Genomic DNA, 112,919 nt, shown 5'->3' with positions numbered 1-112,919 from the left:
GATAAATGAAACAGTGCCTCTCCCTCAGTTAATAAAAGGGCAGCATGTTGATGAAAGGCTTCATCATTTAGAGATGATCAATAGTTAGTGCCAGCAGAAAACGATAAGGCGAGCAGGTTGCCCATAAGCAACCATCCAGCCTGGCGGAGTTAGCACTAACAAAGCAGCACATGATTGCCATTAGTTTTGGGCAAGAGGAGTAAAAACAGCGACAGAAGCTATCCGATAAAACTTGTGGCGTGTGTCGCAAGATATTTTCCGCTAATAGCTACTAATTCAGCGGGATGCCAGGCTATTGACCTGACATCGCTGACTTAGTTTTATTCGCCTGTTACCGATTGCTCATCGTCACGGTGCTTTTTACTCAACGAATGAATATAACGATTAATTGCTGAGGTTTACTTTTTTTCTTGCGGCATTTGTCGCCAGATGTAAAGTCCGCTGAACAGGGTAAATAGCAGGGTGAGGCCTGTCAGACCGAATACTTTAAAGTTAACCCACATTTCCTGAGGTAACCAAAACGCAACATAGATATTTGCCAGACCGCAGATAAAAAAGAACAGCGCCCAGGCAATATTTAAACGGCGCCAGACGTAATCGGGCAGTTGTAGCTCTTTGCCTAACATACTCTGGATCAACGGTTGCTTCATAAACCATTGGCTAAATAGCAGCGCCAGGGCGAACAGGCTGTAAATTACCGTTACTTTCCATTTAATAAACTTATCGTTATGGAAAACCAGCGTCAATGTGCCAAATACCGCAACCAGCACAAACGTGAAAATGGTCATTTTCTCCAGCTTGCGGTACAGCACCCAGCTTGCAACCAGGGCTAAGCCAGTTGCGACGATCAGCGCGCCAGAAGCAACAAAAATATCGTACATTTTGTAGAAAATGAAAAAAACCACTAAGGGGAGAAAATCAAGTAACTGCTTCATAGTCATTCCAGTAAAGGCAGGAGCGTTAATCAGTGCGTCCGAAGACGCACTGACATTTAACGTAACAGCATATAGAGCCGGTACAGATAAATGATCAAGACGACGGAAACCAGATTACCTACCGCAGTCAGCATTACGGAGGTGACATTTACCGGCAACACGGTCAACGACGAGAAGAAAAACATGACCGCGATCTTAGCCAGCAGCCAGAGGATAATGGCAGGCGCAATCAGTTTCACATTCTTCCAGGCCATACTGATGCTGGCGCGTAGCGAACTTATCACCCCCATTTTTTCACTGACTAACATTACCGGGGCCAGCGACAACAGGATCGCCAGAATCACGCCGGGTAGTAATACCACCATAAAGCCAAGTTGAACCAATAGAGTGATCAGGAAAGTTTGCAGTAACAGTTTCGGCAGCAGCGGTGCGGAAGCGCCAATGGCGCGCAACGCACTCACGCGCTGACCGGTAGAAACCATAGGGATCAGACACAGCATGCCACCTAACAGCAAGGTATTACCGACCAGCGCGGCAAAAGTGCCAGCAGCGGAAGCGCGTAGTAATACGCCTTGTTGTTCGGGTGTCATATTCTGGACCATTTCAAACAGGGAAGTGGCGCTGGAATCGCCCTGTTGCAGAATCGCCAGTTGATCTGCGCCGGGCGTCATGACATGAGCCAGCATAACCGTGATAAAAGCAGTCAATAGTGACAACAGCACCACCGTTAAAAGCTGGTGGCGAAAAAAATTTCCAGTGTCACGGTATAACGAACTCGCCGTGATAGACATGTACACTCCTTGGAGGAACCGGGTTAATTAACCCGGCGATTGTACATGTTCTGGCAGCTCGCTGGCACCCGCTGTGGCATAACTTTCTGTCATTACAGGTAAAGATGGATGAAAAAGTGCCGGCAGACCATAACGCGCTCTGGCACGATCGCAGGCTTCATTCCATTCACCGTTTTCACCCGACATGGCAAACTCGCGGCAGGGCGTAGGTCGCTGTTCATAAATGCCGCAGGAAACACAGCCGCCAATCTCGCCCTGCAACGCCACACAGCGCGGGGTACGATCGTTGGTGCCACGCATATTGCGCATGAATAAGCTAAGCGGTTCGGTTAATTCGGTCGGTACAAGACCGCCGGCATCGTCAGCTTCGGCCCAGTAAAAAGAAACGCGGAAATGGGCGCAACATGCACCACAGCTAATACAAGGATTGTTTATTTCGCTCATCTGATCACCCGCCGCTCCTGAGGCATCGAACCAAAATCACCCGTGAAGATCAGCAAAATAATCCTGCCGGAAATGCCCGGCAAGCGAAATTTTTTAGCGCGAGAAAGCGTCAAAATTGATCTGAATCAACTCATTGTTTTATAAGATATTTAATTCGATTGATTTGGATGCATTTTCCAGAAAATTCAGTTAAATCTTTGCCGACAAATAACTGACATCGTCGTCAACTATCAAATTCTGCAAAGGAGTGACCATGAAACTGGCAAAATGCGCGATGCTGCTGACGTTGGTACTACCACAACTTGCGCTGGCTCATCAGGCTGGCGATTTTTTTATGCGCGCTGGCAGCGCCACTGTTCGTCCTACAGAAGGTTCCGATAATGTGTTGGGCATGGGGTCTTTTAGCGCCAGCAACAACACACAATTGGGCCTGACGTTTACCTACATGGCAACCGACAATATTGGTGTGGAGCTGCTGGCCGCGACGCCATTCCGCCATAAGGTCGGCTTAGGACCAACCGGCACGCTGGCGACAGTACGACAGTTGCCACCTACGCTGATGGCGCAATACTATTTTTTTGACAGCAAGAGTAAAGTGCGCCCGTATATTGGCGCGGGTATCAACTACACCACTTTTTATGACGCCGATTTTAACCAAACCGGACGTGACGCGGGTCTGACCGATTTAAGCGTTAAAGATTCATGGGGCATGGCGGGACAAGTCGGTCTGGATTATCAGATCAACCGCGACTGGATGCTGAATGCGTCAGTGTGGTATATGGATATTGATACCGAAGTGAAATTTAAAGCCAATGGCGCGCAGCAAAATATCAATATGCGCGTCGATCCCTGGGTATTCTTTTTCGGCGCGGGTTACCGTTTCTGACGAAAAAAGGCCGCTGTGAAGCGGCCTTGTTGACGGAGAAATATGCGCTACTTAATCTGCATATTGTTCACGACAGATTTCACACCCGCTACGTTACGCGTCACTTCTACTGCGCGATTCGCCATTTGTGGCGAGCTGACGAACCCGCTTAGCTGAACTTTCCCTTTAAAGGTTTCTACGTTGATTTCGGTTGACTTTAACGTGTCATCTTTCAGTAGCTGACCTTTAACTTTTGTGGTGATTACGGTGTCATCAATGTAGCCACCGGTTCCTTCTTTAGTCGATGTCGGCGCACAGGCGCTCAGCGTCAGCGCAACCACCCCCGCAATTAACGCACTTGCCAGCACTTTAAACCATTTCATTGCTTCTCTCCCTGTCACAAATGTGAGGCGACGTTACCATAACGGCGCATGGTTAATTGTGGTTCAGAAAATTCAAAATGAGCAAATAGCAGGGCACAAGAAAGAGAGAAAAATCATGCCTTACCCGAAGATAAGGCATGAGGAGGATTAACGGCTGGCCGCTTTAAGATTGCTAACGAAGGCTTTTAACTCGTTCTGCATTACATCAGGTTGTGCGTGATGTTTCTCAATGATCTTCACTATCGCTGAACCAGAGATAGCACCTGCGGCTCCCGCTGCGATGGCTTCTTTCACCTGGCCCGGCTCGGAAATACCAAAGCCTTGCAGCGGCGGAGCGGCATTATATTCACGCAGTTTGGCAATCAGATGATGTAGCGGCAGACTGGCGCGTTTCTCTGCACCGGTAACCCCAGCGCGCGATAACAGATAGGTATAACCGCGACCATGGGAAGCAATTTCACGCAGCAAATCATCGCTGGCATTCGGCGGGCAAATAAAAATTGGCGCGACACCATGACGCAACGCGGCCTGGCGGAAAGGGGCAGACTCTTCCACCGGCACGTCAGCGACCAGCACCGAATCAACACCCGCTTCAGCACAGCGTGCATAAAATGCGTCAATGCCGTTGGAGAACACCAGATTGGCATACATCAATAAACCGATGGGCAGCTCGGGATATTTTTGACGCACACTGGCGAGGATTTCAAAGCATTGCGCGGTGGTGGTGCCCGCCGCAAAGGCACGTAAGGTCGCGTTTTGAATTGTCGGGCCATCGGCCAGGGGATCGGAGAAAGGAATACCCAGCTCCAGCGCATCAGCGCCGCCGTCAACCAGCGCGTCAATCACGCGCAAAGAGAGTTCAGGTGAGGGATCACCTAACGTGACGAACGGTACAAAAGCGCCTTCCTTACTCGCCGCTAAACGTTTAAATAGTTGCTCGTAACGTTCCATCAGATTTCTCCCTGCGCTGTCAAAATATCATGAACGGTAAAAATGTCTTTGTCGCCGCGACCGGAAAGGTTGACCACGATCAGCTGCTCCTTCTCAGGTTCCGCCTGGATAATCTTCAGCGCGTAGGCAAGGGCATGGGACGACTCCAGCGCCGGGATAATCCCTTCAGAGCGGCACAGCTGTTTAAAGGCAGCCAGCGCTTCATTATCGGTAATTGACACGTACTCGGCACGACCAGTGCTGTTGAGATGCGCATGCTGCGGGCCAACAGAGGGAAAATCAAGACCGGCAGAGATTGAATAAGACTCCTCAATCTGGCCTTCTTCCGTTTGCATCATTGGCGCTTTCATGCCGAAGTAAATGCCCACGCGGCCATGTTTAAGCGGCGCGCCGTGCTCGCCGGTTTCAATACCGTGTCCCGCTGGCTCAACGCCGATTAACTTAACACTGGCGTCATCAATAAAGTCAGCAAACATGCCAATGGCGTTTGAACCGCCACCAACACAGGCGATCACGGCATCTGGCAAACGACCTTCTTTTTCCAGAATCTGTTTTTTGGTCTCTTCACCAATCATGCGCTGAAATTCACGCACGATAGTTGGGAAGGGATGCGGACCAGCCGCAGTACCTAACATATAGTGTGCGTTTTCATAGCTGCCAGACCAGTCGCGCAGCGCCTCGTTACAAGCATCTTTCAGCGTAGCGGAACCGCTGTGAACCGGAATCACTTCGGCACCCATTAAACGCATGCGGAAAACATTGGGCGACTGACGTTCAACGTCTTTAGCGCCCATATAAATACGGCATTTCATGCCAAGCAGCGCACAGGCCAGCGCTGATGCGACACCATGCTGACCAGCGCCGGTTTCGGCGATAATTTCGTTTTTGCCCATGCGTTTGGCTAACAGCGCCTGACCTAACACCTGGTTAGTTTTGTGCGCGCCGCCATGCAGCAGATCTTCACGCTTCAGGTAAAGGCGGGCTTTGGTGCCTTTTGTCAGGTTGCTGCACAGGGTTAAGGCAGTGGGACGTCCTGCATAGTTTTTCAGCAAATCGGTAAATTCGGCCTGGAAGGCGGGATCTTTTTGTGCATCAACAAAGGCTTCTTCCAGCTGGCGCAGGGCTGGCATCAGGATTTGCGGTACGTACATACCACCAAATTCACCAAAATAGGGGTTCAGTAACGTCATCTTTTTTTTTCCTTATTCTGCCCCGCAGTCATACGGGGCCGGCAAATCAATAGGCGCGAAGCGTCTGGAATACGGCAGCGATTTTGCTGGCATCTTTAAGGCCCGGCGTACTTTCCACGCCAGAATTAAAGTCGAGTCCTGCACAACCTTGTTGTGCGGCTTCAACGCAGTTGTCAGCCCTTAAACCACCTGCCAGCAATACGTTATGTAGCTTTTGATCTTTTAGCAGTGACCAGTCAAAGCGCTGGCCCGTACCGCCGTTACCGTTATCAAATACATAACGATCAACGTGCGTCCAGTCGCGCTCTGGTAATGCCCCTTCAATACGCATGGCTTTCCAGATTTGTATCGTCGCAGGTAAGGCTGCACGTAACGCCGCGACGTAAGCGCGATCTTCATCACCGTGAAGCTGAACCGCAGCCAGATTGAGGGCATCCGCTTGTGTGACAACGTCACTAATTGATGCATTACGGTAAACTCCCACATAGCTAAGCGGAGCGCCCGTCATGACGGATTTCGCCTGAGTGTTATCCACATAGCGTGGTGAGCCTTCAATAAAAATCAAGCCACCAAAAATCGCGCCGGCAGCATAAGCGGCCTGAGCATCTTCGGCTCGGGTCAGGCCGCAGACTTTATTACTGCCCAGCGTAACGCGCCGAACCGCGCTTTGAAGATCATCCTCTTCCATTAGCGCAGAGCCAATCAGGAAGCCATTGGCGAAATGGCTGAGTTCGCGAACATCGCCGTAGCTGTTAATTCCAGATTCACTGATGACCGTCACGCCGTGCGATAAGCGCGGCGCCAGTCGGCGCGTACGATCCAGGTCGATGGACATATCGCGAAGGTCGCGGTTATTAATACCGACCACTTTCGCTTCCAGCGCGATGGCGCGCTCAAGCTCTTCTTCATTACTGACTTCGGTCAGCACGCCCATTTTCAGACTGTGCGCAACAGCAGCGAGTTGACGATATTGCTCATCATCCAGCACTGACAGCATCAGCAAAATCGCATCGGCCTGATAGTGGCGCGCCAGATAGATTTGATAAGGATCGATAATAAAGTCTTTGCACAGCACGGGTTGGGTGATCGCGGCGCTGACAACAGGCAGGAAAGCAAAATCGCCCTGAAAGTATTTTTCATCGGTTAATACGGACACGGCTGAAGCGTAATGACGATAGACACCTGCGATAGCGGCTGGATCGAAATCCTCGCGGATCAGCCCTTTGGATGGCGATGCCTTCTTACATTCCAGGATGAAGGCGGTGCGTGTTCCTTGCAACGCATCGTAGAAATTACGTGTTGCCGGTTCCACACTATTCTGAAAGCGGGTCAGTGGTTGCTGCTGCTTGCGCGCCTCAACCCAAACTGCTTTGTCCTGAACGATTTTATCTAACACTGTACCTTGCATGGTTATCCTCTTGCTGCCAGAGCGACCACGCGCTCGTAAGCCTGTCCGCTACGGATCGCGGCGAGCGCACGCTGTGCATTTTCACGCAGATCTTCATTGCCAAATACTTTGAGAAGCATAGCCACATTCACGGCAACCGCTTCCTCATGGGCTTGTTCGCCATTACCCTGGAGTAAACGTGTCAGAATGTCACGGTTTTCTTCTGGCGTGCCGCCTGCCAGGGCTTCCTTAGGATGGAAGCTAAAGCCGAAGTCTTCTGGCGACAGCTGATAACGGGTAATTTCACCGTCGCGAAGCTCAGCCACATGAGTAATATCATGCAGCGCCACTTCATCCATGCCGCCGCCGTGAACGACCGCGGCGCGTTGATACCCCAACACTTTCAACGCCTGCGCAATCGGTAGCACCAGATCTGCGCTATATACACCAATGACTGCCAGCGGCGGGCGCGCCGGATTGATCAACGGACCCAGCACGTTAAACAGCGTGCGGGTTTTTAGCTGCTGGCGAACCGGCATCGCATGTCGAAACCCTGTGTGATACTGCGGGGCAAACAGAAAGCAAACATTTAGCTCATCTAACGCGTGACGTGCCTGTTCGGCAGGCATATCAAGGTTGATGCCAAACGCTGCCAGCAAATCAGACGAACCGGATTTGCTGGATACGCTACGGTTACCGTGCTTTGCCACTTTCAAACCACAGGTTGCCGCGACAAAGGCGCTGGCGGTAGAAATATTGATACTGTTGCTGCCGTCACCGCCAGTTCCCACAATATCGGCGAAAGGATAATCGGGACGCGGAAAGGGCTTAGCATCTTCCAGTAATGCGGTTGCCGCCCCGGCGATCTCTTCCGGCTTTTCACCACGCACTTTCATGGCGATAAGCACGGCGGCCAGCTGTGTCGGCTCAAGCTGCCCGGTAATAATAGCGCTGAATAACTGGTGACTTTCAGCCTGATTCAGTGTCTGCGCCTGGTAAAGTTTTTCCAGAATGGTATTCATCATTATCTCCCTTTACTTTGCCAGCGCCCAGGCCAGCGTCTGCTCCAGCAGGCGCGCGCCCTGAGTCGTCAAAATGGATTCCGGATGGAACTGGAATCCGCAAACACGATCTGCATCATGGCGTACCGCCATCACCATGCCGTTGAAACTGGCGTTAACCGTCAGCTCATCTGGCGTATTGCTGCCAACCAGCGAATGATAACGTGCCACTGGCAGCGGATTGCTCAGGCCAGCAAACATCGCCTCACCGTCGTGGTTAATGACTGAAGCTTTGCCATGCAGGATTTCTCCCGCCTGTCCCACCTGTCCACCGTAAGCTTCGACAATGGCCTGATGGCCCAGGCAAATACCAATAATTGGCAGACGGCCACGCAGCACGCGCAGCAGCTCTGGCATACAGCCCGCATCTTTTGGCGCGCCCGGTCCGGGAGACAGCATTAACACGGGGTTTTCCATCTGCTGCAAACGTTCGATCAGACGCTCTGCTGGCAAATTGTTGCGGTAGATCACCACGTTATGACCGAAGGTACGCAGCTGGTCTACAAGGTTGTAAGTAAATGAATCGAAGTTATCGAGCAGCAGGATGTCAGCCATCAGAAAATCTCCTTGCAGTGATGGGCGGTTGCAATGGCGCGCAACACTGCGCGGGCTTTGTTGCGGCTTTCATCCGCTTCCGCTTGTGGATTTGAATCCAGCACGACGCCAGCACCGGCCTGCACCGTAGCAACGCCGTCTTCAACGTAGGCAGAGCGGATCACAATGCAGGTGTCCAAATCACCGTGAGCCGTAAAATAGCCCACTGCGCCGCCATAGCTGCCACGACGCGTACCTTCTGCGGCCGCGATCAGCTGCATAGCACGAACTTTCGGAGCACCGCTTAACGTGCCCATGTTCATACAGGCGCGATAGGCATGCAGCACGTCAAGGTCTTCGCGCAATGTGCCGACTACGCGTGACACCAGATGCATGACAAAAGAGTAACGATCGACTTTGGTCAGATCCGCCAGATAGCGACTGCCAGGCACACAAATGCGTGCTAAATCATTACGCGCCAGATCAACCAGCATTAAGTGCTCAGCCAGCTCTTTATGGTCGGTGCGCATTTCCAGTTCAATACGGCTGTCGAGATCACGATCCAGCGTACCGTCAGCATGACGACCACGCGGACGCGTACCGGCAATCGGATAAATTTCAATCTGACGCGAGGATGCGTCATATTTCAGTGAGCTTTCGGGTGATGCGCCAAACAAGGCGAACTCCTGGTCCTGCATATAAAACATATACGGGCTGGGGTTGCTGTTTTTCAGGGTGTCATAAGCGGCCAGCGGCGAAGGACAAGGCAACGAGAAGCGACGAGACGGCACAACCTGGAAAATTTCGCCGATGCGAATCGCTTCCTGCATCTGACGCACTACGGCGCAATACTCTTCATCGCTTTGACTGGTGCTCAACGTCATCTGTTCAACGCGTTGCACAGGCAACGCAGGCGCGGGTTGCAGCATCTGGCCATGCAGTTGTTCGATACGTCCTTGCAGGCGCTGGAATTCGCTGGTGGACGGGCAGAACAGGCTAGCCTGCAGTCGCGCGCTGCGCTCCTGATGATCCAGCACTAATAAGGTTTCCGCTAAATAGAAGCAGTAATCCGGGCAGCGTTGCTGATTTTGCAACGCGGGCAAATCTTCAAAGCCCGCCACTAAATCATACGCAAACAGCCCACCTAACAGCAGCGCTTCACGTTCGTCAGCGGGGACGTTCACCAACTGAGGAATGAGGCGCAATGCCTCGAATACCGAAATTGCCTGCAAACGTGAATCTTCATCCTGCAGACTTTCACTAGTGGAGAAAGTCAGTTCACGGCCATCGGGACGGACATCAATTTTTACCGATTCCGGCAGGGCGGCATCCAGCAGTGGTAACAGTGAGCGACCATTTTCTGACAGGGCTTGCAAGGTGACGCGGTTGCCCAAGGCGCTAATACGCAGGGCGCTATCCACGATCAACAGGCTTTTTAAGTTACGCTTGCTGTCAATATCGGCAGACTCAAGCAGCAAGGTTGCCGGACGTGCGCCGCATAACTGATGAAACACTGCGGCCGGATCTTCGCGATAGGGCGCGATGCCGGTAATTAACTTCAATGTAGGTTTCGCATTTGGCATGATGGATTCTCTGAATGACGCTCAAAAAAAAGCCCGCTAAGTGGCGGGCCCAGGTATCTGCACAGCGTTTACGCAAATTGTGCACGACGACATCGCCCGTATCTGGGAATATCGCGCCACCAACCGTTAAAAAGCGTATGAACAACAGCCATGATTAAATACCCGCTACGTGTGAACTTGTGTACTAGTTAACGGGTTCGGGGCGGAAATGTCAATACACTTTTTCTCTGGGCAGCAAAATCGTTATCATGCTGGTCGGGTTAGTTCGTTACAGGAGTTAGTTTGAGCAATATCGCCCGTTTTCCTCTTTATGATCTCCACTGCCACACGCGGGCATCAGATGGTTTGCTTTCGCCTCAGGCGGTGGTCCAGCGCGCGGTCGATATGCGCGTTGGCGTATTAGCTATTACCGATCACGATTGCGTAACGGGTGTAAGCGCTGCGCAACAGGCGGCTATTGACCAGAATTTACCTGTCAATGTTATCGCAGGGGTTGAGTTTTCAACCGTGTGGGAAAATCATGAGATTCACATTGTTGGACTCAATATTGATATTCATCATCCGGTAATGACGGGTTTTTTGGCCGCGCAGCATGATTGTCGCCAGACGCGCGCCGAACACATTGCGGAACGTCTGGAAAAAGCGCAGATCCCCGGTGCGCTAGCCGGTGCGACGCGCTTAGCCGAAGGGGGCGTGATTACCCGCGGTCACTTTGCGCGTTTTCTAATTGAACAGGGCCGGGCCGATAATTTTGCTCAGGTTTTCAAATCCTATCTTGCTCGCGGCAAAACCGGTTATGTCCCGCCACAATGGTGTACAATAGAACAAGCTGTTGATGCAATTCATCATTCTGGTGGCTGTGCGGTGTTAGCTCACCCTGGACGCTATGGGTTATCTGCCAAATGGCTTAAGCGGCTGGTGGCACATTTCCGTGAAATCGGCGGTGACGCGATGGAAGTTGCACAATGCCAGCAAGCGCCAAACGAGCGTACCCAGCTGGCGCAATACGCCAGAGAAAATGATTTAGCCGCATCACAAGGTTCTGATTTTCATCAACCCTGTCCGTGGATTGAGCTGGGCCGCAAATTATGGCTGCCCGCAGGTGTCGAGCCGGTTTGGGAACGTTTTCCTGAGCTGGCACCTGTCTTTGAATGCGCGGAAAGGTGACACGAGGTTTCTATGAGTCAACTGTTTCATATCCATCCTGACAATCCACAACCGCGCCTGATTAATCAGGCGGTGGAATATCTTAATAAAGGTGGTGTGATTGTTTATCCCACCGATTCAGGCTATGCGTTGGGCTGTCGTTTAGAAGAAAAGGGGGCAATGGAGCGTATCTGTCGCATCCGGCAGTTAGATGGCCACCACAACTTTACCTTGATGTGTCGCGACCTGTCCGAATTGTCGGTCTATTCCCAGGTCGATAATTCCGCGTTTCGCCTGTTAAAAAACAATACGCCGGGCAATTACACCTTTATTTTGAAAGCGACCAAAGAGGTGCCGCGTCGGCTGATGAATGACAAGCGTAAAACTATCGGCCTGCGCGTACCGTCAAATCCGGTTGCGTTAGCGTTGCTGGAAGCGTTGAACGAGCCCATGATGTCAACTTCGCTGATTTTGCCCGGCAATGATTTTACTGAATCAGATCCGGAAGATATTCAACACAGCATTGGCAAACTGGTCGATTTAATCATTGACGGCGGCACGCTGGGACAGCAGCCAACCACGGTGATTGATTTGACGCGTGATGCGCCCGAAATCATTCGCGCAGGCGTTGGCGATACGCGTCCGTTTCAGTAATCGTCGTCAGGCACCGCGTGTCGGTGCCTAAACGATAGTCTCCCGTAACCAGTTTTTAAACGCACCATAAGGAATATAGAGCGACACGTCTTTTAGAATGATTTTCCGCTGCGTCCATTCTTAATGGCAGAAGAATAGCCCACAATAACACCGCCCAGAGTTTCATCGCTATTATATACACCGCCGCTCGACATTCCCTGTACGACACCCGCATTTGACGCCATCGCCATGCGGGGACTTTTATTCCAGCCATTACGAATAGCCGTGCGCGCTAAATTAACGTCTGCTGATTCAACCGGCATGGCTGAAATAAAACTGTAACCGTACATTTAAATTGAATCACCCACGTCACTGCTGCGAAATTTAGCCAGAGTGTTAGCGTCACTCTTATGATAAATAATCGCGAGATCGCAATAAGGATGATAAGCCTTAACATGTTGTGCCGCATATTTAGCAACATGTGCAGCGGTCAGGCTATATTCTGGTGTAAGAGGGATGCTGGTGCCCAGTGTACCAGGCCCAGGTATCGTCGGGATGCCGGTCACGCTCATATCGACATGCTGCATCGCCGTGCGGCTGTATTCTGTATGGCCTACAGAACAACCGTTCGAAACCAGCATGGCAAATGCTGAGCACAAAAACAGTCTATTATAAATTCCTCACAGCTTCGCTATTATTAAGCGTAAAGTCCTCGGCATAAAGCGCGTTACATCAGGGTTAAATGTCTGTATAATAGACCCAACTTTTTAAGTTAAGCCGTTGATTTAAAAAGACTTACTACCCTGCCGTGACGCCTGGGAAGGCGACAAAGAGGAAGCTCAATGAGCGAAAAGTTACAGAAAGTTTTAGCGCGAGCCGGTCATGGTTCGCGTCGTGAAATCGAAACAATGATCGCCGCCGGACGCGTCAGCGTTGATGGCAAACTGGCTACGCTGGGCGACCGTATCGAAAATAGTAAAGCCCTTAAAATCCGTATTGATGGTCATCTGGTCTCAATTGCTGAGTCAGCAACTGAAGTATGCCGCGTGCTGGCGTACTACAAACCAGAGGGCGAGCTCTGCACACGTAGCGATCCGGAAGGGCGTCCAACGGTTTTTGATCGTCTGCCCCGTCTGCGTGGCTCACGCTGGATTGCTGTAGGCCGTCTGGATGTGAATACCTGCGGATTAATGCTGTTCACTACGGACGGCGAATTAGCCAACCGTCTGATGCACCCAAGCCGCGAAGTTGAACGCGAATACGCTGTGCGTGTATTTGGCCAGGTTGATAACGATAAAATTCGTCAGTTGAGTAAAGGTGTGCAGCTGGAAGATGGCCCAGCCGCGTTTAAGACCCTGAAGTTTACCGGTGGCGAAGGTATCAACCAGTGGTACAACGTGACGCTGACTGAAGGTCGTAACCGCGAAGTGCGCCGTTTATGGGAAGCCGTTGGCGTGCAGGTTAGTCGTCTGATGCGCGTCCGTTATGGCGATATTAATTTGCCAAAAGGTTTGCCGCGTGGTGGCTGGACCGAGCTGGATCTGTCTGCGGTCAACTACTTACGCAACCTGGTGGGTATGGACGATGAAACCGTTACCAAACTGGGCGTTGAAAAAGATCGCCGGCGTACCAAAGCTAACCAAATTCGTCGTGCCGTGAAGCGTCACAGCAAGACGAGTGGCACGCAGCGTCGCACTGGCGGTAAAAGCAGCAAACGAACGTCATCTTAATTTCTGCTCAAACCAAAAAACGCAGCCTGATGGCTGCGTTTTCTTTTACTACCAATCAATGCCTTGCTGTGCCTGAATCCCTGTATCAAAAGCGTGTTTAACTGGCCGCATTTCGGTCACGGTATCGGCCAGCTCCGTAATGCTGCGATGACAACCGAGACCAGTAATAATAACACTTTGCTGAGAAGGACGCTGACGAAGGGCTGTAAGCAGCGCCTCTAACGGCAGATAGTCCATGCTGACCATATAAGTTATTTCGTCAAGAATGACTAAATCCAGGCTGCTGTCGGCTAACATACGTTTAGCGTGCTGCCAGACTTCCAGACAGGCATCGGTATCAGCCTGACGATTCTGCGTTTCCCAGGTAAATCCCGTTGACATCACCTGAAATTCAACGCCATGTTGCTCAAGTATATTGCGCTCGCCGTTGGGCCATTCGCCTTTAATAAACTGGATTGCGCCGACACGCTTGCCGTGCCCACAGGCACGCAATGCCGTACCAAATGCCGCGGTCGTTTTACCTTTACCATTACCAGTAAATACCATCACGATGCCGCGCACGTCGGTTGCGGAGGCGATACGTGCATCGACTTGCTCTTTTAGACGCTGCTGACGCTGCTGATGACGATCCTCATTCATTATTCGGCCGCCCCTGCTTTTCGACCCGGTTGAGCATCGAAACTGATGCCGGTTTTACGGCGGCTGTCATCACCCATTAAATAAAGGTAGAGCGGCATCAAATCGCCTGGGGTTTTTAGCTTTTTAGCATCTTCCTGCGGAAAAGCGCTGGCACGCATTTTGGTACGCGTTCCGCCAGGATTAATGCAGTTTACCCTTAAATGATGATTTTTATATTCGTCGGCCAGCACCTGCATCATGCCTTCGGTGGCAAACTTCGACACCGCATAAGCTCCCCAGCCGGAACGTCCGGTTCGGCCAACGCTGGAAGTGGTAAAGACCAGTGAACCCGCGTCAGATTTCAACAGCAGTGGCAGTAAGGCCTGGGTGAGATAGAAGGTCGCATCCACATTGATTTTCATCACCTGCTGCCAGATTTGCGGGTCAAGTTCCGCCAGTGGGACAATCTCACCCAGAATACCGGCATTGTGTAACACCCCATCTAGATGGGAAAATTTTTGCGCTAATTGTTGTCCAAGCTGCTGGCAGTTCTCAGGCGTTGCCTGCGCCAGATCGAAAACTATGTGATGAGCAGGACGTTTATTTAGCTGGTTAATGGCGTTTTCAGTTTGCTGCAGTCGCTCAGGGTTGCGGCCTAATACAATCACTTCCGCGCCGTAGCGCGCGTAGGTCAAAGCAGCTTCACGGCCAATGCCGTCAGATGCGCCAGTAACTAAAATAATTCGGTTATTGAGCAGATCGCTTTTCGGTTGATAATGCACAGCGGATTCCTCTGGCGAAGGTCAAAGTGTTTGTGTTTTATGCCTCAATTTCCTGTCGTGTGCAATCATCGACAGGCGCATTCTGTGCCAGGTGCTGGCATTTCAGGCGACGGGTATAGGTAAACCGGTTAAACTAGCCTATTGTCTTTAATTCTCTGTTTACTAAGGCGATGCAATGGATCTTCTTTTAAATTACGGACTTTTTCTCGCAAAAATAGTGACGGTAGTGATTGCCGTTGCGGCGATCGTGCTGATCATTTTAAATGCGGCGTTGCGTAAACGCGGTCAAAGCGGACAGCTGCGTCTGACACATCTGGGTGATGATTATCAGCAGATGAAGGAAGATTTGCAGCTGGCGAAGATGAAACCACAGGTGCAAAAGCAGTGGTTAAAAAATCATAAAAAAGCCGAAAAGCAGAAAGCCAAAGCGGAAAAACGTGCGGCAAAACAGGGTGAAAATGAAACGTTAAAGCCAACGCTGTACGTTATTGATTTTAAAGGCAGCATGGATGCCAGCGAAGTGGCTTCGTTACGTGAAGAGATTTCTGCCGTTCTGGCCGTCAGGCAAACTGGCGATGAAGTGTTGCTGCGTCTGGAAAGCCCTGGCGGCGTGGTACACGGTTATGGATTAGCCGCTTCACAGCTGCAACGCCTGCGTGATGGCGGTCTGCGCGTGACGGCAGCGGTAGACAAAGTTGCCGCCAGCGGCGGTTATATGATGGCTTGCGTTGCGGATCGCATTGTCGCCGCGCCTTTTTCTATCATTGGCTCGATTGGAGTAGTCGCGCAAATCCCTAATTTTAATCGTTTGTTAAAACGTAATGATATTGATGTGGAGCTGCACACGGCCGGTCAATATAAGCGCACGCTAACATTGTTTGGTGAAAACACGGAAGAAGGTCGGGAAAAATTCCAGGAAGATCTTAACGAAACGCATTTGCTGTTTAAGGATTTTGTCCACCAGATGCGCCCGACACTGAATATTGATAACGTGGCAACTGGTGAACACTGGTATGGACGCCAGGCGTTGGCTCTCGGTTTGATTGATGAGATTGGCACCAGCGATGATCTTATTATTCGCCAGATGAAGTCTTTTAATGTGTTAGGCGTGCACTATGCCCGTCGCCGTAAAATGATTGATCGCGTCACGCATAGCGCAGGTTCGGTAGTGGAAAATTTAATTTTAAAACTTTGGCAACGTGGCGAAAAGCCCCTGTTGTAATAGTAAAACAGCAGGGCAAGACCCGGCGAAAGCCGGGTTTTTTATGCGATGAGGTTATTCCAGATGGTATTGAGCGGATAACACGACCGCGAGATATTTAAAATGTTAAATACCGCCATGGTTTTTTGTGTAGGAACCTCGTCTGCATCGAGAAAAAAGGGCCGTGGAACATCAGAACCTCACCTTGTTGCACAACATCGGTCGCTTCCTGACCGGTAAAATAATCCTCATGTTTTTTGATCAGGATGTTTGCTTTTTCCAGTAACGCACGGCGTGTAATAGTCTGGGTATTATTCTGCATATGTTCACGCCTTTTTTGACAGCACCTTAATCCTTTCTATATTACTTGCGAGCCCCATTGTTCGACAAAGGAACGCTGGGGCTGAAAAATTGGCGCTAATTTGGACAGAGTGCTATTTAAGTTGCGTAACGGATTTTATCAGGTAGAGTGTGGGCGATTCAGATTTCAGGGAGATCGCACCGGGATGTGTGATTTTGTCAGGCATAAAAAGCGCTTTTTATCATAAAGTTGCACAATGCCAGTCTGTCTGACCTGAGATTGATCCCGCCGCCTTGAAAAGTTAAACAGGCGCAGCAATATTGAACCCGTTGGGTTTTTGGGCATCAAATCTTCTCCCGTTTAGCAGGACGATTTCATTAGGTAAAGGTAAATATGGGTAAAGCACTCGTTATTGTTGAGTCCCCGGCAAAGGCCAAAACAATCAATAAATACCTCGGCAATGACTACGTGGTTAAATCCAGCGTCGGTCATATTCGAGATCTGCCGACCAGTGGTTCAAACACCAAGAAAAGTGCTGACGCCTCGACAGATAAAAAAGTTAAAAAGGTTAAAAAAGACGAGAAGGCCGCCCTGGTCAGTCGCATGGGCGTCGATCCTTATCATGGCTGGGAAGCTGATTATCAAATTCTGCCAGGTAAAGAGAAAGTTGTCGAGGAACTTAAAGCGCTAGCTGCTAATGCTGACCACGTCTATCTCGCAACCGACCTTGACCGCGAAGGGGAAGCCATTGCCTGGCACCTGCGGGAAGTGATCGGCGGAGATGATAAGCGCTTCAGCCGCGTAGTGTTTAACGAAATCACCAGGAATGCGATTCGTCAGGCGTTTGAAAAGCCCGGCGAACTGAATATAGACCGTGTAAATGCTCAGCAGGCGCGTCGTTTTATGGACCGCGTGGTGGGTTATATGGTGTCTCCGCTGCTGTGGAAAAAAGTGGCGCGTGGTTTATCGGCGGGTCGCGTGCAATCCGTTGCCGTACGTCTGGTGGTAGAGCGTGAGCGCGAGATAAAAGCGTTTGTGCCAGAAGAGTACTGGGAATTACGTGCCAGTCTCGCCACGCCGAAAGGGGACGATTTACCGATGGAAGTCACGCATTATGCTGACAAAGCCTTCCGTCCGGTTAATCGTGAACAGACCCACGCCGCCGTGGCGCTGCTGGAAAAAGCGCGTTATGAAATCGTAGACCGTGAAGATAAACCGACCAGTAGCAAACCTGGCGCACCTTATATTACTTCCACGCTACAGCAGGCAGCCAGCACCCGACTGGGTTTTGGCGTGAAGAAGACCATGATGATGGCGCAGCGCTTATATGAAGCGGGTCATATCACCTATATGCGAACTGACTCGACCAACCTGAGCCAGGACGCGGTTACAATGGCGCGTGGCTATATTGAAAGCAACTTTGGCAAAAAATATTTGCCGGAGTCTGCTAATACCTACGCCAGCAAAGAAAATTCTCAGGAAGCGCACGAAGCGATTCGCCCTTCTGATGTGGATGTGGTTGCTGAAAAACTCAAAGATATGGAAGCGGACGCGCAAAAGCTGTATCAGCTGATTTGGCGTCAGTTCGTTGCCTGTCAAATGATGCCAGCGCAATACGATTCCACCACCCTTATAGCCACCGCTGGCGACTATAAATTGAAGGCCAAAGGGCGCACGCTGCGTTTTGATGGCTGGACTAAAGTTATGCCCGCGCTGCGTAAGAACGATGAAGATCGCACCTTACCTGCGGTGAATGTTGGTGATGTGCTTGATCTGCAACAGCTGATGCCAGGCCAGCATTTTACCAAGCCGCCAGCACGTTTCAGTGAAGCCTCTTTGGTGCGTGAGCTTGAAAAGCGCGGAATTGGCCGTCCTTCCACTTATGCTGCAATCATTTCCACTATTCAGGATCGCGGTTACGTGCGCGTTGAAAACCGGCGTTTCTATGCGGAAAAAATGGGTGAAATCGTTACCGATCGTCTGGAAGAGAACTTCCGCGAATTGATGAATTATGATTTCACCGCGCATATGGAAAACAGCCTTGATCAGGTTGCAAATAACCAGGCGCAATGGAAAGCGGTGCTTGATAACTTCTTTAGCGATTTTAGCCAGCAGCTTGACCAGGCAGGAAAAGATCCTGAAGAAGGCGGCATGCAGCCAAATCAGATGGTGCTGACATCCATTGATTGCCCGACCTGTGGACGCCAGATGGGGATTCGTACTGCCAGTACCGGTGTTTTCCTGGGATGTTCAGGCTATGCGCTGCCGCCGAAAGAGCGTTGCAAACAGACCATCAATCTGATTCCAGAAAATGAAGTCCTCAATATTCTGGAAGGTGACGATGCCGAAACCAATGCGCTACGTGCTCGTCGTCGTTGCCAAAAATGTGGTACGGCAATGGACAGTTATCTGATCGATAATCAGCGCAAATTGCATGTCTGCGGTAATAATCCAGAATGTGACGGCTACGAAATCGAGCAGGGCGAATTCCGGATTAAAGGCTATGATGGCCCGATTGTTGAATGCGAAAAATGTGGTTCTGAAATGCACCTGAAAATGGGGCGTTTCGGTAAGTACATGGCCTGCACCAATGATGAATGTAAAAATACCCGTAAGATCCTGCGTAACGGCGATGTTGCTCCGCCAAAAGAAGATCCTGTTCCGTTGCCAGAGCTGCCATGCGAAAAGTCAGACGCTTATTTTGTCTTGCGCGATGGGGCTGCGGGCGTGTTTCTGGCTGCTAATACGTTTCCAAAATCACGCGAAACACGTGCGCCGTTAGTTGAAGAGTTACAGTGTTTTAGCGATCGCCTGCCTGAAAAATTGAAATATCTGGCAGATGCTCCGGCTGCTGACCCGGAGGGAAATAAGACGATGGTGCGCTTTAGCCGCAAAACTAAGCAGCAATATGTCTCTTCTGAAAAAGAGGGCAAAGCGACCGGCTGGTCAGCGTTTTATATTGATGGCAAATGGCAGGAAGCCAAAAAGTAATCTCTCCAGGCCAGCTTTCGCTGGCCTTTTTCTGAGCCTTATATCAATCCGTTCTACATTTGACTGTTAAATGATATAGTGGTTATAGCATTTCCGACCTTTCTGATACCTGGCATTCAGCACTTTATTAAGGCGACATCACGTCAGCCGGGGATGCGGCTCTGTAACTTACCGGGATGGAACAGATATGAAATTACAGCAGTTGCGTTATATCGTCGAAGTGGTTAATCACAATCTTAATGTATCTTCAACGGCAGAGGGTCTCTATACCTCGCAACCCGGCATCAGCAAACAAGTCCGTATGCTAGAAGATGAACTAGGCGTACAAATCTTTGCCCGAAGTGGCAAACATTTAACTCAGGTGACACCGGCTGGCGAAGAGATTATCCGTATTGCCCGCGAAGTTTTGTCGAAGGTTGATGCCATTAAGTCAGTAGCGGGCGAGCATACCTGGCCTGATAAAGGTTCGCTATACGTCGCAACCACTCATACACAAGCTCGCTATGCACTACCTGGCGTAATCAAAGGCTTTATTGAACGTTATCCACGTGTTTCGCTACATATGCATCAGGGTTCACCCACGCAAATTGCAGAAGCCGTGTCGAAAGGGAATGCTGATTTTGCTATTGCTACTGAAGCGCTGCATCTCTATGACGACCTGATTATGTTGCCGTGCTATCACTGGAATCGCGCGATTGTCGTTACGCCAGATCACCCTTTAGCAGGAAAAGCGCAGGTAACGATTGAGGAGCTGGCAGATTATCCGCTGGTAACCTATACGTTTGGCTTTACGGGTCGCTCTGAACTTGATACCGCCTTCAATCTGGCAGGGTTAGTGCCACGTATTGTTTTTACCGCAACCGATGCAGACGTCATCAAAACTTACGTTAGATTAGGATTAGGCGTAGGGGTGATTGCCAGTATGGCCGTTGATCCGGTATCTGATCCTGACCTGGTCAGGATTGAAGCTGTTGAAATTTTCATAAACAGCACCACGAAAATTGGCTTTCGCCGCAGCACCTTTCTGAGAAGTTATATGTATGATTTTATACAACGTTTTGCCCCTCATTTGACCCGTGATGTGGTGGACGCTGCGGTTGCATTACGTTCAAATGAAGATATTGAAGCGATGTTTAAAGACATCAAATTGCCATTTAAATAATTGCGTTATTCATTAATATTACTAAAGGCCGCTTGAAGCGGCCTTTTTTACGGCTAGCAGTTAGCGCCAGCCTAATGTCGAATTTTTTTTATTATTTTTTGTAAATGAAACATCGGTCACATGTTTCCTTACTGCTGTTCCTTAAATGCGAATTAGTACACATTTTTTGTGTTAGCGCTTTGCGGCCTACCAGGAATATTCCCATACTCTAGTTAAAACAGGATGTGAAACCGCGCTTTATCAGGCTCTGAATTTAAAACTATAGTTTTAGATGGCACTAATAACAATTTAAGCCAAATTTACAATGTAATGTTTTAATTAAAATGCTGCGCCGAAGTTAATGATTCCTTAAGTTATTTGGCCATTTTGATAAATAGCGTTAATCGTTGTGTTCAATAAAAATAACTGGATTTTTGGTCTTAACAAGTTTAGGATTCATCCTAATTCTTTATCGGCGTTAACAATCATTTTATTGAGAGTGATTATAAAAAACTATGACTACGAGACTGACTGTACAAACGGGATTCCCGACTAAAAGTACCAAGGTTGAGCGTTCAGGCAATACTCGCCGCAAAGCCTGGTTAACTGTATTTGCTGCTTCTGCACTGTTCTGGGTAGTCGTAGCTTTAATGATCTGGCGTATGTGGGGCTAAGCTATGTGGGCAAACACACTCAACCATAAACGTTCTCTGACAGCGCGCCAGCACAAGCCTTCTGCCTGTAAAGCAAAAGAGCCAGTCGCGAAGCAGGAAGGAACGGCAATCCCGGTTTCCTGGGAGTTGAGTGATACCCAGCGTAACTTCATCGAATCCTTCATGGATCCGAAAAGTAAATAATGCAGTAAGCCGTAAACAATTATTTATTAATCTATTCGTCTCTTCTTTCCGGTTATTCCGGCGGGTACGTTAAAAACCCATCCTCACGCTCAGCATAAAAGATGTCGTCCATAACGGGATAAGCACATAACTTTTTGCGCCGTTTTCGGCGGGAGTGAACCTATGAACATTATCAAACTGTCCTGGCTTAGCGCCTACGCCTTTTCTCTGGCGTTTTGGTCTGCAGCTGTATGGATCGCATTTTAATTTGAATTAAATCACCTCTTTCTGATGCCTCGTAGCTACTACGGGGCATTTTTGTTTACATTAGAAGGTAGCAATCTGTGGTGTAATCAAAACGTTAACGGAATTGTGGTCTATATTTAACATAAACCTTATTATCGCTGAGGTTTAAAGATCATGATTATAAAGGAGGAGCTATGCCGTTAACCCTACGAGAGCAAAGTCAGGAAACATTACAGGCCGACAACCAAACCTATCATTTTTTTAGTCTGCCACGCGCTGCACAACACCTCGGTAATATTGATCGTCTCCCTAAATCCATGAAAGTTTTACTGGAAAATCTTTTGCGCTGGCAAGACGGCGATTCCGTGACGGCAGAAGATATTCGGGCAATTGTTGACTGGCAAAAGACAGCCCACGCCGATCGTGAAATAGCCTATCGTCCGGCGCGCGTATTGATGCAGGATTTTACCGGCGTTCCCGCTGTGGTCGATCAGGCAGCCATGCGTGAAGCGGTTAAACGTCTTGGCGGCGATGTAGCAAAAGTGAACCCGTTATCTCCGGTTGATTTGGTCATTGACCATTCGGTAACCGTTGACCATTTTGGCGATGATGATGCCTTCGAAGAGAACGTTCGGCTGGAGATGGAACGTAACCATGAACGCTATGTCTTTTTACGTTGGGGCCAAAAAGCTTTCGACAAATTCCGCGTTGTGCCGCCGGGCACCGGGATTTGTCACCAGGTTAACCTGGAGTATCTGGGTAAATCCATCTGGCACGAAAATATCGACGGTAAAGAATATGCCTGGCCGGATACCTTAGTTGGCACCGACTCGCATACGACAATGATCAACGCGCTTGGCGTTCTGGGCTGGGGCGTGGGGGGAATTGAGGCTGAAGCCGCAATGCTGGGTCAGCCGGTATCAATGCTGATCCCGGACGTAGTAGGCTTCAAGTTAACCGGCAAGTTGCGGCCCGGTATCACCGCAACAGATTTAGTTCTGACCGTAACGCAAATGCTGCGTAAGCACGGTGTGGTAGGGAAGTTTGTGGAGTTTTATGGCGATGGCCTGGCCGATTTGCCGCTGGCGGATCGCGCAACGATTGCCAACATGGCTCCAGAATACGGCGCAACCTGCGGCTTTTTTCCGATTGACGAAGTTACGCTGAGTTATATGACTTTAACGGGTCGGGAGGCAGAACAGGTGGCGCTGGTTGAAGCCTACGCTAAGCAGCAGGGGATGTGGCGTAATGCGGGCGATGAACCTGTATTTACCAGCACCTTAGCATTAGATATGAATGATGTTGAATCAAGCCTGGCGGGGCCGAAGCGTCCACAAGATCGCGTTTCGCTGGGGGATGTTCCTGCCGCTTTTGATGCCAGCAATGAGCTGGAAGTGAATCAGGCGCAAAAAACCCATAAAACTGTCAATTATACCGATAGTGAAACAGGCTTAAGCCATGCGCTTACTGACGGCGCGGTGGTCATCAGCGCGATAACGTCTTGTACTAACACGTCTAACCCCAGCGTTTTAATGGCGGCCGGTTTGCTGGCGAAGAAAGCGGTCGAGCGGGGCCTTAAGCGTAAGCCGTGGGTCAAAGCGTCGCTGGCTCCCGGATCTAAGGTTGTTTCGGATTACCTTGCTGTGGCGCAGCTAACGCCTTATCTGGATAAACTGGGCTTTAACCTGGTGGGGTATGGCTGTACGACCTGTATCGGTAACTCCGGTCCGCTGCCTGATGAAATTGAATCCTCGATTAAAGAAGGCGATTTAACCGTTGGAGCAGTACTGTCCGGCAATCGTAACTTTGAAGGCCGTATTCATCCCCTGATAAAAACAAACTGGCTGGCTTCGCCGCCGCTGGTGGTGGCGTATGCCCTGGCGGGGAATATGAAGGTTAATCTGCAAACCGATCCCATCGGTAACGATCGTAACGGACAGCCGGTTTATCTTCAGGATATCTGGCCTTCCCCGGAAGAAATCTCAACAGCCGTTCAGCAAGTTACCAGCGACATGTTTCATAAAGAATATGCCGAAGTCTTTGATGGCACGCCGGAATGGCAGCAGATTAAAGTCAGTGAAGCTGCTACCTACGACTGGGATGAAGGCTCAACCTATATCCGTCTTTCTCCCTTCTTTGATGATATGGAAAAACAGCCGAAGCCAGTTCAGGATATTAAGGGCGCGCGCGTACTGGCAATGCTGGGCGATTCCGTTACTACCGACCATATTTCGCCAGCAGGCAGTATTAAAGCGGAAAGTCCAGCCGGGCGTTATTTACTGGCGCATGGTGTTGAGCGCAATGATTTTAACTCCTACGGTTCGCGCCGTGGTAACCATGAAGTTATGATGCGCGGTACGTTTGCCAATATCCGTATCCGTAACGAAATGGTGCCTGGCGTAGAAGGGGGTTATACCAGGCATCATCCTGATGGCGAACAGTTAGCAATCTATGATGCTGCAATGAAATACCAGGATGAGGGGATTCCCCTGGCCGTCATTGCCGGTAAAGAGTACGGTTCAGGCTCAAGTCGTGACTGGGCAGCGAAAGGGCCACGTCTGCAGGGCGTTCGTGTTGTCATTGCCGAATCGTTTGAACGTATTCACCGCTCGAACCTCATTGGTATGGGGATTTTGCCGCTGGAGTTCCCGGTGGGTACGACACGTAAAACGCTGGGATTAACCGGCGAAGAGTTAATCGATGTTGAAAATCTGGAGCAGTTGCAGCCAGGCTGCACGGTTAACGTCACCTTAACGCGGGCTGATGGCAGTAAAGACATGCTTGAAACCCGATGCCGTATAGATACAGGTAATGAACTGACCTATTACCGTAATGATGGCATTTTGCACTATGTGATTCGTAATATGCTCAACGAATAAAAAAGCCGGGGTTCGTTGCAGAACCCCGGCTTTTTTACATCAAGACTTCGGCAGTAAATGTCCCATCTTGGCTGCTTTAGTATCGAGATAGTGCGAATTTTTCGGATTGCGGCCCACAATCAACGGCACACGCTCAACGATATTAATGCCGGCTTCCGATAAGATCTCTACTTTGCGCGGATTATTGGTTAACAACCGGACTTCATTAACCCCAAGCAGTTTAAACATGTCTGCGCAGAGCGTGAAATCGCGTTCGTCAGCGGCGAAACCCAGTTGATGATTGGCTTCAACGGTATCGTAACCTTTATCCTGCAATGCGTAAGCGCGAATTTTATTCAGCAGGCCAATATTGCGACCTTCCTGGCGATGGTAAAGAAGCACACCACGACCTTCTTCAGCAATCGCGTTTAAGGCTGCTTCTAGCTGGAAGCCACAGTCGCAACGCAAACTAAAAAGCGCATCGCCCGTCAGGCACTCCGAATGGACGCGCGCCAAAACCGGATCGTTATCATTAATCTCACCAAAGACCAGCGCGACATGGTCATGGCCGGTTGCCAGTTCTTCAAAACCTACCATCAGGAAATCTCCCCATGGCGTTGGCAGTTTGGCTTCTGCCACCCGTTTAAGCTGCATGTGACTCTCCAGAACCTTCAGCGGATGCACTATCATCATGATAGCGCCGGGCGAGTGTAGCCCGATAAACGTTAATATTGTGCCACAACCCACAGGTAGGCTGGTAATCTGTCAGAGCGATTGTAGTGATAAAGCACAATTATCCAATCTGCAATGGTTATGTTATTCTTTTTTAAGCTAAAGTTATTCGCCTGACGCTAATCTGGCCCTGTAAAAGGAAAATGGATGTATAAGATTTTGCGCCGCACCACGGTAGGGCTGCTGCTGCTTTTGATTATGCCGCTAACCGTGTGGGTTTCTGGCTGGCAATGGCAACCCGGCGAAAGCGGTACGGTATTAAAATTTTTATTTTGGATGACTGAAACCGTCTCCAGCCCGTGGGGGACATTAACCAGTTTGCTTTTAAGCGCGTGGGTAATGTGGTGTCTGCGCTTTCGCTGGAAGCCTGCGATTTTGCTGCTGTTGATTATGAACGTCACTATCCTGACCGGACAGTACACTAAATCTTATATCAAAGATCGGGTTCAGGAACCGCGTCCGTATGTGGTGTGGCTGGAACACAGTCATGATCTGGACGATAAAGCGTTCTATGCGTTAAAGCGCAAACAGCGCAGCCAGAGGGTGGAAACATTGATGGCAGACGATACGCTGTTACCGGCCTGGCTAAAAAGACATTGGGCGCACGAAACCGGCTTTGCATTTCCTTCGGGACATACTATGTTTGCCGCCAGCTGGGCATTACTGATCGCTGGATTACTGTGGCCACGTCGGCATTACAAAACGGTAGCAATAGTGTTCTTGTGGGCCAGCGCCGTAATGGGCAGCCGTCTGTTACTCGGTATGCACTGGCCGCGTGATTTGGTGATGGCGACGGGATTGTCATGGTTGCTGGTGACCATCGCAACCTGGCTGGCGCAGCGTTTCTGCGGGCCGCTTAGCTTGCCTCCTGGTGAGCAAAATGAAGTCGCACAACGCAAGCCTGAATTGTAATTCCACGCGTCGGCTTCATATTTTTGATTGCGCTTGCGTAAAAACGAATCGTCCGGTGCTGCTGGCAGCAGCATTTTTGCAGTAATTTTGGCATAATTATTCCCGATAACCTCACAACAGGATGCACTGTGAAATATTTGCTGATTTTTTTAATGGTTTTGGTCATCTTCATCATTTCCGTCACCTTAGGCGCGCATAACGATCAGGTCATCACCTTTAACTATCTGCTCGCACAGGGCCAATTCCGTATCTCTACCTTACTGGCAGCCTTGTTTGGCGCAGGATTTTTGCTCGGCTGGGCAATTTGCGGTTTGTTCTGGTTACGCGTCCGCGTTTCGTTGGCAAATGCACAGCGCAAAGTAAAACGTATGCAGGCGCAAATTGAACAGGGCAGTACGTCAATGACGACGACATCATCGTCTGCCCGGGAATAATCGTCCATGCTTGAATTGCTGTTTCTGTTGCTTCCAATTGCTGCTGCGTACGGCTGGTATATGGGCCGACGTAGTGCGCAGCAGGGCAAGCAACAGGAAGCGAACCGCTTATCTCGCGAATATGTCACGGGTGTGAACTTCCTGCTGTCCAACCAGCAAGATAAAGCGGTTGATCTGTTTCTGGATATGCTGAAAGAGGACAGCGGCACGGTTGAGGCTCACCTTACGTTAGGTAACTTATTCCGTTCGCGTGGCGAAGTTGATCGTGCCATTCGTATCCATCAGTCATTAATGGAAAGCGCGTCTCTGAGCTACGATCAGCGTTTACTTGCCATTCAGCAGTTAGGGCGCGATTACATGGCTGCCGGTCTTTATGACCGTGCAGAGGACATGTTCAAGCAATTAACTGATGAAACAGATTTTCGTCTCAGCGCATTACAACAGCTATTGCTGATTCACCAGGCTACCAGCGACTGGCAGCAGGCAATAGACGTTGCCGAGCGTTTAGTTAAATTAGGTAAAGATAAACAAAAAGGCGAAATTGCCCATTTTTATTGCGAACTCGCGTTGCAGGCGATGAGCAGCGACGATCTCGATCGCGCCATGAATTTACTGAAAAAGGGCGAAGCCGCCGATCGGCAAAGTGCGCGTATTTCTATCATGATGGGCCGCATCCTGATGGAGAAGGGCGATTATGCCAAAGCCGTTGGACATTTGCAGCGTGTGCTTGATCAGGATAAAGAGTTAGTGAGTGAAACACTCCCTATGCTGGAAACCTGTTTCCAGCGCCTGAACCAGCCGGAAGCCTGGGCTGATTTTCTGCAGCGTTGCGTTGAAGAAAACACCGGGGCTGCGGCCGAGCTTTACATGTCCGAAATACTTGAGCAGCAGCAGGGCCCGGAAGCGGCGCAGCTGTATATCAATCGACAATTACAACGTCATCCCACGATGCGGGTGTTTCATCGCCTGATGGATTTCCACCTGCACGAAGCTGAAGACGGGCGCGCAAAAGAAAGCCTTATGGTATTACGCGATATGGTGGGCGAGCAGATTCGCACCAAACCGCGCTATCGCTGCCAAAAATGTGGCTTCACTGCACATGCGCTTTACTGGCATTGTCCTTCCTGCCGTACCTGGTCCTCTGTAAAACCCATTCGTGGTCTCGACGGACAATAAAGCGGGGGGATTGCAGAGCGAAAGCACGTCGGTATATGTTTTAGTTACAACATACAAATAAAAATACTTATTCCATTGCCAGCATCGAGCAGCTTCTTGTCATACAGGCAAGAACAGCGATTGTGATGATGCAGGGCCGCAGGTAGAATGCTTGCCGTTTGAATCATGCGCCTGCGGGTGCCCACTGCAGAGGAAATGCTATGCCTTCACCCCAAACTGTGACCGCTTCGCCGATTCTGGTGGCGCTCGATTATCACGACCTTAATAGCGCATTACGTTTTGTTGACCAGATCGATCCTCGCAGTTGCCGACTGAAAGTGGGCAAAGAGATGTTCACCTTATTTGGCCCAACGCTGGTAAAAGACCTGCAACAGCGCGGCTTCAATGTATTCCTTGATCTCAAATTTCATGATATTCCAAACACTACCGCGCATGCTGTTGCCGCAGCCGCCGATCTTGGCGTCTGGATGGTGAACGTGCATGCCAGCGGCGGGGCGCGAATGATGAATGCCGCACGTGAAGCGTTAATACCGTTTGGCAAAGATGCCCCGTTGCTTATCGCTGTTACGGTATTAACCAGCATGGATGCCGACGATCTTAAAGGTTTGGGTATTACGCTCACGCCAGCAGAACAGGCGGAGCGGCTGGCAAAATTAACCGCCGAATGTGGACTTAACGGGGTAGTGTGTTCCGCCCATGAAGCCGGACGTTTCAGACAGGCAATAGGACAGGATTTTACGCTAGTCACGCCAGGTATTCGTCCGGCGGGTAGCGATGCCGGCGATCAGCGCCGCATTATGACGCCACAACAGGCGAAACAGGCTGGCGTAGACTATATGGTAATTGGGCGTCCGATCACCCAATCAGCCGATCCGGCCGCTACCCTGCAATCCATTCTGCACAGCCTGGGAGAAGCTTAATGAGTCGCGATAATCCTCTGGTGTATTCGACCGGTGTGGGGCGCATAGAACAGCCGCAGCCTAAAGCCGAACGGCCTAAAGGTGATGGCATCGTTCGCATACAGCGACAGACCAGTGGCCGTAAAGGTAAAGGCGTCTGCCTGATTACTGGTATCGATTTGGATGATGCGGCATTAACCCAGCTTACCGCTGAGCTGAAGAAAAAATGCGGCTGCGGTGGTTCATTAAAAGATGGCGTTATCGAAATCCAGGGTGATAAACGTGATCTGCTCAAAAATCTGCTGGAAGCGAAGGGGATGAAGGTCAAGCTGGCGGGCGGTTAAGGCAATGAATCGGGCTAGTTAGTTAGCCCGATGTACAGGTAGCCGCGTTTAATTAGGCTATTAATGGACCTGATGACCGATAATACCGCCTACCGCTGCACCGCCCACGGTGCCAAGCCCGCTGCCATTAGTCAGAACAGAACCACCAATGGCGCCAGCACCGGCCCCAATAGCCGTATTGCGATCGCGCTTCGACCAGTTTGAACAACCGCTTAACGCGACAATCAACGTGGTAGCAAGAACGGCCGCACTAATTCGTTTCATTGTAATTGTCATAAACTTCTCCTTTAGTGTGCTCACAGAGGCAACACGTTAAGTATAGCGCCGAAATAAATTTCACCCGCTACCGTCATTCTGTTACCCCTCCCTTAAGAGCATTAAACCCAGGCAAACAGGGCCGCTCTATATTTGAAAATATTTTAAACATTCTGTGAAATTTCCGAAGGCAGACAATTCTCAATTCACACCACAATTTTGCTTTCATAGCCAATTCATTCTGCGTTTATAGCTATTTGCTCCATAACCTTTTACCCGCTTGCTCCGCAAACTTTAAGCACGATTGTCAGCCGGAGAAAAGGAATGCTGGAACAGCTTAAACAACAGGTTTTAGAAGCCAACCTGGATTTGCCCAAATATAATTTAGTGACGTTTACCTGGGGAAATGTCAGCGCTATCGATCGCGAGCAAAACCTGCTGGTAATCAAACCGTCGGGTGTGCGTTACGACGTAATGAAGCGGGATGATATGGTAGTGGTTGATCTTGCTACCGGTGAAGTCGTTGAAGGGGACAAACGTCCTTCTTCTGACACGGCAACCCATCGCGCGCTTTACCTTGCCTGGCCAGAAGTTGGCGGTATTGTGCATACACATTCGCGCCACGCCACGATCTGGGCGCAGGCGGGACGCGCAATACCTGCATGGGGAACTACCCATGCGGATGATTTTTATGGCGAAATCCCCTGTACGCGTGCAATGCGCGATCAGGAAATTAAAAGCGAATATGAATGGAATACCGGCGAAGTGATTATTGAGACCTTTGCTCAACGCGAACTCTCTCCCAGTGCTATTCCCGCTGTGCTGGTTAATTCGCACGGACCTTTCGCATGGGGAAAAGACGCACATGCTGCTGTTCACAGCGCTGTAATATTAGAAGAAGTGGCTTATAAGGGTTTATTCAGCCAGCAATTAACCGCCAGCTTGCCGCCGATTCAGCAAACCTTGCTTGATCTCCATTATCTGCGCAAACACGGTGAAAATGCCTGGTATGGACAAAAGTAAATAACCTAAAGGGGTTTTGCGCTGGGTAATCCCGACCCGGAACGACGTGAATTTTTTGGCAAAGCGGTACATACGCTGATCCCGTTCTTCGCTTTTGCCTTAGGCAATACGATTAACCTAGCGGTGGTTGCCGAAACCGGCTTGCTGGGCATTATGCCTGGTGTTGCGGTGAATTATAATTACCGGCATTCCGTTAATCATCACCGATCGCCTTATTGGTGGTGGTGATGGAACCGCAGGTATCGCCGCGTCCAGTACCGCAGGTACTGCCGTCGCCACGCCGGTATTAATTGCTGAAATGCTGCCCCAGTTTAAACCGGTTACACCTGCCGCAACTGCACTTGTTGCGACTTCAGTTATTGTCACTTCCGTCCTGGTACCGATTATCACCGCTGTTTATTCAAAACGCGTTAAGCGTTCGCAGATTGCGATAAGTCAACGCGCGGCCATTAAGTAACCCTCCTAATCAATCCCTGATAGACGTGTCGGGGATACCTCTGGATTTCGTGTTATAAATCAATCTCTCATTTGGTCTGGCCTCGCTCTGCATTACGCTGATGTAGCGTAAAAAACGCATCTAATAAACAGAGGATGAGACTATGACAGTAATTAACCAAGCAACTTGCAGATTGTTTACCGAAGTCGGACATACCACACAGTTGGTGGCTTATTACGAGGAAGGACGCCGCACCATGTGGATGATGTTGCGGGCGCAACCGCGTCCCAGCTTCAATCATGAATTGATCGAGGAAATCATGAACCTGAGTTACGCCGCTCAGCGTTCGGGCTTGCCGATTGATTTCTGGGTAACTGGCTCGCTGGTGCCGCAGATGTTTAATGCGGGCGGTGATTTACGCTTTTTTGTCGAGTGCATTCGCAATAATCGTCGCGAGGCTTTACGTGCTTATGCCCGCGCCTGTGTGGATTGCATTCACTCAGCAGCGCGTGGGTTCGATACCGGTGCGGTAACGTTAGCAATGATTGAAGGCAGTGCATTAGGCGGTGGATTTGAAGCCGCACTGGCACACCATTTTATCCTGGCGCAAAACAATGCACGCATGGGCTTCCCTGAAATCGCCTTTAACCTGTTTCCGGGCATGGGCGGATATTCGTTGGTGGCTCGTCGTGCAGGTATGAAACTGGCGGAAGAGCTAATCTGTGAAGGGGAATCACACAGCGCCGAATGGTTCGAAACGCGCGGCCTGGTCGACAAAGTGTTCCAGCCGGGCGAGAGTTATCGCGCCACGCGTACGTTCATTGACACCCTCCGCCCTAAACTGAATGGCGTGCGGGCAATGCTCAAAGCGCGTCAGCGCGTACTGCAACTGTCGCGCGCTGAGCTAATGGACATCACTGAAGATTGGGTTGATTTTGCTTTCACCATTGAACCAAAAGATATTGCTTATATGGAACGTCTGGTGCAATTACAAAACCGCCATAGCGCTTCGTTGCGTAAAGCGGGATAGTAATATAAGCCAGCGTTAAACGCGGGCAGGATGCTTAGCCAGCCAATGCCCAAACTGCTCTGCGGGCATTGGTTTTGCATAGTAGTAACCCTGGCGTCCATCAACTCCGCTATTGAGAACAAATTTTTCTTCAGCTTCAGTTTCAATGCCTTCAGCAATCACCTGCAAATCAAGTGCCTTGGCTACGGCAAAAATCGCACGAACCAGCGACTGTGAAACCGGTTGTTGATTAATATTACGAATAAAGCTCTGATCGAGCTTAATAGCGTTGATTGGCATACGGGCTAACTGTGACAGCGACGAATAACCCGTACCAAAATCGTCAAGATGAACCTGAGCACCCAGCGCCTGAAACTGTTTCATTAGCGTCAGGGCTTCGGCTTCATTCTCAATCAGGCAGCTTTCGGTCAGCTCAATATCGATTGGGCAATCGCTCAGTCCGGCGTCGGTTAAGGCTTGTTTCAGATCACAATAAATACTTTTATCGAGCAGCTGACGCGCCGAAACATTTACCGCCACGCGCAGGTCAATATCCTGCTGACGCCAGGTAAGCACCTGTTGCAGGACGTTGAGCATAACCCAGCGCCCCAGCGGGACGATCAATCCGGACTCTTCCGCGTATGGAATAAATTCTGCGGGAGACACCATGCCACGCTCCGGCGAGTTCCAGCGCACTAACGCTTCTGCGCTGCGCACTTCGCCATCGCTGTCGATTTTTGGCTGGTAAAATACGATTAAATGATCAAGCACAAGCGCTTTGCGTAAGTTGGTGTCCAGCCATAAATATTCAAACACGCGCTGATTCATCTCAGCGGTGAACACACAAAATTTACCGCGACCGTTCTCTTTGGCGTGGTACATCGCCGTATCGGCATTACGGATCAGGCTTTCGCGATCTTCACCGTGCAGCGGGGCGAGGGCAATACCAATGGAACAGCCGCTATACACTTCGATCAGCCCAATGCGGAATGGCTGGTGCAGGCGATCCAGAATGCGGGATGACATCGCTTCCAGAGAAGCCTGGCTGGTATGTTCTGCCAGCACCACAAACTCATCTCCACCCAGCCGTCCTAGCGTTTGATCTTTATCCAGGCAGCTTAAAATCGCCAGCGACACGGCTTGTAACAGCTGATCGCCAAACATGTGCCCATAGGCGTCGTTAACTTTCTTAAAGTTATCCAGATCGAGGTACACGACACCCGTTTCATCGTCACCTGCCTGTTCCAGTGCCTGGCTCATCCGTTGCTGAATAGCATTGCGATTAGGTAGGCCCGTTACCGTATCGGTGTTTGCCAGCACCCGCAGGCGTTCCTGAGCGCGCCTTTCCTCTGTTATGTCCATTCCTGAACAGATGAGAAAAATTTCATTTTTCCCGCTACCGCTGTGCACGAACTTATTACGAAACAGAAACAATCGCTGGCCCTTTTTGGTTTTAATCCAGCGTTCTACTTCATAAGAGTTGCCATCACGAAAGAAACCGGCAATGTTGCGACGCGAAGCCGCAGCTTCCTGTTTACTCATAAAAAGCTGAAAAACGTTGCGCCCGATGACTTCATGCTCATGCAGGCCGGTATATTCTTCACTCAGGCGGTTAAATCGTTGAATATTGCCGCGTTGATCGAGAATAACGATGACCGAATTGGCTTCTGAAACCACCTGCTCAGCAAAAGAGAGACCCTGCGTTAAATCACGCGCCACGGCAGTAGTATCGCCCCAGGCCGACGCTGTACCGCCCCAGCTTGATTGGTTCACCTTACGACCAACGAAATGCATTGGCACGGGTACGCCATGCAGCGGTAGCGTCAGGTTAATACTGGAGGTGATAACCGGCATGCTGCGCAATAAACTGGCCTGACCCGGCGTTAACGGCAGGGCAATATGGGTAGTTGATGATTCATCTTCAGCAAAATGCAACGCATCACTGTCCGTGGTGAGACGCCAATGAGGGCTGGTTGTACCAAATAAGGTATACAACAAGGTTTGCCCTTGTTCATCGGTCATGAAACTTCCTCCCGGGGAGTGCTTAGTCAGTGTTATCTCATTATTTTAGCAACAGTATTCATCATCAGATGTCAGTACAAGATACAAATCTAATATATTTTTTTGTCCAGCTATAAATGGCACAAAAAAGCCCCGTCAGCGCGGGGCGATAAGAAGTATTTAACAGGGGCATTTTCCCAGTTTGCCAGCCTGGCTGGGAAAACGCGCGTCCAGACAATATCGATGAAATTCGCGTTCCGTCATCGGTGTCTGGTTCGCATGATGACAGCGCATATGCTGTAAATATTTTTGATAATCCTGTTCGCCGACCATTAAGCGAAAGCTTTGCTGTAAGCCTCGCCACAACCTACGCCAGCTAAAACACGTTGCCGCCGGTGCTGACAACATCAGGCAGCGTTCGATACGCCAGACGCCTTGCGGGCGTAACGCGCGATGAATAGCATCAGACATGACGCACCTCCTTACGAAGCGACGGTTCGGATTCATGTGTTGTTGGAACGTTGCTGTGCAACGCACGACGGATAACAAATATCGCTGCAATCAACATGGTGACAGCAACCAGCATAAAGAAGCCGCACAGCGCCGCGTTGATTTGATTGCTGAACACAATGGTTTGCATATCTGCAATGCTTTTCGCTGGGGCAATAATTACCCCTTCATCCAGCCCTTTGCGGAACTTGTTGACCTGTGCAAGGAAACCAATGGCGGGATTCTCGTGGAAGATTTTCTGCCAGCCAGCGGCCATTGAGGTAATAAACAGCCAAATCGTGGGCAGAATCGTTACCCAGGCGTAACGCTGTTTTTTCATCTTGAACAACACAACTGTACCCAGTATCAATGCCATTGAAGCCAGCATCTGATTGCCGATACCGAACAGCGGCCATAAAGTGTTAATGCCGCCAAGCGGATCAACGACGCCCTGATAGACGAAGAAACCCCAGCCAGCAACCGCCACAGTCGTACCGGCCATACTGCCCAGCCATGATCGGTTATTCGCCATGGATGGTACCACAGTGCCTACAAGATCCTGCACCATAAAACGGCAGGCACGCGTGCCCGCGTCAACCGCAGTCAGAATAAACAACGCCTCGAACAGAATGGCGAAGTGATACCAGAACGCCATCATCACGCGGCTGTTGAATATGTCGGTGATGATGTGCGCCATGCCGACGGCGAAGGTCGGCGCGCCACCAGCACGGGAAAGAATTGAATTTTCGCCAACGTCGCGGGCGATGCCACTGAGCACTTCCGGCGTGACGACAAAGCCCCAGCCGTTAATAATCTGCGAGGCGCTCTCCACCGTAGTGCCAATCAACGCCGCCGGGGAGTTCATGGCAAAATACACGCCAGGGTCCAGTACCGAGGCGCAGATTAACGCCATAATCGCCACAAACGACTCCATCAGCATGGCACCGTAGCCGATAAAACGCATATGGCTTTCGCGTTCGACCAGCTTCGGCGTAGTGCCGCTGGACACCAGCGCATGAAACCCGGAAATGGCACCACAGGCAATAGTAATAAACAGGAACGGGAACAGTGAGCCAGAGAAGACCGGGCCGGTACCATCAATAAACCGCGTCACCGCAGGCATTTTCATTTCAGGCATGGCGAAAATAATACCCACCGCCAGCCCAGCGATCACGCCGATTTTCAGGAAGGTTGAAAGATAGTCGCGCGGCGCCAGCAACAGCCAAACCGGCAGTACTGAAGCAATAAAGCCGTAAATCACCAGCACCCAGGTCAGCGATGTGCCTTTCAGGGTAAAGAACGGTCCCCAGAAAGGATGTTGCGCCACGTCGCCACCATAAATGATGGCGGCCATCATCAGCACGAAGCCAATTAATGACACTTCAGCAATTTTTCCCGGACGGATGAAGCGCATATAAACGCCCATCAGCAGGGCGATCGGGATAGTCGCAGCAATGGTGAACAGGCCCCAGGGACTGTTTGCCAGTGCTTTGACCACAACCAGAGCCAGTGCAGAGAGAATGATGATCATCACGCCAAGCGCACCCAGCATAGTAATCACGCCAGCAAAGGCCCCCAGTTCCTGACGCGCCATTTCACCCAGCGAACGTCCGTCGCGGCGGGTGGAAATGAACAGAATCAGAAAATCCTGCACCGCTCCGGCCATCATTACGCCAACCAGAATCCAGATAGTGCCAGGCAGAAAGCCCATTTGTGCCGCCAGAATCGGCCCAACCAGCGGGCCTGCGCCCGCAATAGCCGCAAAGTGGTGGCCAAACAGCACCCATTTATTGGTGGGAACATAATCCAGACCGTCATTAAGACGCTCAGCTGGCGTGCGACGGCGATCGTCCAGCTCAAAAATATTACGGGCAATAAACAGACTGTAGAAGCGATAGGCGATGCTGTAACAGGCAACAGAGGCGATAACCAGCCATACCGCGTTAACGTGTTCACCACGGCTTAATGCAAGCATGGCGAAAGCGCCCGCACCTATTAACGCCACCGCTAACCAGACGATGCTGGTTTTGACGTTTTTCATAACTGACTCCTTGTAGAGATCGAGAGAGAAGCGATCGAAAGCAACGAGTCAAAGGTAATGTAATGGAATGTAAGTGGAAGTTAATCGATGGGGAAGTGTGAGGCGAAGAACAAATTTAACATTTATGCTAACTTTTTCGCAGCCAGGAGAAGAGCGGGACAACCTGAGTTGCCCCGCAGACTTGCCTGCTTATACGGCTGGACGCGCGACGACGCTGCGCGTTTCCATACGCACTTCGGCGATGGTCACATCAATAACATCGGTTACGCGGAAGGCCACTTCGCCTTTGATCTGCACGGTGCCGTTTTCCTGGCTGCACACCAGTTCGTCACGCACCGCGTGAATGAACGGGGCAGGGATAAATGCAACCGCGCCAAATTCAAGCAAACGAACGCGCATACCGCCACGCGACACGTCGATAATCTCAGCGCTGAATTTACGATCGCTACCGGCAAAAGGCGCCAGATAGCGTGCATACAGCCAGTCACCTACATCGCGCTCGGCCATACGATTCAGACGGCGACGCTCGCTCATGGTGACGGTCAGCGCATCATCAGGACGGGCAATCTCATCACCACGAATAATTGCTTTCAGCAGGCGATGGTTGATCATATCGCCAAATTTACGAATCGGCGAAGTCCAGGTAGCGTACGCCTCGAGTCCCAAACCAAAGTGCGGACCTGGCTCGGTACTGATTTCGGCAAAAGTCTGGAAGCGACGAATACGGCTGTCGAGGAACTGGGTTGGCTGAGCGTCAAGCTCACGACGCAGCACGCGGAACCCTTCCAGCGTGGTGATCGCTTCTGCGTCCACGGTAATACCGTGGGTTGCCAGCACGGCAGCAGCCTGCTCGGCATTGGTAGTGTCAAAGCCAAGGTGGACGTTGTAAATACCAAAGCCAAGCCGTTCGCGCAGCACACTGGCAGCACAGACGTTAGCCAGGATCATCGCTTCTTCAACAATGCGGTTAGCAATGCGGCGTGGCTCAGCGATAATTTCTAATACTTCGCCTTTTTCACCCAGCAGGAAGCGGTAATCCGGGCGATCTTTGAACACTAATGCATGAGTCTGTCGCCATTCACTCCGTGCCAGACAGAGGCGATGCAGCCTGCGAATTTGGTCAGCAATCGCGTCGCTTTCCGGTTTCCATTCGCCGCTGTTTTCCAGCCAGTCAGAAACCTCGTCGTAGACCAGCCTGGCTTTTGACTCAATCCAGGCGGCGAAAAATGCCAGATCATCACCCAGGCTGCCATCTTTTGCCACGGTTACGCGACACGCCAGCGCTGGACGACGCACATGCGGACGCAGCGAACAAACGTCATCAGACAATTCGCGTGGCAGCATGGGAATATTAAAGCCCGGCAGATAGTTAGTGAATGCACGTTGCGCCGCCAGTTTATCCAGCTCGCTGCCTTCCGGCACGTAGGCGGTAGGATCGGCGATCGCAATGGTCAGGCGTAATGCGCCATCGGCCATTTCTTCGACATACAGCGCATCATCCATATCTTCGGTGCTGGCGCTGTCGATGGTGACGAAATCCAGCGCGGTCAGATCTTCACGCGATAGATTCTCCTCCAGCATGTCGCCAAAACTGACGTCAGGCGCTTCACGTTCAAGATTATGACGCGACAGCGTTACCCACCAGGGCGCAAGATGATCGTCAGCGGTAACAATGAATTCCGTCAGTTCAGCATAGAAGCTGCGATCGCCTTTCAGCGGATGGCGGCGCATCTCAGCCACGGCCCAGTCGCCAGCCTGAAAGTCATGCGTCACGCCGCGCGCTGGACGGCATTGGATAGCCTCTTTCAACAGCGGATGATCCGGGACAATAGAAAGGCGATCGTCTTTCTTCTGCACGCGACCAACAAAGCGGCTCAGAAACGGCTCAACCAGCGTTTCTGGCTCTGCGCTTTCCCGGTCTTTGTCGCTGTGGATAATGGCGACAATACGGTCACCGTGCATCACTTTCTTCATCTGCGGAGGCGGAATGAAGTAGCTTTTCTGCGCATCAACTTCGAGGAAGCCGAAGCCTTTTTCGGTGCCTTTTACCACACCTTCGGCGCGAGGCGTTTGCGAGTGGAGCTTCTCTTTGAGCTGCGCGAGCAGCGGGTTATCCTGGAACATAATTTTTTTAGTTTCGTGGCCTAAGAGCGGCTGACAGTTTTACGCGAATCGACGCCGCGCGGCAAGGCAAAAAGCCGGTTAGACCGGCTTTTTAACAAGAGTATAACAAGGTTTTTAGGCAATACGTTGATCGGGCAAAGCCTGGGTCGGTTCCAGCCTGACAGGTACTGATTTCGAGGTTGGCGTACCGCTGTCGTCACCAAAGCTGTTCAGCGGAACCAGCGGGTTGGTTTCAGGATAATAAGCCGCGAGATTACCGCGCGGAATATTGTACGGAACCAGCCTGAAGCCGCTGACACAGCGGGTTATACCATCATTCCACAGCGTTTCAATATCAACCCGCTGCCCCTCACTAAACCCTAGCGCTGCCATGTCATCCGGATTGATAAACACCACTTCACGTTGACCGTAAACGCCGCGATAGCGATCGTCGAGCCCGTAAATAGTGGTGTTATATTGGTCATGCGAGCGCAGGGTTTGCAGAGTAAATGGCACCTCGGTATCCAGGTCTGGAAATAACGAGGTTGGCAGCGAAGCAGCGCTAAACTCCGCTTTTTCCGAAGGCGTGTTAAAACGCAGCTCAGCCGCCGCATTGCCGAGATAGAAGCCGCCTGGCTGGTCGCATTTCTCATTAAAGTTGGCGAAACCGGGAAGAGTGGCAGCAATATGATCGCGGATCAGATTGTAGTCAGCAGCCAGATCCCGCCATTTGACTTTATCGTCACCCAAAACAGCATGGGCAATTCCTGCCACAATCGCGGTTTCTGAGCGCTGCGTCTCTGCCAGAGGAATACCAATACCTTCTGAGGCGTGGACCATGCTGAAGGAGTCCTCGACGGTAATAAACTGGTTTCCTGTCGCCTGTTCATCACGCTCAGTGCGGCCCAGAGTGGGCAGAATTAAACTTTCCTGACCCGGCACCAGATGACTACGGTTCAGTTTGGTACTGATATGCACGGTTAAACCACAACGCGATAATGCCGTTTCGGTACGCGGTGAGTCCGGCGCGGCCGCCGCGAGATTGCCGCCAAGCGCAATCAGCACGTTAACCTCATTGCGTAGCATGGCGTTTAAAGCTTCAACGGTGTTATGGCCGGGCGCCCGCGGAGGCTCAAAACCGAAATGCGTACCCAGCGCATCAAGGAACGCTTTGCCAGGTTTCTCATCGATCCCCATAGTACGGTTGCCCTGTACATTACTGTGACCGCGAACCGGACACAGGCCAGCCCCTTTCTTGCCCAGTTGACCAAACAGCAGCTGCAGGTTAACGATTTCACGCACCGTATCGACCGAATGTTTGTGCTGAGTAATGCCCATGGCCCAGGTACAAATTACTCGGTCGGCGCTTTGGTAGATAGCGGCAGCTTCGCGGATTTGCGCTTCACTCAAACCAGATTGCGCCACGATATGCGCCCAGTCGGTGGTATCTACCGCATCAAGATAAGCGTCCACGCCCTGCGTTTTTGCATTCAGAAAAGCCTGGTCAAACAGCCCGCTTTCACCCGCCGCCAGTCGGGCGCGATGGGTTTCCAGCAGCGTTTTCACCATGCCGCGGATCGCCGCCATATCCCCGCCCAGATTCGGCTGGTAATAGGCCGAGCTGATGGTGCCCGCCATTGATGTGACAATTTCCAGAGGTTTCTGCGGATCGGCAAAACGTTCAAGGCCACGCTCGCGCAGGGTATTAAACGTGACAATTTTTGCCCCGTGATCGGCGGCATGGCGCAAGCTATGCAGCATACGCGGATGATTAGTGCCGGGATTCTGACCAAAGACGAAAATCGCGTCGGCATGATCAAAATCGTCCAGACGAATAGTGCCTTTGCCTACGCCAATACTGCGCTTCAGGCCGGTGCCGCTGGCTTCGTGACACATGTTTGAACAGTCAGGAAAATTATTGGTGCCCAGCAGACGACCAAACAGTTGATACAGCCAGGAGGCTTCATTACTGGCGCGTCCGGAAGTATACAGCTCTATCTGGTCAGGATTATCCATCGCTTTGATGTGACGCGCGATCAGCGCAAAGGCGTCGTCCCAGCTAACAGGTTCGTAGTGATCGCTTTTGGCGTTATAGCGCAGCGGCTGGGTTAAACGTCCTTGATATTCAAGAAAATAATCGCTTTGCGCATACAGCGTGGTCACGCTGTGCTTAGCGAAAAATTCACCATCAACCACACGACGCGTCGCTTCCCAGGTCACGGCTTTTGCCCCGTTCTCACAGAAGCTGAAGGTACTTTTATTGTCATCACCCCATGCACAGCCTGGACAATCAAAACCGCGTGCTTTGTTCATGCGCAGCAGGTTACGCATATTTTTCAGTGCAGCTTTGCTGTCAAAGACGAAACGCGTGGTGGCTTCCAGTGAACCCCAACCGCCCGCAGCCGCGCGGTAAGGTTTGATTTTGCGTTTAAATTTCATAGTGCAGGCTTATATATTGTAGGAAGTTTGTTATTGGGATATGGCTTAATAGTAAAGGGAAGTGTGCAGCTCGCAGGAAAAGTTGTCTAATTGATTGACTTAATGGTGTGATAGTTGCTGTTTATCGTGCATGGGATTCAAATGTGATAGTGGTCAAATTTTACGGGTGATTAACCCGGCGATGACGGGTGAACTTTCAACATCGCGCTAATACTGTTTTTTCACCACAGAAAAGGGCGCGACACCATGAAACAGCTCACCAGCCAGATTCATGCTTTTGGCAAAGCGTTGATGATGCCAATCTCTGTCATTGCCGCTGCGGGGATATTTCTCGGCCTGGCCGCGGCGATGCAGAACCCGGCGATCACCGGCGATGCGTTTGCACAGATGCAGGTGCCACAGTTAATCATTGGCTTTATTCGCAAAGTGGCTGGCGCGCTGTTTGCCAATTTGCCGGTATTTTTTGCAGTTGCCAGCGCCATCGGGTTAGCTAAGGCAGAAAAACCCACCGCCGCTTTTGCTGCGGTGATTGGTTATCTGGCCATGAACGTGGGTATCAATGCCACTCTGGCGGCAAAAGGCCTAACCGCTGCTACCACTACGCCGGACGCGCTACAGCAGGCAGGCATGGATCAAACCACGGCAATGATGACGTCGGCTGAGTATATCGAGATGCTTGGCGTTTTTACGTACAACATGAGCGTTCTCGGCGGGGTGATTGCGGGTCTTTTCACCGTCGCGCTGCACAATCGTTTTTATACCCAACAATTACCGACGGCGATCAGCTTCTTTGGCGGCCGTCGCTTCGTGCCGATTGTGACCGTTGTCTGTCTGCCGTTGATTGGAGTATTACTGGCGCTAATCTGGCCAACAATTGGGGAAGGTATTGCCTGGATCGGGCAGATGATTGGCAAAAGCGGTCAATACGGCGCGTTCTTACTCGGCGCCTTCGAGCGCATCTTAATTCCCACCGGTTTGCACCATATTCTGAATGAAACGGTGCGTTTCACCCCGATTGGCGGCATGGCAACGGTCGATGGACAAAGTATTGTCGGCGCGCTCAATATCTTTAATACCTCATTAACCAATCCAGGCATGATCCCGGATAACACCCTGCGCGCTGCCACACAATTTCTGGCACAAGGCAAGATTCCTGTGATGATGTTTGGTTTACCGGCGGCAGCGCTGGCGATTTATCACACCGCGCGACCGGAACATAAACAGCGCGTCAAAGCGCTGGTGATGGCAGGCGCATTAACTTCGTTTACCACAGGCATCACCGAACCGCTGGAGTTCTGCTTCATCTTCGTCTCACCGGTACTCTATTTATTACATGCTTTTCTGACGGGCCTGTCGTTTATGTTGATGTCGATGCTGCATCTGATGATCGGCAACGTGCAGGGTGGCGCAATCGACTTGATCGTGTTTGGTATTCTCGGCGGCAGCAAAACCCACTGGTGGTGGACACTGGTGCTCGGGGGCCTGTATGCGCCGCTCTATTATTACGCTTTCCGTTTTGTTATTACCCGCATGAACGTCGAAACGCCGGGACGCGAATCCGGGGATGAAAAGCCACAGGCGGTTGCCGCCGATGAACGGACGCAGGTAATCATCAGCGGGTTAGGCGGGCAGGCTAATATTGAGGATGTTGACTGCTGCTTTACCCGCTTACGCGTGCGCGTCAAAGACATGAAAGAAGTAGTCGATCAAACCTTAATGAGCACAGGCGCTAATGGCGTTAATCGCGTCAGTGATAATGATGTGCAGGTAATTTATGGCCCGCAGGTAGAAAAAATTGCCAATGAAGTCAAAACAGCGTTAGGCGTAGCGTAAAGCGAAAAGGTAAACATCGAACATCCTTTATTTATTGTGATGATTAAAATGCCCTGTTTAATAACGGCTGGAAAATTAAGCGCCCGGTAATATTCAGATAAGTCGGAGGGTGAGCTGTTCATGTAGCATATTAATCGCCTTTTCAGGTATGCTGAGTATATTCAGCGCTAAGCGCCCATTGTTTTTCTGAATAAATGCCAGGAGGTCAGATGAATAATGTCATACTGAGTATGCTCGCTAAGATTTCAAAGATGGACGCTCAGGCAAAACAGCTAGCCGCTCGGGTAGAAGCGCAATCGTTAATGATGAGTGCGTTGCTTTTTACCATCGGTCAAAGCGGTGGAATTAATGAACTCATTGGCAGTGTGAATAAAGCAATCAACTCCGTGCGAGTTGATCTAAACGATCCTTGCCAGGCTGAAACAGAATTACTGCTGCAAGAGTTCGAGGATATGGTTAAAGTTTCTCAACTTATTGCCCGCGAGAATGACGTTTTGAATACAGGTGATGCAGGTCCATTTGAAACAAAAACCACTTGATAGTCGCCCCTTCGTTTAGGATTGTACCTTTCCTTAACGCAGGAAAAACAACCGCCTGACAGGCGGTTGTTTTTCACTTTATGCGGCCATTTTTTGACAAGCTTCTGCACAATGCAGACAGGCTTTAGAACATTTCTGGCAATGATCATGCTGATGTTTCCCACACTCTTCACCACATTGCCGACATATATCGGCACAAATCGCGCATAAGTCTTTCGCTGACTGACTATCCAGCGCCATAAATTGCGCGCTCAGGCGACATATATTGGCGCACTGCATATCCAGACGGATACAGTCGCGCATCATTTCCAGATCTTCTTCTTTCAGACAAGAGGCTGCACAGTTATCACAGGCAGCGGCACACAAATAGCAGGCTTCAATACAATTGCGATATTGTTCAGGCATAACGCCTCCTTATTTAGATACTGTTTAAGCCTGGAAGCGACAGTTGCTTTATGCAAATAATTAATGCATTAAAAACTTTTACTGCATATGAATTATGAGTAATAACCAGGCTCAGGCTATTAATAAAAAGGGCTGCAAGCACCGCAGCCCTGAAAGAATGAATTAATGTGCAGGAAGCGCATAGGCCATCAGAGAATCACCCGAGCGGGTACCCAGCCCGCCGTGACCACCGGCGGCGATAACGACATATTGCCGCCCATCTTCCCCCATGTAAGTCATTGGCGTAGCCTGTCCGCCAGCCGGTAAACGGGTGCGCCACAGTTCTCGTCCGCTGGTTTCGTCATACGCGCGCAGGTAATCATCGGCGGTTGCGCCCCTGAAAATCAGCCCGCCTTGCGTAATGACGTTGCCACCCATCATAAAGATACCGGTAGGCAGCGGTGCGTTGGTATGGGTACCAAAAATATTCATGTCGCGCGTGGTGCCAGCCGGACGCTCCCAAATCACTTTGCGACTGGTCAGATCGATAGCGTAAATTTTGCCCCATGGCGGCATGCTACACGGCGCGCCTAATACGCCAAGCCACGGTTTGACTACCGCTGCCCAAGGGGTGCCATATTGCGGACCTACCGCAAACTCTTTTGGTTTTGGATAGGGTTGCCCGCTGGCCCAGCCAGCCCATTTCTGCATCAGCCCTTGCTTGATGGCTTCATCGCTTTTCATCACTTGCATGGTGAAAGGAATATAGCTGGTATTGGCGATCATCACGTTATGGCGTGGATCGACTGACGCACCATACCAGTCCATCACGCCATCAAAGGCGGGGTAAGCAATGGACGTTCCGGCTGCTGGCGGCGTGAAATTGCCTTGATAGCGATAACGATGGAACTGAATGCGGCACAACAGCTGATCAAAAGGCGTCGCGCCCCAGGTCTCGCTGGCTTTTAACACCGGAGGGCCAAGATCCGGCATTCCAACGGAATCCGGTTGGGTGGGCGAAAGACGCTCACCGGGTAGCGAAGGCGATGACGGCACCGGTTTTTCATTTACCTGCGCCAGCGGCTTACCGGTACGGCGATCCAGCATAAAAATCTGTCCCATTTTAGTCGTTTGCACCAGCGCAGGAATAGTGCTGCCATTCGATGAGGGCAAATCTACTAAGGTTGGGCCGATCGGCAAGTCAAAGTCCCAGACCCCTTGATGCACCGTCTGGAAATGCCACTTTTCTTCACCGCTGTGAATATCGAGCGCCACAATCGCGCTGGAATATTTCTCGTCGAAAGGACGTCTGCCGGCACCGTAATAGTCTGGCGTTGCATTGCCTAGCGGGATATAGATCAAACCCAGCTTCGCATCGGCAGTGTAAGTTCCCCAGCCATTTGGGGTTCCGCGCGTATAGGTTTCACCCGGCTTTAATGGCGCATTGGCTGGATTTCTACCCATATCCCATTCCCAGCTCAGTTTACCGGTTTTTTCATCATAAGCACGGATCACGCCCGACGGTTCCCCGGTGGTTTGGTTATCGTAAATCCAGCCTCCTAACACAATGCGTCCATCCATCAACATAGGCTGCGAAGTGATGTAGTGGAAACCAGGTGGCACGTCGCCCATATGGTCGGTCAGGCTGACATAACCATGATCGCCAAAGGACTCACAAGGTTTACCGGTACGGGCATTCAGCGCCACCATGCGCGCATCCGCCGTGGTAGTGATAATTTTTTCCGGGCAGGTAGCGTCACTTTCAACCTGACTCCACGCTACGCCACGACAGGCAAGGTATTCATTGGCCGAGGTGTTTGCTTTCGGTTCAAACTTCCAGCGCTGTTTTCCGCTGGTCGCATCCAATGCAATCACGGCACGGTGGGGCGTACAGATATACAGGCTATTGCCGACTTTGATCGGAGTGACTTCAAAACTGAATTCGCGTCCGGCTTTGTCTTCACCTTTACGCATAACATCACCCGTGTCATAACGCCACGCGGGTTTCAGCTTACTGACGTTTTGCGGCGTGATTTGCGTTAGCGGTGAGAATCGTTGTCCGGCGGCCGTGCGGCCATAATGCTTCCAGTCATTATCATTATCGGGTGTGGCGCTGTTTTGCCCGGTTTGCGTAGCGGGGAAGGGCTGATGATGAACGAAGCGCGCGTCAGTGACCTGCCAGCCGCTATACAGAATGCCAACGATAGCGAGGAGATAAATAAACCCGGCACCCAGAGTTGCACGGCGTTGCGCAGGCACGGCGACAACAGGACGCACCACCCAGGGCATACACAACCAGATGCCAAGGATTGCCAGTGCAAGCAGACGAGGCAGCAGCTGCCAGCCATCTAGTCCCACTTCGGCTAATGACCAAATCACCACGATCAGGAAGGTGAGCAGATAAAGCCAAATGCCAGCCAGCCGCCGAGTATCAGATAAGCCAGTCCAGACAGGCTAACCAGAATACCGCTAAGCGTTGGCCATAAACGAACCCATGTTGATATCACTGTGCGTCCCTCTGTAAATGATTGTCAAACAAGCGTATAAAAAACTGACAATTTGCAGCCGAAAACCGGAAACCCCCGGCTTTTTTGGCAAAATACCCTTGTTTTTCAGATAAAAGAGGTGAGTAATTTATTGTCTCTGAAAATTTCTAAGGACGCTCAGAGCAGGCCAGCTACAGGGACGGTCGAATAAAGCAGAGCAGGATGAAAAAACGCCAGCAGTCTTGCTGTTGGCGCTTATTTAATTCAGGTAACGTTACGCTTCTGATGTTTCGCGCTGAGGCGCTTTGCGCACGGGGGTCTCACCGGCAACAAAGTATTTCGCCGTGCTGCGCGGCAGCGGCTGGCGACCGCGAATGCGGTCAGCAATCTTTTCGCCTATCATAATGGTGGTGGCGTTCAGGTTACCGGTAATGATGAGCGGCATAATTGACGCATCGACCACACGCAGCGCTTCCAGTCCATGAACGCGCCCCTCACCGTCCACTACGGCCATACTGTCGCTGCCCATTTTGCACGTGCCGCATGGATGGTAAGCCGTTTCGCCATGGTTACGCACAAACTCATCCAGTTGTTCATCGGTCTGGCAATCCAGACCCGGACTGATTTCGCGGCCTCGATAGTTATCCAGCGCAGGCTGCTGAATAATTTCACGGGTGATGCGAATCGCATCGCGGAATTCATGCCAGTCCTGTTCAGACGCCATATAGTTGAACAAAATCGACGGATGCTGTCGCGGATCGCGCGATTTTAAACGCACATGGCCGCGACTTGGCGAACGCATCGAGCCCACATGGCACTGAAAACCGTGCGCATCGACCGCGTTCGAACCATTGTAATTAATGGCAACCGGCAGGAAGTGGTACTGGATATTCGGCCAGGCGAACTCTTCACGACTACGAATAAACCCACCCGCTTCGAACTGATTGCTCGCGCCGACACCACTGCCGTTAAACATCCATTCAGCACCGATTTTCGGCTGGTTCCACCATTTTAATGCCGGATAGAGCGAAACCGGTTCTTTACATTCGTACTGCAAGTACATCTCCAGATGGTCCTGCAGATTCTCGCCGACGCCAGGAAGAGCATGCACCAGCGGAATAGCAAACTGCTTCAGCAAATTAGCCGGGCCAACACCTGAACGCTGTAAAATTTGCGGCGAAGCGATGGCACCCGCACATAACAGTATTTCACGGCGCGCATAGGCTTGTTGCGCGGTATGGCTGTCGCCAACCAGATACTCTACGCCTGTGGCACGTTTGCCTTCGAACAGAATACGGTCGGTGGTGGCGTGGGTAATAATCTTCAGGTTAGTACGGCCTTTGGCCTGATCGAGATACCCGCGCGCGGTGCTGGAACGACGGCCCTGGGGCGTCACAGTACGGTCCATTGGACCAAAGCCTTCCTGTTGATAACCGTTCAGGTCATCGGTGCGCGGATAACCTGCCTGGACACCCGCTTCGATCATCGCCTCGAACAATACATTATTCCCGGCTTTCGGCGTCGCGACGCAAACAGGCCCCTCGCCGCCATGATAATCATTCGGTCCGATGTCGCGTGTTTCCGCTTTACGATAGTAGGGCAGGCAATCCAGATAGCTCCACGATTCCAGACCAGGCTCAGCGGCCCAGTTATCAAGATCCAGCGCATTTGCGCGGATATAGCACATGCCGTTAATCAGCGATGAGCCGCCCAGGCCTTTACCGCGTCCACACTCCATACGGCGATTGTTCATATGGGGTTCAGGATCGGTTTCGTATGCCCAGTTATAGCGTTTTCCCTGGAGCGGGTACGCTAACGCCGCAGGCATCTGAGTGCGAAAATCGAAACGATAATCAGGTCCGCCCGCTTCTAACAGGAGAACGTTGACGTCGCTGTCTTCGGTCAGGCGTGTTGCTAAAACATTCCCTGCGGATCCGGCTCCGATAATGATGTAATCAAATTCCATTCGTCGTTCCTCAGGTTAAAAAATTAAAATACAGACTGAAAACGCGTGAGTTCGACTTGCACCGATTTTAGCTGGGTATAGTTTTGCAGCGTTATCAGGCCATTTTCACGACCAACGCCGGAATGCTTGTAGCCGCCGACCGGCATCTCGGCAGCCGATTCACCCCAGGTATTGATCCAGCAGATACCCGCTTCAATTTGATGAATAACCCGATGCGCGCGGTTCAGGTCTTGCGTGACAACACCCGCAGCCAGACCAAACTCGGTGGCATTGGCGCGGCGGATCACCTCTTCTTCATCGTTATAAGTCAGAATGGACATCACCGGACCAAAGATCTCTTCACGCACAATTTTCATCTGGTCATGACAATCAGTGAACACGGTTGGGGCAACCCAGGCACCATTATCAAAACCCGGACCGGTTAAACGCTTACCGCCGCACAGCACGCGTGCGCCTTCAGCAATACCGGATTCGATATAGCGCATTACATTATCGCGATGGGCAAAACTGACCAGCGGGCCAAAGTTAGTTTCCGGCTGACGCAGATCGCCAGGGCGAATCCGTGCCACCCGTTCAGCAATTTTCGCTTCGAAAGCGGCTTTCAGCGGAGTAGGGATAAACACGCGGGTGCCGTTGGTGCATACCTGACCAGAACTGTAAAAATTGGCCATCATGGCGATGTCGGCCGCCAAATCGAGATCGGCATCATCAAATATGATCAGGGGAGACTTACCGCCCAGCTCCATGGTGACCTCTTTCAGCGTGGAGCCTGCCGCGTTCGCCATCACTTTTTTACCGCTGGCAACGCCGCCGGTAAACGACACTTTGTCGATTCCTGGATGTTCGGTCAGTAGCTGACCGGTTACCGGACCGGTGCCAGGCAGCACGTTGAATACACCATCGGGCAGGCCCGCTTCGGTATAGATCTCTGCCAGTTTTAATGCGGTCAAAGGCGTGACTTCGCTGGGTTTGAAAATCATGGCATTGCCTGCTGCCAGAGCCGGTGCCGATTTCCATAAAGCGATCTGGATGGGATAATTCCATGCGCCAATGCCCGCTACCACACCTAACGGTTCACGGCGGGTATAAACGAAAGAGGTCGCGCGCAGCGGAATCTGCTGGCCTTCCAGAGAAGGGACCAGGCCCGCATAATACTCCAGCACGTCGGCGCCGGTCACAATATCAACGCTCGCGGTTTCGCTGTAGGGCTTGCCGGTATCAAGCATTTCCAGTTCGGCCAGTTCATCATTTCGCTCACGCAGAATATCAACGGCACGACGCAGGATGCGTGAACGTGCCATTGGCGTCATCGCCGCCCAGACTTTCTGTCCTTTTTGGGCAGCAACAACTGCGCGATCTACGTCAGCCGGTCCGGCCTGATGTACTTCAGCCAGCACTTCGCCGTTGGCCGGGTTAATAGTCTGGAAGGTCTCGCCTTCAGCCGCGGCAACACAGGCGCCATCGATATACAATTTTTGCTCGGCGAATGGAAACATCTCTTCTCCTTCCTTTATTCGTGCTCGCCAGCCAGCTGCTGACGGATAAATTGTGTTGTTAACGCGCTGGCGTCATCAGGATTAAAAGGCTTACCGCTTAATGCGATACGCAGCCATAAGCCGTCGATCAATGCGGCTAATCCATAAGCTGCCAGGCGCGCCTTTTCGCGCGGCATCTCGCGGCGAAACTCCGCTGCCAGCGTAGAAAATAAACGACGGCTGCTGACGCGTTCGAGGCGATTGAGCTGAGGTTGGTGCATGCTGCGGGACCAGAAATCCAGCCAGGCCTTCATGGCCGCGTTATGCACCTGCGTTTCATCGAAATTGCCTTCGACGATAGCGCACAGGCGTGCTTCGGTGGAGCTGTGGGTCAGAGGCCTGAGCCTGGCGGCAACCGCATCGCGCAACTGGCGCGTGACATCACGCATCGTCGCTTCTAACAAGCCATTTTTATCATTGAAATAGTGGCTGATGATCCCTGTCGATACGCCTGCACGGCGTGCAATCTGGGCGATCGTTGCATCATTAATGCCGACTTCATTAATGGTGCTCAGCGTCGCATCAATCAGCTGCCGACGTCTTATCGGCTGCATTCCCACCTTCGGCATAGTTCCAGCTCCACCTTCAATTCGAACCACTATTAAAACTTTTTTTGATTGCACGTTCAATATAAAAAGAATTTTGTTAGGATGCAGTGAGTTAGTTGTTACATAAACACAGCGGTGGGGCAGGCAACACGCTTTCAATCGCGATTCAATAATCTGGACAGACATGGGAAGGAAGCCGATCAGAAATTTGCTGATCGTAAAAAGCGACTTATTGATTTTTTGCAGTAAATTAACCAGAGGTAAACGATGATTAATCCACCTGCCAGTGAAAAAGACAGAATCAATCCCGTTGTGTTTTACACATCAGCCGGACTGATTCTGACATTTTCACTGGTTACAATCCTGTATAGCGATTTAGCCGCAGGCTGGATCCTGGACGCGGTAAACTGGGTCTCCGCTAAATTTGGCTGGTATTACATGCTGGCCGCTACCGTATATATCGTGTTTGTTCTTTATATGGCCTGCTCGCGTTTTGGTGCAATCAAGCTTGGCCCGGAACAGTCGAAACCCGAATTTAGTATGCTGAGTTGGTCGGCAATGTTATTTGCGGCCGGTATCGGTATCGATCTGATGTTCTTCTCGGTCGCTGAGCCGGTTGCACAATATATGCAGCCACCAGAAGGGGCCGGGCAAACCCTGCAAGCGGCCCGTCAGGCAATGGTCTGGACGCTGTTCCACTACGGCTTAACGGGCTGGTCGATGTATGCGCTGATGGGCATCGCGCTGGGCTATTTCAGCTACCGTTACAACCTGCCTTTGACCAATCGCTCTGCGCTGTACCCGATTTTCGGCAAACGCATTAACGGCCCAATTGGACACTCGGTAGATATTGCTGCGGTGGTCGGCACTATCTTTGGTATCGCCACCACCCTGGGCATTGGCGTGGTGCAGTTAAATTACGGTCTGAAAGTGCTGTTTGACGTTCCAGAGGGCCTGACAGCACAAACGGCGCTGATTATCTTGTCGGTTGTGATTGCGACGATTTCAGTCACCTCTGGCGTCGATAAAGGCATTCGTATCCTTTCAGAACTTAACGTCGCGCTGGCGCTTGGCCTGATTCTGTTTGTCCTGTTTATGGGCAAGACTGAGTTCCTGCTTGATGCGCTGGTGCTGAACGTGGGCGATTATATTCATCGCTTTATGGGCATGACGTTGAACACCTTTGCCTTTGATCGCCCAACCGAATGGATGAACAGCTGGACGCTCTTCTTCTGGGCGTGGTGGGTTGCCTGGTCGCCGTTTGTCGGCTTGTTTCTGGCACGTATTTCACGTGGACGTACCATTCGCGAGTTCGTTGTCGGCACGCTGATTATCCCGTTCACCTTTACGCTGCTGTGGCTGTCGGTATTTGGTAATGCTGCGTTATATGCAATCATCCACGGCAATGCCGGTTTTGCTCAGGAAGTGATGGGTCATGCGGAGCGTGGCTTCTACAGCCTGCTGGCGCAGTACCCCGCCTTTAAATTGAGCGCATCGGTGGCAACCATTACCGGGCTGCTGTTTTATGTCACCTCAGCCGATTCCGGCTCGCTGGTGCTGGCTAACTTCACCTCGAAGCTCAAAGACATCAACAGCGATGCACCAAACTGGTTGCGTATCTTCTGGTCAGTCGCCATCGGCGTATTAACCCTGAGCATGTTGATGACCAACGGCATCTCCGCGCTCCAATACACCACGGTCATCATGGGTCTGCCATTCAGCTTTGTGATTTTCTTTGTGATGGCGGGGCTGTATAAGTCAATGAAAATTGAAGATTACCGGCGCGCCAGCGCAACGCGTGAAACCGCATCGTATCTGATCGCCGCTAATGATCGTCTGAGCTGGAAAAAACGCCTGTCGCGCCTGATGAACTATCCCGGCACCCGTTATACCCAGCAGATGATGGAAACGGTGGTATTCCCGGCAATGCAGGACGTGGCGAAAGAATTAGCGTTGCGAGGCGGTAAAGTGGCGCTGGATAACATGCCAGCCGAAGAGGGCAGCGCAATTGGTTATCTTGATCTGCGCGTTAATCTGGGTGAAGAGCAGGACTTCGTTTATCAGGTCTGGCCGCAACAGTACTCCGTTCCAGGCTTTACCTATCGCGCGCGTAGCGGTAAATCAACGTACTATCGACTGGAGACCTTCTTACTGGAAGGCAGCCAGGGCAACGATTTGATGGATTACAGTAAAGAGCAGGTGATTATTGATATTCTCGATCAATACGAACGCCACCTGAACTTTATCCATCTGCACCGCGAAGCGCCGGGAAATAGTATCACTTTTCCTAACTTCTGATTAGTAACACCAAGGCCGGCGAGACTGTTCCGGTCTTTGCTTTCAGCTAGCCGATTCTCCGAAACGGGAAAAAATTGTCTATCTTTAAGGATTTAGACCTGATGCCTTTCTGCTATTGACAGGGAGTCGTATGAAAAAAATCTTTAGCACCTTTCTGCCCCTCTACGCCACCACCTTGCTGATGCTGCTGGGTTCCGGCCTTTTGACTACTTACGTCTCCCTTCGCCTGGCACATGAACAGGTCAATGGCGCGTTAATCGGCACCATTACTGCCGCGAACTATGTTGGCTTAGTGATTGGCGGTAAAGTTGGCCATAATTTAATCGCCCGCGTTGGGCATATTCGTGCTTATGTTTCCTGCGCCGGTATTATCACCGCCTCCGTTATCGGTCATGGCTTAACAGACATCATTCCACTTTGGGTATTTCTGCGCTTAATCATCGGATTGTGCATGATGTGCCAGTATATGGTGCTGGAAAGCTGGCTGAACGATCAGGCGGAGTCATCCCAGCGCGGCGTGATTTTCGGCTTCTATATGGTGGCGACTTATTTAGGTTTGAGCGGTGGTCAGGTGCTGTTGACGCTACAAAGCGGTTTTGGCGTGAGTTCTCTGCTGATCGTAGCGCTGTGTTTTGCCCTGTGTCTGGTGCCGATTGCCCTTACCACACGCACAAACGTACAGGCGATGTCGCCCGCACCGATGGAGCTGGGCTATTTTATTCGCACTATCCCTAAGCTCTTAAGCACCATCCTGATCACCGGCATGGCCGTCGGCGCGTTTTACGGATTAGCGCCGGTATACGCGAGCAGTAAAGGCTTTTCCACCGGCCAGACCGGGTTGTTTATGAGCCTGACTATCTTTGCCGGATTGGTTTCGCAGTTTCCGCTGAGCTGGCTTTCTGACCGCTACGATCGCCAGCGCCTGCTGTTCTTTATTTCCGCGCTGTTTGCCATGACGGCGCTGCCGCTGGTGTTATTGCCGCATTTGACATTTGGCTGGCTGCTGGGCACCGCGTTTTTCGTCAGTATGATGCAGTTCTCGCTTTATCCGTTGCAGGTGGCGCTGGCAAATGATCAGGTAGCAGCAGAACGCCGCGTTTCCCTCACCGCTTGTTTGCTGATGGCGTTTGGTATCGGAGCCAGTATCGGGCCGCTGGCGGTTGGCGCCTTGATGCAGCCACTTGGCAGCAATATGCTGTACCTGTGTTTTATACTGTGCGCGCTCCTGATTGCTCTGCTTAGTTACACCGTAAAACAGGTTCCCATGCCTACCACTGAAGTGCCTTTGCCTCACGTTGTTTTGCCCGACAGCCTGGCGACGTCACCTTTAGGTGCGGCCCTGAATCCAACGCTTGAAGAAGAAGTGATCCAGGCAACAATGGTCAGTAACAAGGATGAAGAAAAGCAAGAGCAGGAACCAGAAGAGGAACGCCGACCTGAATGATGAGTTTACATTGACATCCGCAGCGCTGACCATGACATTAACGCGGCATAAAATATAAAAGCGGCGGGACTCGCCGTGTTAGCGTGTGGAGAGCCTGTAGATCCTAAACCGATTAACGCGGCTTAGGTTTGGCTCAGCGAAACAAGAATCCCCTTCCTTTCGGAAGGGGAGTGTTAATTAGTACATAATTATATTTATACTCATAGAAATCCTTGTTATCCCATTGATAGGTAACGAAAATAGACATAAAACAATTGATTTATCTTTGTAACCTGGAGCGCGAGCGCCACTTTGGCCGTGCCGCCGAAGCCAGTTTTGTTACGCAACCTACATTATCGATGCGGCTCAAGAATCTTGAGCGCGAACTCGGATTGTCTTTGATTAACCGCAGCAACAATTTTGCCGGTTTTACGCCAGAAGGCGATCGCGTTTTAGCCTGGGCGCGGGAAATCGTCTCGGTTTATCAGGGGTTAAAGCTGGAAGTGGAATCGCTGAAACACGGCGTCAATGGTACTTTGCGTCTTGGTGTAGTGCCACAATGTAGCGTCGCCTTGCCACAATTGCTGAAGGCGGTAGAGGCGCGTTATCCCCAGTTGAATTACCGCATTGCAGTGTTAAGTGCCGATCAGCTACTGGAGGCGCTAAACAGTCATACGGTTGATGTCGGCATCGGTTTTTTTGAAATGGCGACACTGCGTGAGCTGCATTTTCAGGCCGCGCTACTCGCCGATCGCGGCGTTGAAATCATTTTCCATCCTGAATATTTCCAGGATTTAGCGCAATATGATGTGATCGAACTGGCAACGCTGGCGCAGCAACCGCTGTGTCTGGCCGAGCCGACGCGCTATTTCCGTCGCTATCTGGATACGATGTTTCGCGAAGCGAGTGTAACCCCGCGTGTGATTGTTGAAAGCGCATCGATTATGCAGCTACTACAGTGCACACAAGTGGGCTTAGGCGTACTGATTTCGCCAAAAGGGCACCTGCTCCCCGAATCGTTGCACGATTTAGCGCAACGTCCAGTCAACATCACAAAAATGACGCGCGAAGCGGCATTGGTTATTGCCGAACCGGGGCGCGCCACGCCACTGGCTCAGCATTTCTTTGATGCGGCACGTGGACATTTGGCTTAACGCGCCTCGCCCAGGGCGTAATACAGGCGGCTGTTCCAGTTACTTAGCGCAACCGACTGAATGAGCGCAAATAACGTCTCCATTTTCCATCCGCGATTCATTAACGGCTGCAACTGTGCGGCACTAAAACGCTCTGGCACGCGCGTTAACTGGGCCGCCAGCGTAACAATTTGTCGCTGTTCTTCATCTGACACGGCTTCATCGACCGAAGCGATAAGCGCCTCTGCTTGAGGAAAATGCTGGAATGCCCAGCGGCTGCCGAGAATACGTGCACAGGCGGCTTGCGCCAGCTGGTTGAACTGCTGGGTTTCTAATCGCTGGCGTAATATTATCCAGCCGTACAGCGCTGCCGGATCGTGGGCCAGCAGCCATTTCGCCTCGGTCAATTCGTGGTATGGCTGGCAGAGGGTAATGGCCGCAAGCTGTTCGGCGCTGGCATAACGTAACTCCAGCGGTTTGAGCGTCGGTTGCCAGCGCTGTGCCTGCCCGAATCCTGCACTGCCTGCATCGGGCGGTAGGGGAATACCCGGTAACCAACGAACCGGGGAACCATGTAATGCATGCAATCCCGCTACCACGCGCGCTTGATAGCAGACAAAGCCGATCAGTTGATTCAGCGTGACGATGTCTGGCTCGCTCAACCCGACCACATCAAGGGCAGTGATAGACGCCGCGTTGATCAACTCAGGCTGCATTGCCAGCTGGCGGGCATATTGGGTGATCTGCGTCAGGCGATTATTGCTTTCACGCGAGGAGTCAGGCCCCGGCAGCGGATTCAACCGGGCGGAATAGTGGTTACACAGGCGCTGCACACCGGCCACCTGGGCAACGGTAAGCGCGGTGCTGAGGCGATCATACAAGGTCAGCGTGTGGGATAATGTTGGCGTAAGGCTGGCGGGAAATAACACCTGGCTGAGATCGCGCGCCGCCAGTAGCGCGGGCTGATTAACATGCAACAATGATTGCAACGCGTGAGCTTCCTGCTGTAAACCCAGCAGGAAACGATCGTTAATGTGGGCTGCTTCAGGAACCAGCGGCGCCGCTTGTGAGGTGCGTGGGCTGGTCTGACTCTCGTAAAACCAGTGATTATGGCCAGGGTAGCGGCGTTGTTCCATGGTCAATCCTTTTGCAAATTCTGGCACGCCTGCACGAGGAAAATCTGAAAACGTGCCAGGCGTCGAGGGGCTAACTTATCGTCGCCGAACGGGACGTCAGGACAAAAGAATGATCGGTGATAAATAATAGCGTTTGAATATAACGGCAGGAAAACAGGGGCAGGCCAGAAATAACCACAGAGGAAACAAGGGCGAGACAGGCTCGCCCTGAAGAACTTATTTGAGTTCCAGCTCGTTCATAGCCGCGATGCTGAAGCCACCATCTACGTGAACAATTTCACCGGTAATGCCGCCAGCCAAATCAGAGCACAGGAATGCTGCTGAGTTGCCGACGTCTTCAATGGTTACGGTACGACGAATTGGGGTAACCGCTTCGCAGTGTGCCAGCATTTTACGGAAGTCTTTGATGCCTGAAGCTGCCAGAGTACGGATTGGGCCAGCAGAAACGGCATTGACGCGGACGCCTTCTGGTCCCATCGCGTTCGCCATATAGCGCACGTTCGCTTCCAGTGACGCTTTCGCCAGGCCCATTACGTTATAGTTAGGGATAGCACGCTCAGCACCCAGATAAGAGAGGGTCAGCAACGCAGCATTTGGGTTCAGCATCTCGCGACACTCTTTCGCCATCGCAACAAAGCTGTAGGCGCTGATATCGTGAGCGATTTTGAACCCTTCGCGGGTTACGGCATTCACATAGTCGCCATCCAGCTGATCGCCTGATGCGAAGCCAATTGAGTGAACGAAACCGTCAAATTTCGGCCAGGTTTTTGCCAGTTCAGTGAACAGTGATTTGATGCTTTCGTCTTCTGCAACGTCACACGGCAGAACGATGTCGGAACCCAAATCTTTAGCAAACTCTTCCACACGACCTTTCAGTTTGTCGTTTTGGTAAGTGAAAGCCAGTTCTGCGCCCTGCTTGTGCATCGCCTGTGCAATACCGTAGGCGATGGAGAGTTTACTGGCAACGCCAGTAATCAGAATGCGCTTACCGGAAAGAAAACCCATAGCTGTAATCCTTATGGTCATTGTTGTTGGCGGTCGCATTGATTAAAAAGTGAGCGACCGACGTTAATCGACGTGCGGATTCTAGCACGTCTCATGGAGATCGGGTAAATCGACCCGTCAATTCCGCGATATGCGGTAAAAATCAGCGCTAGCGTCGCCAGGCTTCGGCGGTCAGCGCCTCGCCAAAATGGCTGCTGATTAACCGCTTTGTCAGTTCGTGCAGGGGCGAAGCCAGCACGTCAGCGGTACCGCCACGCTCCACCACTTCGCCCTGATGCATGACCAAAACCTGGTCGCTGATGTGCTTCATCATGCCGAGATGCTGGGTAACATAAATATAGGCGATGCCATGTTTTTCCTGCAATTCAAGCATCAGGTTTACCAGCTGCGAACGCATGGTCATATCCAGTGAGGCAAGGGCTTCATCGGCAACGATAATTTTTGGTTGCAGGATCAGTGCGCGGGCCAGGCCCAGGCGCTGCTTTTGCCCTGGCGCCAGCATGTGCGGATAATAACCGGCATGGTCGCGCAGCAAACCCACCTGACGCAGCGTGGCGATAATACGCTTCTCACGCGCCTCAGCATCAAGATCGGTATTGAGCCGCAGCGGAAAATCGAGAATTTGACTCACGCGCTGGCGTGGATTCAGGGAGTTTGATGGGTCCTGAAAGATCATGCGGATGCGCTGGCTACGATAGCCGTAATCACCATACTCAAGCGCATGATCGTCAATCAGGATTTCACCTTCGCCAGGGGGAATCATACCGCTTAACATCTTCGCTAATGTCGATTTCCCCGAACCATTTTCGCCGATAATCGCCAGCGTCTGCTTTTCGCGAAGCGTAAAACTCACCGATTTCACCGCTTCAACATGCTGGCGGCGAAACAGCCCGGTGCGATAGCGAAAGGTCTTGCTAAGGTTACGTACCTCAAGCAGCGTTTCCATACTATTGCTCCTCCATATTCAACGGGAAATGGCAGGCATAAAGGTGCGATTTACTGCCGGTCAGACGCGGCGTTTCCACACATTTGCGTTGTGCATAGGGGCAGCGCGGTCCAAGCCGACAGCCAATCGGCAAACTTTCCAGTGACGGAATGGCACCGGAAAGGGTGTTCAGGCGGCTTTTATGCGGCAGCGAGCGGCCAAAATCGGGCATCGCACGTATTAGTGCCTGGGTATAAGGATGGTGCGGAATCGACATGAGATCTTCGCTTTGGGCTGTTTCTACCGTTTGCCCGCAATACATTACATTAATGCGATTCGCCCATTGGCTCATGGTGCGCAGGTCATGGCTGATCAACAAAATTGTGGTGTTATTGTTCTGATTGAGCCGACTCAACAGGCGAAAGATTTGCGCCTGAGTGGTGGGTTCCATCGCATTCGTTGGCTCATCGGCAATCAACAGACGTGGCTGATTCGCCAGGGCAATCGCTATCATTACCTTCTGGCATTCGCCCTCGGTCAGCTCATAGGGGAAACTGCGCATGATGTCTTTGTGATCTTTAATGCCAACGCGATGCAACAGCTCGATGGCACGCGCTTTACGCCAGAACCAACAACGTTGATACCAGCGTCCTTTAAAGGTCCAGCGAGGGATCGCCTGCATTAACTGTCGGCCAATGCTTTCTGAGGGATCAAGACAAGACTGCGGCTCCTGGAAAATCATCGACACGTTGTGACCGATAATACGACGACGCTCGCGTGCCGACAGGCGTAGCAGATCGATGTCGTCGAAACGCATACGGTCGGCGGTAACGCGCCAGTTATCCTTAGTGACGCCGCAGATAGCTTTTGCCACCAGACTTTTTCCCGACCCGGATTCACCCACCAGACCACGAATTTCACCCGCATTCAGGGTCAGGTTGACGCGATCAACCGCTGTAACCGGACCATCGGCGGTCATAAATTCAATGGTCAGGGTGCGAATATCAAGTAACGGCATTATTCCACTCCCGCTTCGACGGCACGGCGAATACCGTCACCGAGCAGGTTAACAATCAATACGCTGATCATTAGCGCCGCGCCAGGGAGCATCACCGTCCACGGCGCGACGTAGATCAGTTCCAGTGAATCGCCGAGCATCGCGCCCCATTCGGGCGAAGGCAGTTGCGCGCCCAGATCAAGAAAGCCCAGCGCTGCAATATCCAGAATCGCCATGGACAGCGCACGGGTAATTTCGCTAATTAACATCGGCAACACGTTCGGCAAAATCGCATATCGCAAAATATTGCTGCTGGTGGCGCCATCCAGCCGGGCCGCCACGACATACTCTTTCTCCAGCTCATCATGTACCGCGCTATAGATAGTGCGCACCAGACGCGGCATCAGCGCCAGCCATACCGCCAGTAATGCGTGCTCAAGTCGCGGACCGAGAAACGCCACCACAATAATTGCCAGTAGTAATGAAGGGAGCGACAGCAGCGTATCCAGTATGTGATTCATTACTGCTGACCGCACGCCATGCGTCATACCCGCCAGCACGCCAAGCAGCAGTGCGCAGACGGTGGCAAACAGCGTGACGAGAATAGCGGCCCCCACCGTTGGTGCCGCTCCCTTCAGCAGTCGGCTTAATACATCGCGGCCTAAATCATCGGTGCCAAGGAAAAACGAGACATCGCCATAGCGTGACCAGGAGGGAGGCAGCAGCTGATACCCAAGAAACTGTTGATCGATGCCGTAAGGTGCCAACAGGCCGCCGAACAAACACAGGAGCAGCAAAGTAGCAAAGCCGTACAGACCAATCATGGCAGTGGTATCAGCATAAAAATGGTGCCAGCTTTGCCGAAAGGCGCTCGGTAGCCGTTTCTCTGCGTAGATATTATCGGAGGGCATACGTATCCGTTTTACTATGATTTACTTCGCGCAAATCTAATTTATAAAAGCATTTCATATCAGGTGCTTATCTCTCATTTGTGCTTCGTGATGTTTTACTGCGCTTTAATCTGTGTAGCTTTAATTTATAGATTTTGTGTACACTCCTGCGTATACGCAAAAGGGGTGTACACATTGCTCACAGATACCAAACTCAGGAAGGCACTGGGAAAGCGCCGCGACAAAATCGAGATCATTTCTGACTCACACGGTCTCAATGTCAGGCTGTCCATTTCAGGTGGCGTGACATTTTTTTACCGGTATCGCTGGGAGGGTAAGCCCATCCAGCTAACTATAGGGGATTATCCGTCGATATCCCTCTCACAGGCAAGGGAACGACGCCAGCAATTTAGGCTGTGGATTACCGAAGGGTTAGATCCTCGCCGGCAGGTAGCTCTGGACCGCATAAAAAAAATCGAAGCCATGACTGTTGAGGAGGCTTTTGATTACTGGGAAGAGCATTACTGCAAGCCAGAGGGCCTTATTAAGATTCATAAAAACAGGCAGAACTTTCAGAATCATGTAAAGCCAGTGTTAGGCCAGATGATTGTAAATCACACAACCAAGAGTCACTGGCTCAGCCTGTTTGATGGTATGGGGCGACGGGTTGTTACCGGTGAGATTCTAAGCCTGATGCAACGTGCTTTTCGCTTCTGCCATAACAGGGGGGTGATAGATATTAACCCTCTTGCAGACCTGCGACGTTCAGACGTGGCAATAGCAGCAGCGATGAAAGACAGAGTCCTTTCTGACGATGAAATCCGGCTTGTCTGGAACACCCTGAATGAATTGCCGGTGCGCCAGCAAATCATCATGCGGTTTCTTATGATGACAGGTTGCCGCAGCAATGAAATCAGAGTCGCCAAATGGGAATGGTTCAACTTCAAGGAAAAAACGTGGACCGTTCCAGCCAGCGAATATAAAACCGGCAAAACGATAAGAAGGGCACTACCGGAACCAGCTGTGATAATGCTCCAGCAACACCAAAAGCAGTCCATAACAAAGCATGTCATTACCCGGTCTCGTTACAAGTCTCCGGAAGATGACAAGCCGCCAGCTCAGCCAAATATTGCTTTCTTCTCCCAGCAGATAATTATGAAGAACGGGATGAAGGAATGGTCGCTACATGACTTGCGAAGAACTGTAGCAACGCGCCTTTCTGAACTCGGCGCGCCGCCACATGTGATAGAGAAGTTGATGGGGCATCAGATGGGAGGCGTTATGGCGCGTTACAACCTTCACGATTACCTTGATGACCAGCACATCTGGTTAGATGTGTGGGTCAGGCACCTGGAGAAGGTGGTTGCGTGTCGGCTGGCATAATACTGACTTGTACTAGCTCAGACCTGATCTGACAGTTACCGGTTATTTATACAGGTGTCTGTCAGATTAAATCTGGTTCAGATTCTTTTCTGCCCAGACTCGTTTTCCATCAAGTAAAGTCGCCATCGGCGTTCGCCCGCAGCACATTTTTCCCTGATGAGTTCGCTCATTATTGTAATGCCACAACCAGTTGACCAGATCTGCCTGCAGGCTTTCCAGGTCTCCGTATAACTTCTTGCGGAACGTAACCTGATAAAAATCCTGCAAAATGGTTTTATGGAAGCGCTCGCAGATGCCGTTTGTCTGCGGAGACATCGCCTTCGTTTTTGTATGGTCGATATCGTTGATCGCCAGATAAAGCTGATAATCATGCTGCTCCACTTTACCACAGTACTCCGTACCCCTGTCGGTCAGTATTCTCAGCATTGGCAGCCCCTGAGCCTCATAGAACGGCAGTACACGATCATTGAGCAGGTCGGCAGCTGTGATCGGCGTTTTACTCGTATACAGCTTGCAGTGGGCCACTTTCGAGTACGTATCCACGAACGTCTGCTGGTAGATGCGGCCCACGCCCTTCAGATTGCCAACGTAGAAAGTGTCCTGCGACCCCAGATAACCCGGGTGAGCCGTCTCGATTTCACCACAGGCATCGTCGTCGTGTGCCTTTTTCTCCAGTGCAGCGATTTGAGCGTCGGTAAGCACGATGCCTTCTCTGGCGACCTTTTCCTCAAGCGCCTTCAGGCGTTTACGGAAGTTCTCCAGATCGTGTCGCTGCCAGACGGAGCGCACGCCGCTGCCGGAGATAAACACGCCTTTTTTACGCAGCTCATTGCTGGTCCGGTGCTGCCCGTGGGCCGGAAACTCAACGGCATATTCAACAACCGCGCGTTCAGTGGCTTCGTCGGCGCGGTTCTTCAGGTTGGGAACCCGCCGGTTCTGGTTAACCAGCGCATCAATGCCGCCTTCAGCAGCCAGTTCCTGATAACGGTAAAACGTGTCGCGTGACACGCCCATGATCTTGCAGGCTTTTGATACGTTGCCGAGTTCTTCGGCGAGATTGAGCAGGCCGGCTTTGTGTTTGATGATGGGATTGTTAGTATGAAGCATGAGAGTTACCTCGCGTTTTGTTTAAGGATTGGACACCTATATCAAAACCGGTAACTCTCAACCTTTCAAGGTCCAGTGTCAGATCAAGTCGCGACTAATACAACTGACTTCCTCTTCCCATTTCAGCAGGTCTGCTCCCCGCCAGCGCTTAGGGCTCCCCCCGATCGTTGGTTTGGGGAATGGGCGGCTGAAACATGCCGGCATCCTCTCTGGCGTGCTCCAGAAGTAAAGAGTGCTGCGAGAAATCTTGTAGCGCTTCAGCACGTCAGCCGTGAGCATAATTTCATCAGCTTGCATTGTTCCCCTCCTCAAAATCTTTTACCATCAGATATACAATCATCGCTGCTCTTAACGGGTTTTTATGCCGGGCGGCTACACCGCTTTCGTGTCTCGCTTCCCATGTCGTTTTGGATGCTGGCGCAATGGCGATCCGGTTGCGTATGGCAATCTGGAAGCCGTCCTCACTTCGTGAGCAAGGAAAGAAACCGTACTTATGGCTGATCCTGCCAAAATTCCGTGTATATTGGGCGCCCTTTGGATTGTTCGGGTGTACTACTGCCTCATACTTCGGATTTTCCAGCCTGCAGACCAGCACGCTGATTTCACCATCTGTCAGCTTGCCGTACTTCATTTGCTTACCTCCGGCGCGGCCGCAACCATTGCCATATAGATTCGGCGAAACTTACCTCTGTCGGTGCCGGCCATTGCGAAATGGCCCTGAGACATCATTTGCCGCGTCGGTTCCACGGGGACCAGCTTCCACCCTGAATTAGCTTCAGCGACATCATGCGATGCGGCCCGGTGCTTCTGACTTGCCTGCCAACCCCACCATGCATAGTTCATGAAATGATTGCTGTATTCGCCATCATCAAAGTTCAAGTTGCCTTTGGCTTGAGGCCACCACTCAACGAGAGCTGCTTCAAAGGCTTCGCGTTCAGTAATTTTTTGCTCGCTCATCACACCGCTCCTATCGCTTGCTGAACCACCCGGTGCCCGCGCTTGCGTGGCTTCTTCTTCGGCTCGATGTGTACCGGTGCCACCTGAGGAGCCTCCGGTTTCGGAACCACCACTCCGTTTCGTATGTGGCGCTTCTGGTTCATTCGCCACACCAGGCACTGCGAGTGATCGCGCCCGTCATCGATTTTGACGCTGGCTTTCACCAGCGTGTCGTTGAGGTTGGCCATTTCATGCTGCGTCATTGGGCACCACCTTGTTGTAACCGTCAATCAGAAGCTTGCTGGCGATGCTGTGTGCTGTTTTGTATGCGTGGAGAGCCTCTTCGATAATTTCATTCAGCTCACACTTGAGAATGTTGTCATAGCTTTTTGGCCAGACTGCCCATGGCAAGTCGTTACCAACAAAACCAGCGATGATGTCCAGCGTCAGCGTTACGGCTTCTTCTACCACCCGAGCCGGGCGACGATAGCCAGCAGCCCATACAGCATCTGTAATCTCGCTGGGGTCGGTGCCAGCCGCTTTGATAACCTGCGCCAGTGCAAATACATTTTGCTGAGTCATTTCGCTGCCTCCCTTGTGGCCGCACGGTATGCACGCAGACTGCGTTTAACCGGGCCGCTGATAACTGTTTTGCGGATGAGGATGCCTGACGTTCTGGCGAGCACATCAGCAGAGAGCAGGGCGGCATCTACCGCCCGGTTGTGCCGCCGAAACTCCAGCAGGCTACTGGTGATGGTCAGCGTTGCCACGGCTCCGTGGTCTTTGAAGTCAAATTTCATCCGATCACCCTCGCAAGCAGTCGAGCTGTGTAAATGAACGAGTAGAAACCCGCCGTTAATCCCAGCCCCGCCAGGCTGGAAAAGAACAGTGTGAACATGACCAGCTCAGCAACTTTCTTCATTCAGCAACGCCCCCATTAATTCGAAAGCGTTATTCCGCATTGGCATGATTACCAGTTGAGGATTGCCGTAAAACTTATTGATCACGCTGTCGAAAACGATCTGGCATGGTTTTTCGTTGCCCCATGGTTTGAACTGCACAGGAAGGACACCGAAATCGAACCCGAACATCAGAAAAGGAAGGGCAAGATACTTTGCCTGGAATACCGGGAATGTGTCACATGGCTCTGGTTCTCCAGCCAGCAGCTTGCTGAAGTCGGGGTACTGACACTGAACAGACTCAAGGTTACTGCGGCCGATCACCTTGTTATCCGCAGTAACATGTTCAGCCACAAGTGCCCCATACAGCGGTTTGATATACGTCCCTTCAGCCTCATCGGGGATTACGCCATGAAGAATGAACACACCTTCAATAGCATCGCTGGCACCATGCTCCATAGAAACGCATGCGGCCCGGTTGCACGCCTGAATATGCGTACTGGTAATATGAACGCCCTGCAAATAGCGGCGTTCTTCTGTCTGTTCGGCCACACAGCAAAGTGCAGCGCGAAGGAAATCGGTGTGAATAAACATTATTTAGCCTCCCAGCCGATGACCTGAAACAGGCCCATGTTCGGGTGAAACCACTTTGTTCCGCGCTGTTCCGCCTCATCCATCATTCCGCGAAAGGTCGCCATAAAATCCGCCTCAAGTACGATCTTCATCGGGCGCGGCTGTCCCTCCGGCGTCATGATGGTGATAGTGTCAGTAGGGATGTTGTAGCCTTTAACCAGCGTCCGGCATTTGGCATCGGTCATGCCGCATTTAACTCGCAGCACTGAATATCCCGCCCATCCTGCAGGGATCGAGCCGCGCTTAATTTTCTCTACGGTCTCGACCACCTCATGCATTTTGCTTTCAACTGTGTTCAGCCTGCGCTCCTGTTCAACCTGAGCCAGCGCATAAGCGAGGTTAAGCTCAGCCTGCGACTTAGGCCTGGCGCGTTCTTCTTCCAGCTCTTTCCAACGATCTACCAGGCGAGCAGTAAACTCGGGGCAGAGCTGAGCAACGACGATGATGCTGTCACGCTTGCCGGTTTCCCCTTGGAACCTGTAGAGCTTCAGCACTACGCCGTTAGCTGACTTCTCCCCGTCCTCCATTGGAGGGTGGGAAATCACGCCAGCAGAGGAAAGCCGCTCGATAGTTCTTTTGACGTTGTCGTGGCGGCTGCTTACCAGATCAGCAATGTCCAGGCTGGTCATTGCTGCCTGTGAATCGGTACCGATAACAAAATTGTTCATAGTTATGCCTCAGTAAGGTTTCTGGCTAAGCAGTTGGGCGATGTTGCTGCTGGCTGCGTCGTAATTCTTCTTCCACTTCGTGATTGCCCGGCGGCGGGCCATAATTTTCAGCACTCGGCGATAGGTGCGATGGTGCGCATTCCAGTACTGCTCAGTCAGTTCTCCCTGCTTGTGCACCAGAACGCCTTCATTCCATACCTGCTGCGAGGGTTCATGCGTCTGGATGCCAGCCTTATCGAAGGTGCCAGTCACCATGAAATGCACCAGGTTATTGATCGCAGCGCTGCGGCTGAGGAAGCGGCGGTTACGTCCGTGACGTGTCACGATATAAACCGGTGATTTGACCTGGCGGAAAGCGTCATCCACACCAGGCAATTTTTTAGAGACTTGGATCATTTTCTGTCCTTAATTTGTTAGTTATCTGGTGCCGTGGTTTGGATGAAATCCATAAATTTTCTCGGCTGCTTTTCGGGCCCTTACTGCGTCTTCAAATCGCCTATATGTTCCTAATGCGATCTGCCTGGCACCAACGGTGATGTATGCCCGCCACCTTTGTTTTCTCTCTGTCCAGCTAACCCCGGTGCAACCAGACTTGTTGGTTTCTCTAATCTTCACGTTCCTGCTGTTGTCGACCGTGGTGCAGGTGCGTAGGTTGGTAAGCTTGTTGTTCAATGTGTCGCCATCGATGTGGTCAATGACCAGCGGTTCTTCACCGGTTGCCAACTTGTAGGCAACTCTATGCGCATAGAACAAAACACCATTCAGCCTTACAATCCGGTATTGACGACCCGCCGACACAGACACTGTTGCTATACTTCCCGCCCGTTTACCTCCAAATGCGGAGTTAAACTGCTTTTGCCGGCTAGAACTCGAGAAGTGCTCAATTGGCCTTTTCCGCCATGTGAGAGAGCCCGTCTCAGCTTCATAAGAGAAGCACTCCAAAAGGTATTGGCGCTCGGGCAATGGGTTGGCCATCGTCATTCCGCACCTCGCTGGCTGAATGCCTGCTCGATTAGATTGCTTATTAGCGCATTCATGAAACCGACGCCTATATCAGAAAGCTTTCCTGATTTGAGCTTCACGCAGTCGCCATAGGTTTCTGCAATTTCACGGTCAGCTGCATCACCAGAGATAACTTTGTTAACAGCAGTTTCGAAGAATTTAATAAGCGCCTTACTTACGATTTCTGAATCAAGTTCGATAGCCGTCATTTTCCCGTCCGGCAATTTAACGGGGGCCATCATTACGCCGGTTTTATGCACCAGAGTTGCAAGATAGATATTTACCAGGCGCGTGCGATTACGCTCAACGATGCTTGTCATTAATTTCTTCCTTATCCTGACGGTCTTCCTCTTCCTGCAAAAAGAACTGAATTTTTGTAGCCATGTTGAATGCGAGGCCGATTAACGGATCATTTACTTTCAGCCCGTTCCCTGTGCCACGTTCAAATAAAAGCTCCATCAGTGAAGTAAGCTGACTAGCCATTTCAGCCGCTTCGCAAATAACAAGGTCATTAGATTTCATCATTTCACCCCGTACGCTGCACGTAAAAACAAGTTGGCAAGAATGTCGTGACCTGCTTTATGTAACTTCACTGCGGTTACATATTTAGAATGGTCTTTTATTTTCATTTCCTGCCGAACCTTACATTGTGCAGCGTTAAATCTGTCATGGTCGTCAGCTCTGTTATAAGACTATGAAAACGCCCCGCCACTTTTGGATTAGCCATAAACAGGTGGCGATGAAGGAGGCTGTGATACTCATGACTTAACTGGCTGGCGTACTCAGCCGCAGCGCGGGCAGTGTCAACTGCGGAGTTAGAGTAGATACCATCTCGCTCAAGCTTTAATAAATCTGGCTTTTTTATTTCATAGCCATCCAAAACAGTTGATTTACTCATTATTTTTTACTCCATAAATGGCAGCGTAATAAACGCGATGACCATTGAGAGGCCAGCAAGAATTGATAGTGCGATACATAATTCCATACTGACCTCCGTGAAATTTGGTTGCGGAATTCCCCAGCGCGGGCGCTGTAATTTGAATTCGATTTAATTAGCTAAAGAAGTTGTTAATCTTTTCTTTCATGCCGGGAGTTCGGTCAATCATCCCCTGAGTTTTTTTATTTGCATCTTCATAGCAATTGAATATGTCCAACAGGTTATACATACCCCCATTGAGTCCATATAACGCTATTAGCTTCTCATGCTTGCTATATTTAATTTTGAAAGGTGGTGAATTGTCACCTTTGTCTTCAAAGGTAAGTTCGAAGCAAGGGTTAACTTTGTGAAAACAATTCACAATTTCTTTGTTTTTTTTATTAACAAGAATTGCCTTAGGTAAATCCTGTGAGATGACCATCTCATTAACTCCAATAGCTGCCGATGAGATAAAGGTAAATCATCAATTAACTTTGGTAAACAACTAAAGTTAATAAAATTCCGTATTTTTTATATTTCATTGATTTTACGCGAAAAAAAACCGGCTTTCGCCGGTCTTATTATTAACTTTGATTAGTAATCAACCACTGACCACCAAAAAACACGCCCTATAATCTCTAGCTCTTTAAGATCGCACTCTTCGGGGGTATGCTCAGCTGAGTTGAAACTCCTAATACTGACTCTATGAGGGCCTACCCTGTAAAGCATCTTAATGCGCTTCCATCCATCTTGCGCGATGGCGTATATCTTGCCATCAATAATGCGCTTGTCGTCGGTATTTACCGCGACAGTTGTGCCGTCAGGGATATTAGGCTCCATACTATCGCCCCTTGCAGGGAAGCAAAGCACCCCTTTACCATCAGTTCTTGCACCTACTCGGCGCAATGTCGCTTTTGAAAATCTCAACTTGAACCCATTGTAGTCTTCGTCCGTACAACTACCATCACCACAGGCAAATTCAATGTCCCTGAGAAATGGAACCTCAACCTCATCTGAGTTAAGAGGCGTGTTTCCATCCCAAGAGTCGACCTGTATCCACTCATCTTGAGGTGGTATAGCCCCCGAAGGAGTGCCTTTGCTCACCGATACTATGGGTCCTTTGCCGGTAGAGAGCCATTCAGGCTCAACACCAAGCGCATTTGAAATCTCCACTAATTTTCTTGTGGTAACTGATTTTCCAGATATCAACTTCCAAATACTGGGCACAGATACGCCCACCGCTTGCGCAAGCGATGCCTGTGTGTATCCAGCGTCTTTCATTGCGGACTGAAGCCGCTCAGCAAATGTTTTCATGACCCGAATTCTATACCTTTAGTTAATAACTGTAAATTAACTTACGGTATTGCCTAAAGTTAATCAACAGTCTAAAATCTGAATGTTGATTTTAACTTTGGGAAACAAAAATGATTAATCCTTACATTCAGCAGGCTGTAGATCAGGCTGGAAGCCAGGCGGCTTTGGCCCGCGCTTGTGGCGTTTCATCGGTGGCTGTTTTCCGCTGGTTAAATGGTCGTCGCGTCAAGGCTGATTACGTCATGGCGATTGTTAAAGCATCAAATGGGAGCGTTCAACCCCACCAAATCCGGCCCGATCTTCCAGATTTATTCCCCCACCCAGCAGGACCCGGCCATGCAGCCTGATTACCTCGCCACGGTGATGCCATCCGTTTTCGTTCCGGAGGATGGCAAGTGGATTCAGGAGCAACTTAACCGTCTGCCGGTATCCATGCGGCACAAGGTGGCGCTTCTCTATGCTGATCGCTACCAGGAGTCTTTCGACGCTGAACCTCTGGCTCACAAGCAACAGAACGCTGGGCGCCGCAATGCCAACACCCGTCTGCGCCTGTATGTGAACCGTTACCAGAATGCAGCTATGGGGCTGACTGAAAAACCCACACTTGCCAGTGACCATGCCCAGCCGGTAGCCGCTGTTGAGACCAGAGAGGATCAGCTGGCACAGGGGTGGTGGTGAGAGTCGTGCGAAAAGCGACTCAGGTTTGGGACTGTGTTACTGGCAAAAGTGACCTTTCTCCGATCTGACAGAGATCACTTACTTATGTACCCCCATATTTTTTTTCGACAAATGAGAACAAATCTCAATAAGAAAGAGAGTAGGAAATGAGCAATAAGACACCGGAACAGATCATTGCGAAGCATCGGAAATTTGCTGAATGGAAGCCCGTCCGTGTTGTCGCCGAACTGGTCAAGGCTGGCATGGATCAGCAGCAGGCCGAAGTACTGGTTAAATCCATCACCCCGGCACGCAAAGAGCATAAACCTCACAAGCCCCACAACAGCCACGCGAAGCCGGTGAACATGGAAGACCTGAGCACGCATTACATCGTGGTAGGTGATTACGACATGCTGACGCTGCAGCACCAGGACGCGCTGATCGCCGCCGTGCGCTGCGCTAATGGTCGCCCATCCCGGCACGATGGCGCAACGGCCATTAAGCTGTTCAACCTGGTCAAATCTTACCCATACATCACCACCGCTGAGGTGAATAAACACCTGAACCGTCACGCGTTTATCGACAGCATTCCGCTGTACATCGACGGTATTGAGGTTGCAGGCGAGCCGATGCCGTCAGCGGATAACGATTTCGTTAAAGAGCTTTTCCGGGCTGTAAAGCAACTGCGCAAGATTGTTGACGGACTGAAGATTAACGGGGATCTGGAGTTCAAAAAATTCCTTGAGCGCGTACCGACTGACGAAGACGTGAAACGCGCCGTGGGCATTGTGGCACCGAAAATCATCAACCCGCATTTTCACAAAATCGACTACGAACGTGATTACCGTCTGATGCCACACCCTGCACACCGTGATGACAGCAAGCGGATTATCAACGAGTGGAAAGAACAGATTATGAACAAGGGACACAGCAAGCCGAACGGGAGAACTTTGGCGAGTGATACCGATTCGGCTGCTGCTGGAGGGAGCGATGCTTAATCTCAAACCAAAGACCAAGCAGATCACCGGGCTTCAAATGCTTCGCAGTGACTGGAATAACTATTGCACATTCCTGCTGTACGCACCAGTCGGCTACGGGAAGACATTCGTATCGGCATTCCTGACTGACAGGGCGCTGGAGAGCGGTAAACGCACCATGTTTGTTGCGCCATACCTGACACTGGTTCACCAGACTGCTCAGCGTTTCATGCAGTACGGACTGCCGGAAAACCAGATCAGCTATGTATGGCGTGATTACCAGCCGCACGACCCGGATCGCCTTATTCAGATTGCTTCTGCTGACACGCTGATCCGCCGTGAATTCCCGGACAATATCGACCTGCTGATTATCGATGAAGCCCACATGAAACGCCGTGCGCTGCTGGAGATCATCCGCGACCGTGACATCCGCGTGGTGGGTTTGTCAGGTACGCCGTTTTCCCCGTGGATGGGGCAGTATTACGAGCGCCTTATTAAGCCGACCACGATGAAAGAGCTGATCAGCATTGGTGACCTCAGCCCATACGAATTTTACGCACCGACAACACCGGATCTGGCAGGTGTGAAGACATCCAGCCTGGCGGGCTTTGGTCGTGATTACAACGAGGACCAGCTGGCAGAAATCATGGGTGATGCTGCTCTGGTTGGCGATATCGTCAGTAACTGGCTTCAGAACGGTGAAGACCGGCCCACAGTGTGCTTCTGCGTCAACCAGTCTCATGCGGGGTTCATCACAACAGAATTTAACCGTGCTGGCGTTGCAGCAGAAATCATCATTGACGCGACACCACCCGATGAGCGCCGGATGATTATCCATCGCTTTGAGCAGGGCGCTACAAAGGTAATCGTCAATGTTGGTGTGCTGACGGCAGGTTTTGACAGCGATGTGCGCTGCATCATCTATGCGCGCCCGACTAAATCAGAAATGCGCTGGATCCAGTGTCTGGGCCGCGGGCTGCGCACTGCATCAGGAAAAGACCACTGCCTGATTTTCGATCACAGCGGAAGCATCCACCGGCTGGGATATCCAGACGACATCGAGTATGACGAGCTGCCAGGCAAAAGTGATGGCATGAAAGCTGCCGGCGGCTATATCGACAGCGACAAGCCAGAGAAAAAGCCGAAGGAGTGCAATCAGTGTCACTTCATGAAGCCTGCCGGTGTTTATGTCTGCCCCAAGTGCGGATTCAAGCCCGTTGGCGGTGAGAACGTTGAGACTGACACCAGCCGGAATCTGCATAAGCTGACCGGGAAGAAGCGCATTTATACCCGCAGGGAAAAGCAGTCTTGGTGGAGCCAGATTAAAGGCTATCAGAGATTCAGGGCTTTCAGCGGGAAAAAGCCGGTATCTGATGGCTGGTGTGCGCACACCTTCAGAGAGAAGTTTGGAGAATGGCCTAATGGTCTTTCAGATTTCCCAACGGAAACAGGGCCGGAAGTAGCCGGTTATATCAAGGCTAAGTTCATCGCTTTCAGTAAATCACGAGGTGCCGCCTGATGAAAACGGTTGAGGCGGCAGTTGGTAAGTGGCCGCAGATATTCAAAGCGTTTGGACTGCCTCCTGTTACAGGCCTGAAGCACTGGGCGAAAGAATGCCCTGTGTGTGACCGAAAAGGGAAGTTCCGCATTGACGATAAAGACGGTCGCGGTACGTGGATTTGCAGCTGCGGTAGTGGTGACGGATGGAAACTGCTTGAGCTGACGCAGCAGAAGTCTATCCGCGAATTGTTTGCAGAGGTGGATCAGATTATCGGCAATGTCTGGCAGCGTGACCCCAGCGCTCCGCAACGTCAGAAGCAGGTTGCAACGGTGGATCAAATACGCGATGCCGTATTGCGCAAGTTCGCTGACATGCAGGGTCTGCGCGACACACCCGCTCAGTCTTATCTCAGCAGCAGAGGAATATTCACGCTGCCGGTGCCGGATGCGGCCAGATACTGTTCCAGCCAGCCACTGCATGGTGGCGGCTCACTGCAGGCAATTTGGTCACTGGCAACCGACAGCAAAATGAACCTGTGTTACCTGCATCGCACGCTACTCGATGGAGATAAAAAAGCAGATGTTGATATGGCTAAAAAACAGAAAAAGCTACAGGACGATAGCTATCTGGAATATGCCGTATCGGTAGCGATTAGGTTGTTCCCGGTTGCCTCGACGCTGGGTATTGCTGAGGGCGTAGAAACAGCGCTGTCCTGCAAACAGCTGTACGGCGTCAATACATGGTCAGTCATTAACGCGAACTTCATGGAAAAATTTCTCGCGCCGGCAGGGGTAACACACCTGATTATTTTCACCGACATGGACAGACATACCGCAACGGGGCATTCGGCGGCGTTTGCCTGTGCCCATAGAAATTTACTGGCAAAAAACGACATACAGAAAGTAACCGTGCGCTGGCCTGACTCTGATGACTTTAACGACGTCATCCAGAAAGGCGATCAGGTTCGGGAGCTCACTTTTAATCGAAAGGCGGTAGCATAATGCGCGATATTCAAATGGTTTTGGCTCGTTGGGGTGCATGGGCAGCAAGCGGTGATACAAATATTGGCTACCCGCGTACAGCTGCTGGTCTTTCACGCCTGCTTCCCGCCAGCCGGGCCGGGCGTCCGTCATGCTGTGACGATGATGGCATGTTTATCAGTGAAGCAATGATCCGCCTGAGCAAACACGACGAATACCTTTGCGCAATTTTAGAAAAGTATTACATAGATGGGATGACACTCAGGGCGCTGGAAAAGGTGCTGGGCATTTCCTACAACACCGTTTCAGTGCGCATCCAGCAGGGTGAGAGTTTTATTCAGGGAGCGCTTTGCGCATTGGATATTAAGCTGGAAATGGATCGGGAATGTCAGAAAGAAAATATTTTACCACCGAAACTGAAATTAGTTGTGTCATGTGTATTAGTCGCGACTTGATCTGACACTGGACCTTGAAAGGTTGAGAGTTACCGGTTTTGATATAGGTGTCCAATCCTTAAACAAAACGCGAGGTAACTCTCATGCTTCATACTAACAATCCCATCATCAAACACAAAGCCGGCCTGCTCAATCTCGCCGAAGAACTCGGCAACGTATCAAAAGCCTGCAAGATCATGGGCGTGTCACGCGACACGTTTTACCGTTATCAGGAACTGGCTGCTGAAGGCGGCATTGATGCGCTGGTTAACCAGAACCGGCGGGTTCCCAACCTGAAGAACCGCGCCGACGAAGCCACTGAACGCGCGGTTGTTGAATATGCCGTTGAGTTTCCGGCCCACGGGCAGCACCGGACCAGCAATGAGCTGCGTAAAAAAGGCGTGTTTATCTCCGGCAGCGGCGTGCGCTCCGTCTGGCAGCGACACGATCTGGAGAACTTCCGTAAACGCCTGAAGGCGCTTGAGGAAAAGGTCGCCAGAGAAGGCATCGTGCTTACCGACGCTCAAATCGCTGCACTGGAGAAAAAGGCACACGACGACGATGCCTGTGGTGAAATCGAGACGGCTCACCCGGGTTATCTGGGGTCGCAGGACACTTTCTACGTTGGCAATCTGAAGGACGTGGGCCGCATCTACCATCAGACGTTCGTGGATACGCACTCGAAAGTGGCCCACTGCAAGCTGTATACGAGTAAAACGCCGATCACAGCTGCCGACCTGCTCAATGATCGTGTACTGCCGTTCTATGAGGCTCAGGGGCTGCCAATGCTGAGAATACTGACCGACAGGGGTACGGAGTACTGTGGTAAAGTGGAGCAGCATGATTATCAGCTTTATCTGGCGATCAACGATATCGACCATACAAAAACGAAGGCGATGTCTCCGCAGACAAACGGCATCTGCGAGCGCTTCCATAAAACCATTTTGCAGGATTTTTATCAGGTTACGTTCCGCAAGAAGTTATACGGAGACCTGGAAAGCCTGCAGGCAGATCTGGACAACTGGTTGTGGCATTACAATAATGAGCGAACTCATCAGGGAAAAATGTGCTGCGGGCGAACGCCGATGGCGACTTTACTTGATGGAAAACGAGTCTGGGCAGAAAAGAATCTGAACCAGATTTAATCTGACAGACACCTGTATAAATAACCGGTAACTGTCAGATCAGGTCTGAGCTAGTACATGTCATGACAAAACCGGCTTTATTCTGCTATGAGTTGTCACTACGCACTGACACATAACATTCGAAACCTCGCCAATTGGCGGGGTTATTTATTTCTTTTCACCAGCTCAATTCTTTCTTGAGATGTGACATTTTAACTAATACTTCATCAGGGTTTTTAATCACAAAGCTCGCCGGAAAAAATACCGGGCCATCGGAAGGGTTTTCGTCATGCCAGTGCTTTGTTATTGCAATGTCATGGGCCTCCAGATATTGGTCAATCGCAAACTGAAATTTTTTCCTGTTCCGGTTTGGAATAAGGTGAAGCAGTTTTTTAAGCTCTGACTCTCTGATTTTCCTGAACGGATAAGATCCTCCCTCTATAGCCTCAATCTCGTCGAGCAGCTTTTCCAGCAATGGTGCGGCGGCTTCCCTGAATCTGGTTTTAACGGAACTTTTTACACTGAGAAAGTGCGGAGTAATGATCCCAATCACGGCGATTACGACTCCGATAATTGCAATCCAGTTGCTTAAGCCAAGTGGCTCCATCATGAGGTTTCCATGTCTGAGACGATTAACTGTCAATACCGATCGAATTCTGACCCACCCTGCCAAAGTAAAACTGACCCACCCCCTTTGAATCATTCGAGCGTTGTTGCTTTCGTTTTCTTCTGGAGTTGACCGCTTTTCAGCTTATCTTTCAGTCGATAGCTTTGGCCGCTGATTTGGGCGATATGCGCATGGTGAAGCAGCCGATCCAGCATCGCTGCCGTCAGTGTCTCGTCATCACCAAACGTTCCGGACCACTGCGTAAACGGCAGGTTGCTGGTCAGGATCACGCTGCCTGACTCATACCGTTTAGCGACTACCTGGAAGAACAGGTTCGCCTCCATTTTACCGAACGGCAGATATCCCACTTCGTCGATGATCAACAGCTTAGGTTTACCTACGACGCGGTTCAGGTAGCCCTTCAGGTCACCCTGACGATGTGACGCCATCAGTTGCAGCATCATGTCGGCGGCGGTAATGAACCGAATGCTTAAACCCGCCATCGCGGCCTTATAGCCAATGGCGGTCGCCAGGTGCGTTTTGCCGACGCCAGAAGGCCCGAGCAGGACAACGTTCTCCTGACGTTCGATAAATGTCAGACCCGCCAACTCCTGGATCTGACTTCGTGGAACGCCACTGGCATAGGCGTAATCGAACTGCTCCAGTGTTTTTATCACCGGCAGGCCTGATAACCGCAAAATGGTCTGGCGACGCCGTTCGTTCTGGCCATCATGCTGGAGCTGCAAAACGGCTTCCAGGAAGTCGGCATGCGTGCCGCTGTTGTCGATGGTCGCCTGTGCCACACCCGGCCACTCTGCCGGCAGGCGGTCGAGCTTGAGTTGCTCGCAGAGCGCGGCAATACGATCATGTTGAAGGTTCATGCTGGCACCTCGAGCAAGGCCTGGTACGTTGCCAGAGGATGTTGCAGGCTCTCGGTCGGCACCGGACGCTGGCTGAGCGCTGGGACAGGTGCAGGCAATGCCAACGTGACCTTCGGTAACGGCAATAGCGCAGCACGCTCGCGCGGCATGCGCTGCTCAGGCGGTACGCCTGTGGTGCCATGCACTCGTGTGTTCGCGACGGTGACCAGCCACTCGCCGATGCGTGTGTTGGCAGCAGGTACATCCAGTACCAGCCCGGCCTGCCGGAAGGTCGCGGTAAGAGGCACGATAAAGCTGTTCTTGAGGTAATGGTTAAACCGCTCAACCTTACCCTTGGTCTTGGCGCGATAGGGTCGGCAGACCTTGGGAGTAAAGGCATACTTCTCGGCGACGTGCATCAACTGCGGGTTCCAGCGATGCTTACCGGGGCCGTAGACATCGCGCTCAATGATGATGGCCTTGGCGTTGTCGAACAGCAGCTGATGCGGCGTCCCGCCGAAGAACCTGAGCGCAGACTCAATGCCGTCACACCAGGCAGCGGAGTCCTGGTTGCTGTAAAACTTGACGAAAGTCGCGCGGCTCCAGCCCAGCGTGGCGACAAAGGCCAGCAATGGGTTATGACCGAGTCTGATGATGGTGAAATCAACTTGCATCTGAAAGCCAGGCTCGGTCTCGAAGCGTGTTACCTCTTCAGTGACGGGCTGCTTAATGGGGTGCAGGAAAGCGGTCAGCATGCTGTAACCACCCTCGTAACCACGCTGACGGATCTCGCGCAGCAGCACACTGGCGGGTATCCAGAGGGGCCTGGCAGCGGCCACGCGCTCAAGGATATAGGTCTTGAACGGGTCAAGCTTGCAGGGTCTGGGTGCGCGAGGCTTGTAGCGCATATCCGCTACGGGCAGCGGGCTACGAATATATCTGCGAACGGTCTCACGAGAGCATGAAAGCTGGCGCGCGATGGCGCGTATCGACATGCCCTGACGGTGTAAAACACTAATCTCCACTCTGGTCTCCAATGTCATCATTGGCAGTGCCTTAAAACTGCCATTTTTACCCTAGGTGGGTCAGATTTACATCGGCAGGTGGGCCAGTTTTACATCGGTAGCGACAATTAACGCGATACTTCCAGTATTTTCGCTTGGATTTGCATGTTTCGCGCTGGGGTACATTATCGGTTTTGTACGTGGTCGAGAATGATCACAGATTAGTACTGGTAGGAGCAGTATGGAATCCTGATATTTAAACAGTAAGCACAACAGATAAGCCCCCTGACGTGACATTGCTTTGCAATGCTCGTGTTGTGAAACAGGAGGCTTTTCGTTGTGGTGATTGCGCTAATCGTCAAATAAGCAGGAACAAGTACGCGACTTGTACGATGGCTATCCGGCATTAGACCGGCACACCCTAGCCAGCGCCTTCACCACACAATATTCAGGGTAGGTCGTATAAAGGTTATTACGGTTGGCTGTTAACCAACTTATCGTGGTTCGAATCCACGCCTTCCCGCCACACATGCAAACTTAGCTGAGATGGATTAGCGCTTGCCTGAAGAGCTTGAGAGGGTGGATCGTTACCACTAGTTTGCACCAGACAATCCCCGGTCATGACGATGACAGTAATTACCGCTTAGCGTCGGGGGCTATTTAATTTCAGCGCCAATATGCTGCATCTTCTTCAGCACCTTGTTCAGATCTTCTTCTGAGAGCGCCAGCTGTGCTGCCATGAAGAAAAGAATATGCGGTGACATATCACGCGGTGACTCGCCGCCTGTGTATTTGCGCCACTGGCTGTTACTGGCAACGCCAGCCAGGTCAGCCATCTGATTGCCCGTGTATCCGAGTTCGTCTTTAAGGCGAATCAGATCGTCGGTAGTAGGTGGGGAATACTCTTTAATCAGTCTCATCAGCGCACCTGTTAAAAAGCCCCTTTCGGGGCTTTCGTTAAATCATTTTCAGAAGAACCGTTGTGATTGTTGCTACTGCACCAATCAGGCCGGACGCTACAACAATCGGATACCAGGTTGATTCGCGATTGAGCTTAGAGGTTTCCGCAATCAACTTGGCAATCTCAGCGTTGATCTTCGCTAATTCTGCCTGGGTCATTTCTTCTGTTCTCATGTTCATCCTTTCGGGTTTCGGGCTGCGACCTGTTCGCTACCTCATGTGATAAATGATAGCCCCTTTGGTGCTATATGTCAATGCCCGGAATTACACTTTTCGCCCTTGCCAATAGCGTGACCTCATTGATTTCCCTGTGTGGCAGTGGGCGAATTTTCTGCACAAAAAAAATCCGCACTCAGGCGGATTATTCGTTGTTGACTGCGCAATGGCAGGTCGGTGCTTTTCTCTCGACAAGAAAAGTTTAACCGGGCTTGTCCTGTTCAACATTTAGACAAATCTTAAACCGGACAGGTCCCCATTAAGGGGGTTGGTATGAAAACTATGGCAGACAAAGTAACGACAGCGGCGGCATACACGACCTCCGGCGCTACTTTTCTCGCTGGGAGCATGTCATTGAATGAGTGGCTGGCTATTGGTGGCTTCATTCTTGCAGTGCTGACGTTCGCAGTGAACATCCATTTCCAGCGTAAAAGAGACCGGCGCGAAGAGCGCATGAGCCAGATGAGATGGGGGGCGGCAAGTGAGTCAAATAATCCAGATACTTAATTTTGAGGAAGGTTACCGCGAGTCGCCTTATCTCGATACCCAGGGGTTCCCTACTGTGGCCGGTGGCATCCGCATCGGACCAAAGGGCGCATCACTGAGCAATTACATCTTCCAGGTGCCACGCAAAGTTGGTGATGTCTGGAAGCAGGTAATTGTGGACGGAAAAATCAATGCGATGAATTCCAGAAGCAATATCAAAGCTGCAATGGCGAATTGCAATCCGGCGCGTCAGGACATCCTGATTAGCATGGCCTACCAAATGGGCGTCGATGGACTTGCGCTATTCAGGGGCACACTTGGTTCGATCGCTGCTGGTGATTTCAATGCTGGAGCCAATGGCATGTTGGATAGCCTGTGGGCCCGTCAGACGCCTGATCGCGCCCGCAGACATGCAGAAGTGATGCGAACAGGTACATACGACATCTACAGAGGGAAAATATGAAAATTCAGCTCGTTGAGGATGCCCGCAACTGGTGGCGCTGGCACTCGACAAAAGCGATCGTTGCGTTGGGACTACTGCCTACAGTGTGGTTTGAACTGCCACCTGAATGGAAGGCTGAATTTCCGTCTACATGGATGCGCGTGGCGGCGCTGGTGGTAATGGCTGTTGGCCTGTATACCCGCGTCACCTTGCAGAAACCTCCGAAGGATTAAGCTGATGGGAATTGAAACCATTATCGGCGCAATCGTTGCGGTTGTGGCTGCGATCGCTGCGGCGTTTGGTCTGGGCCATGCAAAAGGCAAAAGCACGGCAGAGGCCAGGGCTCAACAGCAGCAAACAGTAGAGGCAGCAGCGGCAACCAAAGCAGCCGCAGAACGCCGCGTGGAAGCATCAAAAGGGGCCAGCGATGTACAGCAGAATATTAGCCGTCAGTCTGACGACGATGTTGATCGCCAGCTGTGCGACAAATGGACCCGTTAAACCGGTTGTTGTCGATACGGCCTGTGACTGGGTGAAGCCTGTCTATGTGACGCGTCACGATGTAGAAGTGCTGGACACACTGACAAAGCGAGACATTCTGACGCATAACGAGATGTGGCGAAAGAATTGCGGGCCATCCGCAAAATAGAGTCGAGGTAAAGATGGGAAGGAAATCGCCAACACCTGCGACGGCTAACTACCAGCGACCCGCAGCACCGCCGCCACCGCCGGATGCCGATGAATAATTTGCTGAGCGTGTCCGCGCTATTCTCCGTGAGGAAATGCGGATAGGCGGGATTCTCTCGCGGCGCTGGCAGGCATTACAGAGCGTCTGCAAGCGGGTGCTCGATAATGCTGCTCATAGCAAGGCGGGTTCATGGAGCTGGTTGCAACATTTGGCAGTGCGCAATGTCAGATGCCAAGAGCTGGGGACTTAGCCCGCCGTGCTATGAGTATCAACTATTTGGAGTGAATATGTCATATCAAACCGAGCAGCAGCGTAAGCGTCAGCGCGAGGAAGAAGAACGCCGCCGCCACCAAAGCAATACCGGCTCAAGCAGCGATCTGATGAACCCGCTTAACCCCATCAGCCCGATTTACGTTGGCAGCGACTACAGCAGCTCAAGCAGCTCTGATTCATGCAGTGGCGGCTACGACTCTGGCAGTTCGTCAGATAGCGGTGGCAGTTGCGGTAGTGATTAATGCAGGCCGCCTACGGGCGGTTTTATTTTGTGCTGAAAACTGCATTCACTGAGTTCACTTTTCAGCATAGACACAATGAATCATCGGTTGGTGGTCTCACCATTGCCGAGGGTTAATCATATCCAGCCAGCAGGAAACGCTTAATGGCTAGCAATTCACCCTGGCACAACCTCTATAACTCTAAGCGCTGGTATCGACTTCGCTATCACCAGCTCCAGAAGCAACCGCTGTGTGAGTTCCACCTCAGGCGCAATCAGGTTATCTCAGCATCTATCGTTGACCACATCAAGCCACATAAAGGCGATGTTGAGTTATTTCATAATCCCGACAATCTCCAGTCACTTTGCAAGCGTTGCCACGACTCCGTAAAGCAGCGTCTGGAGAAGGGCGGAACGGTGACTGAGTTCGACGATGAAGGGCGCGTTATCTGGTAACAGGAGAAAGAATGAAAGACCTCAAGATTGAGTACCGCGACGGCAGACTGGTAGAGCTGCGTGTTGATGGCGTACTCGTCAATGGTGTCACCGCAATGCACTTCAGCCACGTAGTGGGCGACACAGTGCCACGGCTCACCCTGACCACGGGCCTCACCGGCACCGAGTCCCTGAGTATTGGTGCGGACACCCCGCAGAAGCCACGCTACATCCATAAATGAGAATAAATCTCAAATGTGCATCAGCAGGCAGGGGGAGGGGCAAAACTCTGACCGACCTCGCGTAAAGACCGCGCCCTCAGTCTTTTTTTTAAAAACGTCCAGAAAAAAAGGAAAAATGCGATGGCTCAGCGAGGCAGAAAATCTCTTGCCGCGACGTCGGCTGTCTCGCTGCCAGCACTGGCTGAAAGCAGGTTACAGCCTTCATTGCACCTCAGTGACCCTGAAATAAATGTCTGGGTCCGGCTCGTTAACGACAATCCGGCCAGTTCATTCACCGAAACTCATCGCGACATGATGGAGATGTACTGCCGTCATGTGGTGCAGGCGCGACTGCTGACCACTCAGCTTGAAGATTTTGAGATGGAGTGGCTGTCTCGTGAAGACGGTCTGAAGCGTTACGACAAGCTTCTTACCATGCGTGAACGCGAGGTGCGTTCGGCATCCTCTCTGGCGACCAGGCTGAGGATCACCCGGCAAGCGACGGCAGACCCCAAAACAGTGGGGCGTGCACATAACAATCTCGCCCGGGAGAAAAAACCCTGGGAAATTGATTAAGGCTGTTAGCCGATGGCTAAAAAAATTCTGACAAGGGCCGAACGCAACATTGCCTGGTGCGAAAAGCACATCCTGATCCCTGAAGGTAAATATGTCGGCCAGCCTCTTAAAATGGCTGATTTTATGAAGGACGACTTCAGAGCCATTTTCGACAACGAGCATGGTACTCGACGGGCGATCATCAGCCGGGGGCGCAAGAACGCTAAAACGGTAGAGACAGCGATGTTAATGCTGCTTTATCTGGTTGGCCCGGAGGCGGCGCATAACTCGCAGCTGTACTCAGCAGCCCGATCACGCGATCAGGCCGCCATCCTTTTTAACCTGGCGTCGAAAATGTGCCGCATGAATCCTTCGCTCATGCAGTACGTGGCTATTAAAGATTCAGCGAAAGAAATTCACTGTCCCGATCTTGGCTCTTATTACCGTGCGTTGAGCGCCGAAGCTACCACAGCCTATGGCTTCTCGCCGCGCTTTGTCGCCCACGATGAACTTGGGCAGGTGCGCGGGCCGCGTGATCCTTTATATGAGGCACTGGAAACGGCAACTGCTGCTCAGGACAATCCCATTTCCGTCATCATCAGCACGCAGGCACCCGATGCGAGTGACCTGCTCAGCCTGCTTATTGACGATGGTCTGACGGGCGCAGACCCGCGAACGGTAGTCAGGTTACAGACCGCGCCAGAAGACATCGACCCGTTCTCAGTTGAGGCGATAAGACTGGCGAACCCGGCGTTCGACGTGTTCATGAATCAAAAAGAAGTTCTGGATATGGCCGCGAGCGCTAAGCGCCTGCCGTCCCGCCAGGCTGAATTTGAAAACCTCGTGTTGAACCGCAGGGTGGAGGCAAAAAGCCCGTTCGTCAGCCAGACCGTCTGGCACATGAATAAAGAAGAGCCCGATGAACTCACTGGCAAAACAGTTTGGGGTGGGCTTGACCTGTCGAGCGTATCAGACCTGACTGCGCTGGTGCTGACAACGGCTAAAGGCGATGTTCACAGCAAGTTCTGGCTTCCGGCTGATGGTCTGGCAGACAAAGCGCGCAATGACCGCGTGCCTTATGACATCTGGGCGCGACAGGGATTCCTTAATACGACGCCCGGCAAGGCAATTGAATACGCCTTCATTGCAAGAGAGCTTAGGAAAATTTTCGACTCCTGCAATGTCCGCGCTATCGCATTTGACCGCTACAACATGCGATTTCTTCGTCCGCACCTGATTGATGCTGGCTTTACGGAAGCCGGGCTTGAGCGATTCGTTGAGTTCGGTCAGGGATTTGTCTCAATGTCTCCTGCGCTCAGGGAGCTTGAAGCCAAGCTTCTCGGCGCGCAACTGAAGCATGGCAACCATCCTATTCTGGAAATGTGTGCCAAGAACGCTACGGTCATCACCGATCCCGCTGGAAACCGTAAGTTTGTAAAAGGCAAATCCAGCGGGCGCATTGATGGCATGGTCGCGCTTGCTATGTCCATCGGCGCGCAGACCAGCGACGAGGTAGAGGACCAGGGCGACGTTAACGATTTCATTTACAACTTTTTGAGCGTTTAACATGGCAGATACCGATTACAGCATTGACCTGCGGACACGTTCGCCATTCTGGGCCCGGATGGCCTCCATTCTTACCGGCGGCCGCCTGGTATCGCCGGATAAAGGCTCGCAGATGGCGGGCACATCGGCGCATGGAACCGTTGGTGAATCCGTGGTAACTGATGAGCGAAACATGCAAATCAGCACGGTATGGGCCTGCATCCGGCTTATCTCAACCGTTACAGCCTCGCTTCCACTGGATGTTTACGAAACAGTTAATGATGAGCGCCGTAAAGCGGATAACAGTAACCCGCTGGCTAAGCTTCTCCGCTTTCGTCCTAACAACTTCATGACGGCGCTTGAGTTCCGCGAAGCCATGACAATGCAGCTCTGTGCGTACGGCAACGCTTATGCGCACGTTGAGCGAAACGGCGTTGGTGATGTGATCAGCATGGTACCGCTGATGAGCGCCAATATGGACGTGCGTCTGAGTGATAACGGCAAAAACGTCATTTATCGCTATAAGCGAGATTCCGAATACGCTGACTTCAAGCCGAAAGAAATTTTCCACTTGAAGGGTTTTGGTTTTAACGGTCTGGTAGGGCTGTCACCGCTGGCGTTCAGCGCAAAATCGGCGGGCGTGGCAATCGCCATGGAAGACAATCAGCGCGAGTTCTTCGCCAACGGCGCGAAATCTCCACAGATTCTGATGACAGATGGCAAAGTGCTCACCAAAGAGCAGCGCGGTCAGCTTGAAGAGAACTTCAAAGAAATCGCTGGCGGCCCGGTTCGAAAGCGCCTCTGGATACTAGAGAGCGGGTTTACCACGCAATCCATCGGCGTATCACCGCAGGATGCGCAGATGCTTGAAGCCCGTAAGTTTCAGGTGGCTGAACTGGCGCGATTTTATGGCGTTCCACCTCACCTGGTGGGTGATGTTGAGAAAACCACCTCATGGGGTAGCGGCATTGAACAGCAGAATCTTGGATTCCTTCAGTACACGCTAAAGCCTTATCTGGATCGCTGGGAATACAGCATTGAGCGCTGGCTTGTTAAGGAGTCTGAACAAGGCAAGCTTCACGCCGAGCATAATTTAGATGGCCTGCTGCGCGGTGATTCAGCCAGCCGCGCCACATTCATGCAGACCATGGTGAACACCGGCATTCGCACAGTTAATGAAGTCCGAAGACTGGATAATCTGCCACCTCTTCCTGGTGGCGATGTCGCCACGCGGCAATCTCAAAACATCCCGATCACTGACCTCGGAACAAACGACAAGCCCCGCACTGACGGGGCTTAATTTTTATGGGGGCTTCAATGCCGGACATTCAGAAAACGCTGTCCTTTAATCAGGCAGAAATTAAGTTTGCAGGCGATGGCAGTCAGGGGATTTTTGAAGGTTACGCCTCTGTGTTTAACAACACCGACTCGGACGGAGACATTATCCTTCCTGGCGCTTTTAAAAACACGCTTGCCACACAAAGCCGCAAGGTAGCGATGTTTTTCAATCACCGCACATTTGAAGTGCCGGTAGGTAAATGGGAATCACTGGAAGAGGATGAAAAGGGCCTTTATGTGAAAGGTCAGTTAACGCCGGGACTGAGTGCTTCCTCTGATCTGAAAGCAGCCATGCAGCACGGTACCGTTGAAGGTATGTCGGTCGGTTTCTCAGTATCGAAAGACGACTACAGCATTGGTACCACCGGGATGATCTTCAGGAACATCTCTTATCTTCGGGAAATCAGCGTTTGCACTTTCCCGGCCAACGAACTCGCTGGCGTTTCCGCCATGAAGAGTATCGAAACCATCAAAACCATTCGAGACGCAGAAGCTTTCCTGAGGGATTCAGCAGGGCTTTCGCGTGCAGAAGCACAGGCATTTCTTGCCAGTGTTAAGTCCGCAGGTCGGAGTGAGTCCGGTAGCGGCGACATTGACGCGCTTGCAAAGCGCATAACTTCCTTTGCCGCTAATCTGCGGAACGCATAACGGAGCATTACATGTCTGAATTAGCCACTCTCGAAAAAGCGATTGAGAATTCACAGAAAGAAGTGAAGCAACTCATCGAAGAGCAGCGTAAGTCTATTGCCGAAAACGGTCAGGTAAACCAGCAACTGCAGGCTGACCTGACCAAGGCGCAGGATGAGCTGAAAACCACCGGTACCCGCCTGTTTGACCTGGAACAGAAGCTTGCAGGTAATTCCCCGGATCAGACTGCACAGAAGTCTTTTGCTGAGCGTGTATCTGAAGACCTGATTAAAGGCTGGGATGGCACCCGCACCAAAGCGAAAGTGACCAGCTTTGATAAAGCGATTGGTTCGGGAACAACCTCTGCTGGCGCACTGGTTCAGCCACAGCAGGTACCGGGCATCCTCATGCCGGGCCTGCGCCGCCTGACTGTTCGTGATCTGCTGGCTCAGGGGCGTATCACCAGTAACTCACTGGAATACGTACGTGAAAACGTGTTTACCAACGCCGCGGCTCCTGTACCTGAAGGAACCCTGAAGCCTGAGAGCAACATCACCTTCACCAAAGAAACGGCGAACGTGAAAACCATCGCCCACTGGATTCAGGCTTCCCGTCAGATTATGGACGATGCGCCAGCGCTTCAGTCCTACATCAATGCGCGCATGATGTATGGTCTGGCTCTGGTAGAAGAAAACCAGATGCTGAACGGTGACGGCACTGGCGATAACCTTCAGGGCCTGAACGTAGTGGCGAATGACTACGAGAGTACGCTGAATGCTACCGGTGATACGAGCGCTGACGTTCTGGCGCATGCAATCTACCAGGTTTCTCTCAGTGAGTTTGAAGCTGATGGCATTATCCTGAACCCGGCAGACTGGCACCGCATCGCTCTGCTGAAAGATGCCAACGGCAACTACATTCTGGGCGGACCTCAGGCGTTCGCATCAAAAGTTCTGTGGGGCTTGCCGGTTGTATCGACCACGGCGCAGACGGCAGGAAAATTCACCGTTGGCGCATTTGGCCTGGCGTCTCAGGTGTGGGATCGCATGGATGCCACTATCGAAATCAGCAACCAGGATCGCGATAACTTCGTGAAAAACATGCTGACCATCCTGTGCGAAGAACGCCTGGCGCTGGCGCACTACCGTCCTGCAGCTATCGTCACTGGCGATGTTGCGGTTTCCTCCGGCGAATAACAGAAGGGCGCGGTCAGTAATGGCCGCGTTTAATGTATGAAAATTAAAGCTCTCCGTATGTTCTCGCATTACCACCTGGGTACGGTATCCCAGGGCGAAACCCGCGTGGTGAAGAAAGAAATCGGCGAAGCGCTTGTGAAACTGCACCTTGCCGAAGAGATTGAGCCCGAAAAGGCGGAAACTTCCGTTCCTGAACAACCTGTAAAAGCTAAAGCCGGGGGTAAAGGTGGAAATAAGCGCGGAGCAGATGGAGCTGATAAAGAAGCATCTGAGAGTTGATAGCAGTGATGAAGATGACCTGATTGCAGGATATGCGCAGGCATCAGTCGATTTTGTTGAGCATTACTGCGATGGCACTCTGGTTGTTGAACTCACCCCTCCCGTTGAAAATGAAGAACCTCTTCGTGAGGTTCTTTTTTCTTCCGGTATCTGGCAGGCGATGCTGCTGCTTATTGGTCAGTATTATGCGAACCGTGAAGCGAGCGGACAGAGTCAGGCTGAAATTCCGTTTGGTGTGGAGGCGTTGTTATACCGACACCGCAAGTGGCACTGATGGCGTGCTCAGGATGCCAAAAGCGCCGCGAATGGCTAAAGAGAATGGTGGCACTCGCTAATGAAAGAATTACAGGAAAGCCTGCTGGCAACCACGCTGGAGAAGCTGGCAGAGAGCCTTCATCAGGTAGCGGAGGGCATGAAGGCGCAGACCGAAGCGATAAACCGCCTGGCTGAGTCTAACGAAGCCCTCGCTGCTGTTGTTTATCAGTCAATGATTGATGAGTCTGATCCCGATATTCCGGCACCAACATATCTTAGCGGTGCAGCTAAGGGGTAACTATGCAGGCTGGAAAATTACGTCATCGCATCTCACTTCAGAAGCCAGTAAAAACGCAGAACCCTTCTACCGGCGCGGTCGTCAATTCATGGCAGGAAATAGCAAAGCTGTGGGCTGAAGTTGCACCGCTTTCGGCGAGAGAGTTTGTGGCAGCACAGGCGACCCAGAGTCAGGTCACAACGCGCATCATCATTCGTTTTCGCAGTGATGTAACAGCCAAACACCGCATCGTTTACGGCGGTAAGATTTTCAACATCGAAGGCGTACTGGCTGACGACAAAAGCGGACGTGATTATCTGACTCTGCCTTGCTCGGAGGGCGTTAACGATGGCTGATGGCGTTGATTTCACCCTTACTGGCATGGATTCCCTGCTGGGCAAGCTGGATGAAATCAGCGATGACCTTCGCCGTAAGGGTGGAAGAGCAGCATTACGCCGCGCGGGGAATGTCATCGTTGATAAAGCCAAAGCTAATGCCCGCCAACTGGATGACACCTCAACAGGCAGGAGCATTGCAGATAACGTTGCGCTTCGCTGGAACGGCAGGCTGTTTAAACAAACAGGTAACCTTGGGTTTCGCATTGGCGTAGCACATGGTGCAGTTCTGCAGAAGCACCCTGACAAGAGCGCGAATGCTCCCACACCTCACTGGCGATTACTTGAATTCGGCACCGAGAAGATGAAAGCGCAGCCTTTCATGCGTCCGGCTGCTGAAAGCAGTATTGACCAGGTAGTGACGATATTTGGTACTGAGTACGAACTGGCAATTGACCGGGCAATTAAACGCGCCCGTAAGAAAGGGCAGTCACCGTGATAGCACCTATTTTTCCTGTATGCAGCGCCAGTCCTGAAGTTAATTCACTGATTGGTGGTGACAGCCTTCGCCTGTATCCGTTTGGTCAGCAGGATGATGATGTTATCTACCCCTATGCAGTCTGGCAAAACATCAGCGGTGAGCCAGAGAATTATCTGGGGCAGCGTCCCGATGCAGACTCATTCACGCTTCAGGTAGATGTTTATGCCGATACGCCTGATGAAGCTATTGCTGTCGCCGCAGCGCTACGCGATGCAATTGAGGCGCACGCTTACATCACCCGATGGGGCGACCAAACCCACGATAACGAAACCAAGCGGTACCGCTATTCATTTGATGTCGACTGGATAGTGCCGCGATAACCGAATTATTCACCCACCGGCCATGTGCCGGTTTTTTATGACCGGAGATAACCATGTCTGTATTGACGCAAGGCACGCAGCTTTTCGTGCTCGCCAGTGGCGCGGTGAGCGAAGTGGAATGCATCACCGCATTCTCACCGGGCAGCAGCCCAGCCGACCAGATTGAAGATACCTGTCTTTCTGAAAAGTTTGACCGTACCTATAAGCGTGGTCTGCGTACTCCCGGAGCGGCTTCACTGACACTGAACGCTGATCCAAAAAATACCAGCCACGTAATGCTGCACAACCTGTCGATTTCTGATGATGAGAATGATCAGGACCTGACGTTTGCGATTGGTTGGGCTGATGGCACCGCGTCACCTACAGCTGCTGCAGAAGATGCAAGCGGTGCTGTTGATGGCCTGGTGCTACCCGACAGCCGAACCTGGTTTGTTTTCAAAGGCTACGTCTCCGACTTCCCGTTTGATTTCGCGGCCAACACAGTCGTTTCCTCCTCCGCTTCTATCCAGCGTTCCGGTTCTGCGGTGTGGATTCCTAAAACAGCCTCTTAAACTGATGGGGCTTTTCGCCCCATTTTGCGAGACAACAAATGAAATTAACGCTTGAAGCACTCAAGGATTCGGGCGCGTTTACCGGACGTCCTGTAGAAAAAGAAATCACCTGGAAACAGGGCGATAAGAAAATCACTGCGACCGTTTATGTGCGCCCAATGGGTTATCACACTGCGACATCTGATGTGCTGGCTTTTGGCGGGAAAGTAGATGGCGTTGCGGGTCGAATTGCGGCATCCATCTGCGATGAATTTGGTAAGCCTGTCTTTACCCCCGCCGACATCACAGGTGAGGCAGACCCAGAGCGCGGCGCGCTCGATGGAGCGTTAACCGTAGCCCTGCTGGTGGCTATTCAGGAAGTTAACGATCTGGGAAAGACTTCGAGCTCAGCGCCGAAGACGAATTCTGGTGCGAGCTCGTCCTCAACGGGATCGGCGGCAAAACCATCGCCGAAGCGCGTGAGACGATCTCCTTCAAAGAATCGCAGCTCTGGGCAAAGTACCGGGAACGCTATGGAAGCCTGAATCCCATGATGCGTACCGAATGGGGAGCAGCGTTAGTAACGAGCATGATTGCGAACGTTAACCGCGACCCTAAAAATCCGCCATTCAGTCCCACTGATTTCACTCTGCATTTCACTAAAGTCAAAGCGGCTAATGAGCCAATATCACTTGAAGAAGCGATGAAAAGCTGGGCATAACCGCCAGACGGAGAATTTATGGCTTCCAAATCACTCGGCACGCTGACGATTGACCTGATTGCCAAAGTGGGCGGCTTTACCGCTGGCATGGATAAAGCCGAACGGGCGACGCAGAAATGGCGCAAGCAGGCCGAGGCAGATTTCAAGGCCGTTACTGTAGGGCTTACTGCTGTATCAGCCGCCGCCGTAGCTGCCGGTGCTGCTGGTTTTGCGCTTCTCAAGTCCACTGCCGACCAGGTTAACACCACTGACCAGTGGGCGAAATCGCTGAAAATGTCCACCCAGGAACTGCTTGCGTGGCAGTTTGCTGCCGAAAAGGCTGGGCTGTCAGGCGATAATATGGCCGACATCTTCAAAGATTTGGGCGATAAAATCGGTGATGCTGTATTGAATAAATCCGGCGAGGCAGTTGATGCGCTCAACGCGCTAGGTCTGTCTGCCGACAAGCTTTCGAAGGTTTCACCCGATAAACAGATGCTGGCTATCGGCGATGCTCTGGGGAAAATCAGCACCAATGCCGGTAAAGTCACCATCCTTGAAAGTCTGGGGAATGACCTGTCAAAACTTCTTCCGTTGTTCGATAACAATAACGAGAAGCTGAAGCAGTTTATCCAGCTAGCAAAAGATTACGGTGTTGCGCCCGACCCGCAGTCTATTGATGACCTGGTTAAGGTGAACGATCTGTTTCAGGACATGGAAGCTCAGGTGAAAGGCCTGAAGATGGAGATTGCTGCAGGACTGGCGAAGGTAGACCTTACTCCACTTCAGCATTCGCTGGATCAAATCCATACAGTTTTGACTGATCCTGCAGTGTTGAAAGGCATAGTAGACTTAGTCAGTGATGTGGCAGAGCTTGCTGGCTGGATAATTACTATCGCTGCTAAGGCAGGAGAAATAGCATCTTTAACGAACAACAGGGCTGCTGCAGTTGGTGGCAATATCGATACCACCAACCTTGATCAGGTTACTGAACGTATCGAATACCTACAAAAAACCATGTCTAACCGATCAGAAAACGGATCGTGGTTTGGTAACTTATTTGGGGTTGATGACAGTACCGAAAAAGCGCAGAAAGAGCTGGAACAGCTAATTAAGCTTCGCGATGACCTTCAGAATAAGCCAACGTTACCCACCGCATCCGCAACAGTTGCTCCGGAATCGGGATTTGCTCTTACTCCCGGGCAGCAAAACGGCAAAACAACACCAGATGCCGGCGCTAAAAAACTGGAAAGTGCCTTTAAGGCCACTGAGCGCAGCTACATGCGCCAGATTGAATTAATCGACACCACTGGTAAAAAAACCACTGTGGTTACCGAGCAGCAAAAACTGCAGTTCGATATTGCTGATGGCAAGTTGCAGGGGCTTAACGAGACGCAGAAAAAGCGCCTTGAATATCTGGCACAGGAAGTGGACCGCCTTAATGAGGTCAAAAAGGCCAATCAGGAAAATGCCAAGGTAGCGGCGTTCGTTGCCAACCTTCAGGCTCAAAATAGCAATGCCCAATCCTCGTTTGATATTGACGAGCAGGGCGCAGGGCTTGGTGATAAAGAGCGTGAAAGGCTGAAAGAGCGCCTTAACATCGAGCGAGATTATCTGGATCAGCAAAGAGATTTACAGGCCCAGTATCAATCAGGAGATATTACTAAATCTGTTTATGACCGCGAAACCCAGGCTCTAAAAGATGCCCAATCAGACAGAATTAAAGCTTTAAAAGATCACTATAAAAAAATGGATGAACTACAAGCTGATTGGGTCGCTGGTGCCAAGAATGGTTTTGCTAACTGGGCTGATGAGATTAGTGATGTATCCGGTACGGTGTCAGACGGCGTTAAGTCATCCCTTGATGGTGTATTCAGCAACGTCACCTCAATGCTTGAAGGCAACAAGGTTAGCTGGAAATCATGGGGCATATCGGTTCTACAGATCATCGAAAAGGTTGCCCTGCAAATGGCAGTTGTCAGCGCTATGGGTGGTGGTTCTTCATCTTCAGGAATTCTCGGGACCGTCGCTTCTGGTATCGCAGGTTACTTTGGCGGTGGCGCTTCTGCTGCTACATCATCTTCAAACGCATTCTCTTCCGGTGCATATAGCAATCTGTCGCTCAATGCCAAAGGTGGCGTTTACGCCTCTCACGACCTTAGCCAGCACAGCAACTCTATTGTCAGCTCGCCAACACTTTTCGCTTTCGCTAAAGGGGCTGGTCTGATGGGCGAAGCCGGGCCTGAAGCAATCATGCCGCTGACCCGCGCAGCAGATGGCTCGCTTGGGGTTCGTGCGCTGGGTGGCGGCAATTCTGCTGTTTCTGGTGGCGCTCCACAGGTTTATATCAGCATAGACAGCAACGGCAATACCTCCACGCAGTCTACCGATGGATGGCAGCAATTTGGTTCTGAAATCGGAAACTTTGTAGACCAGCGCTACAAGCAGAACATGATGCGTGATATTCGCCCTGGCGGTGACATCTGGAACGCAATGAAAAGCAGGTAATACATGGCAATCGAAGTATTTACGTGGTGCGCCCGTCTCAATGCAGCCGGTGAAGCAAAATTCAGTACTCGTAAAATTCAGTTTGGTGACGGCTATACACAGGTTGCCGGGAACGGAATTAATAACCGTACGCAAAGCTGGGACCTGACCTTTACTGGCAATGAGTCAATGATCGGGGCAATTCAGGATTTCCTGGACAGTCACGGCGGTGTGCGCGCATTCCAGTGGAAGCCACCGCTACAGCCGACAGGGTTGTACCGATGCGACACTTACAAGCCCGTTGCGTTAGGCGCAGGACTTTATGACCTTACGGCCACCTTTGAACAGGCGTTTAAACCATGAGTCTGAACAGTGATTATCAGAAGCTGGAGCCCGGAAATCTGGTCAGGCTATTTGAGGTGGATGGCTCGGCGTTCGACCTGCCTGATGTGCTGCGCTTCCATGCCTACAATATCCCGCACACTGAGGCGGAGATCATTGCTGCTGGTGGTGATGAAACCAAACTGCCAGCCAAATCTGTATGGTGGCAGGGCCAGGAATACAAAGCATGGCCGTGTCAGATCACGGGTATTGAAGCATCAACAACGGGTAGCAGCGCTCAGCCAAAACTGACGGTTGCTAACCTGGACGGTTCGATCACCGCGCTGTGCCTTGCCTATGACGATATGCTTCAGGCGAAAGTGTCCATTCATGACACGCTGGCGCAGTATCTCGACGCGGTTAACTTTGCTGAAGGAAACGCATCAGCCGATCCGACACAGGAAAAGCTGAAGGTCTTCTACATCGACAGTAAGAGCAGCGAAACGAAAACACAGGTGGAATTCACGCTCAGTAGCCCTATGGACCTTCAGGGGCTAATGATACCGACGCGCCAGCTTCATTCTCTGTGCACCTGGTGTATTCGCGGTAAATATCGGTCCGGTGATGGCTGTGATTATGCCGGCACGCGCTACTTCGACAAGTTCAACAATCCGGTGGACGATCCCTCACTTGATGAGTGCAGCGGTACCCTCACCGGGTGCAAACTGCGCTTTGGTGAAGACGAAGAAGTATCTTTTGGCGGCTTCCCTGGCACATCGCTGATTCGGAGCTGACATGCGCCAGAAAACAATCGATGCATTGCTTGCTCATGCAGAAGCGGAATACCCGCGAGAGTGCTGCGGCGTGGTGGCGCAGAAAAGCCGTGTTGAACGTTATTTCCCATGCCGAAATCTGGCATCTGAGCCAACAGAACAGTTTCACATGTCTCCAGAGGATTACGCAACGGCGGAGGAATGGGGCACGGTCATCGCCATTGCACACAGCCATCCCGACGCTACAACACGCCCAAGTCCACTGGATGAGGCTATGTGTGATGCCAGTGCCGTACCATGGCATATCGTAAGCTGGCCTGAAGGTGATCTGCGCACTATCCATCCCCGCGATGAATTACCGCTGATTGGACGCCCGTTCGTGCTGGGGCATTCAGACTGCTGGGGGCTGGTCATGAGCTACTTCCGGCAGGAACACGGCATAGAGTTGCCAGATTTCCGAGTGGACTACCCCTGGTGGGAAGACCAGTACCCGGAGAATCTTTATCAGGATAACTGGCACTCAGCCGGGTTTGAAGAGGTAAACGGCGCACCGCAGCCAGGGGACGTGATCATGATGCAGGTGCAGTCGAATAAGTGGAATCATGCCGGAGTTATGCTGGAAGGGAACATGATGCTGCATCACCTTTACGGTCGCATCAGCAATCGAATTCCATACGGAGGCTACTGGCAGGAACGGACAATGAAAATTGTCCGGCACCGTGACCTTCAGTGAAAAAGCAGGTTAATTATGGAAAGTACATTAAGAACCATTCGGCTATACGGCGTTCTGGGTGCCACATTCGGACGTGTTCACCATATGGCCGTTGAGACACCCCGTGAGGCCATTCGTGCTTTATGTGTGGTCATTCCCGGATTTGAGCGCTTTCTCAATACCAGCCGCAAGCGTGGACTGACTTATGCGGTTTTCAGTGGACGACAAAACCTTGCAGTAGAGGAACTTGAGGCTGATCACAGCAAAAGTGAAATCCGCATAGCTCCTGTGATTATGGGAAGCAAAAGAGCAGGCGCACTTCAGACGATACTGGGAGCGGTATTGGTAGTTGTTGGCGTTGCAATAGGCTATTTCACGGGGGGTACGCTTTCAACAATGGGTTATGGCGTGGCTAAGTTTGGTGCGGCGATGATGCTGGGTGGTGTCGTCCAAATGCTTTCACCTCAGACGCCGGGAATAGCCAGTAAGCAGGATGCCGATAACCAGGCTTCTTACGCATTCGGTAGCCCGACCAACACCGCCGCTCAGGGGTATCCTGTTCCTCTGCTGTATGGTCAGCGCCGCATCGGTGGCGCAATTATCTCAGCGGGTATTTATGTGGAGGATCAACAGTAATACCGAACTGTCGCTACCGATGTAAAACTGGCCCACCTGCCGATGTAAATCTGACCCACCTAGGGTAAAAATGGCAGTTTTAAGGCACTGCCAATGATGACATTGGAGACCAGAGTGGAGATTAGTGTTTTACACCGTCAGGGCATGTCGATACGCGCCATCGCGCGCCAGCTTTCATGCTCTCGTGAGACCGTTCGCAGATATATTCGTAGCCCGCTGCCCGTAGCGGATATGCGCTACAAGCCTCGCGCACCCAGACCCTGCAAGCTTGACCCGTTCAAGACCTATATCCTTGAGCGGGTGGCCGCTGCCAGGCCCCTCTGGATACCCGCCAGTGTGCTGCTGCGCGAGATCCGTCAGCGTGGTTACGAGGGTGGTTACAGCATGCTGACCGCTTTCCTGCACCCCATTAAGCAGCCCGTCACTGAAGAGGTAACACGCTTCGAGACCGAGCCTGGCTTTCAGATGCAAGTTGATTTCACCATCATCAGACTCGGTCATAACCCATTGCTGGCCTTTGTCGCCACGCTGGGCTGGAGCCGCGCGACTTTCGTCAAGTTTTACAGCAACCAGGACTCCGCTGCCTGGTGTGACGGCATTGAGTCTGCGCTCAGGTTCTTCGGCGGGACGCCGCATCAGCTGCTGTTCGACAACGCCAAGGCCATCATCATTGAGCGCGATGTCTACGGCCCCGGTAAGCATCGCTGGAACCCGCAGTTGATGCACGTCGCCGAGAAGTATGCCTTTACTCCCAAGGTCTGCCGACCCTATCGCGCCAAGACCAAGGGTAAGGTTGAGCGGTTTAACCATTACCTCAAGAACAGCTTTATCGTGCCTCTTACCGCGACCTTCCGGCAGGCCGGGCTGGTACTGGATGTACCTGCTGCCAACACACGCATCGGCGAGTGGCTGGTCACCGTCGCGAACACACGAGTGCATGGCACCACAGGCGTACCGCCTGAGCAGCGCATGCCGCGCGAGCGTGCTGCGCTATTGCCGTTACCGAAGGTCACGTTGGCATTGCCTGCACCTGTCCCAGCGCTCAGCCAGCGTCCGGTGCCGACCGAGAGCCTGCAACATCCTCTGGCAACGTACCAGGCCTTGCTCGAGGTGCCAGCATGAACCTTCAACATGATCGTATTGCCGCGCTCTGCGAGCAACTCAAGCTCGACCGCCTGCCGGCAGAGTGGCCGGGTGTGGCACAGGCGACCATCGACAACAGCGGCACGCATGCCGACTTCCTGGAAGCCGTTTTGCAGCTCCAGCATGATGGCCAGAACGAACGGCGTCGCCAGACCATTTTGCGGTTATCAGGCCTGCCGGTGATAAAAACACTGGAGCAGTTCGATTACGCCTATGCCAGTGGCGTTCCACGAAGTCAGATCCAGGAGTTGGCGGGTCTGACATTTATCGAACGTCAGGAGAACGTTGTCCTGCTCGGGCCTTCTGGCGTCGGCAAAACGCACCTGGCGACCGCCATTGGCTATAAGGCCGCGATGGCGGGTTTAAGCATTCGGTTCATTACCGCCGCCGACATGATGCTGCAACTGATGGCGTCACATCGTCAGGGTGACCTGAAGGGCTACCTGAACCGCGTCGTAGGTAAACCTAAGCTGTTGATCATCGACGAAGTGGGATATCTGCCGTTCGGTAAAATGGAGGCGAACCTGTTCTTCCAGGTAGTCGCTAAACGGTATGAGTCAGGCAGCGTGATCCTGACCAGCAACCTGCCGTTTACGCAGTGGTCCGGAACGTTTGGTGATGACGAGACACTGACGGCAGCGATGCTGGATCGGCTGCTTCACCATGCGCATATCGCCCAAATCAGCGGCCAAAGCTATCGACTGAAAGATAAGCTGAAAAGCGGTCAACTCCAGAAGAAAACGAAAGCAACAACGCTCGAATGATTCAAAGGGGGTGGGTCAGTTTTACTTTGGCAGGGTGGGTCAGAATTCGATCGGTATTGACACCGAACCATTTCCACCACCTTTAAGGGGCGCTCAAGCGTCCCTTTTTTTATGGGCGCAATATGGCTACAGCTACCGTTTATAAAGGGCGCAAAGGCGGCTCTTCAGAATCTCGTACACCCACCGAACAGCCAGATGATCTCCAGTCCGTAGCAAAAGCAAAAATTCTTTTGGCGCTTGGTGAGGGTGAATTTTATGGTGGTCTGTCGGGCAAGCAGGTTTTTCTCGATGGCACCGCTATTGAGAATGATGATGGCTCTCAGAACTTTAGCGGCGTGGCGTGGGAATTCCGTTCCGGCACTCAGGCGCAGAATTACATTCAGGGTATCCCCGGTACTGAAAATGAGATTTCTGTAGGGACCGATGTCACCAGCACTACCGCATGGATTCATACCTTCACTAATACTCAACTTTCTGCTATCCGCCTTCGCCTGAAGTGGCCAGCACTCTTCAGGCAGGAAGATGATGGCGATCTGGTTGGCTACTCTATCAATTATGCGATTGATCTTCAGACGGATGGTGGTACATGGACCACCGTTTTAAACACAGCTGTAACCGGCAAAACCACCACCGGTTATGAGCGTAGCCATCGCATAGATTTACCACAGAATGGCAGTACCTGGACGGTTCGTGTTCGCAAAATCACCGCCGAGGCAAATAGCGCCAAAATTGGCGACACCATGACGCTGCAGAGCTACACCGAGGTGATTGACGCCAAGTTGCGTTATCCAAACACAGCGCTGCTCTATATCGAATTCGACTCCAGCCAGTTTAACGGCAGCATTCCGCAGATCACCTGTGAGCCAAAAGGCCGCGTTATCCGTGTGCCAGACAACTACGATCCGAACACACGCAGCTACAGCGGAACGTGGCTCGGCACCTTTAAGTGGGCGTGGACAGACAACCCGGCGTGGATTTTTTACGACATTGTGGTTTCTGACCGCTTTGGTCTGGGTGATCGCCTTACCGCTGCCAACATTGACAAATGGACCCTGTATCAGGTCGCGCAGTACTGCGATCAGATGGTCCCGGATGGCAAGGGAGGTAGCGGTACCGAACCGCGCTATAAGTGTGATGTGTACGTGCAGACCCGCAACGACGCCTATACGGTCATGCGTGACTTTGCGGCCATCTTCCGTGGCATGACGTACTGGGGCGGCGATCAGATTGTTGCCCTGGCTGATATGCCGCGCGATGTGGATTACAACTTCACCAATGCCAACGTGGTTGACGGTGAATTTGCTTATTCCAGCAGTACCACTAAAACCCGCTATACCTCCGCGCTGGTTTCGTATTCCGACCCTGACAACGGTTATGCCGATGCTATGGAGCCGGTGTTCGAAAAAGACCTGGTATCGCGTTATAAGGTTTATAACCAGCTTGAAGTGACAGCGATTGGCTGTACACGTCAGTCAGAGGCGAACCGTAAAGGGCGCTGGGGCATTCTCACTAACAACAAAGACCGCGTCGTTGCTTTCTCTGTTGGGCTTGATGGCGATATACCCATGCCGGGCTATGTCATCGCTGTTGCTGATGAGTACCTTTCTGGACGCGTAGCCGGTGGACGCATCAGTTCTGTGAACGGACGGGCGATTACGCTTGACCGCGCACCCGATGCGAAAGCAGGTGATCGCCTGCAGGTGAATCTGCCCAGCGGTATTTCTCAGGCTCGCACCATCCAGAGCCTGAGCGATAATATCGTTACCGTTACGACTGCATATTCTGAAACGCCTGAAGCCGAAAATATCTGGGTCGTAGAATCATCAGAGCTTTATGCGCAGCAGTACCGGGTAACCTCTGTTGCTGAAAATGATGATGGCACGTTCACTATCACCGCCGCAGCTCATGATCCGAACAAATACCCCCGCATTGATACTGGTGCTGTTATCGACCAGAGACCAGTCAGCGTCATTCCTCCGGGCAATCAGGCCGCACCGACAAATATCGTTATCGACTCTTACTCGGTTGTTAATCAGGGCATCAGCCTGGAGACGATGCGAGTCCAGTGGGATGCGGTGCAAAACGCCATATCTTACGAGGCGCAGTGGCGGCGCAACGATGGCAACTGGATTAGCGTAGCCCGCAGCTCAACAACCTCTTTTGAAGTGCCGAGCATTTACGCTGGCCGCTATCTGGTGCGTGTTCGCGCAATCAATGCCGCTGAGATTTCGTCTGGGTGGGGTTACTCGCAGGAGAAAACGCTCACAGGTAAAGTTGGCAATCCACCTAAGCCAGTTGGCTTCACGGCTTCCGAAGATGTGGTATTCGGCATTGAGCTTAACTGGGGATTCCCGGCTAATACCTCTGACACACTGAAAACGGAAATTCAGTACAGCCTGACGGCAGGCGGTGCTTCGCCCATGCTTCTGGCTGATGTTGCCTATCCGACCCGCGTGTACCAGCAGATGGGGCTGAAAGCAGGCCAGATTTTCTGGTACCGCGCTCAGCTGGTCGATAAGACCGGCAATGAGAGTGGTTATACCGACTGGGTTCGCGGTCAGGCTTCAACTGATGCCAGCGACATTCTGGACTGGATTGGGGATGACATCCTGAATACCGATGCCGGTAAGCAGCTCGTATCCCGTGTTGACTCAGTGGAGGAAAAGGTAGGCGAACTGAATGATGCTGTCACGCAGGCTCAGGGCGACATTGCTGATTTTCGTGAGGAGCTGGATAAAAACAGCGGTGACGTTGCTGATGTCAGCGCCGCCATCACTGCAGAGCAAACCGCACGTGTAGATGGCGACAACGCATTAAGCCAGCGCATAACGGATGTTAAAACAACAACCGAAAGCAATACTGGTCGAATCACTACGGTCGAGAAGACTGTAACTGATAACCAGAGCGCCACAGCGCAGCGCCTCGATAGCCTGGACGCTTCAACGGAGAGCAATGCAGCAAATATCACCGCAGAGCAGACAGCCCGAGCCAGCGCAGACACAGCGCTTGGTCAGCGGGTCGATGCGGTTAAGGCGACTACCGACAACAATTCGGCTTCCATTGATACTCTGCAAACCGCTCAGTCCAGTACTGACCAGGCACTGGCAAGCCTGACACAAAACACCGAGGCGGTTTTTTCAAGTGTCAATAATCAGGCTTTAACTGATATTGAAAATGCCCTCGGCAACGATGCAGCAGACCAGGCTCAGCGGGGGGCTATTGGCGGGGTCAGGGGCAGAGTAGCGCAGGCTGAAGCCAGAATAGTGACCACAGAAACAGCTCAGGCTGATGCGAACCAGGCATTTGCTCAGTACCAACAGACAGTGACTGCGCAGTTTAATGCAACAGGTGAGGAAATTGACCAGACGAATGTGACGGTCCAGCAGACCTCTTCTGCCCTGGCTACGCTCGACGGAAAAGTTTCCGCTCAGTGGGGCATTAAGCTTGGCATTGATTCCAACGGCAGATATTACGCCGCTGGCATGGGTATTGGCCTTGAAAATACGCCTGATGGCATGCAGTCACAGGTACTGTTCCTGGCTGACCGCTTCGCAGTAATGACGCAGGTAGGCGCCACACCTAAAACCTTCTTCGCCATTCAGAACGGGCAGACCATCATTGATACAGCTTTCATCGGTGACGGCACGCTCACCAACGCGATGATCGGGAATTATATCCAGTCTACAAGTTACGGGGGTAGCGGCGGCTGGCGGTTGAGTAAAACAGATAACAACATGGTAGTTACGGATGCGAACAATAAAGTTCGTTTTAAAGCGGGTAAATTGTCATGAGCGAATATGGCTGGCAGGTTTTTGACGCTAATGAAAACCTGCTTTATGACGACAGCGTAATCATGTCCAAATGGCTTGGGTCATATACGGTTCCGATGATGAGCTGTGGCGGGGCTGACTGGAGCCAGAGAATATCAGGAATAGCTTTCCGGGACGGTACTCCCTTTGCTTATTGTGTTCCTACGCCGGGACTGATTGTTCCGGCTGACAGGACGTTTGCTTACTCACCCCCTAATATCTATTGCGGCGCAGACTATATAGATATTTCTTATAACTCACGAATACTTTCATTTCCGGATGACACTGCTTACAGCCTGGCGTTTGGCGGTGTGACTGTACACTGGGGCGTTTACAATGGCTGAGTATGGAATAGAGCTGTCGAATAACAAAGACTACGTGATCGCTAATGCTAATGATGTGAATTACGTTCTCCGTGCTTCTGGTCAGATTAGTAACGGTCAGTTTTCAAATGCCGGGGAATATTATTCACGTCTGTATCTGGATATATCTTCATTTAACTGTCCCATTGTTTTCTTTCGCCCGCTGAGCGCTGACCAGAGAATTTCATGTATCCCCGGGATTAATGATTTTCTTGTTCCTGGTAGCGTGACGCAGAAAAAAGCCACCGTTCTGAAATGGAAAAATAAAGACATCGGAAGTCTGCAATATTACATTTTCGACAGATGGGTTCCACCGGAGCGGTCTGATTACGGCATACAGATATTCGATGAGAACGAAAGCATCATATTTGATTCAGGCTGGAACTTCATGATGGTCCGCACTGTTAAATGGCTGGACCCGGGCTATCCGAATCATGACACAACGGACCCGGACGGCGGAAACTGGACTAACCTTGGTGCGCTTGGTGCAGGTAATATCGCTATTTCACTCCCAAATCCCCGGGGCTGGATTTATACCGGCTGGTCAACATTTGGGGTAATGCTTTACGAGTGCGTGCATCTGACAGGGAGTGATAATCAGGCCGTCGTGTCACTGGTGCCGAGAGGTGATTATCTGGATATGGCTCCCACAGGTGGCTGGGCACATGCAAACACGCGATCACAAATGATGGCTGTGGATGTCAGCAGACTACCCGCAAGTTATTCACCTGTCACTGTAACAAATTAAATTATTATCCTTTCACCGAACCCGGCCACCGCGCCGGGTTTTTTATTGCCCGGAGAAAATTCAATGGCATGGTATACCACCGGCACAATCGCCGTATCCGGAACAACCGTAACCGGCACCGGCACAAACTGGCTGGATAGCAAGCAGTCAATTGGCCCCGGTCAGGCACTGCTTATTCCTGGTTCTGGCACCGTTAAGCTTTATGAGATTGCGAGCGTAACCAGCGCAACAAAGCTGACCCTTAAGACATCACCAGGCACCATTGCGGCGGGACAGGCTTACGCCATCCTGTCGTTTTATACCGACTCGATCCCGGATTTTGCCCGCCGCCTGGCCGCGCAGCTCAGCTATTACCAGTCTCAGATGGATGGCTGGCAGGACATCATGACCGGTTCGGGCAGTGTTACTATGACCGCGCCGGACGGAACGGCTGTGACGATTAGCAGCTTTGCTAAAATGACTACTGATGTGAATACGGCATTAAACGGTTTGGCTAATTCCCTTAAGTTGCCAACATCTAACTTTGCAGGGGATGCAAACGACATCATAAACCCGGGCGTCTACAGCATACCCAGCTCCACTGCTAACCTTCCTGTAGCTGCTAACGGTACGCTATTGTGTCTCACAATTTCATCCGGTGCTGCGGTTACTCAGGAATTTACATCTGTCAGTACATCCTCAGCCACTATTAACAGGAAGTGGACTAGATCGGCTACTGTATCTTCCGGGGTCGCTAACTGGCAGCCGTGGACACAGACTACATTGCGCCCAGTTGAAATGGCAACCGGCCAGGACTTGAACACGCTGACAGAAAGCGGGGTTTATTACGGTGGTGGATATGTTAATGGCCCTTCGGAGATTGTCGGGGCTTATGGTTTCATTGAGGTTAGTTCGACCGGGGCTGGAACAGTTGTTAAACAGGTGATGCACACCAGTACAGCTAACAACCGTTACTTGCGCACCTGCGTGAATGGAAGCTGGTCAGACTGGGCTAAAATTTACACAACGAACAGTAAGCCAAGCCTTACTGACCTTTCGGGAAAGTTACCTGTGGCAAACGGCGGTACAGGGCAAACTTCATTGAATTCATTGCTCGCTGCGTTGGGATTTACCGCTAACACCAGTACACTCAATGTAGCTACCGCGTCAGGGTATACTTATCGTTTCGTTGCAGGATCCACTGTAGTAACCACAAATGAGAGCGGAGAATCAACCGTATCATATTTTAATGCGTTCAATAATGCTTGCTTAGCGACCGTAATACTTCCCGGTGACACGACAGGCACTTCGATGATCATTATTAACTACTCAACATCGAGAACAACCAGTTTTGATTTTCGCGTATATAACGGAACAGCCAGATTAACCAATGCTGCTGTTCGGGTTAACTATATCGCTATAGGATATTAAAATGAGTCAGTTTATGTACAGTGCAACGACAAAGGGCTTTTACCCTGTCGATGAAGAAGAACAAAAGCCATACATAAAAGCAGGTTCTTTACCGGATGACCTGAAAGAAATATCAGACGAAGACTACAGCGCTTTCTTTAACCCACCAGACGGCTATTATTCTGTATTTGATGAGCAAGGTCCGCGCTTAGAGAAAATACCCGAGCCTGATTATGTAGCGATTGCTGAGGCGCAGCGTGATTCGCTGCTGGCAGAAGCCACTACCGCAATAACCGTATGGCAGACCAAGCTGCTTATGGGCCGGAAGCTGACCACTGACGAAACCGAAAAACTGAACGCCTGGATGGATTACATCGATGTGCTTAATGATACAGACTTAAGTGACGCGCCTGATGTTCAATGGCCTACAAAGCCAGCAATTTAAAAAAGCCCGGCGACGGGGCAGAGATAGATCGCGCCGGTCTGAGCAGGCTGCGGGGTGGGTGATTAAAGCTTAGTCACTCGCTCCGCACCCCACCAAACTAAATCTCCTTACCCGCCAAGGGCTTTACAAAAACCCCAACCGCAGCGGCTTGATCAGTTCTACCGATCGATATTACTGTATTTATATACAGCATATATTGAGAGGATTTGAGCATGGGCCGTTACTCAGAAATTCAGGGCGCGTTCCGCGACAGCATTAAGCAGGAGTCGAACGGACGCCGCACAGTCACCACAGAGAACAAATTAAAGAATGTGTACATTGTAGAGTGCCTTTATGCCATTTATGGCGCAAAAATCACGAAATACCATTGATTTATATGTATTTTTATTTATTCAGATAAGCCCTATCGGAGGGCATACCACTCCTTATGTTTCAACGGGTTCATAGCCGCACCAATTACATCCGAAATGACGTTAATTAAAATGACCAGACTCCCCGTTACCATCACCCCTGCCGAAATGGCGGCGTAATCCTGCTGGCGAATCGCGTTGATTAGCCAGCGTCCCAGGCCTGGCCAGTTGAACACCATTTCAGTAATCATCGCCAGCGTCAGCATGGTTGAAAACTGTAGACCAAGACGCGGAATAACCGGTGGCAGGGCATTATGCAAAACATGGCGACGGATCACCGTGAAACGCGATAAACCCCGGGTGGCTGCTGCTTTAACATAGTTTTTATCCATAACGTCGCTGGTGCTGTCACGCAGTAGGCGAACCACTTCTGTGGTAGGAACAATCGCCAGCACAGTGACGGGTAAAATCATATGGGTTAACACGCTAATTAGCATTTCATGCCGCCACGGCGAGGGACTTATCCAGGCGTCAATCAACGCAAAGCCGCTGATATTTTGTACCGGATAGAGCAGGTCGTAGCGGCCCGAAACCGGCAGCCAGCCGAGGGTCAACGAGAATAGCAGGGTAAACAGCAGCGCCAGCCAGAATACTGGCATAGAAAAGCCAATCAGCATAAGAGCACTAATGAGCTTATCCTGCCACTTGTTGCGCATAACCCCGGCACAAATGCCAAGAGGAATGCCAATCAGCAGGGCGCATAAAAACGCCAGGATGCACAGTTCCATGGTTGCGGGAAAGACTTCGCGCAACTGCACGCCAATTTCCTGTCCGTTAGTGCTGGAAACGCCAAAATCGAGCTGGAGCATACCTTTAAACCAAAACCACCATGCATCCAGCAGCGATGCGCCTTCCAGCGGCGCATTCGGCGTGAAATAGCTCAGGCTAAAACTGACCAGCGACAGCAAAAACAGCGTAATCACCAGCAGTAGCAGGCGGCGTAAGATATAAATGATCACTTACGGTTCCTCTCGCTCATCGCGATAAACGCCGGCAAACGAGGCGTTGCCAAACGGGCTTAGTACCAAACCTTTAATGTCGTGACGATAGGCTTGCAACCGCAGCGACGATGCTAACGGCAGCACCGGCAGATCCTGCGCCAGCATCCGTTGGGCGCGAGCATAGTTATCAATACGGCCTGCCAGTTGTTGGGTCAGCAACGCATTTTGCAGTGTTTCGTCAAATGCGGGAGAGCACCAATGGGCGTAGTTGGTTTGCGAACGAATTGCCGCACAGCTCAGCAGCGGGCGGAAAAAACTGTCGGGATCGTTACTATCGGTGGCCCAACCGGTAAGCGTTAAATCATGATTCATCGACATCAGCTGTGCTTCCTGGAACCGGCCTTCTACCGGCACGATGGTGACCTGTACGCCCACCTGCGCCAAATCGGCCTGTAGCAATTCTGCAGTTTTTAGCGGGCTTGGATTCCATGCTTGTGACGTTGCGGGCACAACCAAACGCAGATGCAAATTTGTCAGGCCGAGCGCTTGCAGTTCATCACGCGATTTTTTCGGATCAAATTCAGTGATGCGTGCATCGTTGTTATAGGCCCATGACGCCCGTGGCAAAATTGACGCTGCGGTTTCTGCAGTGCCGTAATAAATGGATTCCATCAACCGTTCGTTGTTAATCGCTAATGCCAACGCATGGCGTACTTCAGGCCGATCAAGCGGTGGTTTGCGGGTATTAAATGCCAGATAGGCGATGTTCATGCCGGGGCGCAGCGTCATACGTAAACGCGGATCGTCACGTAAGATACTGAGCTGGCTGGCTGCGGGGTAGGCGAGTACATCACATTCACCGGTCAGCAATTTAGATAAGCGCCCGGTGCCGCCTGCGCCAAGATCAATTACCGCCTGTTGCAGGCGTGGGACGCCTTTCCAGTAATGGGGATTACGCACCAGGCGAATATACTGTCCTGCACGATATTCGCTGAGCTGGAACGGCCCCGTACCCACAGGTTGTTGATCTAACGCTTCCTGACGACCTTCGGCGCTGAGCTTATCAGCATACTCCTTCGATAAAATCGGTGCGTAATGGGTAGCCAGATGCCAGAGGAACGAGGCGTCCGGGTTGTTCAGGCGTATCTCAACCGTGTGGTTGTCGATTTTCTTAATACTTTGTACTGAATCGGCAAATTGCAGGCTATCGAAATAGGGATAACTGCCGCCATTGACGTTGTGCCAGGGGTGCTTGCGGTCAAACATACGGGCAAAACTGAACACGACGTCGTCGGCATTGAGCGGCCGTGAAGGTTTAAACCAGTTGGTTTGCTGAAACTGTACGGCGGACTGCAAATGAAAACGGTAGGTTGCGCCGTTACCACGCACTTCCCAGCTGGCCGCCAGATCGGGTTTTAGCCGATAAGTATAAGGGTCAACATCCAGCAAGCGGTCATACAGCTGGGCTGCTAACGTATCGACCGCCACACCACCGCTGGCCATTTGCGGATTAAAAGAATTCAATGTGCCATTAACACAATAGACAAAGCCGCTCTGGTGAATATCACCCGATGGCGCTGCCCACGCAGGCGCACTCAACACACTGAGGCTAAGCAACAGCGAAGGGATTAGTCTGGACATAGAACTCAACGATTTTGAGGCATTGGGCTGAGTGTATCGCAAAGCAGGCTTTGTCCCAAAATCTGTGGTGCGAGTCGAGAGGATTTTAAGCGAAAAGCGGCAAAAATAATCACATCGTTGGTGTGGAGATGAGAAAAATTCTCAACAATGGCTTTACAGATGATAATAAGAATGATTATTATTACTTTGCGCTTCGACGGTGGCTCTACCGTAGAAGAGCACGACATTGCTCACATTGCTTCCAGTATTATTGCCCGCCTTGTGCGGGCTTTTTTTTGATCTGTTTTGAGCAAGGTGCGGCATTGTCTGTGTCCATTTATCCCGGTTATTACAAATAAGCAGCTGCCATTCGCGCATTTTCCCACCTCCTTAGACAGTGAAAAAGCCCTGCCTTAGCTTGCGTCATCGCGGGCCTGAATGCCGTGTTTTTTCATCATCGCTCTGAGCTGGTGATAGGTCACGCCAAGCAAACCTGCCGCGCGACGCTGATTGTATTTAGCCTGCAACAGGCTCGACTCCACCAGTTCCCGCTCCTGCTGGTTCTGCCACTGACGCAAATCGAACGGTAAGGCGGGCAGGAGGGCAATGTCAGCATTGACCGCTGCTTTTACAGGTTCGACACGCGGTGCGAACGGATTAATGATGATGTTATCCAGCGGCTCTTCGCTGCTGTGATGGCGGTAAACCGAACGCTCCACCACATTTTTTAGTTCACGCACGTTGCCGGGCCAGTCATGTGCCAGCAGCGTTTTCTGCGCCTCGCCGGTAAAGCCTGGGAATAATGGCAGCCCGAGCTCACGGCACATTTGAATCGCAAAATGCTCGGCCATGACCAGAATATCGCTGCGCCGCTCACGCATCGGCGGCAGTTGCACTACATCAAATGCCAGGCGATCAAGCAGGTCGGCGCGGAATTTTCCTTCTGCTGCCATGGCCGGAAGATCTTCATTAGTGGCGCAAACCAGACGCACGTTAACCTGTAATGCGTGATTACCTCCAACGCGTTCCAGCTGGCCATATTCAATCACACGCAACAGTTTTTCCTGGACCAGCATGGGCGCTGCGCCTAATTCATCAAGAAATAGCGTGCCACCATCTGCGCGCTCGAAGCGGCCTAAATGGCGTTTCTGCGCGCCGGTAAATGCACCGGCTTCGTGCCCGAAAAGTTCAGAGTCGAGCAGGTTTTCATTTAACGCCGCGCAGTTCAACGAGATGAACGGACCCTGCCAGCGATCAGAAAGGTAATGCAAACGGCTGGCAATCAACTCTTTACCGGTGCCGCGTTCGCCAATCACCAGGACAGGTTTTTCCAGCGGCGCCAGCTTTGAAACGTGTTCAAGGACTTCCAAAAATTTATTAGATTCGCCCAACAGAGTATCTTTATTGTCTGCCATGATGAATTTCGCCACCTGTTAATCAAATTGACCAGCCAAAAGGTTAGGTTAAGTGTAGTATTTTTTTAAAATACAGCAATATCAGTGGGATAAAAAACTGGCACGTATCTTGAATTAGATTAAACAGCGCAAGACGCAAACATAACTTTTTAAGAGGAACATTATTATGGGTATTTTTTCTCGTTTCGCCGACATCGTGAACGCCAACATCAACTCACTGCTGGAGCGCGCAGAAGATCCGCAGAAACTGGTACGCCTGATGATTCAGGAAATGGAAGATACCTTAGTTGAAGTCCGTTCAACCTCAGCGCGTACGCTGGCAGAAAAAAAACAGCTGAATCGCCGTATCGAGCAGGCCGAAATTCAACAGGCAGGATGGCAGGAAAAAGCCGAACTGGCGCTGCGTAAAGATAAGGAAGACCTGGCACGCTCAGCGCTGATTGAAAAACAAAAGTTAACCGATCTTATCGCTACCCTGACCCAGGAAGTAAACCAGGTGGAAGAAACGCTGGAGCGAATGAAAGGCGAGATTAGCGAACTGGAGAAAAAACTCAGCGAAACGCGTGCTCGCCAGCAGGCTCTGACGCTGCGTCATCAGGCCGCGTCTTCTTCCCGCGATGTGCGTCGCCAGTTGGACAGCGGCAAAATTGATGAAGCCATGGCGCGTTTTGAATCGTTCGAGCGCCGCATCGATCATATGGAAGCTGAAGCTGAAAGCCACGGTTTTGGTAAGCCAAAAACGCTGGATCAGGAATTCACCGATCTTAAAGCCGATGATGAAATCAGCCAGCAACTGAACGCGCTAAAAGCCAAAATGAACCGCAGCGAATAATTAACGAACTTTGCGAATACTGATTAAGGAGAGTCAATGAGCGCACTTTTTCTTGCCATACCACTCACGATTTTCGTGCTTTTTGTCGCGCCGATCTGGTTATGGCTGCATTACAGCAATAAACGTAATGGTGGAGCCGAACTCTCGCAAAGCGAAATCCAGCGTTTACAGCTGATCACAAAAGACGCTCAGCGCATGCGCGAACGTATTGATGCGCTGGAAGCGATCCTGGATGCGGAGCACCCGGACTGGAGGCAACCATGATAAAGGGGCGTAAACTGTGGCGTAAACCCGACGAAGGGAAATTCATGGGGGTTTGCGCGGGTCTGGCTGAGTACCTCGACATTCCGGTGCGGTTATTGCGCGTGATCGTGGTGTTATCGCTGTTCTTTGGCCTGTTTGGCTTTACCATTATCGCCTATTTTGTGCTGGGTTTTGTGTTGGACATCAAGCCTGCCGGGGCTGAAAGTCATGCACGCCAGCCCAGTGCCAGCGAACTGCTGGACCAGTTAGAAACGGCATTACAGCGCGATGAGCGCAGCGTGCGGGATTTGGAGCGCTACGTTACGTCAGAAACTTTCAGCGTGCGCAGCCGCTTCCGTCAGCTCTAATTCTCCTTTTTCACGGGTCTGAATCAGGCCCGTTTTCTGTCTTTTCGGAGGTGTTGATGTCATTACGCTCAGCTACTTTTCGTCACCGCGCGGCTCCCGCGTTGAAGTCGGCGGCCAAATTCATCATTATCAATGCTGTTACTTATGGTCCCGCTGGGGTTACCGGCTGGGCCGTGAAATCGGTGGCGCGTCGACCTTTACGCCTTTTGCTGGCAGTAGCCCTTGAACCGCTGCTGAAACGCGTGTTGAGTCGGGCGGCATCACGCTTCATCAAGGAGAAAGATGAAAAGACTGCAAACTGAATTAACAGCGTTGATGAATCGCAGCGTTGATCGCCATCTTCGTTTAGCGGTAACCGGCTTAAGCCGCAGCGGAAAAACGGCATTCATTACTTCACTGGTTAATCAACTTCTCACTGTGCACAGCGGCGCCCGATTGCCGTTATTTTCTGTGGTGCGGGAGGAACGTCTGCTGGGCGTAAAGCGCGTTCCTCAGCGTGACATGGGAACCTCACGCTTCACTTATGATCAGGGACTGGCGCAGCTTTATGGCGTGCCACCGGCCTGGCCAACGCCAACGCGTGGTATCAGTGAAATACAGCTGGCGCTGCGTTACCGCCCCAATGATTCACTGATACGTCATTTCAAAGATACCGCCACGCTTTACCTCGAAATTATTGATTATCCCGGCGAATGGCTGCTCGATTTACCGATGCTGGCGCAGGATTACGTTGCCTGGTCACGGCAGATGAACGGTTTGCTGCAAGGCGATCGCGCTGAATGGGCGACGCCGTGGCGCGAAATGTGCCAACAGCTCGATCCGTTTGCGCCGGCAGATGAAAACCGGCTGGCTGAGATTGCGGCGGCCTGGACCGACTATCTACATCGCTGCAAAAATGAAGGTTTGCACTTCATTCAGCCGGGACGTTTCGTTTTGCCCGGTGAAATGGCAGGTGCACCTGCGTTGCAGTTTTTCCCGTGGCCGACCCACGACGATGCACAGGTAAGCAAACTGACGCAGGCGGAGAAGGGCAGCAATTTTGCTATGTTGCAACAGCGCTTTAATTATTATTGCCAGCACGTGGTGAAGGATTTCTATAAAAATCATTTTTTGGGTTTCGATCGCCAAATCGTTCTTGTCGATTGTTTACAGCCGTTAAATAACGGCCCGCAGGCATTCAGTGATATGCGGCTGGCATTAACACAACTGATGCAGAGTTTTCATTACGGCCAGCGCACCCTGTTTCGTCGGCTATTTTCGCCGGTGATCGATAAATTATTATTTGCTGCGACTAAAGCCGATCACATTACCAGCGATCAGCATGGCAACATGGTGTCATTGCTGCAACAGCTGGTGCAGGACGCATGGCAAAATGCGGCATTTGAAGGCATTCGTATGGACTGTATTGGCCTGGCGTCAGTGCAGGCAACGCAAAGTGGTCTGGTCGATCATCATGGCGAGACGATCCCGGCGCTGCGCGGCCATCGCTTGCGGGATGGTGAAGCACTAACCGTTTATCCCGGCGAAGTGCCGCCGCGCCTGCCGGGCAACGCCTTTTGGCAGCAGCAGGGGTTTCAGTTTGAACAGTTTCTTCCGCAGCAGTTGGATGTTGATCGCCCGTTACCTCATATTCGTATGGATGCAGCACTGGAATTTTTACTGGGAGATAAATTGCGATGAGCGATCCCTTAAAGCCACGCATTGATTTTGCGCGTCCCCTTGATGGCGAGCGTGAAATACCGCTGCGTCCGGCACAGACATTTGAAGATAATACCCAGACTGCCTTTTTAGCCGTAACAGACGACGATGCGATGCCCGAAGAAGGCGCGGGCGAGCGTGCCGTGGAAGCTGCCCTGGAACCAAAGCGCAGCCTGTGGCGTAAAATGGTCGGCGCAGGATTGGCCCTGTTTGGCGTAAGCGTCATTGCGCAAGGCGTACAATGGACGCATGACGCCTGGATGACGCATAACTGGTTTGCTCTCGGTAGCGGCGTTGCTGGCGGATTAATCGTGGTGGCGGGCGTGGGAGCATTAGCCAGTGAATGGCGTCGCCTGTATCAGTTACGCCAGCGTGCCGAAGAGCGAGATGTTGCACGAGAACTGCTGCATAGTCATGGCATCGGCCAGGGACGCGCTTTTTGTGAAAAGCTGGCACAACAGGCGGAGCTGGATCACGCACATCCGGCCTTGCAGCGCTGGCAGGCGTCGTTACATGAAACGCATAATGACAGTGAGGTTGTGCGTTTATATGCTCAACTGGTGCAGCCGGTTTTAGATCGTCAGGCGCGGCGTGAAATCAGTCGTCATGCCGCAGAATCGACGTTAATGATTGCCGTTAGCCCGCTGGCGCTGGTCGATATGGCTTTTATTGCCTGGCGTAACTTACGCCTGGTCAATCGCATCGCGGCAATTTACGGCATTGAACTGGGATATTTCAGTCGCATCCGGTTATTCCGTCTGGTGCTGCTGAATATGGCGTTTGCCGGAGCGTCAGAACTGGCGCGCGAAGTCGGTATGGACTGGATGTCGCAGGACATTGCTGCAAGGCTGTCGGCGCGTGCTGCACAAGGAATCGGTGCAGGGTTATTAACGGCGCGCCTGGGAATTAAGGCGATGGAGTTATGCCGCCCACTGCCCTGGCTGGAAGAAGATAAACCGCGTTTGGGCGATTTCCGGTAATGACTCCAACTTACTGATAGTGTTTTATGTTCAGATAATGTCCGATGACCTTGTCATGCAGCTCCACCGATTTTGAGAACGACAGTGACTTCCGTCCCAGCCTTGCCAGATGTTGTCTCAGATTCAGGTTATGTCGCTCAATGCGCTGAGTGTAACGCTTGCTGATAACGTGCAGCTTTCCCTTCAGGCGTGATTCATACAGCGGCCAGCCATCCGTCATCCATACCACGACCTCAAAGGCCGACAGCAGGCTCAGAAGACGCTCCAGTGTGGCCAGAGTGCGTTCACCGAAGACGTGTGCCACAACCGTCCTCCGTATCCTGTCATACGCGTAAAACAGCCAGCGCTGACGTGATTTAGCACCGACGTAGCCCCACTGTTCGTCCATTTCAGCGCAGACAATCACATCACTGCCCGGTTGTATGCGCGAGGTTACCGACTGCGGCCTGAGTTTTTTAAGTGACGTAAAACCGTGTTGAGGCCAATGCCCATAATGCGTGCACTGGCGCGACATCCGACGCCATTCATGGCCATATCAATGATTGTCTGGTGCGTACCGGGCTGAGAGGCGGTGTAAGTGAACTGTAGTTGCCATGTTTTACGGCAATGAGAGCAGAGATAGCGCTGATGTCCGGCAGTGCTTTTGCCGTTACGCACCACGCCTTCAGTAGCGGAGCAGGAAGGACATCTGATGGAAATGGAAGCCACGCAAGCACCTCAAAATCACCATCATACACTAAATCAGTAAGTTGGGAGCATTACCCGATTTCCGACGCGAACTAATAGGGCAGTTAAAAGAGGTGCTACAAAAAAACGCGAAGTGATGAATAACCGCGCGCTGTTCTGTCATAGCGCGCCATCTTAGCGATGCGCTCAATTCCTGACCACCTCCCTCTGAACTGTCAACTTTTCCTGACAGACCTCTTTCTGTCACGCGCTAAGTTAGCGTATTATTGCTTAATCTTAACCTGTTTAAGGCCATCGCAATGCGTTTGGAAGTGTTCTGTCAGGACCGTATCGGTTTGACCCGCGAGCTGCTTGACTTGCTGGTTGCGCGTAATATTGATCTTCGCGGTATCGAAATTGCGGCATTAGGCCGTATCTATCTCAATTTCTCGGCGCTGGAATTTGATCAGTTTAGTCATTTAATGGCCGAAATCCGTCGTACACCAGGCGTGACGGATGTGCGCACGGTGACATACATGCCATCTGAGCGTGAACATCGTGCGTTGAGCGCACTGCTGGTAGCGATGCCTGAACCGGTATTTTCGATCGACCTGAAAAGCAAAGTGGAACTGGCAAACCCAGCCGCGCAAAACCTGTTCAATCTTGACGAGCAGAAAATGCGTAATTTCAGCGCCGGGAACCTGATAAATGGGTTCAA

124 protein-coding genes, 2 tRNA genes, 4 pseudogenes and 1 other annotated feature (1 of these 131 running past the window's edge) are annotated in these 112,919 nt (G+C 51.5%); of the genes and pseudogenes, 73 read left to right on the top strand and 57 right to left on the bottom strand.

Features of this window, described 5'->3' with window-relative positions:
- Positions 1-398 precede the first annotated feature (398 nt).
- From H2P46_RS06445 to H2P46_RS06435, 3 genes are read right to left on the bottom strand one after another with little or no spacing between them, the layout of a single operon-like run.
- Positions 399-935, bottom strand: a complete 537-nt coding sequence (locus tag H2P46_RS06445; protein ID WP_193404338.1) for a septation protein A — start codon at positions 933-935, stop codon at positions 399-401.
- Positions 936-991: 56 nt separating this feature from the next.
- The gene (locus H2P46_RS06440; protein WP_193404337.1) at positions 992-1,726 is read right to left on the bottom strand and encodes a YciC family protein; all 735 of its coding nucleotides are present in this window, start codon (positions 1,724-1,726) and stop codon (positions 992-994) included.
- Between the two features lie 27 nt (positions 1,727-1,753).
- Positions 1,754-2,170: a YkgJ family cysteine cluster protein gene (locus tag H2P46_RS06435; RefSeq protein ID WP_193404336.1), complete on the bottom strand. Its 417-nt coding sequence runs from the start codon at positions 2,168-2,170 to the stop codon at positions 1,754-1,756.
- Positions 2,171-2,423: 253 nt separating this feature from the next.
- Between H2P46_RS06435 and ompW the strand changes: the two genes are divergently transcribed.
- Positions 2,424-3,056, top strand: a complete 633-nt coding sequence (gene ompW, locus H2P46_RS06430) for an outer membrane protein OmpW (RefSeq protein WP_193404335.1) — start codon at positions 2,424-2,426, stop codon at positions 3,054-3,056.
- Positions 3,057-3,103: 47 nt separating this feature from the next.
- Here ompW and H2P46_RS06425 read toward each other — a convergent pair whose 3' ends face one another.
- The 6 genes and pseudogenes from H2P46_RS06425 to H2P46_RS06395 form a co-directional block, all read right to left on the bottom strand.
- Positions 3,104-3,418: a BON domain-containing protein gene (locus tag H2P46_RS06425; protein WP_193404334.1), complete on the bottom strand. Its 315-nt coding sequence runs from the start codon at positions 3,416-3,418 to the stop codon at positions 3,104-3,106.
- Positions 3,419-3,565: 147 nt separating this feature from the next.
- Positions 3,566-4,369 (bottom strand): tryptophan synthase subunit alpha, encoded by an 804-nt coding sequence (gene trpA, locus H2P46_RS06420; protein WP_193404333.1) that lies wholly within the window; start codon positions 4,367-4,369, stop codon positions 3,566-3,568.
- Positions 4,369-5,559 (bottom strand): tryptophan synthase subunit beta, encoded by a 1,191-nt coding sequence (trpB, locus tag H2P46_RS06415; protein ID WP_193404332.1) that lies wholly within the window; start codon positions 5,557-5,559, stop codon positions 4,369-4,371. Before trpB ends, trpA begins: the two co-directional genes overlap by 1 nt.
- Before the next feature lie 46 nt (positions 5,560-5,605).
- Entirely contained in the window at positions 5,606-6,967 is a 1,362-nt protein-coding gene (gene trpCF / locus H2P46_RS06410) for a bifunctional indole-3-glycerol-phosphate synthase TrpC/phosphoribosylanthranilate isomerase TrpF (protein WP_193404331.1), read from the bottom strand.
- A gap of 2 nt (positions 6,968-6,969) precedes the next feature.
- Positions 6,970-8,562 (bottom strand): annotated as a pseudogene (gene trpD, locus H2P46_RS22910) (bifunctional anthranilate synthase glutamate amidotransferase component TrpG/anthranilate phosphoribosyltransferase TrpD).
- Positions 8,562-10,124, bottom strand: coding sequence for an anthranilate synthase component 1 (locus tag H2P46_RS06395; RefSeq protein ID WP_193404329.1), 1,563 nt, complete (start codon positions 10,122-10,124; stop codon positions 8,562-8,564). The pseudogene trpD and the gene H2P46_RS06395 overlap by 1 nt, the downstream one beginning before the upstream one ends.
- A 23-nt stretch (positions 10,125-10,147) precedes the next feature.
- Positions 10,148-10,252, bottom strand: a sequence feature (Trp leader region).
- Positions 10,253-10,406: 154 nt separating this feature from the next.
- Between H2P46_RS06395 and rnm the strand changes: the two genes are divergently transcribed.
- Complete coding sequence (rnm, locus tag H2P46_RS06390; RefSeq protein ID WP_193404328.1) at positions 10,407-11,291, top strand: RNase RNM; 885 nt, start codon at positions 10,407-10,409, stop codon at positions 11,289-11,291.
- Positions 11,292-11,303: 12 nt separating this feature from the next.
- A complete protein-coding gene (locus H2P46_RS06385) occupies positions 11,304-11,924 on the top strand; it encodes an L-threonylcarbamoyladenylate synthase (protein WP_193404327.1) in 621 nt (206 codons plus the stop codon).
- A gap of 27 nt (positions 11,925-11,951) precedes the next feature.
- Here H2P46_RS06385 and H2P46_RS06380 read toward each other — a convergent pair.
- Positions 11,952-12,544, bottom strand: a pseudogene (locus tag H2P46_RS06380) (serine protease).
- Between the two features lie 201 nt (positions 12,545-12,745).
- Here H2P46_RS06380 and rluB point away from each other — a divergent pair.
- Positions 12,746-13,633: a 23S rRNA pseudouridine(2605) synthase RluB gene (rluB, locus tag H2P46_RS06375; protein WP_193404326.1), complete on the top strand. Its 888-nt coding sequence runs from the start codon at positions 12,746-12,748 to the stop codon at positions 13,631-13,633.
- 48 nt (positions 13,634-13,681) lie between these two features.
- Here rluB and cobO read toward each other — a convergent pair whose 3' ends face one another.
- Both cobO and H2P46_RS06365 read right to left on the bottom strand, forming a co-directional pair.
- On the bottom strand, positions 13,682-14,272 hold the full coding sequence (gene cobO / locus H2P46_RS06370) for a cob(I)yrinic acid a,c-diamide adenosyltransferase (RefSeq protein ID WP_193404325.1): 591 nt from the start codon (positions 14,270-14,272) through the stop codon (positions 13,682-13,684).
- Positions 14,272-15,033: a YciK family oxidoreductase gene (locus tag H2P46_RS06365; protein ID WP_193404324.1), complete on the bottom strand. Its 762-nt coding sequence runs from the start codon at positions 15,031-15,033 to the stop codon at positions 14,272-14,274. The genes cobO and H2P46_RS06365 overlap by 1 nt, the downstream gene beginning before the upstream one ends.
- A 175-nt stretch (positions 15,034-15,208) precedes the next feature.
- Here H2P46_RS06365 and sohB point away from each other — a divergent pair, with 175 nt between their 5' ends.
- Positions 15,209-16,255: a protease SohB gene (gene sohB, locus H2P46_RS06360; RefSeq protein ID WP_193404323.1), complete on the top strand. Its 1,047-nt coding sequence runs from the start codon at positions 15,209-15,211 to the stop codon at positions 16,253-16,255.
- Positions 16,256-16,309: 54 nt separating this feature from the next.
- Here the strand turns inward: sohB and H2P46_RS06355 are convergent.
- A pseudogene (locus H2P46_RS06355) lies at positions 16,310-16,556 on the bottom strand (DUF2498 family protein).
- Positions 16,557-16,928: 372 nt separating this feature from the next.
- Here H2P46_RS06355 and topA point away from each other — a divergent pair.
- From topA to acnA, 5 genes are all read left to right on the top strand, one after another.
- Complete coding sequence (topA, locus tag H2P46_RS06350; RefSeq protein ID WP_193404322.1) at positions 16,929-19,526, top strand: type I DNA topoisomerase; 2,598 nt, start codon at positions 16,929-16,931, stop codon at positions 19,524-19,526.
- A gap of 187 nt (positions 19,527-19,713) precedes the next feature.
- Complete coding sequence (cysB, locus tag H2P46_RS06345; protein ID WP_193404321.1) at positions 19,714-20,688, top strand: HTH-type transcriptional regulator CysB; 975 nt, start codon at positions 19,714-19,716, stop codon at positions 20,686-20,688.
- 494 nt (positions 20,689-21,182) lie between these two features.
- Positions 21,183-21,341, top strand: coding sequence for a YmiA family putative membrane protein (locus H2P46_RS06340; RefSeq protein WP_193404320.1), 159 nt, complete (start codon positions 21,183-21,185; stop codon positions 21,339-21,341).
- A 3-nt stretch (positions 21,342-21,344) separates the two neighbouring features.
- A complete protein-coding gene (locus H2P46_RS06335) occupies positions 21,345-21,524 on the top strand; it encodes a hypothetical protein (protein WP_193404319.1) in 180 nt (59 codons plus the stop codon).
- Between the two features lie 419 nt (positions 21,525-21,943).
- Positions 21,944-24,628, top strand: coding sequence for an aconitate hydratase AcnA (gene acnA / locus H2P46_RS06330; protein WP_193404318.1), 2,685 nt, complete (start codon positions 21,944-21,946; stop codon positions 24,626-24,628).
- A gap of 39 nt (positions 24,629-24,667) precedes the next feature.
- Here the strand turns inward: acnA and ribA are convergent, their stop codons facing one another.
- Positions 24,668-25,261, bottom strand: a complete 594-nt coding sequence (gene ribA / locus H2P46_RS06325; RefSeq protein WP_193404373.1) for a GTP cyclohydrolase II — start codon at positions 25,259-25,261, stop codon at positions 24,668-24,670.
- Positions 25,262-25,486: 225 nt separating this feature from the next.
- Between ribA and pgpB the strand changes: the two genes are divergently transcribed.
- From pgpB to yciH, 5 genes are all read left to right on the top strand, one after another.
- Positions 25,487-26,251 carry a phosphatidylglycerophosphatase B gene (pgpB, locus tag H2P46_RS06320; protein WP_193404317.1) on the top strand — a complete coding sequence of 255 codons (765 nt, stop codon included), beginning with the start codon at positions 25,487-25,489 and terminating at the stop codon, positions 26,249-26,251.
- A 128-nt stretch (positions 26,252-26,379) separates the two neighbouring features.
- On the top strand, positions 26,380-26,685 hold the full coding sequence (locus H2P46_RS06315) for a lipopolysaccharide assembly protein LapA domain-containing protein (protein ID WP_193404316.1): 306 nt from the start codon (positions 26,380-26,382) through the stop codon (positions 26,683-26,685).
- A gap of 6 nt (positions 26,686-26,691) precedes the next feature.
- The gene (gene lapB / locus H2P46_RS06310; protein WP_193404315.1) at positions 26,692-27,861 is read left to right on the top strand and encodes a lipopolysaccharide assembly protein LapB; all 1,170 of its coding nucleotides are present in this window, start codon (positions 26,692-26,694) and stop codon (positions 27,859-27,861) included.
- A gap of 200 nt (positions 27,862-28,061) precedes the next feature.
- Complete coding sequence (gene pyrF, locus H2P46_RS06305) at positions 28,062-28,781, top strand: orotidine-5'-phosphate decarboxylase (RefSeq protein WP_193404314.1); 720 nt, start codon at positions 28,062-28,064, stop codon at positions 28,779-28,781.
- Positions 28,781-29,104 carry a stress response translation initiation inhibitor YciH gene (gene yciH, locus H2P46_RS06300; protein ID WP_193404313.1) on the top strand — a complete coding sequence of 108 codons (324 nt, stop codon included), beginning with the start codon at positions 28,781-28,783 and terminating at the stop codon, positions 29,102-29,104. Before pyrF ends, yciH begins: the two co-directional genes overlap by 1 nt.
- A 60-nt stretch (positions 29,105-29,164) precedes the next feature.
- Here yciH and osmB read toward each other — a convergent pair whose 3' ends face one another.
- The gene (gene osmB / locus H2P46_RS06295; RefSeq protein WP_193404312.1) at positions 29,165-29,380 is read right to left on the bottom strand and encodes an osmotically-inducible lipoprotein OsmB; all 216 of its coding nucleotides are present in this window, start codon (positions 29,378-29,380) and stop codon (positions 29,165-29,167) included.
- A gap of 303 nt (positions 29,381-29,683) precedes the next feature.
- Between osmB and araD the strand changes: the two genes are divergently transcribed.
- The 3 genes and pseudogenes from araD (at position 29,684) to H2P46_RS06280 (ending at position 31,848) form a co-directional block, all read left to right on the top strand.
- A complete protein-coding gene (gene araD / locus H2P46_RS06290) occupies positions 29,684-30,382 on the top strand; it encodes an L-ribulose-5-phosphate 4-epimerase (RefSeq protein WP_193404311.1) in 699 nt (232 codons plus the stop codon).
- 12 nt (positions 30,383-30,394) lie between these two features.
- A pseudogene (locus tag H2P46_RS06285) lies at positions 30,395-30,839 on the top strand (2-keto-3-deoxygluconate permease); the annotation flags it as partial.
- A gap of 142 nt (positions 30,840-30,981) precedes the next feature.
- Positions 30,982-31,848, top strand: a complete 867-nt coding sequence (locus H2P46_RS06280) for a crotonase/enoyl-CoA hydratase family protein (protein WP_193404310.1) — start codon at positions 30,982-30,984, stop codon at positions 31,846-31,848.
- A gap of 15 nt (positions 31,849-31,863) precedes the next feature.
- Here the strand turns inward: H2P46_RS06280 and pdeR are convergent, their stop codons facing one another.
- From pdeR to H2P46_RS06255, 5 genes are all read right to left on the bottom strand, one after another.
- Positions 31,864-33,849 (bottom strand): cyclic di-GMP phosphodiesterase, encoded by a 1,986-nt coding sequence (gene pdeR, locus H2P46_RS06275; RefSeq protein ID WP_193404309.1) that lies wholly within the window; start codon positions 33,847-33,849, stop codon positions 31,864-31,866.
- Between the two features lie 159 nt (positions 33,850-34,008).
- Positions 34,009-34,299 (bottom strand): YbdD/YjiX family protein, encoded by a 291-nt coding sequence (locus H2P46_RS06270; protein WP_193404308.1) that lies wholly within the window; start codon positions 34,297-34,299, stop codon positions 34,009-34,011.
- Positions 34,292-36,358 (bottom strand): carbon starvation CstA family protein, encoded by a 2,067-nt coding sequence (locus tag H2P46_RS06265; protein ID WP_193404307.1) that lies wholly within the window; start codon positions 36,356-36,358, stop codon positions 34,292-34,294. Before H2P46_RS06265 ends, H2P46_RS06270 begins: the two co-directional genes overlap by 8 nt.
- Before the next feature lie 189 nt (positions 36,359-36,547).
- Complete coding sequence (locus H2P46_RS06260; RefSeq protein ID WP_193404306.1) at positions 36,548-38,482, bottom strand: exoribonuclease II; 1,935 nt, start codon at positions 38,480-38,482, stop codon at positions 36,548-36,550.
- Positions 38,483-38,596: 114 nt separating this feature from the next.
- Positions 38,597-40,900, bottom strand: coding sequence for an FdhF/YdeP family oxidoreductase (locus tag H2P46_RS06255; RefSeq protein ID WP_193404305.1), 2,304 nt, complete (start codon positions 40,898-40,900; stop codon positions 38,597-38,599).
- A gap of 246 nt (positions 40,901-41,146) precedes the next feature.
- Between H2P46_RS06255 and H2P46_RS06250 the strand changes: the two genes are divergently transcribed.
- Positions 41,147-42,733, top strand: coding sequence for a PTS transporter subunit EIIC (locus tag H2P46_RS06250; RefSeq protein WP_193404304.1), 1,587 nt, complete (start codon positions 41,147-41,149; stop codon positions 42,731-42,733).
- A 209-nt stretch (positions 42,734-42,942) separates the two neighbouring features.
- The gene (gene iraP, locus H2P46_RS06245; RefSeq protein ID WP_193404303.1) at positions 42,943-43,272 is read left to right on the top strand and encodes an anti-adapter protein IraP; all 330 of its coding nucleotides are present in this window, start codon (positions 42,943-42,945) and stop codon (positions 43,270-43,272) included.
- 78 nt (positions 43,273-43,350) lie between these two features.
- Here the strand turns inward: iraP and H2P46_RS06240 are convergent, their stop codons facing one another.
- From H2P46_RS06240 to betI, 6 genes are all read right to left on the bottom strand, one after another.
- Positions 43,351-43,677, bottom strand: coding sequence for a four-helix bundle copper-binding protein (locus tag H2P46_RS06240; RefSeq protein WP_193404302.1), 327 nt, complete (start codon positions 43,675-43,677; stop codon positions 43,351-43,353).
- Between the two features lie 162 nt (positions 43,678-43,839).
- The gene (locus H2P46_RS06235; RefSeq protein WP_338103632.1) at positions 43,840-46,035 is read right to left on the bottom strand and encodes a membrane-bound PQQ-dependent dehydrogenase, glucose/quinate/shikimate family; all 2,196 of its coding nucleotides are present in this window, start codon (positions 46,033-46,035) and stop codon (positions 43,840-43,842) included.
- A 5-nt stretch (positions 46,036-46,040) separates the two neighbouring features.
- Positions 46,041-46,163: a hypothetical protein gene (locus H2P46_RS23250; RefSeq protein WP_275092420.1), complete on the bottom strand. Its 123-nt coding sequence runs from the start codon at positions 46,161-46,163 to the stop codon at positions 46,041-46,043.
- A gap of 253 nt (positions 46,164-46,416) precedes the next feature.
- Positions 46,417-48,108 (bottom strand): choline dehydrogenase, encoded by a 1,692-nt coding sequence (betA, locus tag H2P46_RS06230; protein ID WP_193404301.1) that lies wholly within the window; start codon positions 48,106-48,108, stop codon positions 46,417-46,419.
- A 23-nt stretch (positions 48,109-48,131) separates the two neighbouring features.
- A complete protein-coding gene (gene betB, locus H2P46_RS06225; protein WP_193404300.1) occupies positions 48,132-49,604 on the bottom strand; it encodes a betaine-aldehyde dehydrogenase in 1,473 nt (490 codons plus the stop codon).
- A 14-nt stretch (positions 49,605-49,618) separates the two neighbouring features.
- The gene (betI, locus tag H2P46_RS06220; RefSeq protein WP_193404299.1) at positions 49,619-50,212 is read right to left on the bottom strand and encodes a transcriptional regulator BetI; all 594 of its coding nucleotides are present in this window, start codon (positions 50,210-50,212) and stop codon (positions 49,619-49,621) included.
- Between the two features lie 246 nt (positions 50,213-50,458).
- On the opposite strand from betI, the gene H2P46_RS06215 reads away from it, so the two are divergent.
- The 3 genes from H2P46_RS06215 to H2P46_RS06205 all read left to right on the top strand — a co-directional run bounded on the left by H2P46_RS06215 (position 50,459) and on the right by H2P46_RS06205 (position 55,066).
- Positions 50,459-52,489, top strand: a complete 2,031-nt coding sequence (locus H2P46_RS06215) for a choline transporter (protein ID WP_193404298.1) — start codon at positions 50,459-50,461, stop codon at positions 52,487-52,489.
- Between the two features lie 130 nt (positions 52,490-52,619).
- A complete protein-coding gene (locus H2P46_RS06210) occupies positions 52,620-53,933 on the top strand; it encodes an MFS transporter (RefSeq protein ID WP_193404297.1) in 1,314 nt (437 codons plus the stop codon).
- Positions 53,934-54,172: 239 nt separating this feature from the next.
- Positions 54,173-55,066 carry a LysR substrate-binding domain-containing protein gene (locus H2P46_RS06205; RefSeq protein WP_193404372.1) on the top strand — a complete coding sequence of 298 codons (894 nt, stop codon included), beginning with the start codon at positions 54,173-54,175 and terminating at the stop codon, positions 55,064-55,066.
- Here H2P46_RS06205 and H2P46_RS06200 read toward each other — a convergent pair.
- The 5 genes from H2P46_RS06200 to sapC form a co-directional block, all read right to left on the bottom strand.
- The gene (locus tag H2P46_RS06200; protein WP_193404296.1) at positions 55,063-56,181 is read right to left on the bottom strand and encodes a CMD domain-containing protein; all 1,119 of its coding nucleotides are present in this window, start codon (positions 56,179-56,181) and stop codon (positions 55,063-55,065) included. The genes H2P46_RS06205 and H2P46_RS06200 overlap by 4 nt on opposite strands.
- A 216-nt stretch (positions 56,182-56,397) precedes the next feature.
- Positions 56,398-57,186 (bottom strand): enoyl-ACP reductase FabI, encoded by a 789-nt coding sequence (gene fabI, locus H2P46_RS06195; RefSeq protein WP_193404295.1) that lies wholly within the window; start codon positions 57,184-57,186, stop codon positions 56,398-56,400.
- A 148-nt stretch (positions 57,187-57,334) separates the two neighbouring features.
- Complete coding sequence (gene sapF, locus H2P46_RS06190; protein WP_193404294.1) at positions 57,335-58,132, bottom strand: putrescine export ABC transporter ATP-binding protein SapF; 798 nt, start codon at positions 58,130-58,132, stop codon at positions 57,335-57,337.
- Between the two features lies 1 nt (position 58,133).
- Positions 58,134-59,129, bottom strand: coding sequence for a putrescine export ABC transporter ATP-binding protein SapD (gene sapD / locus H2P46_RS06185; protein WP_193404293.1), 996 nt, complete (start codon positions 59,127-59,129; stop codon positions 58,134-58,136).
- A complete protein-coding gene (gene sapC / locus H2P46_RS06180) occupies positions 59,129-60,019 on the bottom strand; it encodes a putrescine export ABC transporter permease SapC (protein WP_193404292.1) in 891 nt (296 codons plus the stop codon). The genes sapD and sapC overlap by 1 nt, the downstream gene beginning before the upstream one ends.
- A gap of 174 nt (positions 60,020-60,193) precedes the next feature.
- Between sapC and H2P46_RS06175 the strand changes: the two genes are divergently transcribed.
- Positions 60,194-61,381 (top strand): tyrosine-type recombinase/integrase, encoded by a 1,188-nt coding sequence (locus H2P46_RS06175; protein ID WP_238938942.1) that lies wholly within the window; start codon positions 60,194-60,196, stop codon positions 61,379-61,381.
- Positions 61,382-61,447: 66 nt separating this feature from the next.
- On the opposite strand, the gene H2P46_RS06170 is transcribed toward H2P46_RS06175, so the two are convergent.
- From H2P46_RS06170 to H2P46_RS06095, 16 genes are all read right to left on the bottom strand, one after another.
- Positions 61,448-62,488, bottom strand: coding sequence for an IS481 family transposase (locus H2P46_RS06170; protein WP_193404291.1), 1,041 nt, complete (start codon positions 62,486-62,488; stop codon positions 61,448-61,450).
- 78 nt (positions 62,489-62,566) lie between these two features.
- Positions 62,567-62,785, bottom strand: a complete 219-nt coding sequence (locus H2P46_RS06165; protein ID WP_193404290.1) for a hypothetical protein — start codon at positions 62,783-62,785, stop codon at positions 62,567-62,569.
- Entirely contained in the window at positions 62,775-63,119 is a 345-nt protein-coding gene (locus H2P46_RS06160) for a phage protein NinX family protein (RefSeq protein ID WP_193404289.1), read from the bottom strand. The genes H2P46_RS06165 and H2P46_RS06160 overlap by 11 nt, the downstream gene beginning before the upstream one ends.
- On the bottom strand, positions 63,116-63,445 hold the full coding sequence (locus H2P46_RS06155; protein ID WP_193404288.1) for a phiTE_015 family protein: 330 nt from the start codon (positions 63,443-63,445) through the stop codon (positions 63,116-63,118). Before H2P46_RS06155 ends, H2P46_RS06160 begins: the two co-directional genes overlap by 4 nt.
- The gene (locus tag H2P46_RS06150) at positions 63,445-63,687 is read right to left on the bottom strand and encodes a hypothetical protein (protein ID WP_193404287.1); all 243 of its coding nucleotides are present in this window, start codon (positions 63,685-63,687) and stop codon (positions 63,445-63,447) included. The genes H2P46_RS06155 and H2P46_RS06150 overlap by 1 nt, the downstream gene beginning before the upstream one ends.
- On the bottom strand, positions 63,674-64,006 hold the full coding sequence (locus H2P46_RS06145; RefSeq protein WP_193404286.1) for a hypothetical protein: 333 nt from the start codon (positions 64,004-64,006) through the stop codon (positions 63,674-63,676). The genes H2P46_RS06150 and H2P46_RS06145 overlap by 14 nt, the downstream gene beginning before the upstream one ends.
- Positions 64,003-64,224, bottom strand: coding sequence for a hypothetical protein (locus H2P46_RS06140; RefSeq protein ID WP_193404285.1), 222 nt, complete (start codon positions 64,222-64,224; stop codon positions 64,003-64,005). The genes H2P46_RS06145 and H2P46_RS06140 overlap by 4 nt, the downstream gene beginning before the upstream one ends.
- Before the next feature lie 105 nt (positions 64,225-64,329).
- On the bottom strand, positions 64,330-64,917 hold the full coding sequence (locus H2P46_RS06135; protein WP_193404284.1) for a hypothetical protein: 588 nt from the start codon (positions 64,915-64,917) through the stop codon (positions 64,330-64,332).
- Complete coding sequence (locus H2P46_RS06130) at positions 64,917-65,624, bottom strand: Rha family transcriptional regulator (protein ID WP_193404283.1); 708 nt, start codon at positions 65,622-65,624, stop codon at positions 64,917-64,919. Before H2P46_RS06130 ends, H2P46_RS06135 begins: the two co-directional genes overlap by 1 nt.
- A gap of 9 nt (positions 65,625-65,633) precedes the next feature.
- The gene (locus tag H2P46_RS06125; protein WP_193404282.1) at positions 65,634-66,020 is read right to left on the bottom strand and encodes a hypothetical protein; all 387 of its coding nucleotides are present in this window, start codon (positions 66,018-66,020) and stop codon (positions 65,634-65,636) included.
- Between the two features lie 21 nt (positions 66,021-66,041).
- Positions 66,042-66,605 carry an HNH endonuclease signature motif containing protein gene (locus H2P46_RS06120; protein WP_193404281.1) on the bottom strand — a complete coding sequence of 188 codons (564 nt, stop codon included), beginning with the start codon at positions 66,603-66,605 and terminating at the stop codon, positions 66,042-66,044.
- Positions 66,602-66,946 (bottom strand): hypothetical protein, encoded by a 345-nt coding sequence (locus tag H2P46_RS06115; RefSeq protein ID WP_193404280.1) that lies wholly within the window; start codon positions 66,944-66,946, stop codon positions 66,602-66,604. The genes H2P46_RS06120 and H2P46_RS06115 overlap by 4 nt, the downstream gene beginning before the upstream one ends.
- Positions 66,930-67,151, bottom strand: coding sequence for a hypothetical protein (locus H2P46_RS06110; RefSeq protein WP_193404279.1), 222 nt, complete (start codon positions 67,149-67,151; stop codon positions 66,930-66,932). The genes H2P46_RS06115 and H2P46_RS06110 overlap by 17 nt, the downstream gene beginning before the upstream one ends.
- Positions 67,152-67,251: 100 nt before the next feature.
- Entirely contained in the window at positions 67,252-67,524 is a 273-nt protein-coding gene (locus tag H2P46_RS06105; RefSeq protein ID WP_193404278.1) for a hypothetical protein, read from the bottom strand.
- 154 nt (positions 67,525-67,678) lie between these two features.
- Complete coding sequence (locus H2P46_RS06100; RefSeq protein ID WP_193404277.1) at positions 67,679-67,984, bottom strand: hypothetical protein; 306 nt, start codon at positions 67,982-67,984, stop codon at positions 67,679-67,681.
- 152 nt (positions 67,985-68,136) lie between these two features.
- On the bottom strand, positions 68,137-68,856 hold the full coding sequence (locus tag H2P46_RS06095; RefSeq protein ID WP_193404276.1) for an XRE family transcriptional regulator: 720 nt from the start codon (positions 68,854-68,856) through the stop codon (positions 68,137-68,139).
- A gap of 110 nt (positions 68,857-68,966) precedes the next feature.
- Here H2P46_RS06095 and H2P46_RS06090 point away from each other — a divergent pair, with 110 nt between their 5' ends.
- The 7 genes from H2P46_RS06090 (at position 68,967) to H2P46_RS06060 (ending at position 74,550) form a co-directional block, all read left to right on the top strand.
- Positions 68,967-69,203: a helix-turn-helix domain-containing protein gene (locus tag H2P46_RS06090; RefSeq protein ID WP_202987353.1), complete on the top strand. Its 237-nt coding sequence runs from the start codon at positions 68,967-68,969 to the stop codon at positions 69,201-69,203.
- On the top strand, positions 69,121-69,534 hold the full coding sequence (locus H2P46_RS06085; RefSeq protein WP_238938941.1) for a hypothetical protein: 414 nt from the start codon (positions 69,121-69,123) through the stop codon (positions 69,532-69,534). The genes H2P46_RS06090 and H2P46_RS06085 overlap by 83 nt, the downstream gene beginning before the upstream one ends.
- A gap of 146 nt (positions 69,535-69,680) precedes the next feature.
- A complete protein-coding gene (locus H2P46_RS06080) occupies positions 69,681-70,511 on the top strand; it encodes a hypothetical protein (protein WP_193404274.1) in 831 nt (276 codons plus the stop codon).
- Positions 70,504-72,009 (top strand): DEAD/DEAH box helicase, encoded by a 1,506-nt coding sequence (locus H2P46_RS06075; RefSeq protein ID WP_193404273.1) that lies wholly within the window; start codon positions 70,504-70,506, stop codon positions 72,007-72,009. The genes H2P46_RS06080 and H2P46_RS06075 overlap by 8 nt, the downstream gene beginning before the upstream one ends.
- Positions 72,009-72,992: a toprim domain-containing protein gene (locus H2P46_RS06070; protein ID WP_193404272.1), complete on the top strand. Its 984-nt coding sequence runs from the start codon at positions 72,009-72,011 to the stop codon at positions 72,990-72,992. The genes H2P46_RS06075 and H2P46_RS06070 overlap by 1 nt, the downstream gene beginning before the upstream one ends.
- Positions 72,992-73,426: an antiterminator Q family protein gene (locus H2P46_RS06065; protein WP_193404271.1), complete on the top strand. Its 435-nt coding sequence runs from the start codon at positions 72,992-72,994 to the stop codon at positions 73,424-73,426. Before H2P46_RS06070 ends, H2P46_RS06065 begins: the two co-directional genes overlap by 1 nt.
- Before the next feature lie 83 nt (positions 73,427-73,509).
- A complete protein-coding gene (locus H2P46_RS06060; RefSeq protein WP_193404270.1) occupies positions 73,510-74,550 on the top strand; it encodes an IS481 family transposase in 1,041 nt (346 codons plus the stop codon).
- A 157-nt stretch (positions 74,551-74,707) separates the two neighbouring features.
- Here H2P46_RS06060 and H2P46_RS06055 read toward each other — a convergent pair whose 3' ends face one another.
- The 3 genes from H2P46_RS06055 to istA (H2P46_RS06045) all read right to left on the bottom strand — a co-directional run bounded on the left by H2P46_RS06055 (position 74,708) and on the right by istA (H2P46_RS06045) (position 77,042).
- Entirely contained in the window at positions 74,708-75,139 is a 432-nt protein-coding gene (locus tag H2P46_RS06055) for a hypothetical protein (protein ID WP_193404269.1), read from the bottom strand.
- A gap of 89 nt (positions 75,140-75,228) precedes the next feature.
- Positions 75,229-76,017: an IS21-like element helper ATPase IstB gene (gene istB / locus H2P46_RS06050; protein ID WP_193403211.1), complete on the bottom strand. Its 789-nt coding sequence runs from the start codon at positions 76,015-76,017 to the stop codon at positions 75,229-75,231.
- Complete coding sequence (istA, locus tag H2P46_RS06045) at positions 76,014-77,042, bottom strand: IS21 family transposase (protein WP_193403243.1); 1,029 nt, start codon at positions 77,040-77,042, stop codon at positions 76,014-76,016. Before istA (H2P46_RS06045) ends, istB (H2P46_RS06050) begins: the two co-directional genes overlap by 4 nt.
- 409 nt (positions 77,043-77,451) lie before the next feature.
- On the opposite strand from istA (H2P46_RS06045), the gene H2P46_RS06040 reads away from it, so the two are divergent.
- A tRNA-Asn gene (locus H2P46_RS06040) sits at positions 77,452-77,526 on the top strand.
- A gap of 5 nt (positions 77,527-77,531) precedes the next feature.
- A tRNA-Phe gene (locus H2P46_RS06035) sits at positions 77,532-77,606 on the top strand.
- A 50-nt stretch (positions 77,607-77,656) separates the two neighbouring features.
- On the opposite strand, the gene H2P46_RS06030 is transcribed toward H2P46_RS06035, so the two are convergent.
- Positions 77,657-77,920: a helix-turn-helix domain-containing protein gene (locus tag H2P46_RS06030; protein WP_193404268.1), complete on the bottom strand. Its 264-nt coding sequence runs from the start codon at positions 77,918-77,920 to the stop codon at positions 77,657-77,659.
- A 37-nt stretch (positions 77,921-77,957) separates the two neighbouring features.
- Complete coding sequence (locus tag H2P46_RS06025) at positions 77,958-78,134, bottom strand: hypothetical protein (protein WP_193404378.1); 177 nt, start codon at positions 78,132-78,134, stop codon at positions 77,958-77,960.
- A gap of 315 nt (positions 78,135-78,449) precedes the next feature.
- On the opposite strand from H2P46_RS06025, the gene H2P46_RS06020 reads away from it, so the two are divergent.
- The 33 genes from H2P46_RS06020 (at position 78,450) to H2P46_RS05860 (ending at position 103,028) form a co-directional block, all read left to right on the top strand.
- Positions 78,450-78,683 carry a phage holin gene (locus tag H2P46_RS06020; protein WP_202987352.1) on the top strand — a complete coding sequence of 78 codons (234 nt, stop codon included), beginning with the start codon at positions 78,450-78,452 and terminating at the stop codon, positions 78,681-78,683.
- Positions 78,658-79,125: a lysozyme family protein gene (locus H2P46_RS06015; RefSeq protein WP_193404267.1), complete on the top strand. Its 468-nt coding sequence runs from the start codon at positions 78,658-78,660 to the stop codon at positions 79,123-79,125. The genes H2P46_RS06020 and H2P46_RS06015 overlap by 26 nt, the downstream gene beginning before the upstream one ends.
- A complete protein-coding gene (locus H2P46_RS06010) occupies positions 79,122-79,337 on the top strand; it encodes a DUF7940 domain-containing protein (RefSeq protein ID WP_193404266.1) in 216 nt (71 codons plus the stop codon). The genes H2P46_RS06015 and H2P46_RS06010 overlap by 4 nt, the downstream gene beginning before the upstream one ends.
- Before the next feature lie 4 nt (positions 79,338-79,341).
- Positions 79,342-79,605 carry a hypothetical protein gene (locus H2P46_RS06005; RefSeq protein WP_193404265.1) on the top strand — a complete coding sequence of 88 codons (264 nt, stop codon included), beginning with the start codon at positions 79,342-79,344 and terminating at the stop codon, positions 79,603-79,605.
- A gap of 474 nt (positions 79,606-80,079) precedes the next feature.
- Positions 80,080-80,307, top strand: a complete 228-nt coding sequence (locus H2P46_RS06000) for a hypothetical protein (RefSeq protein ID WP_193404264.1) — start codon at positions 80,080-80,082, stop codon at positions 80,305-80,307.
- Between the two features lie 143 nt (positions 80,308-80,450).
- A complete protein-coding gene (locus tag H2P46_RS05995) occupies positions 80,451-80,741 on the top strand; it encodes an HNH endonuclease (protein WP_193404263.1) in 291 nt (96 codons plus the stop codon).
- Positions 80,742-80,752: 11 nt separating this feature from the next.
- On the top strand, positions 80,753-80,962 hold the full coding sequence (locus H2P46_RS05990) for a serine acetyltransferase (protein WP_193404262.1): 210 nt from the start codon (positions 80,753-80,755) through the stop codon (positions 80,960-80,962).
- A 120-nt stretch (positions 80,963-81,082) separates the two neighbouring features.
- Positions 81,083-81,517, top strand: coding sequence for a hypothetical protein (locus H2P46_RS05985; protein WP_193404261.1), 435 nt, complete (start codon positions 81,083-81,085; stop codon positions 81,515-81,517).
- A 12-nt stretch (positions 81,518-81,529) separates the two neighbouring features.
- Positions 81,530-83,062 (top strand): terminase large subunit, encoded by a 1,533-nt coding sequence (locus H2P46_RS05980; protein WP_193404260.1) that lies wholly within the window; start codon positions 81,530-81,532, stop codon positions 83,060-83,062.
- A 1-nt stretch (position 83,063) separates the two neighbouring features.
- Positions 83,064-84,341, top strand: a complete 1,278-nt coding sequence (locus H2P46_RS05975) for a phage portal protein (RefSeq protein WP_193404259.1) — start codon at positions 83,064-83,066, stop codon at positions 84,339-84,341.
- Positions 84,342-84,358: 17 nt separating this feature from the next.
- The gene (locus tag H2P46_RS05970; RefSeq protein ID WP_193404258.1) at positions 84,359-85,027 is read left to right on the top strand and encodes an HK97 family phage prohead protease; all 669 of its coding nucleotides are present in this window, start codon (positions 84,359-84,361) and stop codon (positions 85,025-85,027) included.
- Positions 85,028-85,038: 11 nt separating this feature from the next.
- Positions 85,039-86,202 carry a phage major capsid protein gene (locus tag H2P46_RS05965; protein ID WP_193404257.1) on the top strand — a complete coding sequence of 388 codons (1,164 nt, stop codon included), beginning with the start codon at positions 85,039-85,041 and terminating at the stop codon, positions 86,200-86,202.
- Between the two features lie 36 nt (positions 86,203-86,238).
- Positions 86,239-86,481 (top strand): hypothetical protein, encoded by a 243-nt coding sequence (locus tag H2P46_RS05960; protein ID WP_193404256.1) that lies wholly within the window; start codon positions 86,239-86,241, stop codon positions 86,479-86,481.
- Positions 86,450-86,755 carry a head-tail connector protein gene (locus H2P46_RS05955; protein ID WP_193404255.1) on the top strand — a complete coding sequence of 102 codons (306 nt, stop codon included), beginning with the start codon at positions 86,450-86,452 and terminating at the stop codon, positions 86,753-86,755. The genes H2P46_RS05960 and H2P46_RS05955 overlap by 32 nt, the downstream gene beginning before the upstream one ends.
- A gap of 60 nt (positions 86,756-86,815) precedes the next feature.
- Positions 86,816-87,034: a hypothetical protein gene (locus H2P46_RS05950; RefSeq protein WP_193404377.1), complete on the top strand. Its 219-nt coding sequence runs from the start codon at positions 86,816-86,818 to the stop codon at positions 87,032-87,034.
- Positions 87,035-87,036: 2 nt separating this feature from the next.
- Positions 87,037-87,369 (top strand): phage head closure protein, encoded by a 333-nt coding sequence (locus H2P46_RS05945; protein WP_193404254.1) that lies wholly within the window; start codon positions 87,037-87,039, stop codon positions 87,367-87,369.
- On the top strand, positions 87,362-87,847 hold the full coding sequence (locus tag H2P46_RS05940) for an HK97-gp10 family putative phage morphogenesis protein (protein ID WP_193404253.1): 486 nt from the start codon (positions 87,362-87,364) through the stop codon (positions 87,845-87,847). Before H2P46_RS05945 ends, H2P46_RS05940 begins: the two co-directional genes overlap by 8 nt.
- On the top strand, positions 87,844-88,209 hold the full coding sequence (locus H2P46_RS05935; RefSeq protein ID WP_193404252.1) for a tail completion protein gp17: 366 nt from the start codon (positions 87,844-87,846) through the stop codon (positions 88,207-88,209). The genes H2P46_RS05940 and H2P46_RS05935 overlap by 4 nt, the downstream gene beginning before the upstream one ends.
- Before the next feature lie 53 nt (positions 88,210-88,262).
- On the top strand, positions 88,263-88,760 hold the full coding sequence (locus H2P46_RS05930) for a phage tail tube protein (protein ID WP_193404251.1): 498 nt from the start codon (positions 88,263-88,265) through the stop codon (positions 88,758-88,760).
- A 38-nt stretch (positions 88,761-88,798) separates the two neighbouring features.
- A complete protein-coding gene (locus tag H2P46_RS05925) occupies positions 88,799-89,284 on the top strand; it encodes a phage tail assembly chaperone family protein, TAC (protein ID WP_193404250.1) in 486 nt (161 codons plus the stop codon).
- Between the two features lie 5 nt (positions 89,285-89,289).
- Positions 89,290-89,460: a phage tail assembly protein T gene (locus tag H2P46_RS05920; protein WP_193404249.1), complete on the top strand. Its 171-nt coding sequence runs from the start codon at positions 89,290-89,292 to the stop codon at positions 89,458-89,460.
- An 18-nt stretch (positions 89,461-89,478) separates the two neighbouring features.
- Positions 89,479-91,947, top strand: coding sequence for a phage tail tape measure protein (locus H2P46_RS05915; RefSeq protein ID WP_193404248.1), 2,469 nt, complete (start codon positions 89,479-89,481; stop codon positions 91,945-91,947).
- A gap of 3 nt (positions 91,948-91,950) precedes the next feature.
- Positions 91,951-92,289 carry a phage tail protein gene (locus tag H2P46_RS05910; RefSeq protein WP_193404247.1) on the top strand — a complete coding sequence of 113 codons (339 nt, stop codon included), beginning with the start codon at positions 91,951-91,953 and terminating at the stop codon, positions 92,287-92,289.
- Positions 92,286-93,041, top strand: a complete 756-nt coding sequence (locus tag H2P46_RS05905) for a phage minor tail protein L (protein ID WP_193404246.1) — start codon at positions 92,286-92,288, stop codon at positions 93,039-93,041. Before H2P46_RS05910 ends, H2P46_RS05905 begins: the two co-directional genes overlap by 4 nt.
- Before the next feature lies 1 nt (position 93,042).
- Positions 93,043-93,753 carry a C40 family peptidase gene (locus H2P46_RS05900; protein WP_193404245.1) on the top strand — a complete coding sequence of 237 codons (711 nt, stop codon included), beginning with the start codon at positions 93,043-93,045 and terminating at the stop codon, positions 93,751-93,753.
- A 15-nt stretch (positions 93,754-93,768) separates the two neighbouring features.
- Positions 93,769-94,368 (top strand): tail assembly protein, encoded by a 600-nt coding sequence (locus H2P46_RS05895; protein WP_193404244.1) that lies wholly within the window; start codon positions 93,769-93,771, stop codon positions 94,366-94,368.
- A 93-nt stretch (positions 94,369-94,461) separates the two neighbouring features.
- Positions 94,462-95,490, top strand: coding sequence for an IS21 family transposase (istA, locus tag H2P46_RS05890; protein ID WP_193403243.1), 1,029 nt, complete (start codon positions 94,462-94,464; stop codon positions 95,488-95,490).
- A complete protein-coding gene (gene istB, locus H2P46_RS05885; protein ID WP_193403211.1) occupies positions 95,487-96,275 on the top strand; it encodes an IS21-like element helper ATPase IstB in 789 nt (262 codons plus the stop codon). The genes istA (H2P46_RS05890) and istB (H2P46_RS05885) overlap by 4 nt, the downstream gene beginning before the upstream one ends.
- 122 nt (positions 96,276-96,397) lie before the next feature.
- A complete protein-coding gene (locus tag H2P46_RS05880) occupies positions 96,398-100,066 on the top strand; it encodes a TipJ family phage tail tip protein (RefSeq protein WP_193404243.1) in 3,669 nt (1,222 codons plus the stop codon).
- Positions 100,063-100,428, top strand: a complete 366-nt coding sequence (locus tag H2P46_RS05875) for a hypothetical protein (RefSeq protein WP_193404242.1) — start codon at positions 100,063-100,065, stop codon at positions 100,426-100,428. The genes H2P46_RS05880 and H2P46_RS05875 overlap by 4 nt, the downstream gene beginning before the upstream one ends.
- Positions 100,421-101,194, top strand: a complete 774-nt coding sequence (locus H2P46_RS05870; RefSeq protein ID WP_193404241.1) for a hypothetical protein — start codon at positions 100,421-100,423, stop codon at positions 101,192-101,194. Before H2P46_RS05875 ends, H2P46_RS05870 begins: the two co-directional genes overlap by 8 nt.
- Before the next feature lie 63 nt (positions 101,195-101,257).
- Positions 101,258-102,604 carry a pyocin knob domain-containing protein gene (locus H2P46_RS05865; protein ID WP_193404240.1) on the top strand — a complete coding sequence of 449 codons (1,347 nt, stop codon included), beginning with the start codon at positions 101,258-101,260 and terminating at the stop codon, positions 102,602-102,604.
- A gap of 1 nt (position 102,605) precedes the next feature.
- Positions 102,606-103,028 (top strand): tail fiber assembly protein, encoded by a 423-nt coding sequence (locus tag H2P46_RS05860; protein ID WP_193404239.1) that lies wholly within the window; start codon positions 102,606-102,608, stop codon positions 103,026-103,028.
- A gap of 403 nt (positions 103,029-103,431) precedes the next feature.
- Here H2P46_RS05860 and sapB read toward each other — a convergent pair whose 3' ends face one another.
- From sapB to pspF, 4 genes are all read right to left on the bottom strand, one after another.
- Entirely contained in the window at positions 103,432-104,397 is a 966-nt protein-coding gene (sapB, locus tag H2P46_RS05855; RefSeq protein WP_193404238.1) for a putrescine export ABC transporter permease SapB, read from the bottom strand.
- Complete coding sequence (sapA, locus tag H2P46_RS05850; RefSeq protein ID WP_193404237.1) at positions 104,398-106,020, bottom strand: ABC transporter substrate-binding protein SapA; 1,623 nt, start codon at positions 106,018-106,020, stop codon at positions 104,398-104,400.
- A 153-nt stretch (positions 106,021-106,173) separates the two neighbouring features.
- Positions 106,174-106,377, bottom strand: coding sequence for a hypothetical protein (locus H2P46_RS05845; protein WP_193404236.1), 204 nt, complete (start codon positions 106,375-106,377; stop codon positions 106,174-106,176).
- A gap of 35 nt (positions 106,378-106,412) precedes the next feature.
- A complete protein-coding gene (gene pspF / locus H2P46_RS05840) occupies positions 106,413-107,414 on the bottom strand; it encodes a phage shock protein operon transcriptional activator (RefSeq protein ID WP_193404235.1) in 1,002 nt (333 codons plus the stop codon).
- 166 nt (positions 107,415-107,580) lie between these two features.
- Between pspF and pspA the strand changes: the two genes are divergently transcribed.
- Genes pspA through H2P46_RS05810 form a run of 6 tightly spaced genes read left to right on the top strand, consistent with a single transcriptional unit; the run spans position 107,581 to position 111,535 of the window.
- Positions 107,581-108,246, top strand: coding sequence for a phage shock protein PspA (gene pspA / locus H2P46_RS05835; RefSeq protein ID WP_193404234.1), 666 nt, complete (start codon positions 107,581-107,583; stop codon positions 108,244-108,246).
- Positions 108,247-108,282: 36 nt separating this feature from the next.
- Positions 108,283-108,510 (top strand): envelope stress response membrane protein PspB, encoded by a 228-nt coding sequence (gene pspB / locus H2P46_RS05830; RefSeq protein WP_193404233.1) that lies wholly within the window; start codon positions 108,283-108,285, stop codon positions 108,508-108,510.
- The gene (gene pspC / locus H2P46_RS05825) at positions 108,507-108,857 is read left to right on the top strand and encodes an envelope stress response membrane protein PspC (protein ID WP_193404232.1); all 351 of its coding nucleotides are present in this window, start codon (positions 108,507-108,509) and stop codon (positions 108,855-108,857) included. Before pspB ends, pspC begins: the two co-directional genes overlap by 4 nt.
- Before the next feature lie 56 nt (positions 108,858-108,913).
- Positions 108,914-109,159, top strand: coding sequence for a phage shock protein PspD (pspD, locus tag H2P46_RS05820; protein WP_193404231.1), 246 nt, complete (start codon positions 108,914-108,916; stop codon positions 109,157-109,159).
- A complete protein-coding gene (locus H2P46_RS05815) occupies positions 109,140-110,537 on the top strand; it encodes a YcjX family GTP-binding protein (protein WP_193404230.1) in 1,398 nt (465 codons plus the stop codon). Before pspD ends, H2P46_RS05815 begins: the two co-directional genes overlap by 20 nt.
- On the top strand, positions 110,534-111,535 hold the full coding sequence (locus tag H2P46_RS05810; protein ID WP_193404229.1) for a YcjF family protein: 1,002 nt from the start codon (positions 110,534-110,536) through the stop codon (positions 111,533-111,535). Before H2P46_RS05815 ends, H2P46_RS05810 begins: the two co-directional genes overlap by 4 nt.
- A 10-nt stretch (positions 111,536-111,545) precedes the next feature.
- On the opposite strand, the gene H2P46_RS05805 is transcribed toward H2P46_RS05810, so the two are convergent.
- A protein-coding gene (locus tag H2P46_RS05805) for an IS1 family transposase (protein WP_239952247.1) occupies positions 111,546-112,243 on the bottom strand; the annotation gives its coding sequence in 2 pieces (ribosomal slippage) (positions 111,546-111,994 and positions 111,994-112,243; 699 coding nt in all).
- Positions 112,244-112,521: 278 nt separating this feature from the next.
- Here H2P46_RS05805 and tyrR point away from each other — a divergent pair.
- Positions 112,522-112,919, top strand: the 5' portion of a protein-coding gene (tyrR, locus tag H2P46_RS05800) for a transcriptional regulator TyrR (protein WP_193404228.1). It continues 1,168 nt past the right edge of the window; 398 of the gene's 1,566 nt are visible here — the first part of the coding sequence; it begins with the start codon at positions 112,522-112,524; the stop codon falls past the right edge of the window.

The organism is Mixta mediterraneensis (genome assembly GCF_014946725.1).
Taxonomy (GTDB): Bacteria; Pseudomonadota; Gammaproteobacteria; order Enterobacterales; family Enterobacteriaceae; genus Pantoea; species Pantoea mediterraneensis.
Note: the sequence above shows the minus strand (reverse complement) of the source record. Positions and strands in the feature narration are given on the sequence as shown.

Bases quoted from the DNA above. Each gene is read 5' to 3' on its own strand.
- H2P46_RS06445 (WP_193404338.1), bottom strand. From the start codon at position 935: ATGAAGCAGTTACTTGATTTTCTCCCCTTAGTGGTTTTTTTCATTTTC.
- H2P46_RS06440 (WP_193404337.1), bottom strand. From the start codon at position 1,726: ATGTCTATCACGGCGAGTTCGTTATACCGTGACACTGGAAATTTTTTT.
- H2P46_RS06435 (WP_193404336.1), bottom strand. From the start codon at position 2,170: ATGAGCGAAATAAACAATCCTTGTATTAGCTGTGGTGCATGTTGCGCC.
- ompW (WP_193404335.1), top strand. From the start codon at position 2,424: ATGAAACTGGCAAAATGCGCGATGCTGCTGACGTTGGTACTACCACAA.
- H2P46_RS06425 (WP_193404334.1), bottom strand. From the start codon at position 3,418: ATGAAATGGTTTAAAGTGCTGGCAAGTGCGTTAATTGCGGGGGTGGTT.
- trpA (WP_193404333.1), bottom strand. From the start codon at position 4,369: ATGGAACGTTACGAGCAACTATTTAAACGTTTAGCGGCGAGTAAGGAA.
- trpB (WP_193404332.1), bottom strand. From the start codon at position 5,559: ATGACGTTACTGAACCCCTATTTTGGTGAATTTGGTGGTATGTACGTA.
- trpCF (WP_193404331.1), bottom strand. From the start codon at position 6,967: ATGCAAGGTACAGTGTTAGATAAAATCGTTCAGGACAAAGCAGTTTGG.
- H2P46_RS06395 (WP_193404329.1), bottom strand. From the start codon at position 10,124: ATGCCAAATGCGAAACCTACATTGAAGTTAATTACCGGCATCGCGCCC.
- H2P46_RS06385 (WP_193404327.1), top strand. From the start codon at position 11,304: ATGAGTCAACTGTTTCATATCCATCCTGACAATCCACAACCGCGCCTG.
- rluB (WP_193404326.1), top strand. From the start codon at position 12,746: ATGAGCGAAAAGTTACAGAAAGTTTTAGCGCGAGCCGGTCATGGTTCG.
- cobO (WP_193404325.1), bottom strand. From the start codon at position 14,272: ATGAATGAGGATCGTCATCAGCAGCGTCAGCAGCGTCTAAAAGAGCAA.
- sohB (WP_193404323.1), top strand. From the start codon at position 15,209: ATGGATCTTCTTTTAAATTACGGACTTTTTCTCGCAAAAATAGTGACG.
- topA (WP_193404322.1), top strand. From the start codon at position 16,929: ATGGGTAAAGCACTCGTTATTGTTGAGTCCCCGGCAAAGGCCAAAACA.
- cysB (WP_193404321.1), top strand. From the start codon at position 19,714: ATGAAATTACAGCAGTTGCGTTATATCGTCGAAGTGGTTAATCACAAT.
- H2P46_RS06340 (WP_193404320.1), top strand. From the start codon at position 21,183: ATGACTACGAGACTGACTGTACAAACGGGATTCCCGACTAAAAGTACC.
- H2P46_RS06335 (WP_193404319.1), top strand. From the start codon at position 21,345: ATGTGGGCAAACACACTCAACCATAAACGTTCTCTGACAGCGCGCCAG.
- acnA (WP_193404318.1), top strand. From the start codon at position 21,944: ATGCCGTTAACCCTACGAGAGCAAAGTCAGGAAACATTACAGGCCGAC.
- ribA (WP_193404373.1), bottom strand. From the start codon at position 25,261: ATGCAGCTTAAACGGGTGGCAGAAGCCAAACTGCCAACGCCATGGGGA.
- pgpB (WP_193404317.1), top strand. From the start codon at position 25,487: ATGTATAAGATTTTGCGCCGCACCACGGTAGGGCTGCTGCTGCTTTTG.
- lapB (WP_193404315.1), top strand. From the start codon at position 26,692: ATGCTTGAATTGCTGTTTCTGTTGCTTCCAATTGCTGCTGCGTACGGC.
- pyrF (WP_193404314.1), top strand. From the start codon at position 28,062: ATGCCTTCACCCCAAACTGTGACCGCTTCGCCGATTCTGGTGGCGCTC.
- yciH (WP_193404313.1), top strand. From the start codon at position 28,781: ATGAGTCGCGATAATCCTCTGGTGTATTCGACCGGTGTGGGGCGCATA.
- osmB (WP_193404312.1), bottom strand. From the start codon at position 29,380: ATGACAATTACAATGAAACGAATTAGTGCGGCCGTTCTTGCTACCACG.
- araD (WP_193404311.1), top strand. From the start codon at position 29,684: ATGCTGGAACAGCTTAAACAACAGGTTTTAGAAGCCAACCTGGATTTG.
- H2P46_RS06280 (WP_193404310.1), top strand. From the start codon at position 30,982: ATGACAGTAATTAACCAAGCAACTTGCAGATTGTTTACCGAAGTCGGA.
- pdeR (WP_193404309.1), bottom strand. From the start codon at position 33,849: ATGACCGATGAACAAGGGCAAACCTTGTTGTATACCTTATTTGGTACA.
- H2P46_RS06270 (WP_193404308.1), bottom strand. From the start codon at position 34,299: ATGTCTGATGCTATTCATCGCGCGTTACGCCCGCAAGGCGTCTGGCGT.
- H2P46_RS06265 (WP_193404307.1), bottom strand. From the start codon at position 36,358: ATGAAAAACGTCAAAACCAGCATCGTCTGGTTAGCGGTGGCGTTAATA.
- H2P46_RS06260 (WP_193404306.1), bottom strand. From the start codon at position 38,482: ATGTTCCAGGATAACCCGCTGCTCGCGCAGCTCAAAGAGAAGCTCCAC.
- H2P46_RS06255 (WP_193404305.1), bottom strand. From the start codon at position 40,900: ATGAAATTTAAACGCAAAATCAAACCTTACCGCGCGGCTGCGGGCGGT.
- H2P46_RS06250 (WP_193404304.1), top strand. From the start codon at position 41,147: ATGAAACAGCTCACCAGCCAGATTCATGCTTTTGGCAAAGCGTTGATG.
- iraP (WP_193404303.1), top strand. From the start codon at position 42,943: ATGAATAATGTCATACTGAGTATGCTCGCTAAGATTTCAAAGATGGAC.
- H2P46_RS06240 (WP_193404302.1), bottom strand. From the start codon at position 43,677: ATGCCTGAACAATATCGCAATTGTATTGAAGCCTGCTATTTGTGTGCC.
- betA (WP_193404301.1), bottom strand. From the start codon at position 48,108: ATGGAATTTGATTACATCATTATCGGAGCCGGATCCGCAGGGAATGTT.
- betB (WP_193404300.1), bottom strand. From the start codon at position 49,604: ATGTTTCCATTCGCCGAGCAAAAATTGTATATCGATGGCGCCTGTGTT.
- betI (WP_193404299.1), bottom strand. From the start codon at position 50,212: ATGCCGAAGGTGGGAATGCAGCCGATAAGACGTCGGCAGCTGATTGAT.
- H2P46_RS06215 (WP_193404298.1), top strand. From the start codon at position 50,459: ATGATTAATCCACCTGCCAGTGAAAAAGACAGAATCAATCCCGTTGTG.
- H2P46_RS06210 (WP_193404297.1), top strand. From the start codon at position 52,620: ATGAAAAAAATCTTTAGCACCTTTCTGCCCCTCTACGCCACCACCTTG.
- H2P46_RS06200 (WP_193404296.1), bottom strand. From the start codon at position 56,181: ATGGAACAACGCCGCTACCCTGGCCATAATCACTGGTTTTACGAGAGT.
- fabI (WP_193404295.1), bottom strand. From the start codon at position 57,186: ATGGGTTTTCTTTCCGGTAAGCGCATTCTGATTACTGGCGTTGCCAGT.
- sapF (WP_193404294.1), bottom strand. From the start codon at position 58,132: ATGGAAACGCTGCTTGAGGTACGTAACCTTAGCAAGACCTTTCGCTAT.
- sapD (WP_193404293.1), bottom strand. From the start codon at position 59,129: ATGCCGTTACTTGATATTCGCACCCTGACCATTGAATTTATGACCGCC.
- sapC (WP_193404292.1), bottom strand. From the start codon at position 60,019: ATGCCCTCCGATAATATCTACGCAGAGAAACGGCTACCGAGCGCCTTT.
- H2P46_RS06170 (WP_193404291.1), bottom strand. From the start codon at position 62,488: ATGCTTCATACTAACAATCCCATCATCAAACACAAAGCCGGCCTGCTC.
- H2P46_RS06165 (WP_193404290.1), bottom strand. From the start codon at position 62,785: ATGCAAGCTGATGAAATTATGCTCACGGCTGACGTGCTGAAGCGCTAC.
- H2P46_RS06160 (WP_193404289.1), bottom strand. From the start codon at position 63,119: ATGAAGTACGGCAAGCTGACAGATGGTGAAATCAGCGTGCTGGTCTGC.
- H2P46_RS06155 (WP_193404288.1), bottom strand. From the start codon at position 63,445: ATGAGCGAGCAAAAAATTACTGAACGCGAAGCCTTTGAAGCAGCTCTC.
- H2P46_RS06150 (WP_193404287.1), bottom strand. From the start codon at position 63,687: ATGACGCAGCATGAAATGGCCAACCTCAACGACACGCTGGTGAAAGCC.
- H2P46_RS06145 (WP_193404286.1), bottom strand. From the start codon at position 64,006: ATGACTCAGCAAAATGTATTTGCACTGGCGCAGGTTATCAAAGCGGCT.
- H2P46_RS06140 (WP_193404285.1), bottom strand. From the start codon at position 64,224: ATGAAATTTGACTTCAAAGACCACGGAGCCGTGGCAACGCTGACCATC.
- H2P46_RS06135 (WP_193404284.1), bottom strand. From the start codon at position 64,917: ATGTTTATTCACACCGATTTCCTTCGCGCTGCACTTTGCTGTGTGGCC.
- H2P46_RS06130 (WP_193404283.1), bottom strand. From the start codon at position 65,624: ATGAACAATTTTGTTATCGGTACCGATTCACAGGCAGCAATGACCAGC.
- H2P46_RS06125 (WP_193404282.1), bottom strand. From the start codon at position 66,020: ATGATCCAAGTCTCTAAAAAATTGCCTGGTGTGGATGACGCTTTCCGC.
- H2P46_RS06120 (WP_193404281.1), bottom strand. From the start codon at position 66,605: ATGACGATGGCCAACCCATTGCCCGAGCGCCAATACCTTTTGGAGTGC.
- H2P46_RS06115 (WP_193404280.1), bottom strand. From the start codon at position 66,946: ATGACAAGCATCGTTGAGCGTAATCGCACGCGCCTGGTAAATATCTAT.
- H2P46_RS06110 (WP_193404279.1), bottom strand. From the start codon at position 67,151: ATGATGAAATCTAATGACCTTGTTATTTGCGAAGCGGCTGAAATGGCT.
- H2P46_RS06105 (WP_193404278.1), bottom strand. From the start codon at position 67,524: ATGAGTAAATCAACTGTTTTGGATGGCTATGAAATAAAAAAGCCAGAT.
- H2P46_RS06100 (WP_193404277.1), bottom strand. From the start codon at position 67,984: ATGGTCATCTCACAGGATTTACCTAAGGCAATTCTTGTTAATAAAAAA.
- H2P46_RS06095 (WP_193404276.1), bottom strand. From the start codon at position 68,856: ATGAAAACATTTGCTGAGCGGCTTCAGTCCGCAATGAAAGACGCTGGA.
- H2P46_RS06090 (WP_202987353.1), top strand. From the start codon at position 68,967: ATGATTAATCCTTACATTCAGCAGGCTGTAGATCAGGCTGGAAGCCAG.
- H2P46_RS06085 (WP_238938941.1), top strand. From the start codon at position 69,121: ATGGGAGCGTTCAACCCCACCAAATCCGGCCCGATCTTCCAGATTTAT.
- H2P46_RS06080 (WP_193404274.1), top strand. From the start codon at position 69,681: ATGAGCAATAAGACACCGGAACAGATCATTGCGAAGCATCGGAAATTT.
- H2P46_RS06075 (WP_193404273.1), top strand. From the start codon at position 70,504: ATGCTTAATCTCAAACCAAAGACCAAGCAGATCACCGGGCTTCAAATG.
- H2P46_RS06070 (WP_193404272.1), top strand. From the start codon at position 72,009: ATGAAAACGGTTGAGGCGGCAGTTGGTAAGTGGCCGCAGATATTCAAA.
- H2P46_RS06065 (WP_193404271.1), top strand. From the start codon at position 72,992: ATGCGCGATATTCAAATGGTTTTGGCTCGTTGGGGTGCATGGGCAGCA.
- H2P46_RS06060 (WP_193404270.1), top strand. From the start codon at position 73,510: ATGCTTCATACTAACAATCCCATCATCAAACACAAAGCCGGCCTGCTC.
- H2P46_RS06055 (WP_193404269.1), bottom strand. From the start codon at position 75,139: ATGATGGAGCCACTTGGCTTAAGCAACTGGATTGCAATTATCGGAGTC.
- istB (WP_193403211.1), bottom strand. From the start codon at position 76,017: ATGAACCTTCAACATGATCGTATTGCCGCGCTCTGCGAGCAACTCAAG.
- istA (WP_193403243.1), bottom strand. From the start codon at position 77,042: ATGATGACATTGGAGACCAGAGTGGAGATTAGTGTTTTACACCGTCAG.
- H2P46_RS06030 (WP_193404268.1), bottom strand. From the start codon at position 77,920: ATGAGACTGATTAAAGAGTATTCCCCACCTACTACCGACGATCTGATT.
- H2P46_RS06025 (WP_193404378.1), bottom strand. From the start codon at position 78,134: ATGAGAACAGAAGAAATGACCCAGGCAGAATTAGCGAAGATCAACGCT.
- H2P46_RS06020 (WP_202987352.1), top strand. From the start codon at position 78,450: ATGAAAACTATGGCAGACAAAGTAACGACAGCGGCGGCATACACGACC.
- H2P46_RS06010 (WP_193404266.1), top strand. From the start codon at position 79,122: ATGAAAATTCAGCTCGTTGAGGATGCCCGCAACTGGTGGCGCTGGCAC.
- H2P46_RS06005 (WP_193404265.1), top strand. From the start codon at position 79,342: ATGGGAATTGAAACCATTATCGGCGCAATCGTTGCGGTTGTGGCTGCG.
- H2P46_RS06000 (WP_193404264.1), top strand. From the start codon at position 80,080: ATGTCATATCAAACCGAGCAGCAGCGTAAGCGTCAGCGCGAGGAAGAA.
- H2P46_RS05995 (WP_193404263.1), top strand. From the start codon at position 80,451: ATGGCTAGCAATTCACCCTGGCACAACCTCTATAACTCTAAGCGCTGG.
- H2P46_RS05990 (WP_193404262.1), top strand. From the start codon at position 80,753: ATGAAAGACCTCAAGATTGAGTACCGCGACGGCAGACTGGTAGAGCTG.
- H2P46_RS05985 (WP_193404261.1), top strand. From the start codon at position 81,083: ATGGCTCAGCGAGGCAGAAAATCTCTTGCCGCGACGTCGGCTGTCTCG.
- H2P46_RS05980 (WP_193404260.1), top strand. From the start codon at position 81,530: ATGGCTAAAAAAATTCTGACAAGGGCCGAACGCAACATTGCCTGGTGC.
- H2P46_RS05975 (WP_193404259.1), top strand. From the start codon at position 83,064: ATGGCAGATACCGATTACAGCATTGACCTGCGGACACGTTCGCCATTC.
- H2P46_RS05970 (WP_193404258.1), top strand. From the start codon at position 84,359: ATGCCGGACATTCAGAAAACGCTGTCCTTTAATCAGGCAGAAATTAAG.
- H2P46_RS05965 (WP_193404257.1), top strand. From the start codon at position 85,039: ATGTCTGAATTAGCCACTCTCGAAAAAGCGATTGAGAATTCACAGAAA.
- H2P46_RS05960 (WP_193404256.1), top strand. From the start codon at position 86,239: ATGAAAATTAAAGCTCTCCGTATGTTCTCGCATTACCACCTGGGTACG.
- H2P46_RS05955 (WP_193404255.1), top strand. From the start codon at position 86,450: ATGGAGCTGATAAAGAAGCATCTGAGAGTTGATAGCAGTGATGAAGAT.
- H2P46_RS05950 (WP_193404377.1), top strand. From the start codon at position 86,816: ATGAAAGAATTACAGGAAAGCCTGCTGGCAACCACGCTGGAGAAGCTG.
- H2P46_RS05945 (WP_193404254.1), top strand. From the start codon at position 87,037: ATGCAGGCTGGAAAATTACGTCATCGCATCTCACTTCAGAAGCCAGTA.
- H2P46_RS05940 (WP_193404253.1), top strand. From the start codon at position 87,362: ATGGCTGATGGCGTTGATTTCACCCTTACTGGCATGGATTCCCTGCTG.
- H2P46_RS05930 (WP_193404251.1), top strand. From the start codon at position 88,263: ATGTCTGTATTGACGCAAGGCACGCAGCTTTTCGTGCTCGCCAGTGGC.
- H2P46_RS05925 (WP_193404250.1), top strand. From the start codon at position 88,799: ATGAAATTAACGCTTGAAGCACTCAAGGATTCGGGCGCGTTTACCGGA.
- H2P46_RS05920 (WP_193404249.1), top strand. From the start codon at position 89,290: ATGATGCGTACCGAATGGGGAGCAGCGTTAGTAACGAGCATGATTGCG.
- H2P46_RS05915 (WP_193404248.1), top strand. From the start codon at position 89,479: ATGGCTTCCAAATCACTCGGCACGCTGACGATTGACCTGATTGCCAAA.
- H2P46_RS05910 (WP_193404247.1), top strand. From the start codon at position 91,951: ATGGCAATCGAAGTATTTACGTGGTGCGCCCGTCTCAATGCAGCCGGT.
- H2P46_RS05905 (WP_193404246.1), top strand. From the start codon at position 92,286: ATGAGTCTGAACAGTGATTATCAGAAGCTGGAGCCCGGAAATCTGGTC.
- H2P46_RS05900 (WP_193404245.1), top strand. From the start codon at position 93,043: ATGCGCCAGAAAACAATCGATGCATTGCTTGCTCATGCAGAAGCGGAA.
- H2P46_RS05895 (WP_193404244.1), top strand. From the start codon at position 93,769: ATGGAAAGTACATTAAGAACCATTCGGCTATACGGCGTTCTGGGTGCC.
- istA (WP_193403243.1), top strand. From the start codon at position 94,462: ATGATGACATTGGAGACCAGAGTGGAGATTAGTGTTTTACACCGTCAG.
- istB (WP_193403211.1), top strand. From the start codon at position 95,487: ATGAACCTTCAACATGATCGTATTGCCGCGCTCTGCGAGCAACTCAAG.
- H2P46_RS05880 (WP_193404243.1), top strand. From the start codon at position 96,398: ATGGCTACAGCTACCGTTTATAAAGGGCGCAAAGGCGGCTCTTCAGAA.
- H2P46_RS05875 (WP_193404242.1), top strand. From the start codon at position 100,063: ATGAGCGAATATGGCTGGCAGGTTTTTGACGCTAATGAAAACCTGCTT.
- H2P46_RS05870 (WP_193404241.1), top strand. From the start codon at position 100,421: ATGGCTGAGTATGGAATAGAGCTGTCGAATAACAAAGACTACGTGATC.
- H2P46_RS05865 (WP_193404240.1), top strand. From the start codon at position 101,258: ATGGCATGGTATACCACCGGCACAATCGCCGTATCCGGAACAACCGTA.
- H2P46_RS05860 (WP_193404239.1), top strand. From the start codon at position 102,606: ATGAGTCAGTTTATGTACAGTGCAACGACAAAGGGCTTTTACCCTGTC.
- sapA (WP_193404237.1), bottom strand. From the start codon at position 106,020: ATGTCCAGACTAATCCCTTCGCTGTTGCTTAGCCTCAGTGTGTTGAGT.
- H2P46_RS05845 (WP_193404236.1), bottom strand. From the start codon at position 106,377: ATGCGCGAATGGCAGCTGCTTATTTGTAATAACCGGGATAAATGGACA.
- pspF (WP_193404235.1), bottom strand. From the start codon at position 107,414: ATGGCAGACAATAAAGATACTCTGTTGGGCGAATCTAATAAATTTTTG.
- pspA (WP_193404234.1), top strand. From the start codon at position 107,581: ATGGGTATTTTTTCTCGTTTCGCCGACATCGTGAACGCCAACATCAAC.
- pspB (WP_193404233.1), top strand. From the start codon at position 108,283: ATGAGCGCACTTTTTCTTGCCATACCACTCACGATTTTCGTGCTTTTT.
- pspC (WP_193404232.1), top strand. From the start codon at position 108,507: ATGATAAAGGGGCGTAAACTGTGGCGTAAACCCGACGAAGGGAAATTC.
- pspD (WP_193404231.1), top strand. From the start codon at position 108,914: ATGTCATTACGCTCAGCTACTTTTCGTCACCGCGCGGCTCCCGCGTTG.
- H2P46_RS05815 (WP_193404230.1), top strand. From the start codon at position 109,140: ATGAAAAGACTGCAAACTGAATTAACAGCGTTGATGAATCGCAGCGTT.
- H2P46_RS05810 (WP_193404229.1), top strand. From the start codon at position 110,534: ATGAGCGATCCCTTAAAGCCACGCATTGATTTTGCGCGTCCCCTTGAT.